Raw genomic sequence first — 112,714 nt, forward strand, 5'->3', positions numbered from 1 at the left:
AAGGGTGCCAAGGACCTGCTCGCCCTCGAGCGGACGGGAGACCCGGAGTGCCCGCCGAGCCTCGTCATCATCGTCGACGAGTTCGCCGCCCTCGCCACCGAGGTGCCCGAGTTCGTCGACGGCGTCGTCGACGTCGCCCAGCGCGGCCGGTCCCTGGGCCTGCACCTCGTGCTCGCCACCCAGCGCCCCGCCGGCGTCATCAAGGACAACCTGCGCGCCAACACCAACCTGCGCGTCGCGCTGCGGATGAACGACGAGTCCGACTCCACGGACGTCCTCGGCCTGCCCGTCGCCGCCGGCTTCGACCCCTCCCTGCCGGGGCGCGGCGCGGCCCGCACCGGCCCGGGCCGGGTGACGATGTTCCAGACCGGCTACGCCGGCGGTCGTTCGACGACGGCGCGGCCCAAGCCGCAGGTGGAGGTCGAGACCCTCTCGATGGGGGCCGGCACCCGCTGGGAGCGCCCGGAGACGCCCGAGGAGCTCGAGACCGGACCCACCGACGAGGGCCCCACCGACATCCGCCGGGCGGTCGACTCGATCCGCGCCGCTGCCGAGAGCGTCGGCGTTCCCGAGCCACGCAAGCCGTGGCTGCCCACCCTCGCCGAGGTCCAGGACCTGTCCGCGCTGCACCCGCGCACCGACTCCGCGCTGCCGCTCGGTGTCGTCGACGACCCGGCCCACCAGCGGCAGACGACCACCTGCTACCGCCCCGACGTCGACGGCAACATCGCCTTCTACGGCGGCAGCGGCTCGGGCAAGTCCACGGCCCTGCGCACCCTCGCCGTCGCCGGGGGCATCACGCCCGAGGGCGGGCCGGTGCAGGTCTACGCCCTGGACTTCGCCTCGGGCGGGCTCACCGCCCTGGAGAGCCTGCCGCACGTGGGCTCGGTCATCGACGGGGACGACGCCGAGCGCATTCAGCGCCTCCTGCGCCAGCTGCGCGAGACCGTGGAGGAGCGCTCGGCACGCTACGCCGCCGCCCGCGCGAGCACGATCGAGGAGTACCGGCAGATCGCGGGCCGGCCGGACGAGCCGCGCGTCCTCCTCCTCATCGACGGCTACGCCGCCTTTCGCAGCGAGTGGGAGTCCGTCGGTGCCCGGATGCCCTACTACCAGCTGTTCCTCCAGCTGCTCGTCGACGGCCGAGGGGCCGGCGTGCACGTGGCCGTCACCGCGGACCGTGCCGGGTCCATCCCGTCCTCGGTGGCCGGTAGCCTGCCGCGCAAGGTCGTCATGCGGCAGGTCGACGCCACCGCCTACGCGATGCTCGGGGCTCCCAAGGACGTCCTGGACGAGTCCTCCCCGCCCGGTCGGGCGATCGCCGGCGGCCTGGAGATGCAGATCGCCGTGCTCGGCGGCTCGCCCAACCTTGCCGAGCAGGTGCGCGCGATCGAGACGCTCGCCGGCACGCTGCGCCGCGCCGGGGTGCCCGAGGCCCCCGCCGTTCGCCGCCTGCCCACGCTCGTCCCCGCCGACGCGGTGCCGCGGGACCTGGCCGGGCTGCCCGTCATCGGGGTCGCCGACGACACCCTCGAGCCCGTCGGCATCGCGGCGTTGGGGACCTTCCTGCTCGCCGGGCCGCCGCAGTCCGGGCGCACCAGCGCGCTGCACTGGCTCGCGACCTCCGTCCAGCGCGCCCACCCCGAGGCCCGCCTCCTCTACTTCGGGGCCCGGCGCTCCGCGCTGCGCGGGCTGGACCTGTGGGAGCAGGCGGCCACCGGCGCGACCGACGTCGCCGAGCTCGCGAGGGCCGTGGTCGCCGACCTCAGGGAGCCACCGCCCGCGGGGCAGGTGGGGACCGTCGTCGTCATCGAGGCGCTCGCGGACTTCCTCGCGACGCCGGCGGACGCGCCGCTCGTCGAGGTGGTCAAGGCCGCCAAGCGCAACGAGCACCTCGTCGTCGGCGAGGGTGAGACGAGCACGTGGGGCGCGTCCTGGCCGCTCGTCGCCGAGATCCGGGGCGGGCGCCGGGGCCTGGCGCTGCAGCCCGACCAGCTCGAGGGCGACACGCTCTTCCGCACCTCCTTCCCGCGCGTCCAGCGCCAGGAGTTCCCGGTGGGTCGCGGCATGCTCGTGGACCGCGCCAGGGTGCGCCGCGTCCAGCTTCCCCTCCTGGGCTGACCCCTCCCTCCATCCCTCCACCCGTCCTCCGCATATGCGGAGGACGGTCCGCCGCGCGTCCGGGCTGCAGGTCTCCCGCATCTGCGTGTGTGGGTGGGGGGCGCGAGGGGAGTTCTCCCCATGGTCCGCGTGCGACAAGCGGGGCCGGGAGCCGGTAGGAATATCCCTGTGAGACCCCGGCGGTGCGGGGTGCACACCCCCACTCGAGAGGACGGCGACGGTGCGCGAGGCGCTCCTACCCAGGGCGGCGCTGCCCTACCTGGACGTGGCGGTGCCCGCGCACACCCACCACGCCGAGCTCGCCCCGCTGCGGCGCGAGGCCCTCGACGTCCTCGCGGCCGGGTACCGCTCCACCGGCCGCACCCTCCTCGGCGTCCTCGGCTGGGCGCTGACCGCCGCAGGAGCCACCACCCTCGCCGTGCTCCCGTGGCAGGGGCCGGCCACGACGACGACGGCGGTGCTCGCCGTGGCCGGCACGCTCGTCCTGGCTGCGGGGCTGTGGCTCGCCGCCGGCGTGCTGCGCGCCGGCCGGCGCCTCACCGGCGCCGCCGCCGCGTGGCTGCGCGTGCCCGCCGCGGGCGCGAGCGACACCGACTCCGGCGGCCTGCTCAAGGTCCTGCGCTGGCGGGCGGTACTCGCGGCGGTCGCGGCCGCGGTGGCCGTCGCGCTCACCGTGACCCTCGCCTGGGCGCTGACCCGCACCGGCGCCCTCGGTGCTGCCTACCTCAGCACCGGCGGTGCCCCCGCCGTGCCGGACGCGACCCGTGCCGTCGTCGTCGCAGCGCTTGCGGTGGGGGCGTTGACCGCCGCCGGCGCCGCCGTGAGTACCTTCGGCGGCGTGCGCGTCGTTCTCGAGGCGGCCTGGACCCGCCCCACAGTGGCGAGCGAGCCGGCGCCCCGGCACCCGGCGGTCCTCGCGCCGCCGTTCCTCGGGCCGCCGACCGTCGAGCCGCCGTTCCTCGGGCCGCCGACCGTCGAGCTCGACCTGTCCTCCGTGCGCACCGCCCTCGCCGGCCAGGAGGGCGCCGCGCCGGCCGGCGCTGGTGAGCCGCGCGTGGAGGTCGTCCTGCCGGACGGCCGTCGCCTGGGGCCGGGCACCACCCTCGTCGGGCGTCGCCCCGAGGTTCGGCCCGAGGACCTCGTGGACGACGTCGTCGTCCTCACCGACCAGACCGTGACGAAGACGCACGCCGCCATCACCGTCGAGGGCGCGCAGGTGCGCGTCGTGGACCGCAGGTCGACGAACGGTACGCTGCTCGAGGCTCCCGACGGGTCCCTCGTCCGCTGCCGCCCGTGGCAGGTCACGACGGTGCGGACGCCCGCGATCATCCACCTGGGACGCACCCGGCTGCACGTGCGAGCCGGTGCCGCCCGACGTCCGCTCGAGGTCGCTTGACATGCCGCTGACGCCCCCCGCCGCCCGCCCCTGGCTGGGGCCCGACTCCCGCAACCGGCCGTGGCCCGGACACGGCGCGATGATGATCCGGCGCGCCGAGGCGCTCGGCGACCTCGCCGCAGCCCTCGGTTCCTGGGCCCGCCTCGGTCTCGCCGCGCTCGCCTGGGCGCTCGGCGCCGGGGGAGCGGTGCTCGTGGGACGCGGCGTCGCCGACGGCGGCGAGGGCTCCTCCTCCGCCGTCGGGATCGGCCTGCTCCTGGCCGCCACGCTGCTCGGCGGCGTCCTCGTCGCCACCGGCTCGGCACTCACCCGCGCCACCGCGGCCTGGTGGACCCTGGCCACCGCCGTCCGCGCGGACGGCGGGCGCGTCGACGCGACGACGGCGGACCCCGACACCCTGCGCGCGCACGAGGAGGCCGTCACGGCCGACCGCGCCCCCGGAGCCGGGGAGCTGTGGCGCCCGCCGCTGCTGCCGCGCACGCTCGTGGTCCTCCTCCTCGGCGCGGCCGCAGTCGTCCTCGCCGTGCGCGCCGTCCTCGGCTACGGCGAGGCGTCCACGCCCTACGCCCCCGACGAGGTGCGGGGGGCGTGGCTCACCGAGGCGCTCCTCGCGCTCGTGTGCCTGCTCCCGGCGCTCCTCACCGCCAGTGGCCTGCGGCGCGTGCACCGCGCGCGCATGCACCGGGTGGCCCACGACGAGCCGGCATCCGCCGACGCTGCGGTCGGGGCGCTCACGCCCGCCGTCGGCAGCGGCCCGATCGTCGTCGGCGGCCGGGCCCCGGGCCAGGTGACCCCGTCGCCCGCCGACCTGGCGTGGCCCGGTCCGCCGCAGGTGGTCCCGGACGCACCGGCCCCGAGCGCGTCGGCACCTGGCGTGTCGGCAGCTGAGGCGTCGGAGGCCCTCGCGGCACCCGCACCCGGGGCTCCGGTGGCCTCTGCGGCGCCGGCGGCTGTTCCGACCGACGTGAGGCCGACCGACGTGACGCCGACCGGTGCGGCCCCGACGGTGCACCTGTCCGACGGTCGCGCCCTCGCGCCCGGCCGCACCCTCGTCGGCCGTGCGCCGCAGGCCCGCGCCGAGGAGGAACCAGCCGCACTCCTCGCGGTACCCGACGAGCGCGTCTCCAAGACCCACCTCACGGTGACCGTCGAGCCGCGACGCGTCGTCGTCGTTGACCGCGGCTCGACGAACGGCACCGTCCTCCACCTGCCCGACGGCAGCAGCCGCCCCCTGACGCCCGGCGAGCCGGTCGAGGTGGCCGACGGCGACGTCGTCGTCCTCGGCGGGACGACGCTGACGGTCGGGGACACCGACGTCGAGCACACCGTCCTGCGCGAGCCGCGATGACGGGGAGCTACCCCCGTGGTCGGACACGGGGGTGGCCGGGGAGGGTGATGCGATCGCTGTGAGCGCCGAGAGCCCGTGGCAGGGGGGATCTCGCCGTCCCCGACAGGCCGGGTGACCTCGGCCAGCACCGCGACGAGGACGACGCATGAGGGGTCCCAGCGCTCCGGCGGCTGGCGTTCGTCGAGAGGCTCGAGGACGTGCCGCGGACCTCCGCCGCGGAGTTCCGGCAGGCCGCGCGCCAGGTGCACGTCCGGGGGATCGACGACCGCGCCGCCCGCGGGCAGATCCCGATACCCCGCCGGGGTGGCCGGGCGGCGTGCCCGTTCCGCCGGTGAGACATGGGCCAAGCCGTGCGGCGGCGTGCGCTAGAGTCGGTGGCGTGCACCACGTCAGGAGTCTTCTCCTCCTTCGCTGCCGCGGCGAGGCCCTCTAGCAGCCGGCCCCTCGTCGCGGTGTCTCTCGTGCCCGGCGCACCAGACAACAGCGAAGTGGATGAACGATGAAGACCCGCACCTTCTCCAACGACCAGCAGCCCTCGCGGATGCCGATCGGCAAGTACCGCCCCTTCCACGAGGTCAACGGCATCGACCTGCCGGACCGCCAGTGGCCCTCGCGCCGGATCACCCAGGCACCCCGCTGGCTGTCGACCGACCTGCGCGACGGCAACCAGGCGCTCATCGAGCCGATGGACCCGGCCCGCAAGCGCCGCATGTTCGACCTCCTCGTCCGGATGGGCTACAAGGAGATCGAGGTCGGCTTCCCGGCCGCGAGCCAGACCGACTTCGACTTCGTCCGCTCGATCATCGAGGACGGCGCGATCCCCGAGGACGTGACGATCTCCGTCCTCACCCAGGCTCGCACCGAGCTCATCCAGCGGACCATCGACTCCCTCGTCGGCGCCGCCCGCGGCACCGTCCACCTGTACAACGCGACGGCGCCTGTCTTCCGCGACATCGTGTTCCGCAACGACCGTGAGGCCACCAAGGAGCTCGCCGTCGCCGGCACCCGTGAGGTCATGGCCTACGCGGAGAAGGTCCTCGACCCCGAGGCGGTCTTCTCCTACGAGTACTCGCCCGAGATCTTCATCGACACCGAGATCGAGTACGCGCTGGAGGTGTGCGAGGCCGTCATGGACGTGTGGCAGCCGGGCGCCGACCGCGAGATCGTCCTCAACCTCCCCGCCACGGTCGAGCGCGCCACCCCGAACGTGTACGCCGACCAGATCGAGTGGATGAGCCGCCACCTCTCCCGCCGGGAGTTCGTCGCGCTGTCCGTCCACCCCCACAACGACCGCGGCACCGCCGTCGCCTCCGCCGAGCTCGCCGTCATGGCCGGCGCGGACCGCGTCGAGGGCTGCCTGTTCGGCCAGGGCGAGCGCACCGGCAACGTCGACCTGGTCACCCTGGGCATGAACCTCTTCAGCCAGGGCATCGACCCGCAGATCGACTTCTCCGACATCGACGAGATCCGGCGCACCGTCGAGCAGTGCACCCAGATGGACGTCCACCCGCGCCACCCCTACGGCGGCGACCTCGTCTACACGGCCTTCTCCGGCTCCCACCAGGACGCCATCAAGAAGGGCTTCACCGTGCGCGAGGAGCGCGTCGCCGCTGCCGGCGGGGACCCCACCGCCGTGCCGTGGGACGTGCCCTACCTGCCGGTCGACCCCATCGACGTGGGCCGCAGCTACGAGGCCGTCGTGCGCGTCAACTCCCAGTCCGGGAAGGGCGGGGTCGCCTACCTGCTCGCGAGCACCCGTAACCTCGACCTGCCGCGCCGCCTCCAGATCGAGTTCTCCGGCGTCGTCCAGAAGGTCACCGACGCCTACGGCGGGGAGATCAGCGCCGAGCGGCTGTGGGACATCTTCTGCGACGAGTACCTGCCCGCGCCGGCCGGTTCCGGCCTGGCGCCGTGGGGTCGCTTCGCGCTGCGCGGCACGACGCTGACCTCCGGCGGTGAGGGCGAGGGCGCCACCCTGGCGATGGAGATGGTCGACGGCGGCACGTCGAAGCAGCTGACGACGGCGGGCAACGGCCCCGTCGACGCCTTCACCAACGCCTTCGCCGAGCTCGGCGTCGAGGTCAACGTCCTGGACTACGCCGAGCACGCGCTGTCGACGGGTGGGGACGCGACCGCCGCCGCCTACGTCGAGTGCGAGGTCGACGGCCAGGTGCTGTGGGGCGTGGGCATCGACCCGTCGATCACGACGGCGTCCTTCCAGGCCATCGTCTCCGCCGTCAACCGCGCGGTGCGCTAGCCCGTCCGCCCGGACCTCCGCCCGCTGCGCCACACGGGGCGCGACGGGCGAGGGAGGGGTTTCCCGGCGGTCGGCCTAGCATCGGAGAAATGGCCTCCCTTCCCTCCTCGGCGCCCGCCTCCGACACGGTCCGCCGGGCCGTGCCGTGGGCCGTCGTCGTCGGTGTCGTCCTCGTCGCTCTCAACCTCCGTGGGCCGATCCTCGCGCCCGCCCCGGTCCTGGGGCTGCTGCGCGAGGACCTCGGGCTGTCCTCCACCACCGCGGGGCTGCTGACGAGCCTTCCGGTGCTGTGCTTCGCCCTCGCCGGGCCGCTCGTGCCGCGTGTCATCCGCCGGGTCGGTCCCGACGGCGCGGTGCTCGTGTGCCTGCTGGGCATCCTCGGCGGCACGGTCGTGCGCTCGGCGGGGGGCACGGGGAACGCGTTCCTCGGAACGGCGGTCATCGGCGCCGCGATCATGATCGGCAACATCGTCGTCCCGGTGATCATCCGCCGTGACGTGCCCTACCACCGCGCCACCGCCGTCACCGGGCTGTACACCGCCTCGCTCAACATCGGCGGGACCCTCACCTCGCTGGGGACCGTGCCGCTGGCCGAGGCGGTGGGCTGGCGCTGGGCGCTGGCGCTGTGGGGCGTGCTCGCCGTCGTCGGCCTGCTCTACTGGGTGCGCCTGCGCGCCCGCCGGTCGGCCGCCGTCGCGGAGGCGGACGAGGCTGCCCGCTCGGGCGGTGCGTCGACCCGTGTCTCACCGTCCGTCAGCCGCATCGCCTGGCTGCTCGTCCTCGCCCTGGGCTGCCAGACCTTCGCCTACTACGGCCTGTCCGGCTGGCTGCCCACGCTGCTGACGGACACGCAGGGCCTGGACCCGGCAGCGGCCGGCTCGGCGGCGTCCCTCTTCCAGCTCTTCTCCGTGCTCGGCGCCCTCGGCGTGCCGCTGCTCGCCGCCCGCACGCCGGGATGGGTCCCGATGGCCGTCATCGCCGCCAGCTGGGTGGCCATGCCGGTGGGCCTGCTCCTCGCGCCGGGCGCCTTCGTCCTCTGGTCGCTCTTCGGCGCGATCGGGCACGGCGGGGCCTTCACAGCGATCCTGTCGATCATCGCCCAGACGAGCGGCAGCGACCGCGAGGCGGCCACGGTCTCCGCCCGCGTCCAGACCGGCAGCTACGTGGCCGCGGCCTCCGCCGGCCCGGTCGTCGGCGCCCTGAGCTCCGCGACCGGCGGGTGGACCGGGCCGCTGCTCCTCGTCCTCGGGGCGGTGCTCACCTTCAGCGCCGCGGGCGTGAGCGCCGCCGTGATGGCCCAGCGCCACGGCAGGTCCTGAGCGCCGGGGCGCGGCGAGGACAGCCGCGCGTCGGTCGGCGGGGCGGCCGTCAGCCGGCGTCGACCTCCGGCGCGGCCACCGGCCAGATGATGCGGGTGCGCCAGGTGCCCGGGTCGGGGTCGGAGCTCGGCCCCGCCTCGTAGAGCTCCCAGCTCTCCTCCCGTACCTGGACGTCGTGCTCCCCTGTCCAGCGCTCGATCTCCTCGTAGGTCTCGCGCAGCACCGTGTAGCTGCCCCGGTGGGTGGCCTCGACCGCGCGGGTGGCGGGCAGCGCGCCCACCACGAGGTCACCACCCCCGCTCCAGGGCTCGGTGAGCGGGAACCCGGCCTCGACGTCGATGACGTCGCTCGGGGCGCCCCGGTAACGCGCGAACGGCGCACCGGCGATGTGTGCGCCGGCGCCCTCGACCTGCGCGGCCACCGTGTCGAACGCCTCCTCGAGGAAGGCGGGCAGCTCCGCCACCGGCACCCGGCGGCGGATGCCGACCGTGGGCCGCTCCTCGACATCGATGAGCGAGATGTCGTTCATGTCTTCTCCTCAGGTGAGGGCGGACCGGCCGCGGGGTCGCGGGCGGCGAGGGCACCGATCCGGCGGCCCCAGTCCCGGGCGCGTTCCAGCTCGCCCGGCAGGAGGGGCCCCTCGGCGTCCCGGACGTAGAAGCTCTCCGGCTCGGTGAGGAGCTCCGCGCCCAGGCGGAGCAGCACCCGCGCGGCCTTGCGCCCCGCGTGACCGGGGAGGTCGGGGTGGCGCACGTGGGTGTCGAAGGCCGTCACCGGGAGGCTGAGCGGCCCCGAGCTCCCGAGCCACTCCCGGATGCCCGTCGTGACGACACGCCCGCCGCGGGCCGCGGCGTCGCGGCGGGTACTGGGCCGGCTCATGCCCAGGGCGTGGGTGGGGCCGCCGACCACGAGGACCTGCGCCACCACCTCGTGGGGCGGTGGGGCGGTGGCGACGTCGAGGAGCTCGACGTCCAGCGCGGTGCCCAGGCCCTCGGTCACGGCGCGCGCGACGGCCGCGGTGTTGCCCAGCTCGGACTCGTAGACGACGACCGCGCCCATCCTGCCCACCTCCAGCCGTGCCGGCCTTGCTCGGAGGCTATCGCGCGCCGCACGGGGGGAGAAGGGCCCTTCGTCCCCGGTGCCCCGGCGAGCCGGGTCGCTCGCCGGCCGCGCGGCGGGGGACAATGGACCGGTGAAGCTCTACCGGGACGAGGCCGTGGTGCTGCGCACCCACAAGCTCGGTGAGGCAGACCGGATCATCACCCTGCTCACCCGCGCGCACGGCCGGGTCCGGGCGGTGGCCAAGGGCGTGCGCCGCACGAGCTCGAAGTTCGGCGCCCGCCTGGAGCCCTTCTCGCTCGTCGACGTCCAGCTCCACGTCGGGCGCAGCCTCGACATCATCACCCAGGTGGAGACCCAGGCCCCCTACGGGCGCTCGATCGGCTCCGACTACTCGCTGTACACGTCGGCGACGGCGATGGTCGAGACCGCCGAGCGGCTCACCGAGGAGGAGGCCGAGCCCGCGCCGCAGCAGTACCTCCTGCTCGTCGGCGCCCTCCACGCGCTGGCCACCCGCCGCCACCCGGCGAGCCTCGTCCTCGACTCCTACCTGCTGCGCTCGCTCGCCGTCGCCGGCTGGGCACCGAGCTTCGACGACTGCGCCCAGTGCGGCCGGCCCGGTCCGCACCACGCCTTCCACGTCGCCCAGGGCGGGGCGGTCTGCGACCGCTGCCGCCCGCCGGGCTCCTCGGCGCCCGCGCCGCAGACCCTCGACCTCCTCGGCGCGCTGCTGTCGGGTGACTGGCCCGCCGCCGAGGGCTCCGCCCAGCGGGACCGGGACGAGGCCTCCGGCCTGGTCGCCGCCCACCTCCAGTACCACCTCGAGCGCCAGCTGCGCTCCCTGCGCCACGTGGAGCGCGTGTGAACCCGGTCCCGCCCCCGCCGCACCCCTCCGGCGCCCGCCCGCCGGCGATCGACGCCCGCTTCGTGCCCCGGCACGTCGCCGTCGTCATGGACGGCAACGGCCGGTGGGCCAACGCGCGCGGCCTGCCGCGCGTCGAGGGGCACAAGGCGGGGGAGGCGAGCCTGCTCGACCTCGTGGCCGGTGCCATCGAGATCGGGGTCACCCACGTCTCGGCCTACGCCTTCTCCACCGAGAACTGGAAGCGCTCCCCGGAGGAGGTCCGCTTCCTCATGGGCTTCAACCGCGACGTCCTGCGCCGCCGGCGTGACCAGATGCACGAGTGGGGCGTGCGGGTGCGCTGGGCCGGACGCCGCCCGCGGCTGTGGCGCTCGGTGATCTCCGAGCTCGAGGAGGCCGAGCGGCTCACCGCCGGCAACGACGTGTGCACGCTGACGATGTGCGTCAACTACGGCGGGCGCGCCGAGATCGCCGACGCCGCGCGGCAGATCGCGCGGGAGGTCGCCGCCGGGCGGCTCAACCCGGAGAAGGTCACCGAGCGGACCGTCGCGCGCTACCTCGACGAGCCCGAGCTGCCGGACGTCGACCTCTTCCTGCGCACCTCGGGGGAGCAGCGCACCTCGAACTTCATGCTGTGGCAGGCGGCCTACGCGGAGATGGTCTTCCTCGAGGAGCACTGGCCCGACGTCGACCGCCGCAGCCTGTGGCGCGCCGTCGAGATCTACGCCTCCCGTGACCGCCGCTACGGCGGCGCCGTCGACGCCGCCCAGGCCTGACCCCCCTCGCCCCTCGCGACCCCCACCCCTTTGCGCCGAGCGCTGAGTTGTTACGGCGGCGGCAGGAACAACTCAGCGCTCGGCGGGTGTGGGCCCTCGCCCCTCGGGCCCTCGCGCCTCGCGACCCCCACCCTTTTGCGCCGAGCGCTGAGTTGTTACGGCGGCGGCAGGAACAACTCAGCGCTCGGCGGGTGTGGTGGGGCGGCGGCGGCGCCGGTGGACGACGACGGCGCCCACGACCGCGGCCGCGAGCGCGACGATCACCGCGATTCCCGCCGGGGAGCCGGCCGCCGCGGCCAGCGCCGCGGTCCACACCGCGAAGCCGACCGTGGAGTAGATCGCCGCCCACGCGAGGGCGCCCGGGACCTGCGCCAGGGTGAAGCGCGGCCACGGGACCTGCAGGATCCCGGCTCCGGCCATGACCATGCTCTGCACGCCCACGGTGAGGTAGGCGACCGGCACGGCGACCAGCCCCCAGCGGCGCACCAGCTCCACGCCCCGCTGGGCACCCTGCCCGCTGAGAGCGCGGTGGGTGCGCAGCCGCCAGCCCTCCGTCGGGTGGGTGTGGCGCAACGCCTGGACGGTGGCGAGGCGCCCGAGCCAGTAGATGCCCTGGCCGCGGAGCATCGCCCCGGAGAAGAGGAAGGCGAAGACCAGCGCGAACGGCCAGCCGGTGAGGAACTCAGGCACCCGCGCGCTGCCGCGAGCAGTCCGCGCACTGGCCGAAGAGGTCGATGGTGTGCTCGATGTCGGTGAACCCGTGCCGCGCGGCCATCTCCTCGGCCCACGCCTCCACCGCGTCCCCGCTGATCTCCACCGTGGTGCCGCAGGTGCGGCACACGAGGTGGTGGTGGTGCTTGGCGCTCTCGCAGCGCCGGTAGAGGGCCTCGCCGTCGTCAGTGCGCAGGACGTCGACCTCACCCACCTCCGCCATGGTCTGCAGGGTGCGGTACACGGTGGCCAGTCCGACGGCGTCCCCGGCGTCGCGGAGCGACTCGTGCAGCTGCTGGGCGCTGCGAAAGTCGTCGGTGCGCTCGAGGAGGTCGCTGACCGCGGCGCGCTGCCGCGTCATCCGGGGTCTCATGTGGCCTCACGTAGCTCGACGTCGTCCTGAAGGTCCGGGTGCGGGTCGGTCGACGGGCGGCGCCGCCCGAGCAGCGGACGTGCCAGCGATACTACGCCGAAGATCCCGATCGCCAGCACGACGATCGTCGCTCCGGGTGAGAGCGGGTAGACGTAGGTCAGCGACAGGCCCGACACGCTCACGGCCAGGCCGATGACCATGGCCGCCGCCATCGTCCCGCGGAAGGAGCGGGTGACGAGCTGGGCCGTGGCGACGGGCACGATCATGAGCGCGGACACGAGCAGGACGCCGACGACGCGCATCGCCACGGACACCGTGAGGGCCGCGAGCACCGCGACGACGATGTTGAGCAGCCGCACCGGCAGCCCGCTCGCGCGGGCGAACTCCTCGTCGTGCGACAACGCGAAGAGCGCCGGCCGGAGCCCGATCCCCACGGCGAGGATCGAGACGGCCAGCCCGATCGTCAGCCACAGGTCGGTGAGCGTGACGGTGGCGATCGAGCCGAACAGGTAGCCGTTGAGGTTGGCCGTGGTGCCACCGGCGATGCCGATGAGCAGGACGCCGCCGGCGATGCCGCCGTAGAACAGGAGCGCGAGGGCAAGGTCGCCGCTCGTGCGCCCGCGTTCGCGGACCAGCTCGATGACCACGGCGCCGACCATCGAGGCGACGACTGCTCCCGGGACGGCGAGCGCGTCGTGCGGCGTCACGCCCAGCGTCCCGCCCACGAGCCAGCCCACCGCCACGCCGGTCAGTGCCATGTGTCCGATGCCGTCCCCGAGCAGGGACAGGCGCCGCTGGACGAGGTAGGTACCCATGACGGGAGCGACCAGTCCGACGAGGACGGCGGCGATGAGCGCCCGCTGCATGAGAGGGCTGGCGAGCATGTCGAGCAGGACGGTCATGACAGCCCCAGCCGGAGCTCGGGGTTGTGCGGGTCGACCGGCACGTCCTCGTGGGCGTGGTGGTGCTCGTGCTCCGGGCCGCAGTGGCCGGCCGCGGCGGGCGGCGGAGCACCGTCGTGAACGACGCGCCCGTGGCGCAGCACGACGGCGCGCTCGAGCAGCCCGGCCAGCGAGCCGAGCTCGTGCAGGACGGTGAGGACACTGGTGCCGCGCTCCCGGAGGCCGGTGAGGGTGGCGGCGAGGGACTCCTGGGAGTCGCGGTCGATGCCGGTGAGGGGCTCGTCCAGGACGAGGAGGTCGGGGCGGCGCACGAGGGCCCGGGCGATGAGGACGCGCTGCTGCTGCCCGCCGGAGAAGACGCTGACCGTCTCGTGGGCGCGGTCGGCCAGCCCGACCTCGTCGAGGGCGGACATGGCGGGCTCGCGCCAGCCGCGCGGCGGGCGCAGGCGCCGGTTGTCCAGCAGGCCCGAGGCAACGACCTCCAGCGCCGTCGCCGGCGTGCCGGAGGCCGCGCCCACCCGCTGGGGGACGTAGCCCACGCGCCGCCACGGCACGTGGCGACGGTCGGCGACGTCGGCGCCGAAGAGCGTCACGGTGCCCCGGCTCACGGGCACGACCGACAGGAGCGCCTTGACGAGGGTGGACTTGCCCGAGCCGTTGGCGCCGAGGAGGGCGACCATCTCGCCGTCGCGCACGTCGAGGTCGACGCCCTGCAGGATGCGGGCGCCGCCGAGGGTGACGTGGAGGTCGCGGGCGCGCACGGGCAGGGCCATGGGTCGGTATGGTGCCACGTCCCCGGTCACGAGGCGGAGCACGCGAGGGCCTCCTGCAGTGCGGCGAGGTTGGCGCGCATGACGTCGAGGTAGTCGGCGTCCGGGTCCTGCTGGTTCTCGAGCGGGTCGAGCACGGCGGTGCGCAGGCCGAGGTCGTCGGCCAGCGCCTGCGAGACCGCGGGGCTGAGGAGCGACTCGACGAACACGGTGTCGACGTCGTGCTCGGTGACGACACCGGCGATCTCCGCGAGGCGGGCGGGGGAGGGCTCGGCGTCGGGGTCGATGCCGGACAGCCCCTCCTGGTGCAGGCCGTGGGCGCTGGTGAGGTAGCCGTAGGCCTCGTGGGCGACGACGATCGTGTCGCGCTCGCAGGTGGCCAGGCCGGCGGCGATGTCGGCGTCGAGGTCGGTGAGGTCGGCGGCCACCCGCTCGGCGTTCGCGCGGTAGGTCGCGGCGCCGTCGGGGTCGATCGCGGCCAGCTCCTCCGCCAGGGCGGTGCCGACCTCGGCGAGACGGACGGGGTCGAGCCACAGGTGCGGGTCGAGGGTCTCGCCGTCGTGGTCGTGCGCGTCCTCGGCGTGGTCGTTGTGGCCGTGGTCGTGGCCCGTCGCGGTGAGGAGCTCGGTGTGCTCGGCGGCGTCGAGGGCGCGCACACCGGTGGCGGCGACGGCGTCGTCGACGGCTGCCTGGAGGCCGGACACGTGGACGACCAGCCCGGCGGCTCCCATGTCCGCGACCGCGCGGGGGGAGAGCTCCAGGGTGTGCGGGTCGGCGTTCGCCGGGGTGAGCGAGCCGACCGAGACGCGCTCGCCGCCGATCTCCTCGGCGAGGTACTCCAGGGGGTAGACGCCGGTGAGGACCGTGAGGCTGCCGCCGGCCGACGCGGCGTCGGTGGCGTCCCCGCCGGTGCCCTGGTCCTGGAAGGCCGCGCACCCGGACAGGGCGAGCACGGCGAGGACGGCGGACAGGGGGCGCGAGCGGCTCATGAGACTCATTCTCAAGAATGCTGAGAACCGTTGTCAACTCGGGTGAGCGCCGGCCGGCCCGATCGTGGTGCACGGCACGCGCGCCCGCGGAGGTAGGTTGGGTCGGTGCCCGACGGGCACCACGTCCGCACCGCGGTGCGGCTGTCCGACGCTCGCACCAGCCAGGTGCGGGTCTGCCACGTTCGTACCAGCCAGGTGCGGACCAACGACATTGGAGTGATTGACGTGGCCGCAGCGCCTTCCCGACTGGATTCCGTCATCAACCTCGCGAAGCGGCGAGGCTTTGTCTTCCCCTCCGGGGAGATTTACGGCGGGACACGGTCCGCGTGGGACTACGGGCCCCTCGGCGTGGAGCTCAAGGAGAACATCAAGCGCCAGTGGTGGCGCACCGTCGTCCAGGCGCGCGAGGACGTCGTGGGCCTGGACTCCTCGATCATCCTGCCCCGCCAGGTGTGGGTCGCCTCCGGCCACGTCGGGGTGTTCACCGACCCGCTCACCGAGTGCCTCTCCTGCCACAAGCGCTTCCGCGCCGACCAGATGGAGGAGGAGTTCGAGGAGAAGAAGGGGCGCGCCCCCGAGGGCGGCCTCGCCGAGATCTCCTGCCCCAACTGCGGCACCCGCGGTGAGTGGACCGAGCCGCGCGACTTCAACATGATGCTCAAGACCTACCTCGGCCCCGTGGAGGACGAGTCCGGGTTGCACTACCTGCGGCCGGAGACCGCCCAGGGCATCTTCGTCAACTTCGGCCAGGTCATGACGACCTCCCGCAAGAAGCCCCCGTTCGGCATCGCGCAGATCGGCAAGTCCTTCCGCAACGAGATCACGCCGGGCAACTTCATCTTCCGCACCCGCGAGTTCGAGCAGATGGAGCTGGAGTTCTTCGTCGAGCCGGGCACGGACGCCGAGTGGCACCAGCGCTGGATCGACGCGCGCACCGAGTGGTACACGAACCTCGGCATCAAGCGGGAGAACCTGCGCCACTACGAGCACCCGCAGGAGAAGCTCTCCCACTACTCCACCCGCACGGTCGACATCGAGTACCGCTTCGGGTTCTCCGGCAGCGAGTGGGGAGAGCTCGAGGGCATCGCCAACCGCACCGACTTCGACCTCAAGACCCACACCGAGCACTCGGGCCAGGACCTGTCCTACTTCGACCAGGCGAAGAACGAGCGCTGGGTGCCCTACGTCATCGAGCCCTCCGCGGGCCTGACCCGCTCGCTCATGGCCTTCCTCGTCGAGGCCTACAGCGAGGACGAGGCCCCCAACGCCAAGGGCGGGGTCGACAAGCGCACCGTCCTCAAGCTCGACCCGCGTCTGGCGCCGGTCAAGGCCGCGGTGCTGCCGCTGTCACGCAACGAGCAGCTCTCGCCGGTGGCCCGCAACCTCGCCACCGAGCTGCGCCAGTACTGGAACGTCGACTTCGACGACGCCGGTGCCGTGGGCCGCCGCTACCGCCGCCAGGACGAGATCGGCACCCCGCTGTGCGTGACGGTGGACTTCGACACCCTCGAGGACCAGGCCGTGACGATCCGTGACCGCGACACCATGACCCAGGAGCGCGTGGCGCTGAGCCAGGTGCGCAGCTACCTCGCCGAGCGCCTCGTCGGCGCCTGAGTCGCGCGGCGGCCGCGGCGAGCCCCGGGCTCGCCGCGGCCGGCCGCGGCCGCCCGAGCGGCCGCCGTCCCCGGGGCGGGGACGCCTCGGGCCTGCCACGCTGGGGCCGTGACCGCACTGCAGCGCCTCCGCGAGCGATTCTGGTTCCTGCCCGCCGTCCTGTGCCTGCTGGCCGTGCTCATGGTCGAGGTGCTCATCTGGGTGGACCGGGACGTCGAGCTCTCCCTGCCGGGCTGGGCCGAGGTGTTCCTCTACCGCGTCGGGGAGAGTGGCAGCCGCGACCTCCTCGGTGCGATCGCCGGGTCCTCGCTGGCGGTGGCGGGCACGACCTTCTCGATCACCATGGCGGTCCTCGCCCTCACCTCCTCCACCTACGGCCCGCGGCTGATCCGCAACTTCATGGCCGACCGCGGCAACCAGGCCGTCCTCGGTGTCTACGTCGCCACCTTCCTCTACGCGCTCCTCGTGCTGCGGTCGGTCCGGGCGCTCGGCGACCCCGGGGACCCCGAGGCCGATGTCTTCGTGCCGCACCTCGCGGTCAACGTGGCGGTGCTGCTCGCGGTGCTCAACGTCGCGGTGCTCATCTGGTTCATCCACCACATCTCCGACTCGATCCAGGTCTCGACGATCGCCCGCCGGGTGCGCGACGAGCTGCACGCCACGGTCGAGCGGCTCTACCCCGAGCCCGTCGGACGTGACGAGCGCGAGGTGGAGGACGAGGACGTCCTGCCTGCGCGCCTCGACGAGGAGGGCGTGACCGTGCGGGCCGCGCACCCCGGCTACGTCACCTCCGTCGCGCACGAGAAGCTGCTCGAGGTCGCCCGCGAGGCGGACGTCCTCGTGGACCTGCGGATCCACCCGGGCAGCTACGTGCTGGGCGACGGCGTGATCGCCGTCGTCCACCCGCCGGAGGCCGCGGGGGAGGAGGTGCTGGAGGCGGTCGGCGCGACGATCGGCGTGAGCGTCGCCCGCAGCCCGTACCAGGACGTCTCCTTCGCCGTGCAGCAGCTCACCGAGCTGGCGGTGCGCGCCCTGTCCCCAGGGACCAACGACCCGTTCACCGCGGTCAACGCCCTGGACGATCTCTCCTCCGGGCTCGCGCTGCTAGCCCAGCGGGAGATGCCGTCGCCCTACCGCTACGACCGTGACGGCGTCCTGCGGGTGCACGCCCCGTTCGCCGGTGCGGTCGAGCTCACCTCCGGGGTGCTCGACAACGTGCGCTGGTACGCCGCTGCCTCCCCGGCCGTCATGTCCGCAGCGCTGGACCTGGTGCGACGCGTCGGGCGGGACACCGCGCACCGCGCCGTGCGTGCCCGGCTCCTCGCCCAGGTGCGGCTCCTCGAGGAGGCCTTCGTCCGGGCCGAGCACCAGCAGCACGACGTCGAGCTGTTCACCGCGCGGGCCCGGGACACCGTCCAGGTGCTGTCCAGAGCGTGAACGCCGGCCGTCCGCCGCCGTGTCGTGCCGGGCGGGACCCGTGCTGTGGTTACCGTGGTCCGGGCACCGTCGTGTGCCCGGGCGGTGGGGGCACCCGCCGTTCCCTCCCCCGGATCCCGGAGCGATCACGTGGCCGCTGCGCCCCCCGTCCACCGCCACGACTCGCACGCGCAGATCCCGCCCGCGCAGGCGCGGCGGGCGCGGACCGTGCTGGCAGCGCTCGTCGTGCCGCTCATCCTCGCGACGCTGGCGGGTCTGGTGGCGCTGTGGCCGACGGGGGAGAGCCCGGTCGGCTCACGGGAGCTCCTCGCGGAGGGGATGACCGTCGAGATCGCCGAGGTCGTCGAGGTCACCGGCACGCCCGGCCAGGAGGTGCGCGCCGAGCTCCTCACCGGGGCCGGGGAGGGGCAGATCATCCCCGTCCAGGTCCCGCCCGAGGTCCTGGACAACGGGACCGACGTCGGGGACCGGATGCGGCTGCTCTTCAGCGCCTCCGGCCTCGGGTCGGGCAGCCCGTACATCTTCTGGGACTTCGAGCGCACCGTCCCGGTCGCCTGGCTCGCGGTCCTGTACGCCCTCGTCGTCGTCCTCGTCGCGCGGTGGCGCGGGCTGGCGGCGATGGCCGGCCTGGCCGCCTCCCTCGCCGTCGTCGTCGTCTTCGTGCTGCCCGCGCTCATGACCGGTGCGCCGCCGCTGCTCGTCGCGCTCGTCGGCTCGAGCGCGATGATGTTCTTCTCGGTCTACCTCGCCCACGGCGTCTCGATCCGCACCACGACGGCGATCCTGGGGACCTTCATCGGGCTCGCGGTGACCACGGGGCTGGCGACGTGGGGGACCCGGACCGCCAACCTCACGGGCACGACGTCGGAGACGGCGCTCATGCTCTCCGGCACCTTCCCCGGCCTGCGGCTCCAGGACCTGCTGCTGTGCGGCATCGTCATCGCCGGCCTCGGTGTCCTCAACGACGTGACGATCACCCAGGCGTCGGCGGTGTGGGAGCTGCACGCGGCGGACCAGACGATGGCGCGGCGCCGGCTGTGGCTCGGCGGCATGCGGATCGGGCGCGACCACATCGCCTCGACGGTCTACACCCTCGCCTTCGCCTACGTCGGTACCGCGCTGCCCGTGCTGCTCATGGCCGCCTCCTACGACCGCGCCTTCCTCGACACGCTCATGGCCGGGGAGATCGCCGAGGAGATCGTCCGCACGCTCGTGTCCTCCGTCGGCCTGGTCCTCGCCATCCCGGCGACGACGGCGATCGCCGCGGCCCTCGTGCGGGTGAGCGCCACCCGCGCGCCCCTCGAGGGCCGGGCGCGCCGGGACGACGTCGTCGCGGCGCGTCGGCCCGAGCCGGGGGCGGACCAGGCCTGAGCCGCGGCACGCCGCGCGAGGCACCGCGACGTCCGCCGACCTCCCCGGACGTCCTCCGACCTCCCCCCTCGGCCCTCTCTCCGGCGAGGAGATCCGGGGAGGTCAGCGGTGCCCCCGCGCCGGCGTGAGGTCACCCACGGTGACGGCCCCGCCGGCGCCTGGGAGAATGCCGGGGTGACCTCCCTCCAGATCGGCCCGGTGTCGGTGGGCAGCCCGGTGGTGCTGGCCCCGATGGCCGGCGTCACCAACCCGCCCTTCCGCCGGCTGTGCCGCGAGGCCGGCCTCGCCGCCCTCGACGAGGACGCGCGCGCGGCCGCCCGCCCCGGTGAGTACGCGCCGGCGGGCCTCTACGTCACCGAGATGGTCACCTCGCGGGCGCTGGTCGAGCGGACGCCCGAGACGATGCGGATGGTGACCGCCGACCCGCTCGAGCCGGTCCGCTCCGTCCAGCTCTACGGCGTCGACCCGGCGACCGTGTCCGCAGCGGTGCGCATCCTCGTCGAGGAGGACCGCGCCGACCACGTCGACCTCAACTTCGGCTGCCCCGTCCCCAAGGTCACCCGCAAGGGCGGCGGCGCGGCCCTGCCGTGGAAACGTGACCTCTTCCAGGCCATCGTCACCGGCGCCGTCGCCGCCGCGCGGGAGGGCTCCCGGCACCGCGACCGCGAGGTCCCGGTGACCGTCAAGATGCGCATGGGCATCGACGACGACCACCTCACCTACCTCGACGCCGGCCGCATCGCCGAGCAGGCGGGGGTCTCCGCCGTCGCCCTCCACGCCCGCACCGCCGCCCAGCACTACTCCGGCGAGGCCCGCTGGGAGACGGTCGCCCGCCTCAAGGAGACCGTCCGCAGCGTCCCCGTGCTCGGCAACGGGGACATCTGGTCCGCGGAGGACGCCGTCGAGATGGTGCGCCGGACCGGCTGCGACGGTGTCGTCGTCGGGCGCGGCTGCCAGGGACGGCCGTGGCTCTTCACCGACCTCGTCGCCGGGTTCGCCGGGTCCCCGCTGCGGGTCCGGCCCGGGCTGGCGGAGGTCGCCGCCGTCATCCGCCGGCACGCCGAGCTCATGGTCGAGCACTTCGAGAGCGAGACCAAGGCCCTGCGCGAGCTGCGCAAGCACATGGCGTGGTACCTCAAGGGCTACGTCGTCGGCGGGGACGCCCGGCGCGAGCTCGGCCTGGTGAGCACCCTGACCGAGCTCGACGAGCGCCTCGCCGTCCTCGACCTCACCCAGCCCTACCCGGGCGAGGGTGCCGAGGGTCCGCGCGGCCGCGCGGGGTCCCCGAAGGTGCCGCACCTGCCCGAGGCGTGGCTGGACAGCCAGGAGGTCGACGAGCGCCTGCGCCGGCTCCTCACCGAGGCCGAGCTCTCCGTCTCCGGCGGCTGACAGCCCCCTCCCGATCGCCGAGAGCTGCTCAGCTCTCGGCGACGGGGCGACGGGCCGGTGGGGCCAGGAGGACGGGGGAGCTATCCGCGGGTGCGGTAGATGTGCATGGTGATCGGCGCGAAGACCGCGGTCAGCACCGCCGAGGCGACGAGCACCCAGCCGACGTCGGAGAACGTCGCCCCACCGCCCATGAGGCCGCGCACCGCCGTGACGAGGTGGCTCACCGGGTTGACCTCGACGACCGTCTGCAGCGCCGAGGGCATGGTGCGCGGGTCGACGAAGATGTTCGAGGCGAAGGTCAGCGGCATGAGCACGAGCATCGACACGCCCATGACGGCGTTGGGGCTGCGCATCACCAGGCCGAGGATCGTGAAGATCCAGCTGAGCGAGAAGGCGAAGACGAGCAGGAGCACCAGCGCCAGCACCACCCCGGTGGCCCCGCCCTCCGGCCGGAACCCGAGGATCAGCCCCAGCACGAGCGTGACGCACGAGGCGATCGTGTACCGCACCGTGTCCCCGAGCAGCGCACCGACGATCGGTGCCGGCCGCCAGATCGGCAGCGAGCGGAAGCGGTCGAAGACGCCCTTGGTGATGTCGGTGTTGAGCGTGAACCCGGTGTAGACGCTGACGATGAGCACCGTCTGCACCATGATCCCCGGCAGCAGGAACTGCAGGTAGGTCCGGGTGTCCCCGGCGATCGCCCCGCCGAAGAGGTAGGTGAACATCAGCGTGAAGATGATCGGGGTGAGCGTGACGTCGAAGAGCTGCTCGGGCACGTGCTTGATCTTGAGCAGCGCCCGGTGGGCGAAGGTGAGCGTCGAGGTCACCGCCGAGGCCCGGCCGGGACGGTCGAGGACCTCCACGGCCTCGCGCAGGGCGGTGTTGGAACCGATGTCGAGGGACCTCATGACGTGGCCTCCGCTGTCTGCTCGGCCGGCTCCTCGGCCGGGCTGCCGGTGAGGGCGAGGAAGACCTCGTCCAGGCTGGGCTGGCCGAGGGCGAACTCCGGCACCGCGACCCCCGCCGCGTGGAGGGCGGTGAGCGCCCGGGCGGGGGAGTCGGGGGCGTCGTCGGGCACCCGGGCGCTGAGGCCCAGGCCGTCGGGCAGCTCGATGACCGGGGTGCCGAGGACGTCGCCGAGGACGGCGACGGCGCGCGGCCGCTCGGCGCGGTCGGCCACCCTCACCGTCACCGTGCCCGTGCCGACGGACGCCTTGAGCTGGGGTGCGGTGCCCTCGGCGATGAGCCGGCCGTGGTCGATGACGGCGATCCGGTCGGCGAGCTGGTCCGCCTCGTCGAGGTACTGGGTGGTGAGCAGGACGGTGGTGCCCTGCGCGACGAGCAGCCGGACGATGTCCCACACCTGGTTGCGGCTGCGCGGGTCCAGGCCCGTCGTGGGCTCGTCGAGGTAGAGCACCCGCGGGCTCATGACGAGGCTCGCGGCGAGGTCGATGCGGCGGTGCATGCCGCCCGAGTAGTTCTTGACCTGCTTCCCGGCGGCGTCGGCGAGGTCGAAGGCGGCGAGCAGGTCGGCGGCCCGCTGCTTGGCCCGGGCGGCGGAGAAGCCGTACAGGCGGGCGAGGAGGACGAGGTTCTCCGTGCCGGTGAGGTCCTCGTCCACCGAGGCGTACTGGCCGGTGAGGCCGACGTCGGTGCGCACGGCGTCCGCCTCGGTACGGATGTCGTGGCCCAGGACGCGGGCCGTGCCGGCGTCCGGCACGAGAAGGGTGGCGAGCATGCGCACGATCGTGGTCTTGCCGGCGCCGTTGGGCCCGAGCAGGCCGAAGACGGTGCCGCGCTCGACGGTGAGGTCGACGCCGTCGACGGCGATCGTCTCCCCGAAGCGTCTGACGAGGCCCTCGGCCTCGATGGCTGGTCCGTTTCCCATGGTGGCTCCTTCGCGGTGGTGGTCGGTTGGACCGGCGCCGGACCTGGAAGTCATCGCCCGCTGGGAGAGTACGCCCCGCCGCCGACACCCGAACAGGTCTTTTCGGGCACCGCAGACACCGAGAGCCGGCCCCGGTGGGGGCCGGCTCTCGGTGGAGGACGGGCGTCAGTCGCGCGCGCGCAGCCACACGGTCGTGTCGGACGGCAGCGCTCCGTCGGCGAGCGGGCCGCTGGCGAGGAGGACCTCGTGGCCCGCGGGGAGCGCGACCGGCTCGCTGCCGAGGTTGGCCATGACGACGACGGCGCCGCGGCCCTCGCCGGTGTTCCGGACGGCGACGACGTCCGCGCCCGCCGTCAGGAGCTCCACGGCGCCGGCGCCCAGGCGGTCCTCGGCGCGCAGGTCCAGCGCCTGGCGGTAGAGGCGCAGGGTCGAGCCCTCCTGCCGCTCCTGGACGTCCGGGGCGAGCGCGGCCCAGGACTCCGGCTGGGGCAGCCAGGTGCGCCCGGTGGGCGAGAAGCCCAGGCCCGGCGCGTCCGAGCGCCACGGCAGCGGCACGCGGCAGCCGTCGCGGCCCTTCTCGGCGTGCCCGGTGCGCCACCACGCCGGGTCCTGGCGCAGGGAGTCGTCCAGGGTGGTGTGTTCGGGCAGACCCAGCTCCTCGCCCTGGTAGACGTAGGCGCTGCCGGCCAGGCCGAGCATGAGGAGGGACGCGGCGCGGGCGCGGCGCAGGCCGAGCTCGGCGTCCGGCTGGGTGTCCTCGGCGCCGATCCCGTTGGGGCCCTTGCCGGTCTCGGCCAGCCCGAGCCGGGAGGCGTGTCGGACGACGTCGTGGTTCGACAGCACCCACGTCGTCGGGGCACCGACGGCGTCGTTCGCGGCGTAGGACCCGGTGATCGACCGCCGCAGCTCGGCGGGGCTCCACCGCGTGACGAGGAAGTTGAAGTTGAAGGCCTGGTGCATCTCGTCCGGCCGCACGTAGAGCGCGAGCCGCTCGAGCGGCTCCACCCAGGCCTCGGCGACGAGGATGCGGTCGCCGTCGTACTCGTCGAGCACAGCGCGCCACTCGCGGTAGATCTCGTGGACGCCGTCCTGGTCGAACATGGGGCTGCGGCCGGTCTCGACGTCGTCGCTCGCGTCGGGGACGAGGACGTCGTCCTCAGCCGCGGCGAGCCCCTCCTCGACGTCGGACCCCTCGACCATGCGGACGTGGCCGGCCCAGTCCGGCAGCCCGGCTGCCTTGACCAGGCCGTGCGCGACGTCGACCCGGAAGCCGTCGACGCCCCGGTCGAGCCAGAACCGCAGGATGCTGCAGAACTCCTCGTGGACCTCGGGGTGGTCCCAGTTGAGGTCCGGCTGGCTGCTGTCGAACAGGTGGAGGTACCACTGCCCGTCACGCTCCCAGGCGCTGCCGGGGGCGTCGGGCCGGTCGCTCACCCGCGTCCAGGCGGAGCCGCCGAAGACGGACTGCCAGTTGTTCGGCGGCTCCTCGCCGCGCTCGCCGCCGCCCTCGCGGAACATGTAGCGGGCCCGGGCGGCCGAGCCGGGGCCGTCGGCCAGCGCCTGGCGGAACCAGGCGTGCTGGTCGGAGGTGTGGTTGGGCACGAGGTCCACGACGACCCGCAGGCCCAGCTCGTGCGCGCGGGCGATGAGCGCGTCGGCGTCGTCGAGCGTCCCGAAGAGCGGGTCGACGTCGCGGTAGTCGGCGACGTCGTAGCCGGCGTCCTTCTGGGGGGAGCGGTAGAAGGGGGAGAGCCACACGGCGTCGACGCCGAGCCGCGCGAGGTGCTCCAGCCGCTCGGTGGCGCCGGGCAGGTCACCGATCCCGTCGCCGTCGGCGTCCCCGAAGGAGCGCGGGTACACCTGGTAGATGACGGCGGTGCGCCACCACTCGGCGTCGGCGGTCGGGCGGTGCACGACCTCTCCGGTGAGCGTGGTCTGAGGCGGGTGAGGGCTGGCGGTCACGGGCGCGTCCATCTCTCGGCGGGTGGAGGGGGTCCGCAGTACGGTACCCGCGCTCCGGAGCCGGGCCCAACGGTCCGACACGGGAAACGTCATCTCGGCACCCCGAGCTTCGACCAGCTGGCCCTCGCCGGCACGGTGAGCCCCACGCCGGGCGGTGAGCCGGGCGAGCCGACGCCCGAGCCGACGACCCCGCCGACCACCCCGCCGACGACGCCGCCCGCCACGCCGGGCACCGGCGAGGAGCCGCCCGGCGAGGCGCCGGGTGGGGACCCGGCGGGCGAGCAGCCCGCGGGCGAGCAGCCGGCCGGTGAGGAGCCGGCGGACGACGGGACCGGCGCGGCAGCCGGGGCCGGTGGCAGCGGTGGCGGTGGCCTGCCCGCCCTCGGAGCGCCGGTCCAGGCCGCGCTGACCGCGGCGGCACTCGCGGTGCTCACGGGCGGCACGCTCTACGCGCTGCACCGCCGTCGCACGTGGGGGAGCCTCGCCGCGGAGTGAGGTGAGCGGCGCGGGGAGGGGTCGGGCGGCTCCTCCCCGTGCTGCGCTCGTGCGGCCGCGGTGAGCCGTCGCCGCGGCACACGGCCGGGCAGCCGCTGTCGCTGATCTGCACACACGTGCGCGACACGCCGGCGACACGCGGGGACAGGTGTCGCCCGGAGGCCCCGCTGCGGGACTTGTGTGCCGGATCCGTCCAGGGGCGGGCGCCGGGAGCGCAGCCGCGCGGCCGGGCGGGTCAGTCGCGGTGCGGCGCGGCGGCCGTGGAGCCGCGGACGATGAGCTCGGCGACGAAGAGCAGCTCGCTGCGGGGGGCGCGGGAGCCGCTGATCTCGGCGACGAGGGACGTGACGGCCGCGTGGCTCATCGCGTCGACCGGCTGGCGCAGCGTCGTCAGCGGCGGGTCGGTGAAGGCCATGAGCGGGGAGTCGTCGAAGCCGACGACGGACACGTCCTCGGGTACCGACAGCCCACGGCTGCGCGCCGCGCGGACGGCGCCGAGCGCCATGAGGTCCGAGCCGCAGATGATGGCGGTGCAGCCCTGGTCGAGGAGGATGCCCGCGGCGGCCTGGCCGCCCTCGAAGGTGAACAGGGTGGGCACCACGTGCGCGGCGCCGTCGGGAAGGAGCGCGCCGACCGCGTGCTCGAAGCCCGCGCGCTTGCGCTGGGCGGGGACGAAGCGCTCCGGGCCGATGGCCAGTCCCAGCGACGTGTGCCCCTGGGAGACGAGGTGGCGCACCGCCAGCTCCATGCTGCCGGAGTCGTCGGTGGAGAAGGCGGCGGCGTCGAGCTCGCCGGTGTAGCCGTTGACGAGCACGAACGGCACGCCCTTGGACTGCAGCCGCTCGTAGCGGTCGACGTCGGCGTCCGTGTCGGCGTGCAGCCCGGAGACGAAGACGATGCCGTCGACGCCGTGGTCGAGCAGCATCTCGACGTACTGGTCCTCGGTGGTCCCGCCGGGGGACTGCGTGCACAGCAGGGGCGTGTAGCCGAGCGTCGAGAGCACCGACTCGATGGACTGGGCGAAGGCCGGGAAGACCGGGTTGGTCAGCTCGGGCACGACGAGCCCGATGAGCCCTGCCGAGCGGGGCCGCAGCCGCTCGGGACGCTCGTAGCCGAGCATGTCGAGGGCCGCGAGGACCGCCTTGCGGGTGTCCGCGGCGACCTCCGGCTTGCCGTTGAGGACCCGGGACACGGTCGCGGTGCTGACCCCTGCCTGGTCGGCCACGTCTGTCAGTCTGGTGCGTCCCTGCATCGCAGACTCCTCCCTGCTGTCCTGTCGGTCCGGATATCCCGTGCAATCGTTGCATGAAAGTTACTGCAACATGTTGCACTCCGTTGCCGGAGCGGCTTACGCTCCCCGAAACGGCACAGCGACGCGGCTATGACGCCACGCGTCGCCTCGGCCCTGACAGAGGAGAGATACCGGATGCGCCGTAGCATCGTGATCACCGCAGCCGTCGCACTGACGCTCGGACTCGCCGCTTGTGGCAGCGAGAACGAGGAGCCGGAGGAGACCACCCCCGAGGCCACACAGGAGCCGGAGGAGACCACCGCCGCCGACGGTGGCGCGCTCACCATCTGGGTCGACGACACCCGCGAGGCGGCCGTCGCAGCCGCTGCCGAGACCTTCGAGGCCGACACCGGGACCACCGTCGAGCTCGTCCAGAAGAACTTCGACGACATCCGCCCGGACTTGCTCGCCCAGGTCCCCACGGGTGAGGGCCCGGACATCACCGTCGGTGCCCACGACTGGCTCGGCGAGCTCACCGCCAACGGTGTCGTCGCCCCGGTCGAGCTCGGGGACAAGGCCGGCGAGTTCGAGGACGTCGCGGTCGAGGCCTTCACCTACGAGGGGCAGGTCTACGGCCTGCCCTACGCGATCGAGAACATCGCCATCTACCGCAACACCGCGCTCGTGGACGAGACCCCCGCGACCTTCGACGAGATGATCGCCATGGGCGAGGAGTCCGGCGCGGAGTACCCCTTCCTCGTCCAGATCACCGAGGTCGGCGACCCGTACACGATGTACCCGTTCCAGACGTCCTTCGGGGCGCCGGTCTTCGAGACGAACGCGGACGGCAGCTACACGGCCGAGCTCGCCCTCGGCGGCGAGAACGGCAACGCCTTCGCCCAGTGGCTCGCCGAGCAGGGCGAGGCCGGCACTCTCAACACCTCCTGGGAGTACGACATCGTCGTGGAGGCCTTCGCCAACGGCGAGGCGGCCTACCTCCTCGGCGGCCCGTGGATGCTCGCCTCCTTCGAGGGCGTGGACGTCGCTGTCGACCCGATCCCCTCGGCCGGCGGGGAGCCCGCGCAGCCGTTCACCGGTGTCCAGGGCTTCTACGTGAGCGCGCAGAGCGACAACGCCCTGCTCGCCACGGACTTCCTCGTCAACTACATGGCCACCGAGGAGGCGCAGATCGCGCTGTACGAGGCCGGTGACCGCACGCCGGCGCTCACCGCCGCCGCGGACACCGTCTCCGAGGACCCGGTCGCGGCCGGGTTCCGCGAGGTCGGCACCGACGCCGTGCCCATGCCCTCCATCCCCGAGATGGGCGAGGTGTGGAACTTCTGGGGCGTCACCGAGGGGCAGATCATCTCCGGCCAGCTCGACCCGGTCGAGGGCTGGGAGAAGATGGTCGCGGACATCCAGGCCGCGATCGGCGGCTGACGCACGGCGCGGCACGCCCGGCGACGGGCGTGCCGCGCCCCCGCACCTCCACCCCTCCGCCTCTCTCGCCCCGGAAAGGCCCGCGATGTCCCAGCCCCAGGCTCCCCAGCTCTCGACGGCGGACGAGGAGCCCCAGACCTCCCACCTCCGCGGTACACCGCACTCGCGGACGTACACGCCGGGCTTCTTCGTCAAGGTCGCCCTCATGGCGCTCATCAACGCCCTCGGCGTCTTCATCGTCATCCAGGCGTGGGTGGCGGAGTCGTGGGGCGTGCTCGCGGCCATGGTGGCCCTCATCGTCGTGGCCGACTACGTGTACTTCTCGCGCCGCGCGCTGCCGATGAAGTACATCCTCCCCGGGCTGGCCTTCCTCCTCGTCTTCCAGGTCTTCACGGTCGCCTACACCGGCTACGTCGCGTTCACGAACTACGGGCAGGGCCACAACTCGACCAAGGACGACGCGATCGAGGCCCTCCTCATCCAGAACGAGCAGCGGGTGGAGGGCTCGGCCTCCTACCCGCTCGCCGTCGTCGAGCGCGACGGGGAGCTGGGCTTCGCCGTCGTCGACGACGGCACGGTCCGGGCCGGCACCGCCGAGGAGCCGCTCGCGGACGTCGACGGCGCCGTCGTCACCGACGGGACCGTCGCGGAGGTGCCCGGCTGGGACCTGCTCGACCGGCAGGAGGTCCTCACCCGCCAGGACGAGGTCGTCGAGCTGCGCGTGCCGGTGTCCGAGGACGCCGAGCAGGGCTCGATCCGCACCCAGGACGCCCGCAACGGCTTCGTCTACCGCTCGGTCCTCGAGTACGACGAGGCGGCGGACACGATGACCAACCTCGAGACGGGCGTCGTCTACACCCCCAACGACACCGGCCAGTTCGAGGCGGAGGACGGCTCCACCCTCAACGTCGGCTGGCGCGTGCCGGTGGGGCTGGACAACTTCACCACGGCCTTCGGTGACTCCCGCTACGCCGAGCCCTTCCTCAAGGTGCTGATCTGGACCTTCGCCTTCGCGATCCTCACCGTGGGGCTGACCTTCTTCCTCGGGCTGTTCTTCGCCCTCGTCCTCAACGACGAGCGGGTCCGCGGCCGCAAGATCATGCGGGCGCTGCTCATCCTCCCGTACGCCTTCCCCGCGCTCATGTCCTACCTGCTGTGGCGCGGCATGCTCAACACCGACTTCGGCTTCGTCAACCAGGTGCTCCTGGGCGGGGCGGAGGTGCCGTGGCTGACGAACGAGTGGCTCGCCCGCGCCGTCGTCCTCGGCGTCCAGCTGTGGGTGGGCTTCCCCTACATGTTCCTCATCACGACGGGCGCGCTGCAGTCCATCCCCAGCGACGTCACCGAGGCGGCCCGCATCGACGGCGCCGGCCGGCTGCGGATCTTCCGCTCGCTCACGCTGCCGCTCCTGTTCATCGCGGTCGCCCCGCTCCTCATCTCCTCCTTCGCCTTCAACTTCAACAACTTCAACGGCATCGAGATGCTCACCGAGGGCGGGCCACGGTTCCAGGACGCCTCGGTACCCGTCGGCGCGACCGACATCCTCATCACGATGGTCTACTCGATCTCCGGCCTGGACGGCCGCGCGACGACGAACTACGGCCTCGCCTCGGCCCTGTCGCTCGTCATCTTCCTCATCGTCGCGACGATCTCGGCGATCACCTTCCGCAAGACCCAGGCGCTGGAGGACATCAACTGACATGGCCACCACGACCGTCACCACCGGGCGCGCCACGACCACCCGCCAGTCCCGCCTCAGCCGCCGCCGCTGGTGGAGCGAGGTCGGCTGGCGCTACGTCGTCGCCGCCGTCGCGATCGTCTACGCCGTCTGGCCCATCGTCTACATCGTCTCGGCCTCGCTCGCCGAGCGCGGCACCCTCACCGGGTCGAACGCGCTCTTCGCCGACGTGAGCCCCGCCAACTACGACAGGCTCGGCGACACCTACTTCTGGACTTGGCTGGCCAACACCCTCGTCATCGCGTCGACGACGGCGGTCGGCACCGTGCTCATGGGCGCGGCGGCCGCGTACGCGTTCTCCCGGTTCCGCTTCCGGGGCCGCCGCGGCGGGCTCATCGCCCTGCTCGTCGTCCAGATGTTCCCGCAGCTGCTCGCCTTCGTCGCGATCTTCCTGCTGCTGCTCGTCCTGGGCGACGTCACCCCGGTGCTCGGCCTCAACTCCCGGGTCGCGCTCATCATGGTGTACCTCGGCGGCGCGCTCGGGGTGAACACCTTCCTCATGTACGGGTTCTTCAACACCGTGCCGCGGGAGCTGGACGAGGCGGCGAAGATCGACGGCGCCACGCACGCGCAGACCTACTGGACGATCATCCTGCGCCTCGTCGCACCGATCCTCGCCGTCGTCGCGCTGCTCTCCTTCATCTCCAGCTTCTCCGACTTCCTCCTGGCCAAGCTGATCCTGCAGTCGGAGTCGAGGTGGACGCTGGCGGTGGGGCTCTACGGGTGGGTCTCGGACCAGCTCTCGGCGAACTGGGGCCTCTTCGCGGCCGGCGCGACGATCGGCGCGATCCCGATCGTGCTGATCTTCCTCTTCCTCCAGCGCTACATCGTCTCCGGCCTCACCGCCGGGTCGGTCAAGGGCTGAACCCCGCCGTCCGCCTCAGCGGCGGGCGCGGGGGTCGCGCTCGCGCGGGCGCGGCTCGAGCCACTGCCACACCGCGGTGCGCGGGGGGAGCGTGAGACGGCCGCCGGGGCCCTCGCTGAGCGGGGCGGAGGACAGCACCACCTCACGCTCGGGCGACAGCGGAACGTCCTCGTCACCGACGTTCGCGACGACGAGCACCTCCCCGCTGAGGAAGGCGAGGACGGTGTCCGGCACGGGCCCGTCGAGCTCGTCGACCCAGGCGAGCGGCGCCAGACCGAGGCGGTGGTCGGCGCGCAGCCGCAGGGCGGCGCGGACCGTCTCGAAGCACGAGCCGGCCCGCCCGCGCTGGTCCTCCTTGAGCCGGGCGGCCAGCGCGACGCGCTCGGGCTCGGGGTGCTGGGTGGTCTTGACCGGCATGCCGAGCTCGATGCCCTGGCGCAGGTAGACGGCGCCCGGCATGGCGAGCACCACGAGCGCCGTCGCGAGCGCCAGCTCGGGGGAGCCGGCCTCGAGGACGTCGGGCACGAGCCAGGCGCCCGCGCTGCCGAGCGCGTCGCGGATCCGCAGGCTGTCCGTCACCGACTCCATGACCTGCGCGGGATCACGGACGTCGAGGAGGTCGGCGTCCACGAGGTGGTGCAGCCAGTCCTCGTGGAGCATCTCCGCCGCCCGGGACTGGACGGCGGGGCTGAGGCGGGTCGAGAGGATCGGGTCCTCGTTGCGGGCGTGCTCGGCCAGCACGGCGTGCAGCTGGCGGTAGCGCGCGTGGGACACCGGCTCGGAGTCGGTGACCGGGCCGAGGTCCAGGCCGTCGGCGCCGCGGCCGAGCCAGTAGCGGGCGCACGCCTCCTCGCGCGGGTCGAGCGGGTCGATGCGCAGCACCACGCGCAGCCCCGTGCGGTGGGCGCGGGTGAGGAGACCGACGACGGCGTCGATGATCTCCTCCGGCGCCTCGCCGGGCAGGGGAGGGCAGCCGATGCGTACGGCCTGCACGCCGAGGCGGGAGACCGCGCGGATCTGCTCGACGCGCTCGGCCACCTCCGTGAGGGTGGTCGTGCCGCTGACGAGCGGTGGCTCGTTGACGTAGACGACGGCGGAGCGCCACCACTCCGGGGATCCGTCGGGGGCGCGGTGGACCAGGCGGGTGGTCACCGTCCCCGGCGTCGCGGCCGTCGTTGGCGCGCTGGGTGCGGGGTCGGTCATGGCGTCATTGTGGCACCAACGGCGTGTCCGGGCTGCGTCGATGGGGACCCACCCGGGGCGCAGGACGACATGAGGACCGGGTCGACGCGCCCGGTGGGTGGAGCGGCGCGAACGTGACCTCCCCGGTTCACCTCCCGCAGACGTGCGTCGACGCGGTAGGTCAGAGGACAACCGGGGAGGTCAGCGGTGAGGGAGCGAAGGGGGCCGTAGCGCTAGCCGAGGTCCGCGCTGAGCCAGTGCTCGGGCTGCATCTCGATGACGACGTGGTCGGTGAGCTCGGTGCGCGCCATCGCGAGGTAGCCCTCCGCGGCGGCACCGGAGAGGTAGCGGTAGGTCATCTCGGTGACCTCCTCCTCCGTCTGCGGCCGCACGTCGGTGACCGGTCCCTCCACGGAGACGTAGCGGACGGTGGGCGTCACCCGCTCGGCCATGACGCTGAACCGGCCCGCGGCGCGGATGAGCCGCGCCTTGCGCGACTGCCCGCCGGTGAGCACCCACAGCCGCCCGCCGGGGGTGTACTGGTACCAGATGGGCACGACGAGCGGCGCGCGGCCCGGCTCGGCGGCCACGGACAGCGCACCGATGTGCGGCTCGGCCAGGAACTGTTCACGGTCTTCTCGGGTCAGTGCCATGGCCACACGGTAGCCGCGGGCACCGACACCGGCCCGGATGGGCCCGGCTTCGCACCGATCCGCCATAGGCTCGGGCCTGTGAAGGACTTGGACGCCCCGTACGGCGACGCCGACCGTGAGCGCTGGTGGCAGGAGGAGCCGAAGAACCCCAACCGCACCGCCTTCGAGCGGGACCGCGCCCGCGTGGTCCACTCCTCGGCGCTGCGGCGCCTCGGCGCGAAGACACAGGTGCTGGGGCCCTCGAGCGACGACTTCGTTCGCACGCGGCTCACCCACTCCCTCGAGGTCGCGCAGGTGGGCCGCGAGCTGGGCAAGACGCTGGGCTGCGACCCCGACGTCGTCGACACCGCCTGCCTGGCCCACGACCTCGGCCACCCGCCCTTCGGGCACAACGGGGAGCGCGCGCTGGACGAGGCGGCCGCGGACATCGGCGGCTTCGAGGGCAACGCGCAGACCCTGCGGCTGCTCACCCGGCTCGAGCCCAAGGCCTTCACCGCCGACGGCACCCCCGTGGGCCTGAACCTCACCCGCGCGAGCCTCGACGCCGCGACGAAGTACCCGTGGCCGGTGGAGCAGGCGCCGAAGAAGCCGGGCGGGCGCCCGTCGCGCAAGTTCGGCGTCTACGCCGACGACCTGCCGGTGTTCACCTGGATGCGGGAGGGGGCCCCCGAGCGGCGGCTGTCGATCGAGGGGCAGGTCATGGACCTGGCCGACGACATCTCCTACTCGGTGCACGACGTCGAGGACGCCGTCGTCGGTGGCCGCATCGACCTCGCGGTGCTGCGCCGGGCGGACCAGCAGGCCGCCGTCGTCGCCCAGACCCGCCAGTGGTACAACCCGGCCGTGTCCGACGACGTGCTCGGCGCGGCCCTCGAGCGGCTCGTCGCGCTGCCGGTGTGGCTCGACTCGTGGAGCGAGAGCCGCCGCGACCGGGCGGCGCTCAAGGACATGACGAGCCAGCTCATCGGCCGGTTCTGCAACGCCGCCCACGACGCCACCCGCGAGCGTTTCGGTGACGGGCGGCTCACCCGCTACGGCGCGGAGCTCGTCGTCCCGGACGACACGCTCGCCGAGATCGTCGTCCTCAAGGGCGTCACCGCGCACTACGTCATGGCGCCGCGGGAGAGCGAGCCGGTCTACCGCCGGCAGCGGACGATGCTCACGCAGCTCACCGCGGCGCTCCTCGCCGCCGGGCCCGCCGAGCTCGAGACGACCTTCGTCGCCGACTGGGAGGAGGCGCGGGACGACGGCACCCGCCTGCGCGTCGTCGTCGACCAGGTCGCCTCCCTGACCGACACGAGCGCCCAGGCGTGGCACCAGCGCCTGTGCGGGTAGCCGGGGGCCTGTCCCCGAGCCTCAGCCCTGCAGGAGCGTGGGGTCCAGGTCGGCCTGGGCCTCGGTGGTCCACTGGACGAGGACGAGCGTCGCGTCGTCCTGCAGGACTCCCTTCTGGTGCCGCAGGAGGTCCTGGAGGACGGTGCGGGCGATCTCCGGGAGCGGCGTGGCGTCGCCAGCCGCACGCTCGATCGTGTCGATGAGGCGGGCGGTCCCGAAGAACTGACGCCGGGCGTCGCGGGCCTCGGTGATGCCGTCGGTGTAGATGACGACGATGTCACCGGCCTCCAGCCGCTCCTCACCGAGGGCCGCGCTCGAGACGTCCAGCCCGAGCAGTGAACGACGGCCCTGGTCGAGGGTCTTGACGACCTTGCCGCGGCGCAGGAGCAGGGGGGCGGGATGCCCGGGGACGAAGTAGCGCAGGCGACCGGAGTCCAGGTCCAGCTCGCCGAACACCCCGGTGGCGAAGACGTACTGCCCGCCGAAGTGCTCGGCGAGCGTGCCGTGGACGGCCTCGGCCTGCGCGAACAGGCCGTGGCCCTGGCGGCGCGCGTTGCGGTACGCCGCGAGGCTCACCGCCGCCGCCATCCCGGCACGGAGGTCGTGGCCGGTGGCGTCGACGACGGCGAAGTGCGCCCGGGTGGGGGACAGCGAGTAGTCGAAGACGTCCCCGCCGACGTCGTGGGACGGCTCGAGCCGGCCGCTGAGGAGGACCTTGTCGGTGCCGGCGGTCAGCGGCGGGAGGAGGCTCCACACGAGCTCGGCCTCGATGCTGCGCGGGTGCGTGCGGCGGACGGCGTCGATGCTGTCGCCGAACACCTCCAGCGCCGTGAGCAGGTGCCCGAGGTAGTGCGAGACCAGCCACACCTGGCGGTGCAGGACGGGGTCGTGCAGGTCGAGGGAGTCCTCCACCATGACGTCGAGCACGCCGAGGCGTTCGACGCCGTCGAGGATGGGCATCCAGATGCGGGGCTGACCGTCGCTGACTGTGGTCTGCGGCCTGAGGTGGCGGTAGGCCCGCCCCGCCAGGGTGGCGTCGATGGTCATCGGGGCCCGGTCGGTGCCGTGCCGGCCGGGGAAGGGGACGAGGACCTCGTTGGCGTAGTCGGCGAGGTAGATCACCGCCGTGAGCCCCAGGTGCGCGGCCGCCGCGTCCAGGGCCGCCGGGATCCGGTCCGGTGGCGCGAGGTGGGTGCCGCGCAGCAGCTCCCGGAGGGCGGCGAGGGCGGCGTCCTGGTCGCCGGCGGAGCGCAGGGGGCGCGAGTACGGCGCGCGCACCTTGCCGGCGAGCGCGTCGATGTGCTCGTTGATGGCCAGGGCGACACGGTCGCGCTGCTCGGGCGGGAGGTCGAGGGCGCCGTTGAGGTAGGCGTCCAGCTCGAGGGCGCCCGCGGTCCCGCCGACGGCGAAGTACCGCTTCCACAGCTCGTCGGTGCCGAGCCGGGCGCTCACCTGGGCGTGCCGGGACAGCTCCCGCTGGCGGCCCGGCGTGATGACGGCCACGGGTCTAGGTCCCCGTGCTCGCGGAGCGGAGCAGCCGGGCGGCGGTCTCGTGGAGCGGCGTGCCCTCGCTCTGCGCGCGGCTCATGAGGTAGCCGAAGGCCCGGTCCTCCGGCACCTTCTCGCGGCCCATGATGAGCCCGGTCGCTCGGGTGACGGTGTCCCGCTCGCGGAGAGCGGCCTGCACGTCCTCGCTCAGGTGGCCGGCGCGCTGGAAGGTCTGGGCACTGTTGACGAGGATCGCCGCCTGCGCGGCGAAGAGGGCCAGCGCGGCCCGGTCGGCCTCGTCGAAGGCCGCCGTGCGGCTCGAGTACAGCTTGATCGCCCCCACGGAGGCCTCCCCGGCCACGAGCCCGGCGCTCGCGACGGAGCGCAGGCCGAGCTCGACCGCCAGCGGCGCCCACCGGGGCCACCGTTCCTCGGCGGCGAGGTCGTCGGCCACGATGGAGCGGCGCTGGCGCCACGCGTCCAGGCACGGCCCCTCGTCCAGCTCGTACTGCAGCGCATCGGCCCGCTCCACGAGGGGGTCCGTGCCGGCCGCCGTGGCCCGCGAGCCGTCGCCGCCCAGCAGGGTGATCCCGGAGCCGACGGCGCCCGGGACCACGTGCAGCGCCGTCGCCGTCAGCAGGGGGAGCACGGCCTCGACCACACGGCCGGACAGGAGGAGGCCCGACGCGCGCGCCATCGCGGGACCGAGGTCCTCGCCCAGCCTCACGTCCATGGCGGGCACACGTCGGGGTGGAGGGGGCGGGCGCCAGGTGCGCCGCCGCGAGGGGTCGGAGTCGGCATCGGGTTCTCCTGGGTGGTCTGCAGGGATCGACCCAGGTCCTCGGTGGACGACGGCCGCCGCCCCAGGAAACGCTGGGCCGCGCCCCGGGGGAGAAACAGAGTGCTCCTGACGGCTTGCCACCACGGTATACCCGAGTGACGTGGCACACGGTGGAACGGGTGCCGGCGGCCGAGCCGTGCGGAGGCCGCACGGGCGTCGGGGCGGACGACCTACACTCGGGACGTGGCAGGGCTGATCAAGCGGGAGGACATCGCGACCGTCCGCGAGCGTGCCCGCATCGAGGAGGTCGTGGGCGCGCACGTGACGCTCCGCCAGGCCGGCGTCGGCTCGATGAAGGGGCTGTGCCCCTTCCACGACGAGCGCACCCCGAGCTTCCACGTGCGCCCCCAGCTGGGCCTGTGGCACTGCTTCGGCTGCGACGAGGGCGGGGACGTCATCTCCTTCGTCCAGAAGATCGACCACCTGTCCTTCGCCGAGGCGGTCGAGCACCTCGCGGGCCGCACCGGCATCCAGCTGCGCTACGAGGACGGCGGCCCCGCCCGGCCCGGCGGCGACCACGGCCGCCGCCAGCGCCTCATCGACGCCCACCGGGTGGCCGAGGAGTTCTTCCGCGAGCAGCTCCTCACCCCGCAGGCGCAGATCGGGCGCCGCTTCCTCGCCGAGCGCAGCTTCGACGAGCAGGCTGCGGCCACCTTCGGCGTCGGCTTCGCCCCCCAGGGGTGGGACGGTCTGCTGCGACACCTGCGCGGCCGCGGCTTCACCGAGCCCGAGCTCATCGCCTCCGGGCTCGTCTCCCAGGGCAACCGCGGGGTGTACGACCGCTTCCGCGGCCGCCTCGTGTGGCCGATCCGGGACGTCACCGGGGACACGATCGGCTTCGGCGCCCGCAAGCTGTCCGAGGACGACCAGGGGCCCAAGTACCTCAACACCCCCGAGACGCCGATCTACAAGAAGTCCTCCGTTCTTTACGGCATCGACCTCGCCAAGCGCGCGATCGCCAAGGACAAGCGGGTCGTCGTCGTCGAGGGCTACACCGACGTGATGGCCGCCCACCTCTCGGGCGTGGGGACGGCGATCGCGACCTGCGGCACCGCCTTCGGCCCCGACCACGTGCGCATCGTGCGCCGGCTGCTGGGGGACAGCAGCGACGCCGCGTCCGGCGTCATGCTCTCCTCCGGCACCACGCGCGGCGGGGAGGTCATCTTCACCTTCGACGGCGACGAGGCCGGGCAGAAGGCGGCGCTGCGGGCGTTCGGGGAGGACCAGAAGTTCGCCTCGCAGACCTTCGTCGCAGTCGAGCCCAGCGGCATGGACCCGTGCGACCTGCGGCAGCAGCGGGGCGAGGCGGCCGTGCGCGGCCTCGTCGACAGCCGCGAGCCGCTCTTCGCCTTCGCCATCCGCTCGGCGCTGCGGCGCGTGGACCTCAACACCGCCGAGGGCCGGGTGGCCGGACTGCGGTCCGCGGCGCCCGTCGTCGCCGGCATCCGCGACCGCGCCCTGCGCGCGGAGTACGCACGGGAGCTGGCGGGCTGGCTCGGGATGGACGAGGTCGCGGTGCGTCGCGCCGTCGGCCAGGCCGAGCGGGGCGGGGGCGGCGGGCGCGGGGGATCGGCCGGTGAGTCCTCGCAGGGGGGGCGGGGCGAGCAGGGCGGCCGGTACGGCGGCCAGTCCCGCGGCGGACGCGGCGACGACGGCGGTCGCTATGGGGCCGAGCCCACCTCCGCCCGTCAGGGCTCGCGGCCGGGTCGGGAGGACCCGGTGGCACGGCTCGAGCGCCAGGTGCTCGAGGTCGTCCTCCAGCTGCCCCACCTCGCGCTCGGCGCCGGCTTCGACGACCTGCCGCCGGACACCTTCACCGTCCCGGCCTACCGCGGCGTGCACGACGCGATCCGCGCGGCCGGCGGCACCCGCGCCTACGGGACCGAGCTCGACCGCGCGAGCAGCGAGCGCGGCCGCGCCGACGGCGAGCGCCACGCCGCCAGCTGGTGGACGGAGACGCTGCGGGAGAACTCCGTCGGGCCGGTCGCCGGCGTCATCACCGAGCTCGCCGTCGCGCCGCTGCCCGAGGACCGGCCCGAGGCGCTGGGCAACTACGCCCGCGGTGTCCTGCTCTCCCTCATCCAGATGGGCCTGACCCGGCAGATCGCCGACCTCAAGGGCCGGCTGCAGCGCACACCCCCGGACAGCGAGGAGGCGGTGCGCCTCTTCGGTGAGCTCGTCGCCATGGAGAACCGCCGCCGCGCCCTGCGCGAGGACGGTTGAGCGGTCCGCCCGCACCTCGTCACGCGAGGAAACCCGGGCGCAACTGCGGCGAAACACGCCCCTCCTAGCGTGCGGGCCAGGGCCGCCGGTGGCCCTCGCGCCTCACGCGCGTCCTGCGAGACGAGGAGAACCATGCGCACACCCGACACGAGACCCGCAGGCGCCAGACGGCGGGTCGGCGTCCTCGCGGCGACCGCGAGCGTCGCCTGCCTGAGCGTCGCCGCTCCGTCCGCCTTCGGTGTCGTCACCACCCCCGACCCCTACCCGGCCGTCGTCGAGCTCGGGGTGGCCGACGCCGCCGCCCTGCTCGACTCGGGCGAGACGACGTCCGTCGCCCTCGTCGGGCGCTACCTCGAGCGCATCGCGATGTACGACGACGCGTACGACGACCAGCCCGGGCTCTCCTCGGTCATCACCGTCAACGACAACGCCCTCGCGGAGGCGGCGGCCCTCGACGCCGAGCGCGCCGCCGGCCGTGTCCGCGGCCCGCTGCACGGCGTGCCGATCGTGGTCAAGGACAACTACGACACCGGTGACATGCCGACGTCCAACGGCTCGGTGGCGCTCGCGGACTTCCAGGCGCCCGACGACGCGACGCAGGTCGAGCGGCTCCGGGCCGCCGGGGCGGTCGTCATCGCCAAGACCAACCTGCACGAGTTCGCCGCCGGCATCACGAGCATCAGCTCCCTCGGCGGGCAGACCCGCAACCCCTACGACCAGACCCGTAACCCCGGGGGCAGCAGCGGCGGCACCGGCGCCGGCGTGGCCGCGAGCTTCGCGACGGCGGGGCTCGGCTCGGACACGTGCGGCTCCATCCGCATCCCCGCGGCGCAGAACAACCTCGTGGGGCTGCGCCCGACGATGGGCCTGCTGAGCCGGGACGGGATCGCCCCGATGTCCGACACCCAGGACGTCGGCGGCCCGCTCGCCAAGACGGTCGAGGACGTCGCGATCTTCCTCGACGCCACGGTCGGCTACGACCCGAAGGACCCGGTGACCGCGCGCGCCGAGGGCCTGGTCCCCGACTCCTACCGCGACGTCCTGGACGACGACGCCCTCGAGGGCCGCACGATCGGCCTCCTCGTCAACCCGGAGTACCTCGGTGTCACCCCGGCCGAGGAGCCCACCAGCGCCCTCGTGCGGGCGGCGGCAGCGGACCTGGAGGAGCAGGGTGCGACCGTCGTCGAGATCGAGATGCCGCAGGAGTACGTCGACGCGATCGCCCAGTCAGGCGTCATCGGCGACGAGTTCAAGCGCGACCTCAACACCTACCTCGCGCAGGACGGTGCCGAGTGGCCCGAGGGGCTGGCGGCCCTGACGGAGCCCGCGGACGCGCTCACGCTCTCCGACATCGTCGCGAGCGGTGACGTCACGCCCTCGGTGCTCACGACCCTCGAGCGTTTCGACGCCGCGCCGGAGATGCCCACGCCGGAGTACCTGGAGCGGCTGGAGAAGCAGCAGCAGGCCCGGGAGATCCTCGTCGAGACCTTCGAGGACGGCAGCCTCGACGCCCTGGCCTACCCGACGATCCGGCAGGTCGCCCAGCCGGTCGGGGAGTCCCAGCCCGGCACCAACTGCGCCTCCTCCGCGCAGACCGGCTTCCCCGCGCTCACCGTGCCGGCCGGCTTCACCGACGCCGGGCTGCCCGTCGGGCTCGAGCTCATGGGGCTGCCCTTCAGCGAGCCTGAGCTGCTCGCCATGGCCTACGACTACGAGCAGGCGACCGGCCACCGCACCGCGCCGGCCAGCACGCCGGAGATCGCGGCTCCCGAGCCTACGGAGCCCGAGCCGACGGAACCGGAGCCGACGGAGCCCGCACCCACCGAGCCCGAGCCGACCGAGCCGGCGCCGGAGCCGACGCAGCCGCCGGCCGCCGACCCGGCACCGGTCACGCCGGCGCCGGCCACCGGCGGGTCGCTCGCGAACACCGGGGCCGGGGTCGGGGTGCTCGCGGGAGCCGCGGCACTGCTGCTCGCCGCCGGGATCGCGCTGCCCCTGCTGCGCCGACGCCTCGCCGACTGAGGCGAGGGAGGGGCGGCCGGCTGCCGGCCGCCCCTCCCACCCTCAGCCGTGCCAGCCGCGCTCGACGTCCACGACGAGGGCGCGGTGGTCGGAGATGCCGGTGGCCACGGAGCGCGCCTCGCCGGCGGGCCGGACCGCACCCTCGGCGAGGATGTGGTCGATCTGCCGGTCGGGGTGGGAGACGGGAAAGGTGAGCGCGTCGGCCAGGGACCGCCAGCCGGTCGCGACGGTGGGGCGGGAGCCGGCCATGTTGAGGTCGCCCATGAGGACGGCCGGGCGCGGCATCTCGGCGAGGGCGGCGACGAGGCGCTCGAGCTGCACCGCCGTCCAGTCGGGGATGAAGGTGAGGTGGGTGGAGACCGCCGTCATCTGTCCCTCGGGCGTCTCGACGACGGCGGCGACGGCGACGCGCGGCTCGTCGACCACCATCGTGGGCTCCTCCGCCCCGTCGAAGACGACCGGCACCGGACCGTGCATGGCGTCCAGCGGGATGACGGTCCATGAGCGGACGGGCCAGCGCGAGAGGAGCGCGACGCCGTAGCTCGCGGTCCCCGGCTGGAGGTCGCCGGTGGCGGCGGACCACGTCGTCGGGAGCCCCGCGAGGGTGGCGGCGAAGCGGTGGTCGGCGGCACCCATCGCCTCGGCGGCGATCGTCGTGAGGTCGGCGCCGTGGGAGCGCGGCTGGTCCCGGTCCACCTCCTGGAGGGCGAGGATGTCGGCGTCCAGGGCGCGGACCGCTCGGGCGTACCGGTCCAGGTCCACCTCGTCGTCGACCAGCGAGCGTCCGTGCAGGATGTTGAAGGTAGCCAGGCGCATGACCTCGATTGTGGTTCTCACGGTGCAGGAGCGCACACCCTCGTGTAGACCCGTGCCATGGCAGACGAGGAACGAGAGGCGCTGCACGACGCCCTGCGCATGGCGGCCGTCGCGCTGACGGAGGCCGACATCCCGTTCGCGCTGTGCGGCAGCTACGCGGCCTGGGTGCGGGGGGCGCCGGAGCCGGAGCACGACGCCGACTTCGTCATCAAGGAGGAGCACATCGACCAGGCGCGCGCCGCGATCGGCGCGGCCGGTCTCGACGTCCACGAGCCCGCGGAGAACTGGCTGTTCAAGGCGTACCACAAGGGCCAGCTCGTCGACGTGCTCTACCGGATGTCCGGCGAGCCGGTGCACGACGAGCTCTTCGAGCGGGCCGACGTCCTCGAGGTGCTGGCCGTGCGGATGCCGGTGCTCAGCGCCACCGACGTCATCTCCTCCAAGCTTCGGGTGCTGGGGGAGCACTACTGCGACTTCGGCCGCCTGCTGCCCTTCACCCGCGCGCTGCGCGAGCAGATCGACTGGCAGCGGGTGCGCGACGAGGTCTCCTACAGTCCTTACGCGCGGGCGTTCCTCCAGCTCGTGGAGGACCTGCAGATCATCGAGCCGGCGACGGTGAGCGGAGGCACGGCCGTCAGTCCTGCTGGGCGAGGCGGGTGAGCTCGGCAGGGGAGAGCGGGCGCTCGTAGGGGTCCGGGCGCGGGTCGGGCAGGTCGGGGGAGCCCCAGGCGAGCAGGCGCAGGAGGTGCTCCTCGTCGTCCGGGCTGGTGAGCGGCGCCGGCGCGCCGAGCTCGGCGAGGCAGTCGGCGATGGCGGGGTCGTCGCCCGGGTCCCCGAGGGGCAGGAAGTAGGCCGACCACGCAGCGAGGAAGCCGGCGAGGCTGGTACCGAGGACCGCGAGGGCCGGCTCGTCCAGCGGCGAGCCCATCGTCACGACGAGGGTGCGCTGTGCCTCGGGCACCACCCAGACGCCGAGGACCTCCTCCCCGCCGCTGTCCCCGAGGACGACCAGCTCCTCGGGCACCGGCCAGTCCCACTGGCGCAGCTGCCGGGACCCTCCGGTGACGCCCTGGTGCTCAAGGCCGACGAGCGGGTGGAGGACGAGGTCACCGGAGGCGAGCGACATCCCGTTGCCCGCGGCGTAGAGCTCCCGCACCTCCCGGGGCAACGGGAGTCCGAGCTCGGCCTCCGCTCGGGCGATGAGAGCCTCGTCGGCGGGCTCGCCGAGCTCGATGTGGGCGCCGGCGGCCCGCCAGGCGCGCAGCACGCGCTGGATGTCGGGTGTGGTCATGCCAGCAGTGTGCCGGAGGGGACGTGTCCCCCGAGACGTGCTCCCCGGGGAGAGTTGGCCCGGTATGTGCCGGTATGTCGTCGTGGATGCGCAGCGCGCCGTGTGCCGTCCGCCACATCCCCTCTCTCCTACTTCCGGAGGACGCTGTCCGGTACTAACGTAGGACTGCACCGCCCCGGATCCCGGGTTCCTCCTTCTCCCCCCAGAGGTAGGGACACCGCCCGGGGCGGTGCCTTCATGTCCGGGCAGCGCGGCCGGCCACGCGGGTGCGGAGGTACGGCCGATCTGGTGGTGGCCGTGAACGGAGAGCCCCTACAGGTACTCCTCGATGTCCCCGTCGTCCTCGATGGCGACGCGGAGCCGCGCCTGCTGGAGCTCGTGCTGTGCCGCCACGACGTCGTGCCAGGGCGACCTGCGCGTGGTGGTGGTCTCCGGGGTCGTCGAGGTGATCGGTCGCTTGCCCATGGGTTCCCTCCCGTTGGGTGCCGGCGCCACCGCCCGTGGCGCCGATCAACAGCTGGCCCCAACGTAGCCCGGACCTGGGCGTAAACCCGGTGCTTTCGGGCAAATCGGGCCTTTGCAGGGCGCGCGCCTCCGTCGAAAGGAGGGGGACTTGCTCACGCACCGTCGTCGGTGCCCCAGGTGGGGCTTGAACCCACGACCGACGGATTATGAGTCCGCTGCTCTGACCGGCTGAGCTACTGGGGCGCGGGCGGCGGGCCGCCACGGCCCGGCAATCCTAGCGGCCGGTCGGCGGGATACCGTGAGGGCGTGCCGATCTTCCGTCGTTCCGCCCGCCTGCCCGACGCCGTCGCCGCGCACCTGCCCAAGGCTGACCGGCCGCTCGCCTTCGCCGCGATGACGAACGGCTCCTTCGCCGTCGTCGCCCGCGACGCGCTGATCGTCGTCGGCGAGGACGGGCTCGGTCAGCGCACCGCGTGGCACGAGATCGAGAACGGCTCCTGGGACGGGGAGACCCGCACCTTCACGATCACGTGGGCCGACCGGGAGCGCCCCGAGCAGCCGCTCGTCCTCGAGTCCGACGACGTCGAGGTGCTCACCTCCGCGCTGCGCGAGCGCGTGCAGGCCTCCGTCGTCCACCACGAGACCGTCGAGATCGGCGGCACCCGCGTGCGGGCCGTGGTCCGCCGTCGGGAGGACGGGAGCCTGTACTCCCAGGTCACCGCCTTCGGCCCGCTGCCCCGCGGCGAGGACGCGGACCGGGAGATCGACGAGCTCGAGCGGAGGGTCCGCGAGGCCGTCGGCCTGACCTCCTGAAGTGCGGCCCAACTCACAGCCCGGGCGCCCGGGGGCGACTCCCGGACCACGCCGCCGTCCTGTTAGAGTCGATCCGCACGATCCCGCGTAGCTCAATTGGCAGAGCATCCGACTGTTAATCGGACGGTTACTGGTTCGAGTCCAGTCGCGGGAGCCGACAAGGCCCGGACCCTCACGGTTCCGGGCCTTTGTGCTTCCTGCGTTCGCGGCCGGCCGCGCCGGCGCGCACCATGGCAGGGCCCAACACCCACGCACCCGGGAGGCCCACGCATGACCAAGATCCCCACCGTCACGCTCAACACCGGCACGACGATGCCCATCCTCGGCTTCGGCGTCTTCCAGGTGCCTCCGGAGGAGACCGAGCGGGTCGTCACCGATGCGCTCGCCGCCGGCTACCGCCACCTCGACACCGCGGCCGGGTACCGCAACGAGGAGGCCGTGGGGCGCGCGATCGCCGCCAGCGGCATCCCGCGCGAGGAGCTCTTCATCACCACCAAGCTGTGGAACCACGACGGCGGCGAGGAGGGCACCCGCCGCGCCTTCCAGACCTCGCTGGAGAAGCTCGGTCTCGACTACCTCGACCTCTACCTCATCCACCAGCCCTTCGGTGACTACTACTCCTTCTGGCGTGCGATGCAGGAGCTGCACCGGGAGGGCGCGGCCAAGGCGATCGGCGTCTCGAACTTCTTCCCCGACCGCCTCGTCGACCTCGTCCAGCACAGCGACGTCGTCCCGGCCGTCAACCAGATCGAGACCCACCCCTTCTACCAGCGCACCACCGACCAGGAGGTCATGGCGGGCCTGGGCGTGCAGATCGAGTCGTGGGGCCCGCTCGCCGAGGGCAAGAACGACATCTTCACCAACTCCACCCTCACGTCGATCGGCGAGGCGCACGGCAAGACCGTCGCGCAGGTGGCCCTGCGCTGGCTCGTGCAGCGCGACATCGTCGTCATCCCCAAGTCGGCGCGCCCGGAGCGGATGGCGGAGAACATCGACGTCTTCGACTTCGAGCTGAGCGAGGAGGAGATGGGCCGCATCGCCGAGCTCGAGACGGGTCGGTCGATCGCCCTCGACCACCACGACCCCGAGGTGGCCAAGCGCCTCGGTGGCATCCGGCTCGACTGACCCCGTGTGGCGGGCGTTCCGCCGTCGTCGCCATGACGACGACGGCGGAGCGTTCGCTCCGCCCTGGTAGCATCGTCCCCGCAATCCCGCGTAGCTCAACGGCAGAGCATCCGACTGTTAATCGGACGGTTGCTGGTTCGAATCCAGCCGCGGGAGCAGGAAGGGCCCTCCTCCGGGAGGGCTTTCGCGTCGGTCAACGCCTCCGGCCGCGGACCGCCAGGACCCGTTTGCTGCGCGGCGGCAGGTTGGTGCCCTTACTGTCGCTCCATGGAGTGGACTGGTCCGGTCATCGACCTCGTGGTCGGGCTGGTCGCAGCCGCCGCAGGCGTCTTCATGGGTCTGCGCGCGGACCGGCACATCGAGCGGCGCCGTCAGAGGCGTCGAGAGACGCTCCTTGTACAGGCGCTTCTCAATCGCCTCGCGAGCAGGCGAGCGTTCAGCCACTCTGCGGACGTCGGCCTGGTTGACGATGAGGAGGATCGCCGTCGCTGCAACGGTTCCGTCCTGGATCTGCGAGACCGGATCGCTGGGCTCTGCGACCAGATCGAGGAGCTCGACGGTGCGGTGGTGAAGGCTCTCCGCCAGATGGAGGCCGACTGCGCGGCCTACCTCAACCATGTCGACGTCCACGAGACGCGATATGCCATCGCCCTTGTTCGGCTGCGTGATCGCCTCTACGTCTCGGGCCTGGCTCTGAAGGACATCGTTCCTGAGCTGAACGTGCTGGTTCCGGGGAGCTGGACGCCACGGGAGCCGGAGTGGTTGACGCTGTAGGTAGGTGCGATCGGATCGAGAGAGGTCGTCGGGGATGGCACCAGCGAAGGGCCCCGTCAGGCGATCGCCTGACGGGGCCCTTTCTCGCTCAGCCGGTCACCCGGTGGTGGTCGTCCGGCGGCGGGCGACGAGCCCACCCCCGCCCGCCACCAGGAGCAGCGCGAGCAGCAGGGCGGTGAGCTCCACACCGGTCACGGGCAGGCCCCCGCGGCCCGGACCGTCCGGTCCGCCCGCGGCCTGCGGGGTGGCGCCGTCGGTCGGCCCGTCCGTCGGTGCCGGGGAACCGGTCGGCGGCTCCGTCGGCTCCTCGGTGGGCGGCGTCGTCGGCTCCTCGGCCGCGTCCACGAGCTGGCCCACGCCCCACCGCGCGGTGCTCTGGTATCCGAGCCCGGTCGGGTCGGCCCAGTTGCGGATCGAGGTGCGGGTCGCGACGCCGTCGACGGTGCTCGCGTCGTTGACCTGGAAGTCCAGCCCGTGGAAGGTTCCCAGGCCGCCCTCCTCGAGGAGGCTGATGGCCACCTCGACGACGTAGCCGCCCTCGGTCAGCGACGTCGCGCTCTCCACGCGGTTCGCCTGGAACGCCTCGTCGCCGGTGCCGAAGGACACGACGTTCTCGTAGCTGATGCGGATCTGCGTGTCGTCGTAGCGGTACGGGCCGTTCTTGTAGTTGCCCGCGTCGACGTAGATCTCCACCGAGTCCTGCGCCCACGGGTCGCTGTGCTCGGCGTTGAGCTCGTCGTCGGTCACCTCCATGAGGACGTAGAGCGTGTTCTCGTCCCACAGCGTGCGGACGTCGGCCGTCGCCGCCTCGTCGGGATCCGTCCCCTCGGCGAGGAGCGTCTGCTTGTCCGTGGTGACGACGTTCGCCGACTCCCACACGTCCTCGACCTCCCCGTCGACGGCCGGCAGCCCCTCGGCCGGTGCCACCTCGAGGTAGGACAGCGGCTCCACGAGCGTGAGCTGCGCGAGCGTTCCCGGCGAGCTCCACCCGGCCGCTCCGTCCTCACCGACGACCCGCAGGTCGAAGCCGAGGAGGTCACCCTCGGTCGCGGCGTCGAGCGGCACGTGGACGACGGCGAGCCAGGCGTCGTCGAGGTCCTCGGTGATCGCCTCGGCGTCGCCCGAACCGTCGCGCGCGACGGTGTAGGAGTCCTCGCCGACGACGATCTCGATGGCGTCCGCGTCGCCCGTGACGGCGGCGAGCACCGTGAGGTGGTCCTCCGCCCAGCGCAGCTGGAACGCCGCGAGCTCCTCGAGCTCGTCGTCCTGCACCGTGTGGAGCGGGAGCTGAGCCCACTCGACGGCGTCCCACGCGTCGTCGTCGAGGGCGACGTCACCGGCGAAGACGAACGCCGAGCGCTGGCGGGCGGGCAGCTCGTCGCTGTCCACGGCGCCGTAGTACGCGGGCTTGGCGGTGAGCGTGCCGTCGAACAGCAGCGGCGCGCCGTTGTCGTTGCGCCAGCTGCGGGTGTCGATGAGCCCCCAGACCGTCACCGAGTACAGGTCCTCGGCGTACTCCCGGAAGACACGGAACGCGTCGCGGTAGTAGTAGCCCTGCTCGACGAGCAGCGCCTGCGTCACCGGCGTGCCGGTGGTGACGTCGAGCTCGGTGACCACCTGGACGAGCCCGGTGTCCTGGAAGCGGACGATCGCGTCCTCCAGCGCCTGGACCGGCATGGCGAGGTTGACGTGGAACTGGTGGCCCACGCCGTCGATCGGCACGTCCCGGTCGACGAGCCGGTGGACGAGGTCGTAGTAGCGGGTCTGCTTGCCGGACTGCTCGGTGTTGTAGTCGTTGATGAACAGCGTGACCGGGCGGTCGGTGCCCGGGGCGGCGTAGACGTCGTTGAACGCCTCGTCGGCGTACTCGAAGGCGAGGTCGATGAACTCCTCACCGAGGATCCGGTACCACTCGCTGCGGCGCAGCCCGTCGGAGAACTCCCCGCTGTCGGAGACGACCTCGTTGACGACGTCCCAGGCGTTCAGCGGGTTCGTCGCACTGCCGAACAGGCCGTACTCGTCGCTCATCGTCTCGGCGATGGAGAAGATGTGCTCCCGCATCCGCTCGCGCAGGACCGCCTGGTCCGCCTCGCTGGTGGTGAGCGGCTCGCCGCCCTCGTCCTGGAAGAACCAGGCCGGGGTCTGGCTGTGCCACACGAGCACGTGGCCGTACACGTCGAGGTCCTCGGCCTGGGCGAAGTCCATGATCGCCGCAGCCTCCGGGTGCATCCGGAAGGTGCCCTCGTCGTCGTACCAGGCCTCGGGCTTCATGTGGTTCTCACCGGTCACCTGGGTGAAGTGGCGGGTGGTGAGGTCCGCGGAGTCGCCGAGGGTCTCGCGCCGGTCGATCGCCACGCCCACGGGGAAGGGCACGGTGTCCTGCAGGGGCGTGAGGTCCTCGATGCCGGTGCTGTCCTGGGCACGGATCGTCACGTCGTCGACGAGGAAGTCGCCGTCGCCACCGGTGTTGTAGCTCGTCTCGAAGTAGATCCGGGCGCTGTCCGCGGCCGGCATCGTGAAGGTCGCCGTCACCTCGGTCCAGTCCGAGGAGGTGACGCCGGGGACCTGGGCGACGGTGTCGAACGCGTCGGCGCCGTCGGTGGTGCGCTGCATGCTCAGCCAGATGTCGTCGGTGTCCTCACCGGCCGCCATCTTCACCCAGGCGGTGACCTCGTAGGTGGTGCCCGTCTCGACCCGTCCGGTGAGGTCGAGGCCGATGCCGTCACCCTGGGAGGTGCGGCCCGCGACGAGGGCAGCCTGCGCGCCGCCGTGCGCCTCGGCGTCCGTCACGGACACCGTCGGGTCGCCGTCCGCGTCGCCGCGCGGCTCCCAGCCCTGCAGGCCGTCCTCGAAGTCGAAGGTCAGGTCGAGCGGCGCGACGGAGTCGAGGAGCCCGCCGCTGGGCAGCGCGAAGGTGAAGCCCTCCGCGAGCCGCTCGGTGACGACGGTGCGGACGGCCGCGATCGAGTTTCTCCGGTCGCCGCCGCCGTCGTGCACGAGGACGACGGCGCCCGGGGCGACGGCGGTGCGCAGGTTCGCCGTCAGCGTCGCCTCGGACAGGTCGTTGCCGTCCCAGTCGAAGATGAGGTTGCCCAGGCCGAGCGGCTGCATGCCGAGCGCGACGGCCACCTCGGGCGTGACGCCCCAGCTGCCGTTCGGCGCCCGGAAGTAGGGGACCGGGTGGTCGGGGTCGTCGAGCGCCCCGCGGATGATGGCGAGGTTCTCCTTGAGGTCGGCCTCGACCTCCTCGTGGGACCACGCGCCCATGTCGGCGTAGCTCGTCGTGTGGTTGCACAGGGTGTGGCCCTCGTCGACCATCCGGCGCAGCAGCTCCGCGCCGCCCTCGGCCTGGATGTTCTGGCCGATGACGCAGAACGTCGCGGTGAGGTCGTTCTCCGCGAGGTAGTCGAGGAGGTCGGCGGTCTCGCCGGGGTTCGGGCCGTCGTCGAAGGTCAGCGCGGCGACGTCGCCGGTGCCGCGCGCCGTCGTCACCTGGGCCTCGACCGGGTCGGTCGCCCCGCCCGGGACGAAGTCCGGGTCGGGGGTGGGCTCCCACCCGTCGTCGTCTCCGCCGTCGGGTGCCGCGGTGATGAGGAGGTCGTCGAGGAGGTAGGCGTAGGTGCCCTCGGGGAGGTCGCCGGTGCCGATGTAGACCTGGCCGTCCGCGGGCGCCGTGAGGGTGCCCGTGACGGTGGTCCAGGCGTCGGCGGTCATCGTCGTGTTGCCGATCCACGTGTAGTCCGGCTTCATGACGAAGCGGACGCCGGCCTCGCCGGGCGTGCCCTCGGCGAGCCGGGCGCGCATCGAGAAGGTGTACTCGGTGCCCTCCTCGAGGAGCCCGGCCGGCGTCTGGATGCCGATGTAGTCGGCGGTCCGGCCCGCGACCTGCAGGGCCTTGCCACCCCCGTCGACCTCGACGACGGAGAGGGTGGGCTCACCGCTGAGCGTCCACGGCTCCCAGGAGCCGTCCTCGAAGTCGGTGCTCGCGACGACGACGGGGTCGCCTGCCGCCGCAAGGGCCGGAGTGTCACCCGGCGCTGCCGCAGCCGTGACCCCTCCGGTCATCGTCAGGGCCAGCAGGCCGGCCCCCAAGGGTCGCCAACGTGGTCGGTTCCGCGTCATGTCTGCTCCTTCGCAGATCGTCAACTGGTGCCGGACAGCACGGTAACCGAGTTCGAAAACGATGTCGATAACGGTGTCGAGATTCGGGGACGACGGACGACGCCGGACGCCCGGCTGGAATGGCTCCAGCCGGGCGTCCGGTGTTCGTCGCGCCGCCGGCGGCGCCGGGTCTCAGCCTGCCGTGGGCCGGCGGATGCCCAGGGTGTCGGTGCCGTCACCGTTCCAGTCACCCACGTGCACCTCGTCGCCCAGGCGGCCGAAGGTCAGCACCGTGTCCGCCTCCCCGCCACGCAGGGAGTTGTTCACGTAGTACGTGCGACCCCGCTGGACGGCCAGGGTGTCGCTCCCGTTGCCGTCCCAGTCACCGGTCAGGGTGACGTCACCGGCCCGGCCGTAGGTGAACACCGTGTCCGCGTCCCCACCACGCAGGGAGTTCTTCACGTGGTACGTCGCGGCCCGGCGCACCGCGAAGGTGTCCGTCCCGTTGCCGTCCCAGTCACCCACGAGCACCATGTCGGCCTCCCGGCCGTAGTGGAACACCACGTCGGCGCCCCCACCGGTCAGGGAGTTCTTCACGTGGTACTCGGCCCCGCGACGCACCGCGAAGGTGTCGGTGCCGTCCCCGTCCCAGTCACCCACGAGGATGACGTCGTCGGGCCGCCCGTAGGTGAGCACGACGTCCGCGTCCCCACCCTGCTGGGCGTTGGACACGTGGAACCGGTTCCCGCGCCGCACGGTGATGGTGTCCTGGCCGTCACCGTCCCAGTCACCGATGAGCACCTCATCGACCCAGCGGCCGTACATGAAGTGCACGTCCGTGGACCCGGCCCAGCTGTTGGACAGGTGGAACTCGGCGGTCCGACGGTCGGTCGGCTCCTCGGGCTCGTCCGGTCCGGGGGAGACGACCACCACGGCGCTGTCCGCCGAGGCCTCGAGGATGTCGAAACCGGCGAACTCGGCCGTGACGGTGTGCTCGCCCGGGGCGAGGTCGGCCGGCAGGGTCGCCGTGGCGACGCCGTCCTCGAGGAGGACCGTCTCGGACCACGAGCCGGCGCTGAAGGTCACCTCGCCCCCGGTCTCGAAGGTGTCCTCCGCCGTGACGGTGGCGGTGACCGAGGCGGTCTCACCCTCCTGGACCTCCGCGTCGACGGTGAGCTCCGTCGTCGTCGACACGTCCTCGTTCTCGATGCCGCGGATGTCGTTCCACTCCCGGAGCGTGATCGGGATGACGGTGCCGTGACGGGGGCGCGGGACGCCGGCGTTGGTCATGGTGATCTGCTCGGCGTCCCAGGTCTCGGCCTCGATGTCCTCGCTGCACGCCGCCTGGTAGCCGCCGCCGTTGGTGTAGCGGTCACCCCACAGGTAGAACTCGCCGGGGCACGCCGTGTCACCGGGGTTCGCCCGGAAGAGGACCGGGCCCTCGTAGCCCTGGTTGGGGTCCCACGTGGTGCGGCCCAGGGCGGGGGCGAGCAGCTCCCAGTTGTCGAGGTCGCTGTCGAGGAAGTCGGTGTGCTTCTCGGAGAAGAGGTCGGACCCGGCGTTGCCCGCCTCGTCCTTCGTCACGCGGTAGTAGTAGTCGCCCACCTTGAGCGCCGTGGTGTCGATCGAGGACCGCGGGAAGGGGTCCTGCCACACCTGGGGCTCGGAGAAGGTCTGGAAGTCGCGCGTGATGTTGTACCACATCTGGGCGTTGCCCTGGCCGGTGCGGTTGACCGGGTCGTCCCACAGCGACTGGGCCCAGAACACGGCGTAGGCGCCGATCTCCTCCACCCACAGCGACTCCGGCGCGAAGGCGTTGCCGGCCTGGTCCGGAGCGACCTGGACGTGCCGCTGCGGCGTCCAGTTGACGAGGTCGTTGGACTCGAAGACCTCGATGTTCTGGGTGTCGTTGATGTTGTACCCGCCCTGGTCGTACCAGTTGAGGTCGGTGGCGATCATGTAGAAGGTGTCGCCGTCGGGGGAGCGGACGATGTGCGGGTCGCGCAGACCCTGGTCGCCCAGCTGGGAGATGAGCGAGGGCTGCCCGCCGGTGAGGCCGGTCCAGTCGAGGGCGGTGTTGCCGTTCGACGTCGCGAACATGATCTGCTCGCCGTCGGCGATGTTCTCGCCCTTGAAGTAGCCGAGGAAGTAGCGCTCGTACTCCTCGACGCGGGGCATGGCCCTGACGGTGGCCTCGAAGGTCTTCGTCTCCGACGCCTCGCCCTTGGTGGCGGTCGCGGTGAGAGTGACGTCCGCGTCCGGGTGGCCGTAGGCCGGGCGGGTCACCTCACCGGTCGGGCTCACCAGCTCGGGTGCGCTGGACTCCCACGTGATGGTCGAGCCGAACTCGCCCTCCGCGGGCAGGGTGATGTTCCCGCGGACGTCGTCGGTGGCGTAGAGCTCGAGGTCGTAGATGTCCCGCTCGACGGCCGGGCCGTCCTGGAACTCCGCCTTGACGGTGACCTCGATGTCCCGGGTGACGACCTCGCTGCCCTTGCTGACGGTCGCCGTCAGCGTCGCCGTGGCGTCGGGCTCCCCGACGGCGGGCCGGGTGATGCGGCCGATGACGTCGACCTTCGGGGCGCTCGCCGGCGGGGTGACGACCTCGACGACGGACGGGTCGGAGGACTCCCAGGTGATCGTGGAGCCGGCCACCGTGCCGAACTTGGGCAGCGTGATGTCACCGACGATGGCCTCGACGAGGCCGAGGTCGATCGCGGCGGCGTCCTCCTGGGCGCCGGTGGCGACCGTCTCGGCGGCGAGCGCGGCCGCGTCGTCGGCGTCCACGGCGCGGTCGTAGACGCGGAAGTCCTTGAGGGTCCCGCGGAAGGAGTAGTCGCCGGACGTCTGGGAGCGACCCAGGAAGTTGCAGTTCGTGCCCGCCTCGGCGTTGACGGACGGGGGCGTGGTGAGGTCGGTTGCCTGGCTCTGCTGGGTGCCGTCGACGTACACCGTGCCGGTCCAGGTGGTGCCGTCCTCGTTGAGGGACTGGGTGTAGGTGACGTGCTTCCAGGCCCCCTCGCGCAGGCGGTCCTGGTACAGCGGCTGGTCCCCGACGACGATGCGGAACCGGGCACCGGGCCGCGCCGAGGTGTTCGAGGCGAAGATGGAGCCCTCGAGCCCCGTGTCGGCGTCGCAGGAGCCGGCCTTGCTGGCCAGGCTCCAGATCTGGTGGTGGCCGACGTTCGCAGGGTCGACCCACACGTCGTAGTCGACGGTGAGCTCCGTCATGCCCGCGGTGAGGTCGTCCGGCAGCTCGACGTACGCACCCTCGAGGGCGGTCTCGTAGGAGTCGGGGTTGAGCCGCACCCCGTCGCCGGTCAGCGTGGCCCTGTCCGGGTTGACGAGCGTGGCCGGCGTCCCGGCGGAGCCGGAGTTCGCCAGCACGGTCCCGCTCGTCTCGTCGAGCTCGAAGTGGTGGACCAGCCCCTCGAGGTCCGGCTCCGCGTCCGGGGAGACGGAGCCCGCAGCTGCCGCGGTGCCGAGCCCGCCGATCCCCACGGTGAGGACGGTGATGGCGCCGAGCAGCCGCGTGCGCCGCTGTCTCGTCGCGGTCAGGTCAGGTGTCATGGATCGCGTACTCCTTCGTCGTGATCGGGCCTGCGAGCGCGCGCGGCTGGAGGGTCCCCCGACCACGGCGCGCGGCCGGTCCGCGTCGGCGTGGACCGGTGGAAATGCGCCTGAGCATTGGATGTTGCCGCTCACATCAACGGGTGTCAAGGGTCCTCTCACGGAGGGGACGCCGACGTCGCCCCGGCGGACCGGTGGCCCGCTAGCCTGGCCCGCGACGGTGAGGGAGCCGTCGCGAGGAGGGGAGATCGCATGGACGCGGACGTCATCGTCGTCGGGGCGGGACTGGCCGGGCTCGTCGCCACGGCCGAGCTCGCAGGTGCCGGACGCCGGGTGGTGCTCGTGGACCAGGAGCCGCTGCAGAACCTCGGCGGGCAGGCGTACTGGTCCTTCGGCGGGCTGTTCCTCGTCGACTCTCCCGAGCAGCGGCGCATGGGCGTGCGCGACGACGTCAAGCTCGCCTGGCAGGACTGGCAGGGCACCGCCGGTTTCGACCGGCCGCGCGAGGACCGCTGGCCCGAGCGCTGGGCACGCGCCTACGTCGACTTCGCCGCGGGGGAGAAGCGCGCCTGGCTGCACTCCCTGGGCGTGCGCTTCTTCCCGGTCGTCGGCTGGGCCGAGCGCGGCGGGACCCTGGCGACCGGCCCGGGGAACTCCGTGCCGCGCTTCCACATCGTGTGGGGGACCGGACCCGGGCTCGTCGCCCCCTTCGCGCGGCAGGTGCGCGCCGCCGTCGACGACAAGCTCGTGCGCCTGGCGCCGCGCCACCGCGTCACCCGGCTCACCACGACCGGCGGCGTGGTCGACGGCGTGGCCGGTCAGGTTCTGGCGCCCGACGCCGCCCCGCGCGGTGAGGCGACCTCCCGCGCCGTCGTCGGGGACTTCACGCTGCGGGCGCAGGCCGTCGTCGTCGCCTCGGGCGGGATCGGCGGGAACCACGAGCTCGTGCGCCGCTGGTGGCCGCAGTCCCTCGGAGCACCGCCGCAGCGGATGCTCACCGGCGTGCCCGCCTACGTCGACGGCTCGATGCTCGAGGTCGCGGCCGACGCGGGCGCGAGCCTCGTCAACCGCGACCGCATGTGGCACTACACCGAGGGCATCGAGAACTACGCGCCCGTGTGGCCCGGGCACGGCATCCGCATCCTGCCCGGCCCGTCGTCGCTGTGGCTCGACGGCGCCGGCCGCCGGCTGCCCGCCCCGCTCTTCCCGGGCTTCGACACCCTCGCCACCCTGCGCCACCTGCGCGCCACCGGCTACGACCACAGCTGGTTCGTCCTCACCCAGCGGATCATCGAGAAGGAGCTCGCCCTCTCGGGCAGCGAGCAGAACCCCGACCTCACCGGGAAGGACCTGCGCCGGCTCGCCGAGCGGCTGCGCCCCGGCGCACCCGGCCCGGTGGCCGAGTTCATGCGGCGAGGGGCGGACTTCGTCGTCGCGGACACGCTCGAGGAGCTCGTCGCGCGGATGAACCGGGTGACGCCGGAGGCGCCCCTCGAGCTCGACGTCGTCGCCCGGGAGGTCCACGCGCGCGACCGGGAGATGGCCAACGAGTTCACCAAGGACGCCCAGGTGACGGCGCTGCGCCAGGCCCGCACCTACCGCGGGGACCGGCTCATCCGCGTCGCCCCGCCCCACCGTCTCCTCGACCCCGCGGCCGGGCCGCTCGTCGCGGTCAAGCTCCACGTCCTCACCCGCAAGTCCCTCGGCGGCATCGAGACCGACCTCGACGGCCGGGTCCTCAGCGCCGACGGAACCGCGCTTCCCGGCCTCTTCGCTGCCGGTGAGGCGGCGGGCTTCGGCGGAGGAGGGGTGCACGGCTACCGCTCGCTCGAGGGCACCTTCCTCGGCGGCTGCCTCTTCTCCGGCCGCCAGGCCGGGAGGGGCGCCGTCGCGGCCACGTAGCCCAACCTCACCGGCGAGCCGGAGCCACCCGCGCCGGCTCGCCGTCGTCGGCGCCCGGTCATCGTGTGGGGTTCGTGCTCTCCTGGAACCCGAACCCCACACGATGGCCGAGGGGCACACAGCGCGAGAGCGTGATCCCGAGCACTGCGTGAGCCGTGGGAAACTGATGCCCATGGCTATGCGAGACATCCGCGTCGTGGGTGACCCCGTCCTGCGCACCCCGTGCGAACCGGTCACGGACATCGACGAGCGCGTCAAGGCCCTCGTCGAGGACCTCCTCGAGACGGTCGACCACGAGGGGCGGGCAGGACTGGCCGCCAACCAGATCGGTGTCAGCCTGCGCGCGTTCTCGTGGAACATCGACGACGAGATCGGCTACGTCCTCAACCCGCGCCTCGTCGAGGTCTCCGAGGAGGAGTACCAGGACGGCGACGAGGGCTGCCTGTCCGTGCCGGGGCTGTGGTTCCCCACCGAGCGCGCCTGGTACGCCCGCGTCGAGGGCACCGACCTGGACGGCAAGAAGGTCGTCGTCGAGGGGGAGGAGCTCATGGCCCGCTGCCTCCAGCACGAGTGCGACCACCTCGACGGCATGCTCTACATCGACCGCCTCGAGCGTGCCCAGCGCAAGAAGGCGATGCGCGCGATCCGCGAGATGCTCTGAGCTCTTTCGCCCACGCCGATTGTCGGTTAAAGTAAGCGGCTGGTCCGGCCCTCGGACCTCACCTTGGGGAGGGTGTGTGCTCAACCGCTGGAACCTCACCGCGCGCTACGACCGCGACCTCGGTCGTCAGGCCAGCGCGCTGTGTTGTCGTCCCTGAGCACCCGCGGGACCTGAGCCCCGGACGCCCCCGGCAACGACGCCGACCCTGAACCACCTCGCCGACCCGTGTCGGCACGCGTCCGAGTACCCGCGCCGACGCACGCGTCGTTCGCGTGCGCCGCCACCCTTGTCACCTTCGCGTACCCGGAAAGGCAGCCATGTCCACGTCCACTGCACCCACCCGACGGCGTCTGCGGGCCCCGTCCTTCACCGTCCAGATCCTCGCCGCCCTCGTCCTGGGCGTGCTGCTGGGCTGGTGGGCCCTCGCCATCGGGGAGGGCCCCAACGAGGAGCCCAACGGCCTCACCGTCGCGCTCAGCACCATCGGCTCGACCTTCGTCAGCCTGCTGCGCGCCACCGTGCCGCCGCTCGTCTTCACCGCGATCGTCGCCTCGATCGCCAACCTGCGCGGTGTGGCCAACGCGGCCCGCCTCGCCGGCCAGACGCTCCTGTGGTTCGCCATCACCGCGGCGGCCTCCGTGGTCATCGGCATCGGCCTGGGCCTGCTCATGCAGCCGGGCATCAACACCTCCGTCGGTGCCGACGCCGCGAGCGACCCGGGGCGCTCCGGCAGCTGGCTCGACTTCCTCAGCGGACTCGTGCCGGTGAACTTCCTCGGGCTCGAGACCTCCGCCTCGCTCCAGACGAGCGAGGCCGGTGACATCACCGGCGTCGGCAGCTCGCTGAGCTTCAACGTCCTGCAGATCCTCGTCATGGCCCTGGTCGTCGGCATCGCCGCGCTCAAGGTGGGGGACAAGGCCGAGCCGTTCCTCTCGGTCAACCGCTCGCTGCTCGCCATCATCCAGAAGGTGCTGTGGTGGATCATCCGCCTCGCGCCGCTCGGCACCCTGGGCCTCATCGGCCGCGCGATCGCCACCTACGGCTGGGACGCCCTCGCGCCGCTCGGCACCTTCGCCGGCGCCGTCTACATCGGTCTCGCGCTCGTCCTCCTCGTCGTCTACCCGATCGTCCTGCGGACCAACGGGCTCGGCGTCATGCGCTTCTTCCGTGGCGCGTGGCCGGCGATCCAGCTGGCCTTCGTCTCCCGCTCCTCGATCGGCACGCTGCCGCTGACCCAGCGGGTGACCGAGCGCAACCTCGGTGTCCCGCCGGCCTACGCGTCCTTCGCCGTGCCGCTGGGTGCGACGACCAAGATGGACGGCTGCGCCTCGATCTACCCGGCCCTCGCCGCGATCTTCGTCGCCCAGTTCTTCGGCCTGGAGCTCGCGGTCACCGACTACCTGCTCATCGCGTTCGTGTCCGTCGTCGGCTCCGCGGCGACGGCGGGGCTCACCGGAGCGCTCGTCATGCTCACCCTCACGCTGTCCACCCTGGGTCTGCCGCTCGAGGGTGTGGGCCTCCTCCTCGCCATCGACCCGATCCTCGACATGGGCCGTACGGCGACGAACGTCGCCGGCCAGGCGCTCGTGCCGACCGTCGTCGCCAAGCGCGAGGGGATCCTCGACGTCGAGCGGTACAACTCCGCCAACGCCGAGAACCTCTTCTCGGACGAGGACGAGGAGCGTGCCGCCGAGGCGCCCGAGCAGGTGAGCGGGCGGCCCGCGGCCGCCGAGCCGCAGCCGGCACGCGCCTGAGCCGAGCGCCGGGACGGCTCCTGACGTGGAGGGCCGTCCCGGCGCCGGTGTGGCATGATGAGCGCGTTACGTCGTGATCGTGACGAGCCGCTGGTTCCAGCACTGAGGTCGTAGGGGAAGACGTACCTCAACCGGAACCAGGAGGGTCGACATGAGTGGTGCCATCACCCGCGGCGTCATCTTCGTGCACTCTGCGCCCCGTGCGCTGTGCCCGCACATCGAGTGGGCGGCGGGGACGGTCCTCGACGGCCGTGTCTCCCTGGAGTGGACGGAGCAGCCTGCCGCGCCCGGACTCTTCCGCGCCGAGTACTCCTGGGCCGGGCCCGTGGGTACCGGGGCACGCCTCGCCTCGGCGCTGCGCGGCTGGACGCACCTGCGGTACGAGATCACCGAGGACCCCGCGCCCGGCGTCGACGGCGGACGCTGGTCCCACACGCCGGAGCTGGGGATCTTCCACGCCCAGACCGACGCGCACGGTAACGTCGTCGTCCCCGAGGACCGCATCCGCGCCGCCCTCGAGTTCGCCGCCGACCCGGCCCGGATGCGCCACGAGATGAACCTCGCCCTCGGCCAGGCCTGGGACGACGAGCTCGAGCCCTTCCGCTACGCCGGCGCCGGCGCCCCGGTGCGCTGGCTCCACCGCGTCGGCTGACCCTCACCTCGAGTACGCACGAACGGTCACCCAGCACCTCCGGAACGGGGGCGGTGGTGACCGTTCGTGCGTACTCGCGTGGGAGGGTGGGGTGCGCGACGTGTCAGCGGAGGAGGGCCGCGGCCTCCTGGCGGGACTCGGCCGGCTCCAGCAGGTGCTGCAGCGATGGCGGCACGGGCTCACCGCGCCGGCGCATCGCCGTGCCCCACAGCCGTCCGGCCCGGTAGGACGAGCGCACCAGCGGACCGGCCATGACCCCGAGGAAGCCCATCTCCTCGGCGGCCTCGGACAGGTCGACGAACTCCTCCGGCCGCACCCACCGCTCCACCGGGTGGTGGCGCACGGAGGGACGCAGGTACTGGTTGATCGTCAGCAGGTCACAGCCCGCGTCGCGGAGCTGCTCCATCGCCTCGAGCACCTCGGTCATGGTCTCGCCCATGCCGAGCATGAGGTTGGACTTGGTGACGAAGCCGTCCGCCCGGGCCGACCGGAGCACGCTCAGCGAGCGCTCGTAGCGGAAGCCGGGCCGGATCCGGCGGAAGACCCGCGGCACCGTCTCGACGTTGTGCGCGAGCACCTCGGGACGGGAGGAGAAGACCTCGGCCAGCTGATCGGGCTCGGCGTCGAAGTCCGGGATGAGGAGCTCGACGCCGGTGCCGGGGTTCTGCGCGTGGATCTGGCGCACCGTCTCGGCGTAGAGCCAGGCGCCGCCGTCGTCGAGGTCGTCACGGGCCACGCCCGTCACGGTCGCGTACCGCAGGCCCATCGTGGCGACCGAGCGGGCCACCTTCACCGGCTCGAGCCGGTCGAAGGCGTCGGGCTTGCCGGTGTCGATCTGGCAGAAGTCGCAGCGCCGGGTGCACTGGGAGCCGCCGATGAGGAAGGTCGCCTCGCGGTCCTCCCAGCACTCGAAGATGTTCGGGCAGCCGGCCTCCTCGCACACCGTGTGCAGGCCGTTGCCGTGGACGAGCTGCTTGAGGTCCCGGTACTCCGGGCCCATCGTCGCGCGGGTCTTGATCCAGGCCGGCTTGCGCTCGATCGGGGTCTGCGCGTTGCGGGCCTCGACCCGCAGCATGCGGCGGCCCTCGGGGGCGATCGTCATGGTTCTCCGTTCGGGCTGGCAGCTACGGGGCAGGGACGGCTGACGGGGCGAGGACCGCGGGGCCGCTCGGCGGGGCGCCGTCGTCGGGCGGTGAGGCCAGGCACGGGGCCACGGCGGCGGGCAGGTGGCGCTCCACGGCGTCGGCGACGTCCAGCACGGTGACCGGCCGACCGGCCTCCATGGCCAGCGACGTGACGCCGGCGTCGCTGATCCCGCAGGGGACGATGCTGGAGAAGGGGCTGAGGTCGGCGTCGGCGTTGACCGCCACCCCGTGCATGGTGACCCCGCGGGCGACCCGGACGCCGACGGCGGCGAGCTTGCGTTCCGGGGTGCCCGCGACCCAGACGCCCGACCGGCCCGGGACGCGACCGCCGGTGACACCCCACTCGGCGGCCGTGTCGATGACGGCCTGCTCCAGGGCGCGGACGTAGGCGACGACGTCGACCGGGTCGGCGAGCCGCACGATCGGGTAGGCGACGAGCTGCCCCGGGCCGTGCCAGGTGAGGCGCCCGCCGCGGTCGACGTCGACGACGTCGCTGCCGTCGGTGGGCCGCTCTGAGCGCGCGGTGCGCCGCCCGGCGGTGTAGACGCTCGCGTGCTCGAGGAGCAGCACGGTGTCCGGACGGCGCCCCGTGACGACGTCGTCGTGGATCTCCCGCTGCAGCGCCCAGACGTCTCGGAAGCCCACCAAGGAGATTCCTAGACGCAGTCGAACAATGTCCACGCCGGCCACACTACCCGCTCCCCCGCACCCGAGTACGCACCAACGGTCATCAGGCTGCGCCCTTCAGGGGCGCCCCGATGACCGTTTGTGCGTACTCGGCGGGGGTGCGGGGGTGGGGGCGCTGCGTCAGGCGTTGCGCACGGCGAGGGCGACGTTGTGGCCGCCGAAGCCGAAGGCGTTGTTGACGCCCACGACGTCTCCCGAGCGCAGCTCGCGCGGCGTGCCGCGGACGAGGTCGATCTCGAGGTCGGCGTCCATCTCGGTGACGTTGATCGTCGGGGGAGCGGTGCGCTCCTTGATCGCGAGCACCGTGAAGATCGTCTCGAGCGCGCCCGCACCGCCGAGGAGGTGGCCGGTCATCGACTTCGTCGCGGAGATCGTCACGTGGTCGGCCTCGGAGCCCAGGCCGCGGCGGATCGCGGCGGCCTCGATGCCGTCGCCCACGGGGGTGGACGTCGCGTGGGCGTTGACGTGGACGACGTCGCGGCCGGTGACGCCCGCGTCCTCCAGGGCCAGCCGCATGGCGCGCTCCTGGCCCTGGCCGGTGGGGTCGGGCGGCGCGATGGCGTAGGCGTCGGACGTCATGCCGACGCCGCAGACCTCGGCGTACACCCGGGCGCCGCGGGCGGCGGCGTGCTCCGCGCTCTCCAGGACCACGATCCCGGCGCCCTCGCCCATGACGAAGCCGTCGCGGCTCACGTCGTAGGGACGGGAGGCGCCCGCGGGGTCGTCGTTGCGGGTGGACAGCGCCTGCATCTTGGCGAAGGCGGCCAGCGGCATCGGGTGGATCGCGGCCTCGGTGCCACCGGCGACGACGACGTCGGCGCGGCCAGAGCGGATCATCTCCACGCCCATGGCGATCGCCTCGGCGCCGGAGGCGCAGGCGGAGACGGGGGCGTGGGCCCCGGCCCGGGCGCCGACCTCGAGGGAGACGTAGCCGGAGGGGGAGTTGGGCATGAGCATGGGCACGGTCAGCGGCATGACGCGACGCGCGCCGCGCTCCTTGACGGTGTCCCAGGCGTCCAGCAGCGTCCACACGCCACCGATCCCGGAGGAGACCACGGCGCCGAGGCGCTCGGGCTCGACCTCGGGGGCGCCGGCGTCGGCCCAGGCCTCACGCGTGGCGATGACGGCGTACTGCGCGCTGGGGTCCATCTTGCGGGTCTCGTTGCGCGCCAGGACGTCCGCGGCGGGCACGGCGAGCTGGCCGGCGAAGGTCACCGGGATCTCGTAGCGCTCGGACCAGTCGTTCTCGAGGGTGCGCACACCCGAGCGTCCGGCGAGGGCACCGGCCCAGGTGGAGGGCACGTCGCCGCCCAGCGGCGTGGTGGCTCCGAGCCCGGTGACGACGACGGTGGGGGTGGCCATGACAGCTCCTCGGTGTGGCAGGGGTGGGGGACGACCGGGGCGGCGGGGCCGCCCCGGTCGACTCGGTCAGGCGGTCTGGGCGCCCTGGATGAAGGAGACGGCGTCCTGCACGGTCGCGAGGCCCGCGACCTCCTCGTCGGGGATGCGGACCTCGAACTTCTCCTCGGCCAGCGTCACGATCGTCATCATCGACAGGGAGTCGATGTCGAGGTCGTCGGTGAAGGACTTCTCCGGGGTGACGGCGTCGACCGGCAGGCCGGTCTCCTCGTTGACGATCTCCGCCAGTCCAGCCAGGATCTCCTGCTCGCTGTAAGCCATGGGCGTTGCTCCAATTCGGTGTGGGTTGGTTCGAGAAACAGTGTGGTCTACGACGTGCTCGCCGCTCGGGGTGACGCGCCCGTCACGGCAGGGCCACCACCTGGGCGGCGTAGGCGAGACCGGCGCCGAAGCCGATCTGCAGGGCCAGCGCCCCGGGCTCCACCGCGCCCTCCCGCTGCAACCGCTCGGTCGCGAGGGGGATGGAGGCGGCGGAGGTGTTGCCGGTCTGGGCGATGTCACGGGCGATGACCACGGACTCGGGCAGCCCCAGCTGCTTGGCGAGCTGGTCGATGATGCGCATGTTGGCCTGGTGCGGGATGAACACCTCGATGTCCTCCGGGCGCAGCCCCGCGGCCTCGATGGCCTCCTTCGCGACCTTCGCCATCTCGAAGCTCGCCCACTTGAAGACGGTGGGGCCCTTCTGGCGCAGCGTCGGCCACGACGTGTCCGTCCCGTCGCGGAAGGTGAGCCAGGAGTGCGTCTGGTAGATCGCGTCGGCCTGACCGCCGTCGGAGCCCCACACGGTGGGGCCGATACCGGGGGTGTCGGACGGGCCGACGACGGCGGCGCCCGCGCCGTCGCCGAGGATGAAGGAGATCGTGCGGTCGGTCGGGTCGATGAAGTCCGACATCCGCTCCGCGCCGACGACGAGCACGTAGTCGGCGGCGCCGGCCCGCACGAGCGCGTCGGCCTGGGCGATGCCGTAGCAGTACCCGGCGCACGCGGCGGAGATGTCGTAGGCCGCGGCCGGGGTGGCGCCGATGCGGTCGGCGATGATCGTCGCCAGCGCCGGGGTCTGCTCGAGGTGGGTGACCGTGGCGACGATGACGGCGCCGAGCTGGGAGCCCTCGACACCCGCGGCGGCCAGCGCCTGCCGCGCGGCCTCCTCGGTCATCGCCGCGATCGTCTGCTCCTCCGTCGCCCGGCGGCGCTCGATGATCCCCGTGCGCTGCTGGATCCACTCGTCGGAGCTGTCGATGGGGCCGACGATGTCGTCGTTGGGCACGACGTTCTCGCCACGCACACCACCGATGCCGAGGATGCGCGAGTAGGTGGTGGGCTGCGCCGAGCGCAGGCTGGGACGGGTCATCGGGAGCCTCCGTGCTCGCGCACCAGCTCGCGGGCCGCGTCGATCTGGTCGGGGGACTTCAGGGCGAGGGTCTGCACGCCGGGCAGCGTACGTCGGGCCAGGCCGGTGAGGACACCGGCGGGCGCGAGCTCGATGACGGCGGTGACGCCGAGCTCGAGCATCGTCTCGCAGCACAGGTCCCAGCGGACCGGGCGGGCGACCTGGGCGACGATGCGCTCGATGGCCTCGGCGCCGGAGGTGACGGCGGCGCCGTCGGCGTTGGACAGCAGGGTGGCGCGCGGGTCGGCCGGCGTGATCGCGTCGGCGGCGGCGCGGACCTCGGCGACGGCGGGGGCCATGTGTTCGGTGTGGAAGGCGCCGGCCACCTGGAGCGGGACGACGCGCGCCTTGGCGGGCGGCGCGTCGGCGAGCGCGGCGAGCTGCTCGAGCGTGCCGGCGGCGACGACCTGCCCGCCGCCGTTGACGTTGGCGGCGGTGAGGCCGTGGGCGGTGAGGGCGGCCTCGACCTCGGCCGGGTCCCCGCCGACGACGGCGCTCATCCCGGTGGGCGTGACGGCGGCGGCCGCGGCCATGGCGCGCCCGCGCACCCCGACGAGCGTGAGTGCGTCGGTGGCGCTCAGCGTCCCCGCGACGGCCGCGGCGGCGAGCTCACCGACGGAGTGCCCGGCGGTGACGTCGACGGCAGCGGTGTCCTCACCGAGCAGGGCGCGCAGGGAGAGCAGGGACGCGGCGACGATGAGCGGCTGCGCGTACTGCGTGTCGCGGATCGTCTCGGCGTCCGCCTGCGTGCCGAGCTGGCGCAGATCGGCCGCGGCGGCCTCGCTGAGGGCCTCGAGGGAGGCGTCGAGAGCGGGCAGCTCCAGCCAGGGGCTGAGCATGCCGGGGGCCTGGGCGCCCTGACCAGGGCAGAGGATGGCGAGCACGGATTCCACTCTGCCAACAAAACGACGCCCGCCCACGCCTACGACGCCTACCAACTCGATTCCGGGGCCTTGTGGAGTGTCCACAAAGCCGGGGCTGCGTCGTCGTCGTCGTGCGACGGCCGTCACACCCCGGAGTGGTCACCCGCCCCGGCGGAGAGCCGGCCGACGACGAGCGCCACCTGGAGGACGAAGGCCTCGCGCGGGACGGTCGCGTCCCAGCCGACCACCTGGGAGATGCGGCGCAGGCGGTAGCGCACGGTGTTGGGATGCACGTACAGGGCACGGGCGGCGGCCTCGAGGGAACGGCCCTGGGCGAGGTACTCGCCGAGCGTCTCCAGCAGCGGGCCGCCGGCGGTGGCGAGAGGCCGGTAGATCTCGGCGAGGAGGGTGCGGCGCGCGAGCGGGTCGCCGTTGACGAGCCGCTCGGGCAGCAGCTCGTCGGCCTCGACGAGCTCGGGGGCGTCGGGCCACGCGGGGGCGGCGAGGAGACCGGCGAGGGCGGCGCGGGCGGAGCGTCCGGCGTCGGCGATGTCGGCCACCTGCGGGCCGATGACGACGGTGCCCGGGCGCAGCCGCGGCATGAGGGAGTCGGCGGCGGCGCGCAGCTCCTCGCCGCCCAGGACGATGACGAGCCGGTCGCCCTGGATGCCGACGAGGGCGTCGTGGGCGGCGCGGCGGCAGGCGCGGCGCAGCTCGGCGGTGCTCCGCTCGTCGAGCGGGCCGCGGGTGGTGCCGACGAGGACGACGGTGGAGCCGGTGCCCGACCACCCGAGCGCGGAGGCGCGTGAGCGCAGGGAGGCGTCGGTGTCCCCGCGCACGAGCGAGTCGACGACGAGCGCCTCCAGGCGCGCGTCCCACGCTCCCCGGGCCTCGGCGGCGCGGGCGTAGACCTCCGCGGCGGAGAAGGCGACCTCGCGGGAGTAGCGGAGCACGGCGTCGCGCAGGTCGCGCTGCTGGCCGGGGGCGGCGAGCTGGACGGCGTTGTCCTCGACGACCTCGACGACGAGCCGCACGAGCTGGAGCGTGTGCTGCAGGGAGATGGAGCGGGTGAGCTCGGGCGGCGCGGCCCGGAAGATCTCGGCCGCGTTGTAGGTGGCCGCCGAGGAGCTCTCGTACCAGGTGATGAAGGCGGCGATGCCGGACTGGGCGACGAGCCCGATCCACGAGCGGTCCTCGGCGGCGAGCTCGCGGTACCACGGGATCTCGGCGTCGAGCCGCTTGAGCGCCGCGGAGGTGAGCAGGTCGGTCCCACCCCGGAGACGACGGACGACGTCGGAGCTGTCGTGCGCGTCGGCGGAGGTACTGGCAGGGGCCATGAGCCAGAGCATAGGGGAGCGCTTGTGGGAAGCCGACAAGAGCGCCCGGCTGGTGAGAATCGACCGCCGACGTGGAGGCGGGTGGCGCCGTCGGCGTGAGGGGAGAGCCAATCGACAGTAGGGTCGGTCACATGGCTCTCCTCGCGCGACTGAAGGCGCTGCTCACCCGGCGCAGCCCGATGCGGCGTCCGGGCACCCGGCAGGCCACCACCGCGGCCCGCAGTGCGGACCTCCCACGGGAGGACACGCTGCGCGCCAAGCTGGTGGACGACCCCAACGACATCCAGGCGTTCCGCGAGCTGGCCGAGCTGGTCCGCCGCCGCGCGGACTCGGTGGAGCCGGTCGACCCGCTCATCGCCGAGCACGATCCCGCGGAGCACCACATCAGCGCCGACGTCGCGATCTGGGCGCTGGCCGAGGAGCTCGCGGGCAACCCGCGGGCCTGGTACCCGCTCATCGAGCTCGCCCGCCTGTCCCTCCACGACGACCACGAGGGCGCGATGCGCCGCCTCAACGCCGCCTGCGAGCGGGAGCACACCGGTCTGGCCCTGGCCGAAGGTGTCCGCACGCTCCGCGAGGCGGACCTGCCGGGTGACGGCCTGGGGCTGGGCGTGGGGCAGTGGTCCCCGCGCGACCACGTGGTCGAGGCCGGCCGGCAGATCGTGCTCGCCGCCCTGGACGCCGAGCGCCCCCTGGACGCGCGCCGCCACCTCGACGAGCTCAAGGCCCGCGACGACGCCGAGACCCGGGCCGTCGTCACCGAGCTCGAGCCCCGCGTCGAGGCCGCCGAACGCGCCTGACGGCCCGTCCCTTCTCACCGAGAGCCGGTCTCCTCCCAGGAGGACGCCGGCTCTCGGCGCACCCGGGGACGGGCGGGACGTGGGTCCCCCGTCGCGGCGGTCCGGCGCTGGTTGACTCGGTGGTAGCACCGCACCGGTGAAGCAGCCCGAGGGCTCGGCCCTCGGCACGAGCCAAGGAGGACACCATGTCCGAGACCATGCGCGCCGCCGTCGTCCCCGAGCTGGGCCGCCCGCTCGAGGTCCGGGAGCTGGCCGTACCCGAGCCCGGGCCCTACGAGGCACTGGTCAAGGTCGAGTACACCGGCGTGTGCCACACCGACCTCCACGCCGCCCACGGCGACTGGCCGGTCAAGCCGACCGCCCCGTTCGTCCCCGGCCACGAGGGCGTGGGGACCGTCGTCGCCGTCGGTGACCGTGTCGAGCGCGTCGCGGTCGGCGACACCGTCGGCAACGCGTGGCTCGCCAGTGCGTGCGGGGAGTGCGAGTACTGCCAGACCGGCTGGGAGACGCTGTGCGAGTCGCAGCAGAACAGCGGCTACTCCGTGGACGGCTCCTTCGGGCAGTACATGCTCGTCGACTCCCGGTACTGCCCCGTCATCCCCGACGGCGTGGACCCGGCCGCCGCCGCCCCGATCCTGTGCGCCGGGGTCACCGTCTACAAGGGCCTGAAGGTCACCGACACCAAGCCGGGGGAGTGGGTCCTCATCTCCGGCATCGGCGGGCTCGGGCACATCGCCGTCCAGTACGCCGTCGCGATGGGGCTGCGCGTCGCCGCCGTCGACGTCGAGGACAGCAAGCTCGAGCTCGCCCGCTCGCACGGCGCCGAGGTGACCGTCAACGCCCGCACCAGCGCGGACCCGGCCGCCGAGATCAAGGCCGCCACCGGCGGCGTGCACGGCGCGCTCGTCACGGCGGTCAACGCCCACGCCTTCCCGCAGGCGGTCGGGGCGCTGCGCCGCGGCGGCACGGTGTCCCTCGTGGGCCTGCCGCCGGAGGAGTTCCCGCTCGACATCTTCACCACCGTGCTCTTCGGCCTCACGGTGCGGGGCTCGATCGTGGGCACCCGCAAGGACATGGCCGAGGCGCTGGACTTCTTCGCCCGCGGCAAGGTCAGCCCCACCTACACGGTGCGCCCGATGGACGACATCAACGAGATCTTCACCGAGATGGAGCAGGGCCGGATCGACGGCCGCGTCGTCATGAGCATGGCCGGCTGACACCCGCACCCCCCCCCAGAAAAGCGCCGAGCGCTGAGTTGTTCCAGGAACAACTCAGCGCTCGGCGTTTGTGTGGGGGGTGCGGGGGCCTACGAGTCGCCGCCGGCGGTGCCGGACTCACCGGCGTTGACGTCGGAGAGGCGGTAGCGCTCGGCCGCCTGACGCGGGAAGTCGGCGTCGATCGTGCCCTGGGCCGCGAGGGCCTGCAGCGCCTTGACCACCATCGAGTGGGAGTCGATGAGGAACTGGCGGCGCGCCGCGGGACGGGTGTCGGAGTAGCCGAAGCCGTCCGCGCCGAGGACGTGGTAGTCGCCCGGCACCCACTGGCGGATCATGTCCGGGACCATGTGGTCCCAGTCGCTGGAGGCGATGAACGGGCCGCCGGCGTCACGCAGCTTGGCGGTCACGTAGGCCTCGCCGTGGTCGCCGCCCGGCTCGAGCAGCCGCTGGCGCTCGACCTGGAGGGCCTGGCGCCGCAGCTCGCCCCAGCTCGTCACCGACCACACGCCGGCGCGCACGCCCCAGTCCTCGGCGAGGATCTCGCGGGCGTGCAGCGCCCACGGGACACCCACACCGGAGGCCATGAGCTGCACCCACGGCCCGTCGCCCTCGGACGCGGCGATCTGGTGGATGCCCTTGAGGATGCCCTCGACGTCCACGTCCTCCGGCTCGGCCGGCTGGACCATCGGCTCGTTGTACACCGTGAGGTAGTACATGACGTTCGGGTCGCGGGGGTCGTCGGCGCCGTACATGCGCTGCAGGCCGTCACGCACGATGTGGCGGATCTCGTAGGCGTAGGCCGGGTCGTAGTTGACGAAGGCCGGGTTGGTCTGGGCGAGCACGAGGGAGTGCCCGTCCATGTGCTGCAGGCCCTCACCGGCGAGCGTGGTGCGCCCGGCGGTGGCGCCGATGACGAAGCCGCGGGCCAGCTGGTCCCCGGCGGCCCAGAAGGCGTCACCGGTGCGCTGGAAGCCGAACATCGAGTAGAAGATGTAGACCGGCACGAGCGGCTCGCCGAGGGTGGCGTAGGACGTGCCGACGGTCTGGAAGACCGCGGCCGAGCCCGCCTCGTTGATGCCCATGTGCATGATCTGGCCGGTCTCGGACTCCTTGTAGGAGAGCATGAGCTCGGCGTCCACGGCGGTGTAGTTCTGGCCGTGGGTGTTGAAGATCTTCGCCGTCGGGAAGATGGCGTCCAGGCCGAAGGTGCGGGCCTCGTCCGGGATGATCGGCACGATGCGGCTGCCGATCTCCTTGTCCTTCATCAGCTCCTTGAGGAGCCGGACGAAGGCCATGGTCGAGGCGACCTCCTGCTTGCCCGAGCCGCTCTTGAGCACCTCGTAGGGCTTGTCGTCCGGGAGGGTCAGGCTGCCCTTGTCGTGGCGGCGCTCGGGCACGAATCCGCCCAGCGCCTTGCGCCGCTCGAGCATGTACTGCAGCGCCGGGTCGTCGTCCTCGGGGCGGTAGTACGGCGCGTTGAACGGGTCCTCGAGCTGCTCGTCGGAGATCGGGATGCGCAGGGCGTCGCGGAGCGCCTTGAGGTCCGTCGTCTTCATCTTCTTCATCTGGTGCGTGGAGTTGCGACCAGCGAAGCTCGGGCCCAGGCCGTAGCCCTTGACCGTCTGCGCGAGGATGACCGTGGGCTGCCCGGTGTGGTCCATGGCGGCCTTGTAGGCGGCGTAGATCTTGCGGTAGTCGTGGCCGCCGCGCTTGAGCGCCCAGATCTCGTCGTCCGTCATGTCCTTGACGAGCTCCTTGGTCCGCGGGTCGCGGCCGAAGAAGTGCTCACGGACGTAGGCGCCGTCGTTCGCCTTGTAGGTCTGGTAGTCACCGTCGAGCGTCTGGTTCATGAGGTTGACCAGCGCGCGGTCCTTGTCGGCGTTGAGCAGGGAGTCCCACTCGCGGCCCCACAGCACCTTGATGACGTTCCAGCCGGCGCCGCGGAAGAAGCCCTCGAGCTCCTGGACGATCTTGCCGTTGCCGCGGACCGGTCCGTCGAGGCGCTGCAGGTTGCAGTTCACGACGAAGGTGAGGTTGTCCAGGCCCTGCTGCGCGGCGAGCTGGAGCATGCCGCGCGACTCGGGCTCGTCCATCTCGCCGTCGCCGAGGAAGGCCCACACGTGCTGCTGGGAGGTGTCCTTGATCCCGCGCTCGTGGACGTAGCGGTTGGTGAAGGCCTGGTGGATGGCCTCGGCCGGGCCCAGTCCCATGGAGACCGTGGGGAACTCCCAGAAGTCGGGCATGAGGCGCGGGTGCGGGTAGGAGGGCAGTCCGCCGCCGGGGTGGGAGTGCTCCTGGCGGAAGCCGTCGAGGTCGTCCTCGGACAGGCGCCCCTCGAGGTAGGCGCGGGCGTAGTTGCCCGGCGCGGAGTGACCCTGGAAGAAGACCTGGTCGCCGCCACCGGGGTGGTCCTTGCCGCGGAAGAAGTGGTTGAGGCCCACCTCGTAGAGCGTGGCGATCGAGGCGTAGGAGGAGATGTGGCCACCGACGGAGACGCCGGGGCGCTGGGCGCGGGTGACCATGACGGCGGCGTTCCAGCGGATCCAGCCGCGGTACTTGCGCTCGGCGGCCTCGTCGCCCGGGAAGTACGGCTCCTCGTGGACGCCGATGGTGTTGACGTACGGGGTGGTCATGGGGGCCGGCACGGCCACGTTGCGCTGACGTGCGCGGCGCAGCAGGTTGAGCAGCATGTACCGGGCCCGGGGGCCGCCGCGCTCGTCGATGAGACCGTCGAGGGACTCGAGCCACTCCTGGGTCTCAGCGGTGTCGATGTCCCTGACCTGGCTCAGCAGGCCGTCGATGAGCGGTCCAGATCCGTCCTGTGGACTCACACGTCCTCTTTCCCTCAGGCGTCGGCGCGCCGACGCGCGTGGCTGGTGCTCGGTGTCATCCAGACTAGGCCCATTCTCGCGCGCGAAGACAGCCAGAACGATGGCCTTGAGGGCCTGGGTGCTATGACCTTGGCAACAGGCACCGACGCGACGCGGGGCGGTTCGTCTGGGATTGCGAACGTCCCGGCAGTAGCGTTGTGCCCGTCCCCACGACCGGTGGGGTGGATCGGCGCACCTGAGCGCCACCGAGACGAGAGTGGGAGTACACGTGGCAGCGACCGCTGGCCCTGATGCCGGCAGCCGGTTCGGCTTCGCCCCCGGGCAGGAGATCCAGGAGTTCGGGTACGACACCGATGTCGACGAGGCGGTCCGCTCGGCCGTCTCTGACGTCACGGGGACGGACCTCGTGGACGAGGAGTACTCCGACGTCGTCGACGGCGCCATCATCTGGTGGCGCGACGACGACGGCGACGAGAGCGACCTCACCGACCTCCTCGTCGACGCCCTCGACAACTTGGACGACGCCGGGACGATCGTCGTCCTGACCCCCAAGCCGGGCCGTGGTGGCCACGTGGGACCCGCCGTCGTGGAGGACGCGGCCCGCACGGCCGGCCTTCAGCCGACCGGCTCCGTCGCCGCCGGTGCCGACTGGAACGGGCTGCGTCTGCTCGCCCGTGGTCGCGGTCGCTGACCGGGCGCCCGTCCTCGAGCTGCCCGACACGCACGGCACGCCCGTGCGTGTCGGCGGCGTGCGCACGCGCCCGCAGCTCGTCGTGTTCCTGCCCTTCGCGTTCTCGCGGGTGTGCGGCGGTGAGCTGCGCGACCTCGTCGCGGAGCCGCTCGTCGGTGCCGACGTCGTCGCCGTCACCTGCGACCCCGTCTTCGCCCTGCGCGCGTGGGGCGAGCAGGAGGGGGTGAGCGTCCCGCTGCTGTCGGACTTCTGGCCGCACGGCCGGGCCGCCCGTGCCTTCGGCGTGCTCGACGACGCGTCCGGCGCCCCGCAGCGGGCCACCTTCCTGCTCGACGACGACGGCGTGGTGGCCTGGTCCGTGCGCTCGCCGGCCGGGGTGGCGCGGTCCGTCGCCGACTACCGCACCGCCGTCGCGGCGCTCACCGGTTGAGCGGAACACGCCATGATCTCCTCATGACACACCAACGGGTCAGGCAGCTGCGGGTCGTCGTCGAGGCGGAGGACTACGACGAGGCGGTCCGGTTCTTCCGGGACGTCCTCGGCATGGACGAGCAGGCGGCCTTCGCCGAGGGCGACGACGACCGGGTCGCCATCCTCGACGCCGGCCGCGCGACGCTCGAGATCGCCTCGCCTACGCACAAGCGTGAGATCGACCGCGTCGAGGGCGTGACTGTGCCGAGCCCGCGCATCCGGCTCGCCTTCGAGGTCGACGACTCGCCGGCGGTGACGGCCGAGCTCGCGGCCGCCGGCGGGGAGGTCGTCGCCGAGCCGGTGATGACCCCGTGGCGTTCGGTGAACTCCCGCCTGGAGGCACCGGCCGGGCTGCAGATCACCCTCTTCCAGGAGGCCGAGACGCTGGAGGAGCGCAGCGCGCGCGAGGGCTTCGGCACGGGCGACCGGCCCTGACCAGTACGCTTGCCCCTGGCAGCCGCTCGGCTGCGTGGGGCCTGTAGCTCAGTTGGTCAGAGCGCCGCGTTTACACCGCGGAGGTCGTCGGTTCGAGGCCGGCCGGGCCCACCGTCACGGGGCGTGGTGCCAGCCGGGCCGACGCCCGGGCGGTGAGGCGTTCCAGGGGCCCGCGGCCGAGCAGCAGGGCCCAGAGCGTGCACCCGAGGAGCAGGCCGGCGGCGAGTAACCAGAACAGCTGCGGGGGCTGGCTCCACCCGCCCGGCCCCATGACGGCCCAGATGGCGACGACGTGAGCCGTGTACGCCGTCAGCGGCATCGTCCCGACCGCGGCGAGCGGCAGGAGGACGTACCGCAGGGCCTCGCCCGTGAGGAGCAGGAGGCCGATGAGCGCGAGGGCGAGCCCGCCCGAGCCGAGGATCTCCATCGTGCCGCCGGAGTGTGGGCTGCTCGAGAGGAACGCGCTGAGCATGGTCCCGCCGACGTCCGCGGTGGCGACGGCGTCCGGGTAGGTCGCCCACCCGTTGGCGTCCTCCTCGAGGGCGAGGTCGTCACTCGGGAACTCGGTGTAGTCCTCCTCCGGGTAGCAGGAGAGGTAGCCGTCCCCGTAGTCCTCGCACACCATGCCGGTGAGGTCGGCCTCGTCGCCGGGGACCATCTCGGGCTCGTACCACTCGTCGACGAAGGACGACGAGCCGGTCTCCGACGAGAAGAACCAGCTGCTGTCGTCCCCGTACTGGTCCTGGGCCCAGACCCCGCCGACGGTGTAGCCGACCGCGGAGAGCACGACGCCGGCTGCCAGGGCCAGGGCGGCGGTCTTCCGCCTCGTCACGTCGAGCCGGCCCAGGGCGAGCCCGGCGAGCATGAGCGCGGTCCACACGATGATCGAGTAGGTGCCGTCGAGGACGAACGAGATGCCGCTGCCCGAGGACGACAGTGCGAGCGCCATGAGCCCGGCGACCAGGGCGGGTCCGGCGACGGCCAGGCTCGCGGCCCAGATGACGATCCTGGACACGCGCATGCCGATGAACAGGATCGCGAGCGCGTACACGGCGCCGTAGAACGTGAGGATCACCGCGATGCTCGTGCCGAGGAGCTCGAGCACGAGGCCGATCGCGAAGATCACCAGGCCGCGCGCGACCAGCCGCAGACGCGCGTGCGCCAGCTCGGGCCCGGCCGGGATGCGGGTGCGGCCGGTCATGATCGCGATCGAGATGCCCGCCAGCACGGCGAAGAGGATCGACGAGCGTCCGTTGACGAGGTCGACCCACGTCGAGGGGTCGTCCCAGCGCAGCTCACCGGGGAGGGCCGCGGTGTGCGCGGCCGCCATGCCGAGGACCGCGATCCCGCGGGCGATGTCGAGGGCCACGACGCGCGGGGCGCGCCCGAAGCTCCTCAGGCGGCCGGGCCCGGGCTGCGCTGTGGGCGGTGCCAGCGAGGCCACGAGCGTGTCCGGCCGCGGGGGCAGGGGCAGGGTCGTCGTCATGACGCGTTCCTTCGCGATGGAGCAGACGGGGCGCGCGACTGCACGCCCGGGCACGTCCAACGAAACGCTCAGGGTCAGCCCGGTGTCGCAGAGTGCTCCCGAACCTTACTGCTGAGCGGCTCGTCCCGGGCGTGACGTCTCGCCCGGGCTAGGTGCTCTCCCGCACGACGAGCGTCGCCGGCATCGTCACGGACTTCGTCGCGCTGCCGGCGACGATCTCGAGCAGGAGGGAGACCATCTCGGCGCTGATCCGGTCGAAGGGCTGGCGCATCGTCGTGAGGGGCGGGTCGAGGTTGACTGCGAGGCCGGAGTCGTCGAAACCGCCGACGGCGACGTCCTCGGGGATGCGCCGCCCGGCGCGCCGCAGCACGGTGATCGCGCCGGCGGCCATGGCGTCGGACGCCGCGAAGATGGCGTCGAGGTCCGGTGCGCGCTCGAGCAGCTCCGCCATCGCGGCCGCGCCGGACTCCGTGCCGTAGTCGCCGTGGGCGACCAGCGCGGGGTCGTAGTCCGCGCCGAGCTCCGCGCGGTAGCCCTCGAGGCGGTAGCGGCCACCGGGCAGGTCGAGCGGCCCGGTGATCGTCGCGATGCGCCGGCGGCCCCGCTCGCGCAGGTGCGACACCATCTCGCGGGCGCCGCCGGCCTCGTCGACCGAGACCGACGCGACGCGGTCGGTGCGCCCCAGGGGAAGTCCACAGGACACCATCGGCACGCCGCCCGCGAGGAGCTCGTCGAGCAGCGGCTCGTTCTCGTGGGAGGAGATGAGCATCGCGCCGTCGACGTGGCCGGCCTCGACGTAGGCGACGACGTTCTCCCGCTCCTTCGGCGTGCCCGCGACGAGGAGGGTGAGGGTCATCTCCCGGGCGGCCAGCGCCTCGGCCGCGCCGCGGAGCAGGGGGGCGTAGGTGGGGTCGGCGAACAGGCGGTCCTGCGGCTCGGCGAGGAGGAACGCGATGGCGTTCGCGCGGCCGGTGGCCAGCGAGCGGGCGTGCTGGTTGGCCCGGTAGCCGGTCTGCTTGATGGCCCGCTCGACGGCGTCCCGCGCCTCGGGGGAGACCCACTTGCCGCCGTTGAGGTAGCGCGAGACCGTGCCGCGCGAGACGCCGGCCTCCGCCGCGACGTCACGGATCGTCGGGCGGCGGCGCGCGGCCTCGCCAGCCGGTGCCGCGGTCGCCGTCGAGCTCGTGTTCACCGGGCAGACCATACGCCGCTCCGGGAGGTCACGGGAACGGACTGTGCCCGATCACAGTGGGACCAGCAGACCGAACATTCCCGATCGTTGTCGCACTTGACATCCCAGGCTGTGCGCGGTCACAGTATGGGCACGGCGCAGCGTCCGCGCCGGTTTCACCGAGGCGACGGAGCGTCATGTCGAACCACCCCTGGCCCACCCCCGCGACGATCGCGTACGGGGGTGACTACAACCCCGAGCAGTGGCCTCGGGAGGTGTGGGACGAGGACGTCGTCCTCATGCGCGAGGCCGGCGTGACGATGGTGAGCGTGGGCATCTTCTCCTGGGGGCTCCTCGAGCCGGAGGAGGGTGTCTTCGACTTCGCCTGGCTCGACGAGCTGCTCGACCTCCTCCACGCGAACGGCATCGCCGTGGACCTCGGCACACCGACCGCCTCACCGCCCGCCTGGTTCTTCGCCACCTACCCCCACGCGCTCGCCGTCGACAAGCACGGCGTGGTCCAGGGCTTCGGCTCGCGCGGCATGGCCTCCCACTCCGCGCCGGAGTACCGGCGGGCCGCCGCGCGCATCGCCGGCGAGCTCGCCCGCCGCTACGGCCAGCACCCCGCCGTCGTCATGTGGCACGTCCACAACGAGTACGGCGTGCCGGTGGGCGAGGACTTCTCCCCGAACGCCGTCGCCGCCTGGCGCGTGTGGCTGCAGGAGCGCTACGGCAGCCTCGACGCCCTCAACGCCGCCTGGGGCACCGCCTTCTGGGGGCAGCGCTACGGCCGCTGGGAGCACGTCGTCGCCCCCGCCGCCACCCCCACCACGGTGAACCCGGCGATGAAGCTCGACTGGGCCCGCTTCACCGACGACCAGCTGCGCGCCTGCTTCCGCGCCGAGCGCGACGCCATCCGCGCCCACGCCGACCAGCCGGTGACGACCAACTTCATGGCCCACCAGTCGTGGAACACCGACCTGTGGGCGTGGGCGCAGGAGGTGGACATCGTCTCCGACGACCACTACCTGTGGTCCCCGGACCCCGACGCCCACGTCGCGCTCGCGCTGTCCGCCGACCTCACCCGCTCGGTCGCCCGCGGGCGTCCGTGGATCCTCATGGAGCACTCGACCTCCGCCGTCAACTGGCAGGGGCGCAACATCGCCAAGCGCCCGGGGGAGATGCACCGCAACGCGCTCACCCACGTGGGCCGGGGCGCCGACGGGATCATGTTCTTCCAGTGGCGCGCCTCCCGCTCCGGCGCGGAGAAGTTCCACTCGGCGATGGTGCCCCACGCCGGGCCCACGAGCCGCATCTTCCGCGAGGTCGCCTCCCTGGGCGCGCGCCTCGGCGCCATCGGGGAGCTGCAGGACACCCGTGTGCGGGCGCAGGTCGCCGTGCTCTACGACTGGGAGTCGCTGTGGGCGCAGGACCTCGAGTGGCGTCCCTCGGACGCCCTGCAGTTCCGCGAGCGCATGCGCGCCTACTACGAGCGGCTGTGGCGTGACGGCGTTCAGGTCGACTTCGCCCACCCCGGCGACGACCTCTCCGGCTACCGCCTCGTCGTCGCCCCCGCCTCCTACCTCCTCACCGCGGCCCAGGGGGAGAACCTCACCCGCTACGTCGCCGGCGGCGGCACGCTTCTCGTCTCCTGCTTCGCGGCGGTCGTCGACGAGCACGACGCCGTGCACCACGGCGGCTTCGGCGCCCCGCTGCGCGAGGCGCTGGGCCTGACCGTGGAGGAGTTCCTCCCGATGCGCGAGGGGGAGAGCTGCGCCGTCGAGCTGGACGGGCGGACCCTCACCGCCGACGTGTGGGCCGAGGACCTCGCCGTCGACGGCGCGCAGGTCCGCGGCACCTACAGCGGCGGGCCCGCCGACGGCGCCCCCGCCGTCACCCGCCACGAGCACGGGGACGGCGTGGGCTGGTACGTGAGCACGCGCCTCGACGTCGCCGCGCTCGCCCCCGTTCTCGCGGCCGTGTACGACGACGCCGGGATCGCGCCGTCGTCGGCGCCCGAGGGTGTGGAGCTCATGACCCGCCACGGGGAGACGGCCGACTACGTCGTCGCCGTCAACCACCGCGACGACGCGGTCACCGTGCCCCTCGAGGGCACCGAGCTGCTCAGCGGCACGGACGTGACCGGCGTGCTCACGCTCCCGGCCGGCGAGGTGGCCGTGGTCCGCTCGACGCCCGGGGGTGGTCGCTGACGCGGGGCCGGGAGGCCCGTGGGGGGCGGTGAAGGACAGCAGCACGACGGTGGCCGCGACGACGTGGCCACCACCAGAGGTACCGAAGGTGCCCCTTCAGAGAGGAAGAGCAATGCGCAAGTATCTAGGAGTCGGTGCCTCGCTCGTGGCGACGGTCGCCCTGGTCGCGGCCTGCGGCAGCGACGACCCCGAGCCAGCGGAGAGCGCCGAGCCCGCCGCCACCCAGGAGCAGACCGGCGGGGGTGACGCGGAGGGCGCCGAGCTCGTCGTGTGGTCCGACGCCGAGCGCAACGAGGCCATCGCCGACGCCGCGGCGGCCTTCGAGGCCGACACCGGCGCCACCGTCACGGTGGTGCAGAAGAACTTCGAGGACCTGCGGGCGGACTTCCTCGCCCAGGTGCCCACCGGCGAGGGACCCGACATCACCGTCGGCGCCCACGACTGGCTCGGTGAGTTCGTCGAGTCCGGCGTCGTGGACACCATCGACCTCGGCGAGCGCGCCGCGGACTTCGAGCAGGTCACCCTCGACGCCCTCACCTACGACGGTCAGCTGTACGCCCTGCCCTACGCGCAGGAGACCGTCGCCCTCATCCAGAACGTCGACCTCGTCGGCGAGGAGACGCCCGAGACCTGGGACGAGCTCATCACCATGGCCGAGGACGCCGGCTTCGCCGAGCGGCCGATCGTCTTCTACACCAACGGCACGGAGGGGGACATGTACACCTCCTACGCCTTCCAGACCTCCTTCGGGGCACCGGTCTTCGTCCAGGACGAGGACGGTTCCTACACCAGCGAGGTCGGCCTCGGCGGCGACGCGGGCCTGGCCTACGCGCAGTGGCTCTACGACAACGGGCAGGCCGGCACCGGCTACTTCACCGACACGGTCGACTACGACATCGGCAACGAGCTCTTCGCCACCGGTGAGTCGCCCTTCATCGTCCAGGGCCCCTGGACCATCCCGACCTACCAGGACGCCGGCGTGGACGTCGCCGTCGGCCCGGTGCCGTCCGCCGGCGGGGAGACCGCCTCACCCTTCGTCGGTGTCCAGGGCTTCTACCTGTCCGCGCAGTCGGACAACGCGCTGCTCGCCAACGAGTTCCTCGCCAACTACATGTCCACCGACGAGGCGCAGCAGGCGCTCTACGAGGCGGACCCGCGCATCCCGGCCCTCACCGCCGTCGCGGAGGAGGTGGCCGACGACCCGGTCATCGCCGGCTTCCTGTCCTCCGCCCAGAACGGCGTGCCCATGCCGAACATCCCCGAGATGGGCGCCGTGTGGGAGTTCTGGAACCCCGTCCAGATCGCCCTCATCAAGGGTGAGGACCCGCAGGACGTCTGGCCGACCATGGTCAGCAACATCGAGTCCGCGATCGCCGACTGACAGCGCCTGCCGGGTCGGGGCGCAGCGCGCCCCGACCCGGCAGGCACAGACCCGAAGGAGTCGAGATGTCCGTCGGTCAGGAGGGCGTGACGCGCCCGTCCGCACCCACCGAGGGCCACGCCCGCAGCTGGAGAGGACCCGGCTGGGGCTTCCTGCTCAAGCTCGCCGTCATGATGGTGGTCAACGCCCTGGGCGTGGCCGCGATCCTGTCGGCCTACAGCGCCCGGTCCTGGGTCATCCTCGGCGTCCTCGTGCTGCTGCTCGTCCTGGCGGACTGGATCTACTTCACCCGCCGGGCCGTGCCGCTGAAGTACCTCTACCCGGGGCTCGTCTTCCTCGGGGTCTTCCAGATCTTCACGATGGGCTACACCGGCTACGTCGCCTTCACCAACTACGGCACCGGGCACCTCGGCTCGATGGAGCAGGCCGTGGACGCGGCCCTCATCCAGGACGAGCGCCGGGTCGAGGGCGCGCCCTCCTACCCGCTGGCCCTCGTCCGCGAGGGCGGGGAGCTCGGCTTCGCCGTCACCGGTGAGGACGGCGTCGTGCGGGTCGGCACCGAGGAGCAGCCGCTCACCCCGGTCTCCGGCGCCGTCGTCGACGAGCGCGGGGCCGCCGTCGAGGTCCCCGGCTGGGAGGTCGTCCCGCGCGCCGACCTCTTCACCGACGCGGGCCTGCAGGAGGCGGCCGCCGACCTGCGGGTGCCCGTCTCCGAGGACGCCGAGGACGGCGCCATCCGTACCCGCGAAGGCTCGACCGGCACGGTCTACACCTCGAGCCTCGAGTGGGACGAGGAGACGCGCACGCTCACCGACACCGAGACCGGCACCGTGTACTCCCCGGACGACCGCGGCAGCTTCGTCAGCCCGGAGGGCGACCGACTGGCAGCCGGCTGGTACGTGGGCGTGGGCTTCGACAACTTCGTGCGGGCCTTCACCGACGCCGACTACGCCGGGCCGCTCCTCAAGGTCACGCTGTGGACCTTCGCGTTCGCCGCCCTCACCGTGCTCACGAGCTTCGGGCTGGGCCTGCTCATCGCGCTCATCTACAACGACACCCGGGTGCGCGGACGCAAGGTGCTGCGCACCGTCTTCATCCTGCCCTACGCCTTCCCCGCGTTCATGTCCGCCCTGCTGTGGCGCGGCATGCTCAACCAGGAGTTCGGCGTTGTCAACGACTGGTTCTTCCTCGGGGCGGGCGTCCCGTGGCTCAGCGACCCGTGGCTGGCGAAGATCGCCGTCCTGTGGGTCAACCTGTGGCTGAGCTACCCGTACTGGCTGCTCGTCACCACCGGCGCGCTCCAGGCGCTGCCGACCGAGACGATGGAGGCGGCCCGCATCGACGGCGCCGGACGCTGGCGCCAGTTCCGCTCGATCACGCTGCCGCTGCTCATGGTCTCGACGGCGCCGCTGGCGATCTCCTCCTTCGCCTTCAACTTCAACAACTTCACGATCATCTACATGCTCACCGGCGGAGGCCCGGCCTTCCCCGGCGCCTCCGTGCCCCTCGGGTCCACCGACATCCTCATCTCCGCGATCTACCAGATCTCCGGTGTCTCGGGAGGCAGGGCCGACTACGGCCTGGCCAGCGCGCTGTCGATCATCGTGTTCATCGTCATCGGAGTGATCTCGGCCCTCGCCTTCCGCCGGACCCGCAAGCTCGAGGAGATCTAGCCATGGCCTCGCCGCAGAAGACCCCTCGCACGACCACCCGCCGGCGGCGCTGGTGGGCGGAGGTCGGCTGGAAGTACCCGGTCGCCGTCGTCGTCGTGTTCTACGCCGCCTTCCCCCTCGTCTACGCGCTGTCCGCGTCGCTCGACCCACGCGGCTCCCTGGCAGGGTCCTCGTCGCTGTTCAACGAGCTCAGCCAGGCGAACTACGCCGCGCTCGGCGGGACGATGTACTGGACGTGGGTGGCCAACACGCTGCTCGTGTGCAGCGCCGCCGCGGTGGGCGCGGTGCTCATGGGCGGCGCCGCCGCCTACGCCTTCTCCCGCTTCCGGTTCCGGGGACGGCGCGCCTCGCTCACCACGCTGCTCATCATCCAGATGTTCCCCCAGACGGTCGCCTTCGTCGCCGTCTTCCTGCTCCTCATCGCGCTGGGCGAGGTCGTGCCGCAGCTGGGCATCAACTCCAAGCTCGCGCTCATCTGCGTGTACCTGGGCGGGGCGCTGGGGGCCAACACCTTCCTCATGTACGGCTTCTTCAACACCATCCCCGTCGAGATCGACGAGGCCGCCCGCATCGACGGCGCCGGGCACGCGAAGATCTACTGGCAGATCATCGTCCCGCTCGTGACGCCGATCCTCGCCGTCGTCGGCCTGCTCGCCTTCATCTCCGCCTTCGGCGACTTCATCCTCGCGCGCATCGTCCTCACCGGGGAGGACAACTGGACGCTCGCGGTGGGGATGTACTAGTGGGTGTCCAACCAGCTCACCTCGCGGTGGGGACTGTTCGCGGCGGGCTCGATGGTCGCCGCCGTGCCCATCCTCGTGCTCTTCCTCTCCCTCCAGCGCTACATCGTCGGCGGGCTGTCCGCCGGCTCGGTCAAGGGCTGAGCACACCAGCACGACCTCCCGCGCGCCCGCGCGGGAGCAGATCGACGACGATCGACGGAAGGACTGACATGGCAGGACGCACAAGACGGGCGGCCGTGGTCGCCGCGGCCAGCGCCGCCCTCGTGGGTGGGGCGCTCGTCGCACCGGCCGGGGCCGACGACGGCCCCGTGGACGCGGGGATCACCGTGCCCCGGGTCGAGGGCATGGGCGAGGACTGGATCAACGGCGCCGACTTCTCCTCGGTGCTGTCCCTCGAGGAGAGCGGGGTGACCTTCCGCGACCTCACCGGGAACGAGGCCGACCTCTTCGAGGTGCTCGCCGACGCTGGCGTCAACTGGGCCCGGGTCCGCGTGTGGAACGAGCCCCACCTCGAGGCGGACCCGACCAAGGGCTACGGCGCCGGGAACGTGGACGCGGACCGCGCCACCGAGATCGGGGTGCGCGCCACCGACGCGGGCATGCGCGTGCTCGTGAACTTCCACTACTCCGACTTCTGGGCCCACCCGGGCCAGCAGTACGCGCCGCGGGCGTGGCGCGAGCTGAGCCACGAGGAGCGGGTGGAGGCGCTGTACGACTACACCGCCGAGACCCTCGAGCAGATGGAGGCTGCCGGCGTCGACGTCGGGATGGTCCAGATCGGCAACGAGACGACGAACGGGGAGATCGCCGGGACGCGCGGCTGGGACCAGACGGCCGAGCTCTTCGACGCCGGCTCGCGAGCCGTGCGCGACACCCTGGGCGACGACGTCAAGGTCGCCGTCCACTTCACCAACCCGGAGCGGGCGGGGCAGTACGCGTCCGTCGCCCGGGAGCTCGACGAGCGCGACGTCGACTACGACGTGTTCCTCAGCTCCTACTACGCCTTCTGGCACGGCACGCCGGAGAACCTGACGAGCGTGCTCGACCACGTCGCCACCACCTACGACAAGGAGGTGGCGGTCGCCGAGACGTCGTGGGCGTACACGCTCGAGGACGGGGACGGGTACCCCAACTCCGTGCGCAGCGTCGACGGGCCGTACTCGGCCTCCGTCCAGGGCCAGGCGCTCGCGGTGCGGGACGTCATGCAGGCCGTGGCCAACGTGTCCGACGGGCGCGGGATCGGCACCTTCTACTGGGAGCCCGCGTGGGTCCCGGTCGGCCCGCCCGAGGACGTCGAGGAGAACTGGGAGCTGTGGCAGCGCGACGGCTCCGGCTGGGCCACGACCTACTCCCAGGAGTTCTACGACCCCACCGGCGGCTGGTCCGAGGACCTCGACCCCGCCGACTGGGCCGACGACTTCGGCGGCTCCGGCTGGGACAACCAGGCACTCTTCGCCCACGACGGCACTCCGCTGGAGTCCCTGCGCGTCTACGAGTACGCCCGCACCGGCTCGGTGGCCCCGCGCGAGCTCGACGCCGTGAGCAGCCCGCAGCTGTCGGTGCTCGAGGGTGAGCCGGTGCTGCTCCCGGAGACGGTCTCGGTCTCCTACACCGACGGCACCACCGAGGAGCAGGGGGTCATCTGGCTCGACTCCACCGACTGGATCCTCGGCGCCGGCACCTACACGGTGCGCGGCACGACCGAGGCAGGTCACGCGGTGACCGCGACCGTCACCGTCCGGTCCGAGGGCGCCGAGGGCGTCAACCGCGTCGTCAACCCGGGCTTCGAGGACGGCGTGGAGCCGTGGACCGGCTCGGGCACCGGGTACACGATCAGCTCGACGAGCGACCCGCACGAGGGGGCCCGCTCGGCGCACTTCTACTCCGCGACGTCCTACAGCTTCTCGATCGAGCAGGTGCTCCGGGACGTCCCGCCTGGTGAGTACCGGCTCTCCGCCGTGGCCCACGGTGGCGACGCCGGCCCGGAGGACGCGATGAGCATCTCCGCGGCCTCGGGCATCTCGACCGTGTCCGCGGACTTCACCATCGACGGGTGGCAGAGCTGGCAGCACCCGCAGACAGAGCCGATCACCGTCGGGGCCGACGGCGTCGTGACGATCCGCGCGGACCTCAGCCTCAGCGGGGGAGCGTGGGGCGCGCTCGACACCTTCTCGCTCGTCGCGGTGGCCGAGGACGCCGCCCCGGCGGACACGACGGCGCTCGTCGAGCTCGTCACGGCCGCCGAGGCCCTGGACCGGGAGGCGTACACGGAGGAGTCGCTGGCCGTGCTCGACTCCGCGCTCACGCGCGCCGGCTTCGTCCTCGACTCGCCCGCTCCCGGCCAGGCGAGCGTGGACGCCGCGGTCCTCGAGCTGCAGGCGGCGCTGGACGCGCTCGCGGAGCGGCCCGACCCGACCGACCCGCCGACGGACGGCCCCACCGACCCGTCGACGGACCCGACTGACCCCGTCGCGCCGCCGACCGAGGACGCCGACGCGGAAGGCCCCGCTGACCGGCCCGGCACGGGTGGCGGCAACGGCGAGCTGCCCCGCACCGGCGTCACCCTGCCGCTGCTCACGGTCACCCTCCTCCTCGGACTCGGTGCCACGGTGCTCGTCGCGCGCCGCCGGGTGAGCGGGCAGGAGTAGCGCAGGCGAACGGACCGTGGCCACCCAGCGGGGTGGCCACGGCCCGTTGGTCGTTCAGCGACCGAGGAGGCGGGCGAGGAAGCCGCTGTCGGCCTTCTCGTGGCCCTGGCAGCGCTCGGCGGGCGGCACGTCACGCATGACGTCGTCCACGTGCTCGCCGCAGCCGGCCCAGGTCGTCTTCTGGCAGGTCCTGCAGGTCACCGGTCGGCACATCTCGGGGTTCTCCTTCTGGGGTGGTGGTCAGGCGAGGGACAGGAAGAGCTTCTCGAGCTCGACGGTCGTGAGACCTTCGCGCTCCTGGGTGCTGTCGGGGTCCGCGAGGCACTCCTCCATCGCCGTGGCGACGACGGCGAAGCCGGCACGGTTGAGCGCGTGGGTGACCGCGGCGAGCTGGGTGAGGACGTCGCGGCAGTCCGCCTGGCCGTCGACGGCGGCGATGACGCCGTCGAGCTGGCCGCGGGCACGGCGCAGGCGGTTGAGGACGCGGCGCCGGGCGGCGTCGTCGGGGGTCTTCATTGGCTGGTCTCCCTGTGCTCAGGCGGGCTGGTGGACGCGGGGGGCGAGGAGCGCGGCGCCCCGCTCACCGAGGACGGCGCGCAGGGTCGACGTGCCGCCGGACAGCGAGGCGGAGTCGAACCCGGCCTGCGCGAGCACCCGGTGGGCGATGGCGGAGCGCACGCCGGAGGCGCACATGACGCGCACCGGCCGGCCGGCGGCGGCCTCCCGGACCTCCTCGAGGCGTCCGCGCAGCTCGGTGTGGGGGATGTGGAGCGCGCCGGGCAGCATGCCGGTCGCGACCTCGCCGGCGCTGCGGACGTCGAGGACGAGCGAGCCGGCGAGGACCTCGTCGACGTCGCGGGCGTCCCACAGCCGCAGCGTGCCGTCCAGGACGTTCGCACCGACCATGCCGACGAGGTTGACCGCGTCCTTCGCCTGCCCGTAGGGCGGGGAGTAGGCGAGGTCGAGGTCGATGAGGTCGGCCACCTCTGCCCGGTGGCGGATCGCGGTGGCGAGGACGTCGATGCGCTTGTCGACGCCGTCGGTGCCCACCGCCTGCGCCCCGAGCAGGAGTCCGTCCTCCTCGCGGACGTGCACGACGAGGTGGACCTGGTCGGCGCCGGGGAAGTAGCCGGCGTGCTGGTTGGGGTGCAGGTGCAGGGTGCGGTAGGCGATCCCGGCGTCGTCGAGAGCGCCGCGGTTGGCGCCCGTCATCGCCGCCGTCAGCCCGCCGGCACGGACGATCGCGGTGCCCAGCGGCTGGGGCACGGGGCGGGCCGCGTGCGGGCGCAGGATGTGGTCGGCGACGAGGCGGCCGGCGCGGTTGGCGGGTCCCGCCAGGGCCACCGGGCGGCGCACACCGGTGACCGGGTCGGTGCTCACCGTCGCGTCACCGACGGCCCACACGCCGGGCAGGGACGTGCGGCCGTGCTCGTCGACGACGATGGCGCCGCGCTCGGTGGCCACCCCGGCGCGCTCGAAGACCTCGGTGTCGGGGCGCACGCCGACCGACAGGACGACGAGGTCGGCCGCCAAGCGGGTGCCGTCGGCGAGGACGACGACGTCGTGGTCCGCGCCGGTGACGACCTCCTGGGCGCCGGTCCCGGCGTGGACGGCGATCCCGAGCCGACGCAGCTCCTCGGTGACCAGCCACGCGAGCTCCGCCTCGAGCGGCGGCAGCACGTGCGGCGCGAGCTCGACGAGCGTGGTGTCCAGGCCCTGCGCGGCGAGCGCCTCGGCAGCCTCGACGCCGATGAACCCGGCTCCGAGGACGACGGCGCGGCGGGCGCCCCCGTCGACCTGCTCCCGCAGGGCGACGGCGTCGTCGACGGTGCGCAGGGTGCGCACGCGCGAGGAGTCGAGACCGGGCAGCGGGGGGCGCACGGCACGGGCGCCGGGGGAGAGGACGAGTGCGTCGTAGGCGAGGCGCTCCTCACCGCGGTCGGTGCGCACGAGCACCTCGCGGGCCTCGGCGTCGAGGCCGACGACCTCGTGGCCGGGACGCACGTCGAGGTCGAGAGCGGCGCGCAGCCGCTCGGGGGTCTGGACGAGGAGGCTGCCGGCCTCGGCGATCTCGCCGCCCACGTAGTAGGGCAGGCCGCAGTTGGCGAAGGAGACGTGCTCCCCGCGCTCCAGGACGACGATCTCCGCGCTCTCGTCGAGCCGGCGCGCGCGGGCGGCACAGCTCATGCCGCCGGCCACGCCGCCGACGACGACGATGCGGGTGGGGGAGGAAGTGTTCATGTGACGACAATATACCCCAGGGGGTATCGGTGCGCGGGTGCGCGGCATGACGTCCGCCACGTCCGTGTCAGGCCGACGGTGCGGTCGCAGCCGCCGGGACGGGGAGGTCGGACGGACCATGATGCGAGATGTCCCGACGGACGTCACCGGGCCGGTGAGGGCAGGGACGAGGATGGGCGCAGCGGCCAGGCCGGCCGTCCCGTCCACCGAGAGGTCACACCATGAGCGTCACCGACGAGCTCCTCCGCAACGCCGAGGCCTACGCCGCCGGCTTCACCAAGGGCGACCTGCCGATGCCGCCGGCGCGTCACGTCGCCGTCGTCGCCTGCATGGACGCGCGGCTCAACCCCTTCGGCCTGCTCGGGCTGGAGGAGGGCGACGCCCACGTCATCCGCAACGCCGGCGGGGTCGTCACCGAGGACGAGATCCGCTCGCTCGTCATCAGCCAGCGTCTCCTCGGGACCCGCGAGATCATCCTCGTCCACCACACCGACTGCGGGATGCTCACCTTCACCGACGACGACTTCAAGGCCCAGATCGAGGCCGACACCGGCATCCGGCCGCCGTGGTCGCCCGAGTCCTTCCGCGACCCGTCCGAGGACGTGCGCCAGTCCCTCGCGCGGATCACCGCGAACCCCTTCGTCCCGTACAAGGACCAGGTCCGCGGCTTCGTCTACTCCGTCACCGACGGGACGCTCACCGAGGTCAGGTAGTGCGACGGGCCGGCGCGGGCGCGGCGGGACTAGCCTCTGGGCATGACCCGGACGGTCGCGGAGAAGATGGGGGTACGGGCGGGCGCCCGCGCGCACGTCGTCGGGGCGCCGGCCGAGGCCCTCGCCGCCCTGCGGCTGCCCGGGCTCGAGCACGTCGCGGACGGTGAGGTCGACTACGCGCACCTCTTCGTCACCCGCCAGGAGGAGCTGCGCGCCGCACTCCCGCCGCTGCGGGACCGGCTGGCAACGGGCGGCACGCTGTGGGTCTCCTGGCCCAAGGGTGGGCGGCTGGGCACGGACCTCACCATCAGGTCGGTCATCGCCCTCGGCTACGACGCGGGCCTCGTCGAGAGCACGTGCCTGCGCGTGGACGACACGTGGGCGGCGCTGCGGTTCACCCGTCCCAAACCTGGGAAGGCCTATCACAACAGCTACGGCACCCTACCGGGAGGCTGAGCGGGACAAGGGGGCTCCGGAGCGGCCGGGCCGCCCCGGAGCCCCGGTCGTCAGCGGAGGGGCACGTGGGAGGCCAGCTCGACCAGGCCGGAGACCGCGTGAGGCCTGGAGGTGGCGTCTGAGATTCATGGCGGGGATCCGTTCGGTACGCGGGGTGCTCGGTTCAGCGGCTGGTGGCGCGTGCGGCGGCGTCGATGATGTCGGCGACCGCAGCCGGGCCTGAGACGGACACGGCGTGGGACGCGTCGATCTCGGTGGCGTGCGAGCCGGCGCGCTCGGCCATGAAGCGCACGGAGTCGCCGGGGACCGCGAGGTCCTGGGTCGTGATGAGGGCCCAGCTCGGGATGGTCCTCCAGGCCGCCCTCGTCGCCCGGATCCAGGCCTGCGCGGACCGTGACGTCGAGCGGGCCGAGGCGATCGCCGCCAGGACGTGGAGCACGCTCCCGGCCGTCGAGTGACCGGTGGTGCCGCACCACGCGCGCTGATGGTCGGCGTCGCCACGCCTTCTGCAGCGGTGGAGGCGGTTCGAGGCGACGTCCGACGGCGCCGGTCCCTCTCTCAGCCGGTGAGGCGGTCCGCCCAGCGCCGTCCGGCGTCGCCGCCCCACGCGTCCCAGGCCACGCGTCCGGGGGAGGGGAAGCCGGGGGTGTTGCCGCGGAAGCGGGGGGCGTCGCGGTCGACGACGTGCCGGGCGAAGTAGGCGTGCATCTTCGCCAGGTCCTCCTCGCTCACGTCCTCACCTCGGGCGAGCTGGTAGGCGCGGCCCCGCCCGACGTCGGTGAAGCCCTTGCCCGCCTTCCCCTCCTCGATCCAGCGGACGGCCCTCGCAGCGGCCTGCTGCACGCCCTTGGGTGGTGTGGGCACGGCTCAGCCCTCCTTCGTCAGGGCCTCGGGCCGGTGCGCGGCGCGCTTCCCGCTCTTCTCGGACTCCACGATGTGCATCGGCTCGTCCTCGCTGGCGGTGAAGTGCTGGCCCGCCAGCTGGAAGTCCTTCGTGCGGGTGTCGACGACGACGCCGTGGGTGACCCCCTGCGGCGTGTTCCACGAGACGCGGTCGCCCTCGGACAGTGCCATGGCTCCTCCAGTCGGTCGGGGCCACCACGGTGGCACAGGCGCCGACCACCGGCACGCCCTCGCAGCGCGCGCTCGCCGACGGCGTGTCACCGTGGCCCCCGAGCGGTGCTACCGAGACGTCAGGGAGAGCGGGATGAGCGAGGAGAGACGCCGGGAGCTCGGCGAGACGGACTTCCCGGTCGAGCAGCACCTTCAGGAGGCCTTCGACCGGACGATGGAGGAGGGTGCCGAGCGGCTGCACCGGACCGTCCGCTCCGTCGTCATCACCGGGATGTTCGGCGGCATGGAGGTGGGGCTCGGTGTCATGGCCTACCTGGCCGTGCTCCACGAGACCGACAGCCACCTCCTCGCCGGGCTCGCCTTCGGGATCGGCTTCATCGCCGTGCTCCTCGCGCACAGCGAGCTGTTCACCGAGGACTTCCTCGTGCCGATCATGGGCCTGGCCACCCGTCAGGCGAGCATCTGGCAGCTGGGCAAGCTGTGGGCGGGGACGCTGCTGGCCAACCTCGTGGGCGGCTGGCTCTTCATGTGGATCGTCGTCCAGGCCTTCCCGCAGTGGTCGGAGGTGCTCGAGGAGTCCGCCCGGCACTTCGTCGACGCCCCCTTCACGCTGCAGGCGGTCTGCCTCGCGGTCCTCGGCGGCAGCACCATGACGCTGATGACCCGCATGCAGAAGGGCACGGACTCCGACATCGTCCGGGTCGTGGCGGGCCTCGCCGGCGGCTTCCTGCTCGCCGGGCTCCAGCTCTTCCACTCCATCCTGGACTCGCTGCTGGTCTTCGGCGCCATCCATGCGGGCGCCGACATCGCCCTCGTCGACTGGCTCGCCTGGTTCGGCTACACCGTGCTGTTCAACGTGCTCGGTGGCGTCGCGCTCGTCACGGCGCTGCGCGTGGTGAGGACCAAGGAGCTGGTGGAGCACTGGCGCGAGCAGTCACCGGCCGATCCGGACTCCCGTCACGGCCGGTGACTGCCTCGCGTCACCAGCGCGGGTGGATGGCCGCGCGCAGGTCGCGGTCGTAGATGGTGCAGACCGCGTCGTCGAGCTCGGGCGGCAGCTCGAGGGAGCCGGCCGCGGCGTTGGCGCGGGCCTGCTCGGGGTTGCGGGCGCCGGGGATGACGGAGGAGACGCCGTCCTGGGAGGCAGCCCAGGCGAGCGCGACCTGTGCCGTCGTCGCCTGCGGGACGAGGAGGCGGGCCACGGAGGCGAACTCGGCGGCGGCGCGCACGCCGGTCTCGAAGTCGACGCCGGAGAAGGTCTCGCCCACGTCGAAGGCCTCACCGTGGCGGTTGAAGCTGCGGTGGTCGTTCTCCGCGAAGGTCGTCTCGGGGGTGTAGCGCCCCGACAGCAGCCCGCTCGCGAGCGGGACACGGGCGATGATCCCGACGCCGGCCTCGCGGGCGGCCGGCAGCACCTGCTCCAGCGGCTTGAGGCGGAAGGCGTTGAGGATGATCTGCACGGTCGCGACGTGGGGACGCGCGATCGCGGCCAGCGCCTCCTCGGCCGTCTCGACACTCACGCCGTAGGCGGCGGTGACGCCCTCCTCGACGAGGGTGTCGAGGTCGTCGAAGACGCGGTCGATGCCGTACACCGCCGTGGGCGGGCAGTGCAGCTGGACGAGGTCCAGGGTCTCGACGCCGAGGTTGCGGCGCGAGCGGTCGGTCCACGCCCGGAAATTGTCCATCGAGTAGTTCTCGGGCTCCTGCGGCAGGCGCCGACCCATCTTCGTCGCGACCGTGACGTCCGTGCCGGGGTTGGCGCGCCGCCACTGCGCGATGATCGACTCGCTGCGGCCGTCGCCGTAGACGTCGGCGGTGTCGAAGAAGGTGACACCGGCCTGCGCGGAGGCGTCGAGGACGGCGAGGGCGTCGGCCTCGGCCACGTCCCCCCAGTCCGCGCCGAGCTGCCAGGTGCCGAGGCCGATGGCCGAGACGGTGCGGCCGGTCCGGCCCAGGGTGCGCGTCTGCATGCTTCTCCTTCGATGCGGGTTGGGGGTGCGCCCAGGTTACCGGGGCCCCTGCGATGTGCTCGCGACGGCCCTGTGGTGGGATGGACGGGTCGGCGCAGATCCGGCGCCGCCGGCCTCCGGGCCGCCCCGTGTGCGAAGGAGAGACCCATGCCCAACCCCGTGGTCAACAAGGCGAGCACCGAGTGGAACGGCGAGCTGTTCACCGGTTCCGGCACCACCACCCTGGAGACCTCCGGCAAGGCGACCTTCGACGTCGCGTGGCAGTCCCGCGGTGAGCAGGAGGGCGGGACGACCACCCCCGAGGAGCTCATCGCAGCGGCCCACGCGACCTGCTACGCCATGCAGTTCTCCAACATGCTCAAGGAGAACGGCACCCCGCCCACCCAGCTCAACACGAGCGCGGCGGTCACCTTCGTCGCGGGCACCGGCATCACCGGCATCGAGCTCACCGTCCGCGGCACCGTCGAGGGCATCGACGCCGCGACCTTCGACGAGCTCGCCCGCAAGGCCAAGGAGACCTGCCCGGTGAGCCAGGCGCTCGCGGGCACGGAGATCACCCTGGCCGACGTCCAGCTCGCCTGAGCTAGAGCCAACCCCCCTCACCCGCGAATACGCACATACGGTCACCAGGCGGCGGGTTCCGCCCGTCCAGGTGACCGTATGTGCGTACTCGGCGGAAGTGGTGTGGCGGGGGGCGCCGGTGGGCACGGATAGCCTGGGGGCATGGCGAGCACCTTGACCGTGGCCGACGTCGTCGGCCTCCTCGAGCAGCGATACCCGCCGCGGACGGCGGAGGGCTGGGACGCCGTCGGCCTCGTCGCCGGTGACCCCGACGCGCCGGTGCGGACGGTGATGTTCGCCGTCGACCCCGTCCAGGCCGTCGCCGACGAGGCGATCGCCGCCGGCGTGGACCTGCTCGTCACCCACCACCCGCTCTACCTGCGCGGGACCACCTCGGTGGCCGCGACCACCCCCAAGGGGCGGGTGGTCCACGACCTCGTCCGCGCGGGCTGCGCGCTGTACACCGCGCACACCAACGCCGACTCCGCGGCCGGGGGAGTGGCCGACGCGCTCGCCGACCTCCTCGACCTGAGCGAGCGCCATCCCCTCACCCCGCACGACGCCGCCGCGCTCGACACGCTCACCGTGTTCGTCCCCCGTGAGGACACCGCCGCCGTCCTCGACGCGCTCGCCGCCGCCGGCGCGGGCGCCATCGGCGACTACGACCGCTGCGCCTTCACCGTCGCCGGCCAGGGCACCTTCCGACCCGGCGCCGCCGCCAACCCCACGATCGGCGCGCGCGGAGAGGTGACCGAGGTGGCCGAGGACCGCCTCGAGATGACCGTGCCGCGCGAGCGGCGGGCCGCCGTGCTCGCCGCGCTGCGCGCCGCCCACCCCTACGAGGAGCCGGCCTTCTCCGTCCTCGAGCACGCCACCCGCCCGGCGGGCACGGGCATCGGCCGCATCGGCACCCTCCCGGCGCGCACCACGCTGCGCGCGCTGGCCGAGCGCGTCGCCGCGGCCCTGCCCGCCACGGCGCAGGGCATCCGCGTGGCGGGGGACCTGGACGCCGAGGTCAGCCGGGTCGCGGTGTGCGGCGGCTCGGGCGACTCGCTGCTCGGCACGGTCCGCGCCCTGGGCGCCGACGTCTACCTCACCGCCGACCTGCGCCACCACCCGGCCTCCGAGGCCCTGGAGGCCGGCCCGCCCTACCTCATCGACGCCACCCACTGGGCCAGCGAGTGGCCCTGGCTGCCCGTCGCGGCGGCCCGGCTGGAGGCGGACGCGCGCGAGAGCGGCGCCCCGCTGCGCACCCGGGTGAGCACGATCGTCACAGACCCGTGGACGCTGCGCCTCGGCGCCCCTGACAATGGCACCACGACCGACAACGAGGGAGTCACCCCGTGACCACAGCCCCGGTGGCCGACCAGCACCGACTGCTCGACATCCAGACGCTCGACACGCGCGCCGCGAAGCTGGCCCACCAGCGCCGCACGCTGCGCGTGCTCGAGACGATCGCCGAGCTCGAGAGCCGGCTCGAGGACCTGCGCGGCGCGCAGGTGGAGGAGCGCACGGTCGTCGGTGACATCCGCCGTGAGGTCGCCAAGGCGGAGTCCGACGTCGAGCAGGTGCGCCAGCGCGCCGCCCGTCACCAGGCCCGCCTCGACTCCGGTGCGGTCTCCGCCAAGGAGGCCCAGGCGCTGCAGGCCGAGCTCGAGCAGCTCGCCCGCCGCCAGGGCGACCTGGAGGAGGCCGAGCTGGAGGTCATGGAGCGCCTCGAGGAGGCCGAGTCCCGCCTCGCCGAGCTCGGCGAGCAGGAGGCCGCCATCGCCGCGGACGTCGCCCGGCACGTCGCGGCCCGCGACGCCGAGTGGAGCACCATCGACGGCCAGCTCGAGTCCGTCGCCCGGGAGCGCGCCGCCGCCGCGGACCAGACCGACGCCGGGCTGCTGGCCCTGTACGACCGCGTGCGGGAACGCACCGGTGGCCTGGCCGCGGTCGCGCTGTACGGGTCGCGCACCGAGGGCACCCAGCTCGACTTCTCCCTCACCGAGCTCGACGCCATCCACTCGGCGCCCGCCGAGCAGGTCGTCCAGCACGAGGACTACGGCTACATCATCGTGAGGATGGAACCGAAGTGAGCCAGGCCAGCCTCTTCGACACCGAGCCCACCGCCGCCGCGGAGGGCACGGCCGAGCGGGGGCTGGCCGCCTCCGGGCGGGTCCTCGTCGTCGAGGCCGACGGCGGCTCCCGCGGCAACCCGGGACCCGCCGGGTACGGGGCGCTCGTGCGGGAAGGGGACACCGTGCTCGCCGAGCGGGCCGAGTACCTCGGTGAGTGCTCGAACAACGTCGCCGAGTACAGCGGTCTCGTCGCCGGGCTGCGGGCCGCGGCGCAGATCGACCCGACGGCTCAGGTGGAGGTCCGCATGGACTCCCGGCTGGTCGTCGAGCAGATGTCGGGCCGCTGGAAGATCAAGCACGCCGACATGCGGCGCCTCGCCGACGAGGCCCGCGGCATCCTGCCCGCCGGCCAGGTGACCTACACGTGGGTCCCGCGCGCGGAGAACTCCGCCGCCGACGCGCTCGCGAACGCCGCCATGGACAGCCGCGGCACCATCACGACCACCTACTCCGCCGACCCCCCTGCCGCCGACAGCGCACTTGTTACCGGCGGCCCCCCGCCCGCCGACAGCGCACTTGCTACCGGCGGCCCCCCGCCCGCCGACAGCGCACTTACCGCCGACAGCGCACTTGCCCACGCCGGCGCACCCTCCGACGACGACGAGGAGCCGCCGATCCCCGACGTCGACACGGAGGCGCCCTCGCTCGCGGACCCCGAGGCGATGACGATCGTCCTCGTCAGCCCGGGCTGGGCCCCGCGCGACGGCGAGGAGGACCCCGAGCTCACCGACGAGGGCCTGGAGCTGGCCGGCGCCGCGGCGGCCGTCGTCGACACGATCGGCGACACGCTGTGGCCGCACCTGGCCCGTCCGACCATGCTGCTCGCCTCCCCGCTCGTCCGTGCCCAGCAGACCGCCGAGCTCATCAGCGAGGTCGCCGACCTCGGCCTGCCGACCGTCGACGACGACTTCGCGGCGACGGCGCCCGGGGAGTCCCGCGAGGACGTCGCCGCCCGGGTGACCCGCGCCCTGGAGTGGCTGGACGAGACCTGCGGGGGCTGCACCGTCGTCGTCGCGGCCCACGCGGACGTCATCGCCGCCGTCATCGGCACGGTGGTCGAGGCGCCGACGGCGGCGTGGGACGTGTTCCGCATCGCGCCGGGGACGATCAGCGTCGTGCGCCGGTGGAGCGGGCGCGGCGAGGTCCACGTCATGGGGTGCCCGGCGCGTCTGGTGGGGGGCCCGGTCGGCTAGACTCGGCGGGCGGATGAGTCGGCCAGGCGGTCGCGGCGCCCCTCGGGGCGACGAGGAACGTCCGGGCTCCGTAGAGCAGGGTGGTGGGTAACGCCCACCCGGGGTGACCCGCGGGACAGTGCCACAGAAAACAGACCGCCGTCGCAGCCTCCGGGCCGCGGCGGTAAGGGTGAAACGGTGGTGTAAGAGACCACCAGCGTGCCGGGTGACCGGTACGGCTCGGTAAACCCCACCCGGAGCAAGACCAGACAGCAGGCGCCTGAGGGCTGCTCGCCCGAGCCTGCGGGTAGGTCGCTGGAGGCGTGCGGCAACGTACGTCGTAGATGGATGGCCGCCACCGCGGCCCGGCAACGGGCTGCGGGACAGAACCCGGCGTACCGGCCGACTCATCCGCCCTCCGGGCCGGTCCGCCCACGGGCAGACCGGTGACCACGTGGTCCACAGGTTCCCGTCGTGCTCGCGCCGTCCACAGGCCGGGCTCCCGCGGCCACGCGCGTCGGCCGGTCGCGACATCCTGGGGATCGCCGGTGGGTCCGTCCACCGTGAGCCGCAGGAGGTCCCGTGCGAGTCCGCCCAGCCACCGTCATGGTCACTGCCCTCGTTCTCGTGCTCGCCGGGTGCGGCCCCGGGCCCGAGCCCCCGCGGGAACCGCCGTCGCCGACGCCGAGCCCCAGCCGCAGCGCCGAGCCGCCCACCACGCCGCAGCCAGACCCGGACACCGCCGCTCCCGAGGGTCCGACCCTGCCCCCGGAGCTCGCCGCACGCATGCCGCCCGAGGAGGAGATCGACGGCCTGGTGCTGGAGGCCGAGGCGGCCTACGTCGACCACCGTGCGGCGTACGACGCCGCGGCGAGGACGGGGTTCACCGACCCCGACCTCGTCGAGGAGCTCGTCGCCACCGCCACCGGTGACGTCCGTGAGGCGCTGGAGGTCGAGGCGGCAGCGATCGCCGAGGCCGGCCGGCTGGTGGACGGTGGCGCCGAGGTGCTCGGCATGGAGCTGCACTCCCTCCTCGTGCCGGAGGCGGACGGCACCGGGTTCGGTGTCGCGCTCGACGTGTGCCTGCGCATCGAGGGTGCCCTGGAGGAGAGTGACGGCACCGTGGTCTACGAGCTCGACGGCGATCCGGTCCATCTCGTCGTGCGGCTCACCGACCACGAGGGGACGTGGCTCGTGGCCAGCCAGAGCGTGCAGGAGGGCCCGTGCCCCGAGGGGCTCGGCCCCTGACCGCGGTGGTGCGGGCGGGCGGCTCGGCCGCCGCGGCTCCGTGCGCCGCCGCGGGTCCGTGCGCCGCCGCGAGCGCGCGACGGCGCCCGCCCGCGACTACCGTCGACCACGAGCACGGCCTCGACCCGGGAGGACGACATGCGCACGGACCTCGTCCAGGACGCCGCAGCGACCGTCGTCGCCGGCGTGGGCGCCTCCTGGGTGATGAACCGGGCGACCACCGCCTTCCAGGCACGGCAGTCCGCGGAGTCGAGGCGGCGGGAGGAGGAGGCGAGCAGCGACGTCGCCTACGCGGCGCTCGTCCAGCAGGCGGCTGCCCTCGTCGGCGGACGGCTGGACCCGGGGACCGCGGAGAGGCTCGGCCTCGCCTTCCACTACGCCATGGGCACCGCCCTCGTCCCCGGCTACGTCCTCCTGCGCCGTCGCCTCGGCCTGCGGCCGGTGCCGGCGGGGCTCGTCCTCGGCCTGTCCGTCTCCGTCGTCGTCGACGAGGTCGCCAACCCGCTCGTGGGCTCCGCGGCGCCGCCCGGGGACTACCCGCTCGCGTCGCACCTGCGAGGACTGGTCGGGCACGTCGCCTTCGGGCTTGCCGTGCCCGTCCTCTTCGAGGCGACGACGGCGCTGCTCCGCCGGCTCAGTCGTCCTTGACCGCCGTGATGCTGTACGTCGTGGGCACCCTCTGACGCAGCGGCTCCGGGAAGGCCCACGCGCCGTCGGTCTCCTCCATGAGGGGGTGCGCCGGCCACGGGACCGTCTGCTGCTCGCCCATGCTCGTGATCCGCAGTCCCGCCCCGAGCAGCGAGCCGATGATCTCGGCCAGCGAGTGGGGCCACTCGTACGTGCGCGGGTGCTCGATCGGCTGCTCGTCACCGGTGTAGGAGTACGTGTCCACCCAGGTCTGGGACAGCCCCGACGGGAAGTACCGGTGCCGCACGGCGAGCAGATCGCTGCGTTCGTCGTCGAGGGTGTAGAGCATCGGGTGACCGTCCCGGATGAAGAAGGTGCCGCCGGGGCGCAGGAGACGGGCGATGCTGCGTGCCCAGGAGGTGAGGTCGGGCAGCCAGGTGACCGTGCCGATGCTCGTGTAGACGACGTCGAAGGTGTCGTCCAGGGCGTCGGCCGCGTGCTGGACGTCAGCCTCGACGAAGCGCGCCTCGAGCCCGCAGTCCCGCGCGAGCTCGCGGGCGATCTCCAGGCTCCGGGACGACAGGTCCATCCCGGTGACGCGCGCACCGAGCCGGGCGAGGGACAGCGTGTCCTTCCCGACGTGGCACTGGAGGTGGACGACGTCGAGGCCGGCGACGGTCCCGCCCGGCAGGTGCGGCCCGAGGATCGCGAGGTCCTCGGCGGTGACGTCGCTGATGAGGCCCGGATCGGCGACGAACCCGGGGAGGTCGTACATCGCGGAGCCGGCGTGGATGTCGGCGCGGTCGTCCCAGTTCTCCCGGTTCGCGCGCAGGGCGGCCTCGGGGGTGACGAGGACGTCCGTGCCGGCCGGGGCGTCGGCGGTCGCGTCGTCGCCGGTCGGCGGGCGGGTGCTCATGGCGGGGACGGTACCGCCGCAGAGGATCGCGGCCCAGCAGTTTTCGCGGCCGCTCCCCGAGGCGCTGACCCGGCGCGCTCGCTCACCCCGCGCCGGTCGGCGCCGCGAGCCGAGCGAGCGTCACCACGTGCTCCCCGCCGCCGTCGTCCACCTGCGTCCACGCGAGGTAGGGGCCACCGCACACGATGGTTGCGTCGCCGGCGACGGCGGGCAGCGCGCCGGCCCGACCGGTGGCGGGGTGCAGGACGTAGGTCGTGGCGGGCCCGCCGGTGGAGGAGGCCGCCCACACGACGTGCTCACCGCACACCGCCAGCGAGGAGGGGACGACGCTGGTGCCGGGTGCGGCGACGAGGCGCTGGACCGCGGACCGCCCGGTCGTCCCGACGTAGACGTCCGTCTGGTCCGCCCACGCGAGGACCTGGCCGCCACCGGCGGCCAGCTGCGACACCGTGCCACCGTGCAGCTCCACGAGCGTGCGGGTGTCCCCACCCGGCGTGACGACGTCGATGCTCGTCTGCGCGGCGAGGGGGCCGCCGTCCTCGTCCACGCCGACGACGTCCCTGTCCTCCACGCGCACGGTGACCCAGCCGTCGGCCGCTCCGGCGGGCATGGTGGCGAGCTCGGCCTCCGTCCGCAGCTCCCCGCCCGACACCGGCACGGAGACGAGGCGGGTCCGCAGCGTGCCGTCCTCCCGCTCCTCGACCGTCTCCCAGCCGACACGGTCCCCGGCGGCTGTCAGCCGCGGGTGCCCCGCGAGGCCGGGCAGCTCCCCGGCGGGGAACAGCTGCTCCGAGCGGGCCAGCAGGACGGGGGCGGCCCCGGGGCGGGCGACCATGCGCCAGTCCGAGGTGCCGGCCTGCAGGCCCGTGGTCTCGTGCCACGCCGGTGACCCGCCGGCGAAGGTCGCGCTCACCACCTGGCGGTGCGCGTCGCCCGGGACGAGAGCCTCGGTGCTCCCCAGGGGGTCCAGCCCCTCCTCCGTCCACAGGTGGACCGGCGTCGTCGCGAGCAGCTCGAGCGCGGCGCCGTCGAAGGAGCCCGGGTCGGTGGTCGAGATGAGCACCTCCCCGGACGGGGAGACGGCGCGCGGGGTCACCGTCGCGTCCTCACCCTCGCGGTAGCTCAGCGTGCGGAGGACCTCCACGGTCACCTCCGCAGCGTCGTCCGGCGCGGGGATGTCGAGCTCGGTGACGCTCAGCGGCGAACCGTCCGGCCCGGTGAGCGCGGGGGACGCGGCCGGCGTGTCGGTCGGTGCGACAGCCGCCTCCGCGGGCGGGGCGTTTCGCCCGGCGGCGACTGCCGTCGGGTCCGCGCCGTCGCAGGCGCTGACGGCGAGGACGGCGAGCGTCCCCAGGGCCAGAAGTCGGTGTCGCGGCACGTGTCCCCCCTGTCGAGAAGGCGCCGGGACCGGTGCCTCGTCGGCACAGTAGCGGCCCGGGAACGCGCGGGCGGGCGTTCGCGCCTCGGTCGCGGGACGAAAATCCCCGGTGGGAGCGCTTCGCGGTGTGCCACGATGGACCGTACCGGCCCCCCACCCGCAGGAGCTCACGTGACGAGCGACGTCGCCCACCGTCCCGCCGAGCCGCGCACCGGTTCCCCCGTCCTCGAGGTGTCCGGGCTGGTCCGCCGCTTCGGTGGCCTCACCGCCGTCGACGGCGTCTCCTTCCGCATCGCCCCGGGCGAGACCTACGGGCTGCTCGGCCCCAACGGCGCCGGCAAGACGACGACCATCTCGATGGTCGCCGGCCTGCTCGCGGCCGACGACGGCGAGGTGACCGTGGGCGGGCGGCGGATGGGGCCGCGGAAGGTCGAGCCCAAGCGGTACCTCGGCCTCGTCCCGCAGGACCTCGCGATCTACCCCGAGCTCACCGCCCGGGAGAACCTCCACTTCTTCGGACGCCTCCACGGTCTGGGCGGCGCCGCCCTCAAGCACCGCACCGCCGAGGTGCTCGACCTCATCGGCCTCGCGGACCGCGCCAAGGACCCGACCAAGGAGTTCTCCGGCGGGATGAAGCGCCGGCTCAACATCGGCATCGGGCTGCTCCACAGCCCCGAGCTCCTCATCCTCGACGAACCGACCGTCGGCGTGGACCCGCAGTCGCGCAACGCGATCCTCGAGTCCGTCGAGGCGCTGTCGACCGAGGGCATGGCCGTCCTCTACACGACCCACTACATGGAGGAGGCCGAGCGGTTGTGCGACCGCATCGGCATCATCGACGCCGGCCGCCTCCAGGCCGAGGGCACCCGCCAGGAGCTCATCCGGATCATCGGTGAGCTCGACGAGATCCGCCTCGTCGGCACCGGGGACACCGCGGGGGCGGCCACCGCGCTGCGGGAGCTGTCCGCCGTCGAGACCGTCGTCGCCGAGGGGCGAGGCATCCTCCTGCACGTTCGCGACGCCCCGACGGCGGTGGCCGCCGTCGTGACGACCGCGGGCCGCAGCGGGATGGAGCTGTCCGACGTCGAGATCACCCGGCCCGACCTCGAGTCGGTCTTCCTCCACCTCACCGGCAAGGCGCTGCGGGACTGACATGCGACCGCTCCTCACGATGACCGTCGGCGACCTGCGCCAGCGGGTGCGCGACCGCTCCGTCCTCATCATGGGCGTCCTCGTGCCCGTGGCCCTCATGTTCGTCATGAACCTCGTCTTCTCCGGCAGCGACGCCCCCGAGCTCGGCGCCGTCACGGTCGCGGCCGCCGCCCCCGCCGACGACGAGCTCGCCACCGTCCTGCTCGCCACGCTCGAGGAGGTCGAGGACTTCGAGGTGAGCGTCGAGGAGGTCGCTCCCGAGGAGGTGCGCGCGCTCGCCGAGGCGGGCGAGGCGGCCCTGGGGATCGTCGTGCCCGAGGGCTTCGGCGCGGCCGTCGCCGCCGGGGAGCCCGTCACCGTCGACCTCGTCGAGGGCGACGGCGCGGGTCTGGAGACCGACGTCCTCGCCCTCGTCGTCCGCGCTGTCACCGAGCAGATGACGGCCGGGACCGTCGCCACGCAGGCCGCCGCCGAGCTCGGGCTGGGGGAGGAGGCCGTGGGTGCCGTCGGGCAGCAGGTGGCCCAGGCGCCCCCCGCCGTCTCCACCGTCGAGGGCACGACGGCGACCGAGCAGCTCAACCCCGCCGCCACGACGGTCGCCGGGCAGGCGGGCCTGTTCCTGCTCTTCACCGTGGGCTTCGGGGTGCTGGCCCTGGTCAACGAGCGCGAGCAGGGCACCCTGGCGCGGCTGCGGTCGATGCCGATGCGCCCCGGGCTCATCGTCGGGGCCAAGGCGCTGTCGAGCTACGTCCTCGGGGTCGCCGCCACGCTCGTCCTCCTCACGGCCGGGACGCTCCTGTTCGAGGTCGACTTCGGCTCCGAGCCGGTCGTCCTCGTCCTCGTCCTCAGCGTCGTCGCCGCCGCCACCTCGCTCATGTTCGTCGTCGCCCGGGTGGCGCGCACCGCCGAGCAGGCGGGGGTGGCCCAGGCGATCCTCGCGGTCGTCCTCGGGATGGCCGGCGGCGCGTTCTTCCCCATCGCCGCCGGCGGCGTGGCCGCCACGCTCCTCGACCTCAATCCCGTCGCCGCCTTCACCCGCGCGCTCGGCATCACCGCCGGCGGCGGGGGACTGGCCGACGTCGCGGGACCGGTCGCGATGATGCTCGCCTTCGCCGCGGTGTGCGCGCTCCTGTCGCGGCTCGTGCCCGACCGCGGGGTGACGGCATGAGGGCGCCCCTGGCGATCGCCGGCACCGAGCTGCGCCGCTTCACCCGCGACCGCTCGAACATCTTCTTCGCGCTCATCTTCCCGCTGCTGCTCGTCGTCGTCATCGGCCTGCAGTTCGGCGGCGGGGGGCCCTCGGGGCGGGTGGCGCTCACCGGCAGCGGCGGCGAGCTGAGCGCGGCGCTCGCGGCCGAGCTCACCGATGCCGGCGGCACCGTGACCGAGACCGGCCCCGAGGACATGCGCGAGCGCGTCGCCCGCGGACGGGTGGACATCGGCCTGCTCGTCGACGACGCCGCCGAGGAGGCCTTCGCGGCCGGTGCCCCCGCGCAGGTCGAGCTCATCTCCTCCTCGGACGCCGGTTCGCCGGCGGCGGTGCAGCTCGTGCGCACCGCGCTGCAGACCCTGTCCGTGGACCGCACCCAGCTCACCGCGCTCATCGACGCGGGGGTGCCCGAGGCCGAGGCCGGGACGGCGCTCGCCGCGAGCCGCGAGGCCGTGGCGCCGGTGGAGCTGCGCGCCGTCGACGTCGACGAGATCGCCCAGGAGCTCGGCGGCCTGGGCCAGTTCGACCTCGGCGCGGCGACGATGGTCCTGCTCTTCGTCTTCCTGTCCACCCTCGGCAGCGCGGTCACGCTCATCCAGTCCCGCCGCCTGGGCGTCCAGGGCCGGGTCCTCGCCGCGCCGGTGTCCGGCGCGCAGGCGATCCTCGGCCAGCTGCTCGGCCGGTGGGTCATCGCGAGCTTCCAGGGGCTCTACATCATGGTGGCCAGCGCGCTGCTCTTCGACGTCGACTTCGGCAGCGTGGGCCTCGCGCTGCTCATCGTCCTCGTCTTCGGGGCGGTGGCCACGGGCGCAGCGATGCTGCTCGGTTCCCTCATGGACCACGAGGGCGCCGCGAACGGGGTGGCCGTGGGACTGGGCCTCGTGCTCGCCGCGCTCGGCGGGTGCATGTTCCCCCTCGAGCTCATGCCCGACACCCTGCGCACGGTCGCCCACGCCACCCCGCACGCCTGGGGCTACGAGGCCTTCGCCGAGATCCAGCGCCACGACGGCGGCCTGGCCGACATCGCCCCGCAGCTGGGCGTGCTCGCCGCGATGGCCGTGGTCCTCGTCCTCCTCGGCGCCTGGGCGCTGCGCCGCAGCGTCGCCCGCGCGATGTAGCCCGCGCCGCCGCCGGCGACCTCCCCGGTTCTCCTCCGACCTCCCCGCTCGGCCCGCGTCGGCGTGAGGTGATCCGGGGAGGTCACCCGGCCGGTCCGCGTAGCATCGGTCCATGGCCGAGGACTCCGTGCGTGTGGACAGCTGGCTGTGGGCGGTGCGGATCTTCAAGACCCGCAGCCAGGCCCAGGCCGCCTGCCGCGGCGGCCACGTGCGCGTCGACGGCGACCGCGCCAAGCCCGCCACCCTCGTCGGCATCGGCAGCCGGGTGGTGGTGACGGGCGGCCCGCAGGAGCGCACCGTCGTCGTCCAGCGGCCGCTGCGCAAGCGCGTCGGCGCCCCGCTCGCCGCCCAGGCGATGATCGACGAGACCCCGCCGCCCCCGCCGAGGGTCGAGCAGGCCGCCGTCCCGCGGCGCGAGCGCGGTGCCGGCCGTCCCACCAAGCGCGAGCGGCGCGACCTCACCCGCCTGCGCGGCTACTGAGGCGTGGGGACCGGTCCCGCGGCCGGGCGCAGCGCTCCGGCCACCCGCTCACGCTCGCTGCTCGCCACGCCCGCGCGGCAGGCCGTCGTCGTCATCGCGACGACGGGCGCCGTGGCGATGTGGCTCTACCTGGCGGCCCGCTTCCGTCGGCCGCTGGTGGCACCGCTGACCCTCGAGGTCCTGCTGGACGGCATCGACTCGGACACGCTCACCGAGCGCTGGTCCGCCCACGTTGTCGCCGTGCTCCTCCACGGCCACCTGCCGGTGCTGGCGCTCCTCGCCTGCTGGGGTGTGGGGCTGGCCGTGCACTCCGCGGTGCGGTCCTGGCGCGAGCCGCTGTCCGAGCAGGTGAAGAGCACGGTCGGGCCGCGCGTCGTGCTGCCCCCGGGGCTCGCGAGGGTGCTGCGGCACGAGCCGTCCGACCGTGTCCCGCCCCTCGGCATGGTGTGGATCGCCGTGCTCGCCTGCGCGTTCACGGTGCGCGCGGCGACGGCCGGCTGGATGGTCGGCCGCGCGCCCTTCTGGGACCGCAGCTTCGGGGCAGCCCTGTGGGTGACCCTGGTGTGGGTGGCGGTGGCGGTGCTCGCCGGGCTCACCGCCGTGGCTCTCCACGTGCGCCGCCGGCGCTACCTGCGCGACCCGCGCCACCGCCCGCGCAGCCGGGGCGCGGGGGCAGTCCCGTTGCTGACCCGGACGGAGGAGGAGCCGGCGACCGTCGAGACCAGGCGGGCCGACGGCCTCATGGTCGGGGCGATGGTCTGCGCGGCCCTGGCGCTCGGCCCGCTCGGCCTCGCGCTCGGCGTGTGGGGACTGCGGCACTCGCGCCTCGGGTGGGGCGCGGTGCTCGTCGTCGGGCTCAACGCGCTGCACACCCTCGTCCTCGCCGTGGCGCTGGTCCTCGCCGTCGTCGCCGGCTGAGCCGGCCGTCGCTCAGACCGGCAGCCGCGCCGCCTGGGCCTCGTGCTCCGCGCGCACCCGCTGGTCACCCAGGCGCGGGTCGAGCGGCTCGGCACCGGCGGTGAGGTCGTCGAGGTAGCGGTGGTCGGCCGCGAGGCGATGGCTCGCCGCCGCGGCGTCGGTGACCCGCCCGTGCCCCGGCACGACGGCGTCACACCCGGCAACGACGTCCGCGAGCCGCTGCAGGGAGCGCCGGTAGGCGTCGACGGCGCCGGGCCCGTCGTCGAGCAGCGGGACCTCGACGTCGGAGAGCATGTCCCCGGCGAGCAGCACCCTTTCGCCCGGCAGGTGCAGGCTCGCGTGCCCCGGCGCGTGACCGGGCGTCGCGACGACGACGGCGCGGGGGCCCGTCCACGGCAGCTCGGTCGTGTCCGGCGGCAGTGGCGTCGTCCCGCCGACGACGTCCCACCGGTGGCCGGGGAGGTCGCGTGCCGCCTGGGCGGCGAGCTCCTCGTCGGTGCACGCGGCGGCCGCCGCCGGGGTCGCCCAGCGCGGGACGTCGGGCAGCGCCTCGGACCACAGCGTGTGGTCCCAGTGGGGGTGTGTCGAGAAGGCGGCGGCCACGTGCCAGCCGCGATCGGTGAGCTCGCGCTGGAGGGAGACGAGGTCCGCGGGGGTGAGGGCGGGGTCGACGACGAGGCACGCGCCGTCGTCGTCCACGACGACGGTGGAGGTGGTGAGCCAGGTGGGGGAGGTGGTGACCCAGACGCGGGCGGAGACCTGCTCGAGCACGTCAGCGGTGGTTCGCGGCGGCGAGCGCGGCGGCGCCGACGATCCCGGCCTGGTTGCGCAGCGCGGCCGGCACGATCGGGGCCTGGAGCTCCAGGAGCGGGAGGAACTGGTCGGCCTTCTTGCTCACCCCGCCGCCCACGACGATGAGGTCGGGGGAGAAGAGCATCTCCACCGTCTCGAAGTAGCGCTGCAGCCGCTTGGCCCACTTCTTCCACGACAGCTCCTCGCGCTCGCGCGCGGAGTCGGCGGCGCGGCTCTCGGCGTCGTGGCCGTCGATCTCGAGGTGCCCGAGCTCGGTGTTGGGCACGAGGGTGCCGTTCGCGATGAGGGCCGAGCCGATGCCCGTACCGAGCGTGACGACCAGCACGAGGCCCTCGACGCCCTTCGCGGCGCCGTAGACGGTCTCGGCGTAGCCGGCGGCGTCGGCGTCGTTGACCGCGACGACCCGCCGCCCGATCGCCTCGCTCATCACCTGCGGCACGTCCACGCCCTGCCACGACTCGTGGAGGTTGGCGATGAACGGCACGACGCCGTGCTTGATCGGGGCGGGGAACGTCAGCCCGACCGGCACGTCGGGGGCGAGGTCGAAGCCGGCGACGAGCTCCTCGACGACGGCGGCCACCGCCTCGGGCGTGGACTTGGCCGGGGTGGGGATGCGCACCCGGTCGGTGGTGAGCTCACCCGCGGCGAGGTCGACGGGCGCGCCCTTGATCCCGGACCCGCCGATGTCGATACCGAAGGCGGTGGGCGTGCTGGAGGTGGACATCGAGGGTGCTCCGGTGGTCGACGGCGGGAGGCGACTGGGAGCCTACCGCCAGGCCGTCACGCCGGCTGCTCGAGGGAGGCCCGCCACGCGTCCAGCCCCTGCTGGACCTCCGCGTCCGTCCGGTGCTCCACGCGGGTCATGAGCGTCCACCGCACGCCGTAGGGGTCCTGGATCGAGGCGTAGCGGTCCCCGGTCACCGCGAAGTCCGCGGCCTCCTCCCGCACCCGTGCGCCGCGCTCGCGGGCGGCGGCGAGGGTGGAATCGACGTCGGGGACGTAGACGGCGATCGAGAAGCTGGCGTCGTCGCTGCCCGGGTCGCTGGCGACGGCGTGGAACTGCGGGTTCGGGTCCATGACCGTCATCCGGCCGTGGCCCAGGTCGAGCTCGCAGTGCCAGACCGAGCCGTCGGGCCCGTCCATGCGGGTGACCACGCGCGCGCCGAGGACGGCGCGGTAGAAGTCGACCGCCTCGCGCGCGGGGGAGACGACGACGAGCGGGCTGAGGGAGGTGTAGCCCTCGGGAAGGTGTGTGCTCATGCGCCCAGCCTCCCTAGAGTGCGGTGCGTGGGGCTTGAAGATCCGCGCCAGGGTGGGGACGGCGCCGTGCTGTGGCCGGCGGCGGGCACGGACGTGTTCGACTCCGGCCGCCTGCCGGTGCCCGGGCCGCTCGGTGAGGTCGCCGCCCACTACTGGTGGGTGACGTGGCGCCGTGCGGAGCGGGTGCCGTTCCGCCAGCAGGTCCTGTCCCACCCGGTCACCCACCTCACGGTCGAGGCCGCCGAGGGCGGCGTGCTCCACGGCCTGCCGGTCCCCGCCGCGCTCGTCCACGGCCTGGTCACCCGGGTCTTCACCGTCGACCTGCCCGTCGCCGGCCGGGTCGCCGGGCTCGCCTTCCACCCGGGCGGGCTGGCCGCGCTGCTCGGCCGGGGCGTCGCCGACCTCACCGGCACCGTGGTGCCCGCGCGGGAGGTGCTGGGCGACGTCGTCGGCCCCCTCACCCGCGACGTCCTCGCCGAGGACGACGACGCCGCTCGCCGCGACGTCCTGGCCGGCCACCTGTCCGAGGTGCTCGCGCCACGCCTCGACGCGGTGCGCGCCGACGAGGGCTACCGCACGGTGCGGGACGCGGTGGCCCTCATGCGCCGGCGGGAGCACGTGACGCTCGCGACGGTCGCGGAGCAGGTCCACGTGTCGGTGCGCACGCTGCAGCGGCTCTTCGCGCGGTACGTGGGCGCCTCCCCGCTGTGGGTGCTGCGCCGCCACCGCCTGCAGGACGCCGTCGCCGCGCTCGACGCGGGGCGGGGGCAGGACCTCGCGGCGCTCGCGGCGTCCCTCGGATTCGCCGACCACGCCCACCTCACGCGCGCCTTCACCGCCGTCGTCGGCGTCCCGCCCTCGCGCTACCGCGGCAGCTGACGGCGCCCTCCCTCCTCGCCGAGTACCCACCTACGGTCACGACGGCGCCCGCCTGGGGGCCGCCCGGTGACCGTAGGTGCGTACTCGCGAGGACGGTGAGGCTACGGCAGGGTGAGGATCTCCGGGCCGTCGTCGGTCACCAGCACCATGTGCTCGAACTGGGCGGTGCGGCCGCGGTCGGTGGTGACGGCGGTCCAGCCGTCGTCCCACAGGTCCCACTCGGGGGAGCCGAGGGTGAGCATCGGCTCGATGGTGAAGACCATGCCCGGCTCCATCACCTCGTTGTGCTCGGGGGCGGCGTCGTAGTGGGGGACGATGAGCCCGGAGTGGAAGGCGCGGCCCACGCCGTGGCCGGTGAACTCGCGGACCACGCCGTAGTCGAACCGCTTGGCGTAGGCCTCGATGACGCGGCCGACGACGTTGATCTCACGGCCTGGCTTGACGGCCCGGATGCCGCGCTCCATCGCCTTGCGGGTGCGCTCGACGAGCAGGCGGGACTCCTCGTCGACGTCGCCGACGAGGAAGGTCGCGCTGTTGTCGCCGTGCACACCCTCGCGGAAGAGGGTGATGTCGACGTTGACGATGTCCCCCTCCGACAGGACGGTGCTGTCCGGGATGCCGTGGCACACGACCTCGTTGACCGAGGTGCACAGGCCCTTGGGGAAGCCGCGGTAGCCGAGCGAGGAGGGGTAGGCGCCGTGCTCGAGGGCGAACTCGTGACCGATGAGGTCGAGCTCGTCGGTGGTGATGCCGGGGCGGACGGCGGCACCGACGTGCGCCAGTGCCTGGGCGGCGAGGCGGGCGGTGCGGCGGATGCGCTCGACCGTCTCGGCGTCGTTGACCTCGCTGCCCGTGAAGGGCTGCGGCTCGGGCCGGTCGACGTACTCGGGGTAGTCGATGGAGGTGGGGACCGGCCGCCGCGGGGAGATCGTTCCGGGTGTCAGGGTGCCCAGCGGGGCGCGATCGGCAAGCATGGACCCGAGTCTACGTACGGCCCGACGAAGGAGGCGCCATGGCTAGTGTCAACGAGCCCGCGGAGGACCGCGAGGACCGGATCGAGAAGGTCACCAAGCCCCACGACCTGGGCGAGTTCTACCTCAACACCCGCACCGGGGAGATCGAGGAGGGCAAGGTGTCCGGCTCGCTCAACCGGATGGGCCCCTACCCCTCACGGGAGGCGGCGGCCGAGGCCTACGAGAAGGCCGCGAACCGCAACGAGGCCTGGGACGAGGCCGACAAGGCCTGGAACGCGGACGAGTAGCGCCGCCCCGCGCGGCGCCGCCCGCTGAGCTCCCCGGTTCTCCTCCGGGCTCCCGCCTCGCAGCGGGTCTCGCCGAGGGGAACCGGGGAGCTCACGTCCGTCGGCGTGCCGCTACTCGGCGAAGGTGTGCTCCGGCCCGGGGAAGGTGCGCTCGCGCACGGCCCCGGCGTAGGTGCGGGTCGCGGTGTACAGCGCCGCCCCGACGTCCCCGAACTTGCGGGCGAAGCGCGGCGCCCACGCCGTCATTCCGGCCATGTCGGTCCACACGAGCACCTGGCCGTCGCAGCCCGGTCCCGCGCCGATCCCGATCGTGGGGATGTGGAGCACCTCGGTGGCGCGCTCGGCCACCGGGGCGGGCACCATCTCGAGGACGACGGCGACGGCGCCGGCCTCCTGAAGCGCGACGGCGTCCTGGACGAGCCGCTCGGCGGCCTCGTCCCCGCGGCCCTGGACCCGGGCGCCGCCGAGGCTGTTCTCCGACTGCGGCGTGAAGCCGAGGTGGCCGACGACGGGGATCCCGGACTGGGAGAGCAGGCGCACGTGCTCGGCGATCCGCTCCCCGCCCTCGAGCTTGACGGCGTGCACCCCGCCCTCCTTGAGCATCCGCACCGCGGAGGCGAAGGCGTGCTGGGGCGAGGCCTCGTAGGAGCCGAAGGGCAGGTCGGCGACGACCATGGCACGGTGCGCGGCCCCCGTGACGGCGCGCGCGGCGGGGATCATCTCGTCCAGCGTCACGGGGATGGTCCCGTGGAGGCCGAGCATGGTGTTCCCGATCGAGTCGCCCACGAGGAGCATGTCGATGCCCGCCTCGTCGAAGATCCGACCGGTGACGGCGTCGTAGGCGGTGAGCATGGTGATCGGCTCGCCGCGCTCCTTCATCTGCGCGAGGTGGTGGACACGCACCCGCTTGGGCACGGGCACGCCGCCCGGCGCGCCGCTCGCGGCGGGGGTGGAGGCTGGGGTCTGCTCGCTCATCGTCGTTCGTTCTCCAGGTGGGTGTACCGGTGCCCCGACCCTACGCGCCCCGCGGACATCGGGCGCCTGCCGGTCGGCGCTGTGCCAGGATCACCGTGGACCCGGCCCGACCGTCGAAGGAGACCTTCCATGCCCGTCCTCACCGACCTGCTTGCCGCCCTAAGGACCGGCGCGGTGGAGGTCGTCGATCTCACCGCGCCCCTCACCTCGCAGACGCCGATCCTCGAGCTGCCCGAGCAGTTCGGCCAGACCGCGCGCTTCGAGCTCGAGGAGATCTCCCGCTACGACGACCGCGGGCCGGCCTGGTACTGGAACAACTTCCGCACCGGCGAGCACACCGGCACCCACTTCGACGCCCCCAACCACTGGGCCAGCGGCCGGGACCTCGCAGACATCGCCTCGGTACCCGTCGGGGTGCTCGTCGCGCCCGCCGTCGTCCTCGACGTCACCGCGCAGGTGGCCGCCGACCCCGACTTCCTCATCGAGCGCGAGCACATCGACGCCCTCGTCGCCGAGCACGGCCCGCTGCCCGAGGGCGGCTGGCTGCTGTGCCGCACCGGCTGGTCGGCGCGCACGAGCCAGGAGGACATGATCAACCGCGCCGACGACGGCCCCCACAGCCCCGGCATGTCCGTCGAGGCGGCGCGGTGGGTCGCGGAGGAGAGCCCGCTGCAGGGCATCGGGGTGGAGACCGTCGGGACGGACGCCGGCGCGGCGGGCGGCTTCGACCCGCTCTTCCCGTGCCACCACTTCCTCCTCGGCAACGGGAAGTACGGCCTGTCCCAGCTGCGCAACCTCGACCGGCTGCCGGTGACCGGCGCGATGGTCGTCGCGTCCCCGCTCAAGATCGAGGGCGGGTCCGGGTCTCCCACGCGCGTCCTCGCGCTCGTCGAGCACTAGCCGTGGTGCGCGTAGCGGAGGTCGTCGGACGGACGCTCGTGGCGTGCGGGGTCGACCACGTCTTCGGCGTCGTCGGCTCGGGCAACTTCCACGTGACGGGCGCGATGATCGACGCCGGGGCCCGGTTCGTCGCCGCCCGGCACGAGGGCGGGGCGGCGACGATGGCCGACGGCTACGCGCGCACGGCCGGCGCGCCCGCGGCGCTCACCGTCCACCAGGGCTGCGGGCTGACGAACGCGCTCACCGGCATCGCCGAGGCGGCCAAGTCCCGCACCCCGCTCGTCGTCCTCGCCCCCGAGGCCGTCACGCTCACCTCGAACTTCCACGTCGACCAGGAGGCGCTCGCCTACGCCGTCGGCGCGGTGCCGCTGCGCATCACCGACCCGGCCACGGCCGCGGAGGAGACGGCCGCCGCCGTCGCCATGGCGTGCCACGAGCGCCGCACCGTCGTGCTCAACCTGCCGCTCGTCGTCCTGGACGCGGAGGTCGAGGAGACCCCGCTGCCCGGGCCGAGCGTCCCACCGCCCGCCCGGGCCGTCGCCCAGGGCGACCTCGAGCGCCTCACCGCCGCCGTGCGGGCCGCGCGCCGGCCGGTGTTCGTCGCCGGGCGCGGCGCCCGCTCCGGGCCGGCCCGTGACGCGCTCGTCGCGCTCGCCGACACGTCCGGCGCGCTGCTGGCGACCTCCGCCGTCGCCAAGGGGCTCTTCCACGACCAGCCGTGGTCCCTCGACGTCTCCGGCGGCTTCTCCTCCCCGCTCGCCGCCGAGCTCATCGCCGGCGCGGACCTCGTCGTCGGCTGGGGCTGCGCGCTGAACATGTGGACGATGCGCCACGGGCGCCTCATCGGGCCGGGCGCCACCGTCGTCCAGGTCGACGACACCCCCGAGGCGCTGGGCATGCACCGCGAGCTGAGCTTCGGCGTCGTCGGGGACGTCGCGGCCACCGCCCGCGGGGTCGAGCGGCTCCTCGGCAGCCACCGCAGCGAGGGCTACCGCAGCGCGGAGCTGCGCGAGCGTCTCGACACCGGGCTGCGGTGGCGCGACGTGCCGTACACCGACACGTCCGACGGCGAGCGGATCGACCCGCGCACCCTCACGTCCGCGCTGGACGACCTCCTCCCGCGTGAGCGCGTCGTCGCCGTCGACTCCGGCAACTTCATGGGCTACCCGGCGATGTACCTCGAGGTCCCCGACGAGCAGGGCTTCTGCTTCACCCAGGCCTTCCAGTCCATCGGGCTGGGCCTGGCGACGGCGATCGGTGCCGCCCTGGCCCGCCCCGACCGGCTGCCCGTCGCGGCCCTCGGGGACGGCGGGGCGCTCATGGGGGCCGCCGAGCTCGACACAGTACGCCGCCTGGGGCTGCCGATGGTCGTCGTCGTGTACAACGACGACGCCTACGGCGCCGAGGTCCACCACTTCACCGGCGAGGACCACGCGACCGTCACCTTCCCACCCACGGACATCGCCGCCGTCGGCGCCGGCTACGGCTTCGAGGCGGTGACGGTGCGCGGGGTCCAGGACCTCGCGCCGGTCCGCGCCTGGCTCGAGGGGCCGCGGGACCGGCCGCTGCTCATCGACGCGAAGGTCGTCGCCGACGAGCCCGCGTGGTGGCTGGCGGAGGCCTTCGGGCACTGATCGGGACCGGGGCCTGCCTCAGGCCCCGGGCGGCGGCGCGGTGCTGCTGCGGACCACCAGCTCGACGGACAGCAGCACCCGTTCGCCGGGACGCTGCCCGCCGTCGATCTGGTCGACGAGCATCTGGACGAGCCGCTCACCGATGAGGTGGAAGTCCTGGGCCACCGAGGTCAGGGGCGGCCAGAAGTAGCCCGCCTCCGGGACGTCGTCGAAGCCGATGACCGACACGTCACGGGGGACCTGGAGCCCCGCCTCGTACAGGGCGCGGTACAGGCCCAGCGCCATGAGGTCGTTCGCGCAGAACACCGCCGTCACGTCGCCGGCGGCGACGTCCTGGGCGATCCGGGCCCCCACCGTGTGCCCGGCGGCCGCCGTCCAGTCGCCGCGGTACGGCGGCGGTACCGGCCGTCCGGCCGCCTGCAGGGCCTGGCGCCAGGCGGTCTCGCGCTCCACGGCGGGCAGGGAGTCGGCGGGGCCGGCGAGGTGGCTGACAGTCCGGTGCCCCAGCCCCAGCAGGTGCTCGACGGCCTGACGTGACCCGGCGTCCTGGTCGGTGGCCACCGCGGGGTGGTGCCCGGCGAAGTGGGAGTCGGAGACGACCACCGGGATGTGCGGGGGCAGGCTGAGGTCCTCGGGCGTACTCGACTCGGCGCGGATGATGATGAGGCCGTCGATGGCCATGTCCGCGAGTCCCGCCACGGCCTCGCTCACGTCCTCCGTGGTGGGGGTGCGGACGTCCACGAGCGTGACGCCGTACCCACCCTGGCGAGCGGCGTCCAGGACGGCATCGACGGTGAAGGACTCACCGGTACGGCCGAGCTGGTGGGCGATGACGCCGATGGTGCGGAACGCCCCGTGCTTGAGCGCGCGGGCGGCCGAGTTGGGGACGTAGCCCACCTCGTCCATCGCGGCCAGGACGCGGTCACGGGTCTCGGGACGGACGCCGGGGTAGCCGGTGGACACCCGGGAGACCGTCTGCGCGGACACCCCGGCGACGGCGGCGACGTCGCCGATCGAGGGCGCGGTGCGGCGGCGACGTCGGGTCGATGCAGGCGTGTCGGTGGACGAGCGCCGGCGCGGCTGGCCGCTGACCGGATGCGTGTCGAGACTCATGCCAGCCCCCTGCGGCTCGGTGTCGGCGGGCGTCCTCGCCCGGGTGCCCGGATTGGGCGTCTGCGGAAGATGTTGACAGATTCTGTTCGGTAGTGCCAGAGTACCTCCCAGCGATGTTTACGTAAACATCTGGTTGGCACGAAGGAGTGGACATGGCGATCCCCGCAGCACCGGCAGCTGCAGTCGTCCCGGTGCGCCGGGTCCGGCGACGGTCATGGCGGCCCTGGACGTTCATCGGCCCGTTCATGCTCGTCTTCGCGCTGGTCTTCCTCGCCCCCATCGCGTACTCGATCTTCATCAGCCTCTTCCGCGACCAGATGGTCGGCGGCTCGGTGTTCGTCGGGCTGGAGAACTACAGCCGCGCACTGAGCGACCCGCAGTTCTGGTCCGCCCTCGGTCGGGTCAGCGTCTTCCTGCTCGTCCAGGTGCCCGTCATGCTCGGCATCTCGCTGTTCGTCGCCATGGCCGTGGACAGCGCCCGTCTGTACGGCTCGAACTTCTTCCGGATCTCGATCTTCCTGCCGTACGCGGTCCCCGCCGTCGTCGCCGCACTCATGTGGGGCTTCATGTACGGCACCCGCTTCGGTCTCGTCGGCAACATCAACGACGCCTTCGGAATCTCGCTGCCGGCCCCGCTCTCGCCGGAGTTCGTGTTGCTCGCGATCGGCAACATCGTCACCTGGGAGTTCGTCGGCTACAACATGCTGATCTTCTACTCCGCGCTGCGCGTCATCCCCGCCTCGCTGTACGAGGCGGCGGAGATCGACGGCGCCGGCCAGTGGCGCGTCGTCCGCTCCATCAAGCTCCCCGCGATCCGCGGCGCACTCGTCATCGCGACGATCTTCTCCATCATCGGCAGCTTCCAGCTCTTCAACGAGCCGAGCATCCTGCAGAGCCTGGCGCCCAACGCCATCACGACGTACTTCACCCCGAACCTGTACGCCTACAACCTGTCCTTCTCAGGACAGCAGTACAACTACGCCGCGACCGTCGCGATCATCATGGGTCTGGTCACCATGGTCGTCGCCTACGCCGTCCAGCTTCGCGGCATGCGCCGGGAGGCCTGAGCCATGAGCACCGACGTCACCACCACGCCGCCCTCCACCGCGCGGCGCCGTCGTCTCACGACGCTGCGCCCCCGCGTCGGCTCGCGCGAGCGCCCCCGCCGCAGTGCCGTGCTGACCGCGGTCACCGGCATCGTCCTCGTCTACAGCCTCGTGCCGCTGGTGTGGCTCTTCATCAATGCGACGAAGACGCAGGAGGGTCTCCTGTCCTCCTTCGGGCTCTGGTTCGCCGGGGACTTCGCGCTGTGGGACAACATCGTCCAGACGGTCAGCTACGACGACGGCATCTTCCTGCGCTGGTTCGCCAACACCCTGCTCTACGTCGTCGTCGGTGCGGGCGGTGCCACCTTCCTCGCGATCATCGGCGGCTACGCCCTGGCGAAGTTCGACTTCCCCGGCAAGCGAGGCGTCTTCGCCGTCGTCATCGGAGCGATCGCGGTCCCGGGGACGGCGCTGGCGGTCCCCACCTTCCTCATGTTCAGCCGCATGGGCCTGACGAACACCCCGTGGGCGGTGATCATCCCCTCGCTGATCTCGCCCTTCGGGCTCTATCTCATGTGGACCTTCGCCTCGGAGGCGATCCCCACAGAGCTGCTCGAGGCGGCACGGATGGACGGCGCGGGGGAGTGGCGCACCTTCCTCTCGATCAGCCTCCGCCTGCTGTCGCCAGGGGTCGTCACGGTCGTCCTCTTCACCACGGTCGCGACGTGGAACAACTACTTCCTGCCGCTCATCATGCTCAAGGACCCCGACTGGTACCCCCTGACGATCGGGCTCAACGCCTGGAACGCCCAGGCGGCCACGGCGGGCGGCGAGGCGATCTTCAACCTCGTCATCACCGGATCGCTCCTGACGATCGTGCCGCTCATCGCCGCGTT

101 protein-coding genes, 4 tRNA genes, 1 other RNA gene and 2 pseudogenes (2 of these 108 only partly in view) are annotated in these 112,714 nt (G+C 73.2%); 63 read left to right on the forward strand and 45 right to left on the reverse strand.

All coding sequences use genetic code 11. From position 1 onward, the window contains the following. From DSZ44_RS00480 to DSZ44_RS00500, 5 genes are all read left to right on the forward strand, one after another. Positions 1-2,121: the final stretch of a type VII secretion EssC family protein gene (locus DSZ44_RS00480; protein WP_110850643.1), read on the forward strand. The gene continues 2,301 nt to the left of window position 1, outside the view; 2,121 of the gene's 4,422 nt are visible here — the last part of the coding sequence; the start codon falls outside the window, past its left edge; it ends in the stop codon at positions 2,119-2,121. A 220-nt stretch (positions 2,122-2,341) separates the two neighbouring features. After that, positions 2,342-3,517, forward strand: a complete 1,176-nt coding sequence (locus DSZ44_RS00485) for an FHA domain-containing protein (protein ID WP_110850644.1) — start codon at positions 2,342-2,344, stop codon at positions 3,515-3,517. Position 3,518: 1 nt separating this feature from the next. After that, positions 3,519-4,865: an FHA domain-containing protein gene (locus tag DSZ44_RS00490; RefSeq protein WP_110850645.1), complete on the forward strand. Its 1,347-nt coding sequence runs from the start codon at positions 3,519-3,521 to the stop codon at positions 4,863-4,865. 541 nt (positions 4,866-5,406) lie between these two features. Continuing rightward, positions 5,407-7,122: a 2-isopropylmalate synthase gene (leuA, locus tag DSZ44_RS00495; protein WP_110851271.1), complete on the forward strand. Its 1,716-nt coding sequence runs from the start codon at positions 5,407-5,409 to the stop codon at positions 7,120-7,122. Between the two features lie 89 nt (positions 7,123-7,211). Then, positions 7,212-8,441 (forward strand): MFS transporter, encoded by a 1,230-nt coding sequence (locus DSZ44_RS00500; RefSeq protein WP_110850646.1) that lies wholly within the window; start codon positions 7,212-7,214, stop codon positions 8,439-8,441. Between the two features lie 49 nt (positions 8,442-8,490). On the opposite strand, the gene DSZ44_RS00505 is transcribed toward DSZ44_RS00500, so the two are convergent. Together DSZ44_RS00505 and DSZ44_RS00510 are read right to left on the reverse strand one after the other, a co-directional pair. Beyond that, positions 8,491-8,970 (reverse strand): GyrI-like domain-containing protein, encoded by a 480-nt coding sequence (locus tag DSZ44_RS00505; RefSeq protein ID WP_110850647.1) that lies wholly within the window; start codon positions 8,968-8,970, stop codon positions 8,491-8,493. Beyond that, positions 8,967-9,500, reverse strand: coding sequence for a flavodoxin family protein (locus tag DSZ44_RS00510; protein ID WP_110850648.1), 534 nt, complete (start codon positions 9,498-9,500; stop codon positions 8,967-8,969). The genes DSZ44_RS00505 and DSZ44_RS00510 overlap by 4 nt, the downstream gene beginning before the upstream one ends. Positions 9,501-9,633: 133 nt before the next feature. On the opposite strand from DSZ44_RS00510, the gene recO reads away from it, so the two are divergent. Together recO and DSZ44_RS00520 are read left to right on the forward strand one after the other, a co-directional pair. Beyond that, positions 9,634-10,365 carry a DNA repair protein RecO gene (gene recO / locus DSZ44_RS00515; RefSeq protein ID WP_110850649.1) on the forward strand — a complete coding sequence of 244 codons (732 nt, stop codon included), beginning with the start codon at positions 9,634-9,636 and terminating at the stop codon, positions 10,363-10,365. Further along, positions 10,362-11,138, forward strand: coding sequence for an isoprenyl transferase (locus tag DSZ44_RS00520; protein ID WP_110850650.1), 777 nt, complete (start codon positions 10,362-10,364; stop codon positions 11,136-11,138). Before recO ends, DSZ44_RS00520 begins: the two co-directional genes overlap by 4 nt. Positions 11,139-11,315: 177 nt before the next feature. On the opposite strand, the gene DSZ44_RS00530 is transcribed toward DSZ44_RS00520, so the two are convergent. The 5 genes from DSZ44_RS00530 to DSZ44_RS00550 are packed head-to-tail and all read right to left on the reverse strand — an operon-like array spanning position 11,316 to position 14,883. Continuing rightward, positions 11,316-11,828: a DedA family protein gene (locus DSZ44_RS00530; RefSeq protein ID WP_258369119.1), complete on the reverse strand. Its 513-nt coding sequence runs from the start codon at positions 11,826-11,828 to the stop codon at positions 11,316-11,318. Further along, on the reverse strand, positions 11,821-12,222 hold the full coding sequence (locus tag DSZ44_RS00535; RefSeq protein WP_110850651.1) for a Fur family transcriptional regulator: 402 nt from the start codon (positions 12,220-12,222) through the stop codon (positions 11,821-11,823). The genes DSZ44_RS00530 and DSZ44_RS00535 overlap by 8 nt, the downstream gene beginning before the upstream one ends. Then, complete coding sequence (locus DSZ44_RS00540; RefSeq protein WP_110850652.1) at positions 12,219-13,124, reverse strand: metal ABC transporter permease; 906 nt, start codon at positions 13,122-13,124, stop codon at positions 12,219-12,221. Before DSZ44_RS00540 ends, DSZ44_RS00535 begins: the two co-directional genes overlap by 4 nt. Further along, positions 13,121-13,897: a metal ABC transporter ATP-binding protein gene (locus DSZ44_RS00545; protein WP_110851273.1), complete on the reverse strand. Its 777-nt coding sequence runs from the start codon at positions 13,895-13,897 to the stop codon at positions 13,121-13,123. Before DSZ44_RS00545 ends, DSZ44_RS00540 begins: the two co-directional genes overlap by 4 nt. 26 nt (positions 13,898-13,923) lie before the next feature. Continuing rightward, the gene (locus DSZ44_RS00550) at positions 13,924-14,883 is read right to left on the reverse strand and encodes a metal ABC transporter substrate-binding protein (protein WP_110850653.1); all 960 of its coding nucleotides are present in this window, start codon (positions 14,881-14,883) and stop codon (positions 13,924-13,926) included. A 225-nt stretch (positions 14,884-15,108) separates the two neighbouring features. Between DSZ44_RS00550 and DSZ44_RS00555 the strand changes: the two genes are divergently transcribed. The 4 genes from DSZ44_RS00555 to dusB all read left to right on the forward strand — a co-directional run bounded on the left by DSZ44_RS00555 (position 15,109) and on the right by dusB (position 20,694). Continuing rightward, complete coding sequence (locus DSZ44_RS00555; RefSeq protein ID WP_110850654.1) at positions 15,109-16,497, forward strand: glycine--tRNA ligase; 1,389 nt, start codon at positions 15,109-15,111, stop codon at positions 16,495-16,497. Positions 16,498-16,605: 108 nt separating this feature from the next. Then, positions 16,606-17,934 carry a DUF2254 domain-containing protein gene (locus DSZ44_RS00560; protein ID WP_110850655.1) on the forward strand — a complete coding sequence of 443 codons (1,329 nt, stop codon included), beginning with the start codon at positions 16,606-16,608 and terminating at the stop codon, positions 17,932-17,934. Between the two features lie 129 nt (positions 17,935-18,063). Next, a complete protein-coding gene (locus DSZ44_RS00565) occupies positions 18,064-19,305 on the forward strand; it encodes a YibE/F family protein (protein WP_110850656.1) in 1,242 nt (413 codons plus the stop codon). A 231-nt stretch (positions 19,306-19,536) separates the two neighbouring features. Beyond that, complete coding sequence (gene dusB / locus DSZ44_RS00570; protein WP_258369200.1) at positions 19,537-20,694, forward strand: tRNA dihydrouridine synthase DusB; 1,158 nt, start codon at positions 19,537-19,539, stop codon at positions 20,692-20,694. A gap of 80 nt (positions 20,695-20,774) precedes the next feature. Here dusB and DSZ44_RS00575 read toward each other — a convergent pair whose 3' ends face one another. The 3 genes from DSZ44_RS00575 to DSZ44_RS00585 form a co-directional block, all read right to left on the reverse strand. Then, positions 20,775-21,602 carry an ABC transporter permease gene (locus DSZ44_RS00575; protein ID WP_110850657.1) on the reverse strand — a complete coding sequence of 276 codons (828 nt, stop codon included), beginning with the start codon at positions 21,600-21,602 and terminating at the stop codon, positions 20,775-20,777. Continuing rightward, positions 21,599-22,582, reverse strand: a complete 984-nt coding sequence (locus DSZ44_RS00580) for an ATP-binding cassette domain-containing protein (RefSeq protein WP_110850658.1) — start codon at positions 22,580-22,582, stop codon at positions 21,599-21,601. Before DSZ44_RS00580 ends, DSZ44_RS00575 begins: the two co-directional genes overlap by 4 nt. 165 nt (positions 22,583-22,747) lie before the next feature. After that, positions 22,748-24,556 carry a glycoside hydrolase family 13 protein gene (locus DSZ44_RS00585; protein ID WP_110850659.1) on the reverse strand — a complete coding sequence of 603 codons (1,809 nt, stop codon included), beginning with the start codon at positions 24,554-24,556 and terminating at the stop codon, positions 22,748-22,750. A gap of 123 nt (positions 24,557-24,679) precedes the next feature. Between DSZ44_RS00585 and DSZ44_RS00590 the strand changes: the two genes are divergently transcribed. After that, positions 24,680-25,039 (forward strand): hypothetical protein, encoded by a 360-nt coding sequence (locus DSZ44_RS00590; RefSeq protein WP_110850660.1) that lies wholly within the window; start codon positions 24,680-24,682, stop codon positions 25,037-25,039. A gap of 235 nt (positions 25,040-25,274) precedes the next feature. On the opposite strand, the gene DSZ44_RS00595 is transcribed toward DSZ44_RS00590, so the two are convergent. Beyond that, entirely contained in the window at positions 25,275-26,291 is a 1,017-nt protein-coding gene (locus DSZ44_RS00595; protein WP_110850661.1) for a LacI family DNA-binding transcriptional regulator, read from the reverse strand. A 174-nt stretch (positions 26,292-26,465) separates the two neighbouring features. On the opposite strand from DSZ44_RS00595, the gene DSZ44_RS00600 reads away from it, so the two are divergent. From DSZ44_RS00600 to DSZ44_RS00610, 3 genes are all read left to right on the forward strand, one after another. After that, a complete protein-coding gene (locus tag DSZ44_RS00600) occupies positions 26,466-27,710 on the forward strand; it encodes a sugar ABC transporter substrate-binding protein (protein WP_110850662.1) in 1,245 nt (414 codons plus the stop codon). An 85-nt stretch (positions 27,711-27,795) separates the two neighbouring features. Beyond that, positions 27,796-29,409: an ABC transporter permease subunit gene (locus tag DSZ44_RS00605; protein ID WP_110850663.1), complete on the forward strand. Its 1,614-nt coding sequence runs from the start codon at positions 27,796-27,798 to the stop codon at positions 29,407-29,409. A gap of 1 nt (position 29,410) precedes the next feature. Then, entirely contained in the window at positions 29,411-30,313 is a 903-nt protein-coding gene (locus DSZ44_RS00610) for a sugar ABC transporter permease (RefSeq protein WP_110850664.1), read from the forward strand. A 15-nt stretch (positions 30,314-30,328) separates the two neighbouring features. Here DSZ44_RS00610 and DSZ44_RS00615 read toward each other — a convergent pair whose 3' ends face one another. Next, positions 30,329-31,516 (reverse strand): alpha-amylase family glycosyl hydrolase, encoded by a 1,188-nt coding sequence (locus DSZ44_RS00615; RefSeq protein WP_146237445.1) that lies wholly within the window; start codon positions 31,514-31,516, stop codon positions 30,329-30,331. A gap of 212 nt (positions 31,517-31,728) precedes the next feature. After that, a complete protein-coding gene (locus DSZ44_RS00620) occupies positions 31,729-32,148 on the reverse strand; it encodes a pyridoxamine 5'-phosphate oxidase family protein (RefSeq protein ID WP_110850666.1) in 420 nt (139 codons plus the stop codon). A gap of 78 nt (positions 32,149-32,226) precedes the next feature. On the opposite strand from DSZ44_RS00620, the gene DSZ44_RS00625 reads away from it, so the two are divergent. Then, a complete protein-coding gene (locus DSZ44_RS00625; RefSeq protein ID WP_110850667.1) occupies positions 32,227-33,483 on the forward strand; it encodes a deoxyguanosinetriphosphate triphosphohydrolase in 1,257 nt (418 codons plus the stop codon). Between the two features lie 21 nt (positions 33,484-33,504). Here DSZ44_RS00625 and DSZ44_RS00630 read toward each other — a convergent pair whose 3' ends face one another. Next, positions 33,505-34,986 (reverse strand): PP2C family protein-serine/threonine phosphatase, encoded by a 1,482-nt coding sequence (locus DSZ44_RS00630; protein ID WP_110850668.1) that lies wholly within the window; start codon positions 34,984-34,986, stop codon positions 33,505-33,507. Positions 34,987-34,990: 4 nt separating this feature from the next. Further along, positions 34,991-35,704, reverse strand: a complete 714-nt coding sequence (locus DSZ44_RS00635; RefSeq protein ID WP_110850669.1) for a GAF and ANTAR domain-containing protein — start codon at positions 35,702-35,704, stop codon at positions 34,991-34,993. 291 nt (positions 35,705-35,995) lie between these two features. Here DSZ44_RS00635 and dnaG point away from each other — a divergent pair, with 291 nt between their 5' ends. Together dnaG and DSZ44_RS00645 are read left to right on the forward strand one after the other, a co-directional pair. After that, complete coding sequence (gene dnaG / locus DSZ44_RS00640) at positions 35,996-38,035, forward strand: DNA primase (RefSeq protein ID WP_110850670.1); 2,040 nt, start codon at positions 35,996-35,998, stop codon at positions 38,033-38,035. Positions 38,036-38,167: 132 nt separating this feature from the next. Continuing rightward, on the forward strand, positions 38,168-40,057 hold the full coding sequence (locus DSZ44_RS00645) for an amidase (RefSeq protein ID WP_110850671.1): 1,890 nt from the start codon (positions 38,168-38,170) through the stop codon (positions 40,055-40,057). A 42-nt stretch (positions 40,058-40,099) separates the two neighbouring features. Here the strand turns inward: DSZ44_RS00645 and DSZ44_RS00650 are convergent, their stop codons facing one another. Beyond that, a complete protein-coding gene (locus DSZ44_RS00650) occupies positions 40,100-40,873 on the reverse strand; it encodes an endonuclease/exonuclease/phosphatase family protein (protein ID WP_110850672.1) in 774 nt (257 codons plus the stop codon). A 57-nt stretch (positions 40,874-40,930) separates the two neighbouring features. Here DSZ44_RS00650 and DSZ44_RS00655 point away from each other — a divergent pair, with 57 nt between their 5' ends. After that, a complete protein-coding gene (locus DSZ44_RS00655) occupies positions 40,931-41,533 on the forward strand; it encodes a nucleotidyltransferase family protein (protein WP_110850673.1) in 603 nt (200 codons plus the stop codon). Here the strand turns inward: DSZ44_RS00655 and DSZ44_RS00660 are convergent. The 3 genes from DSZ44_RS00660 to DSZ44_RS00665 form a co-directional block, all read right to left on the reverse strand. After that, positions 41,508-42,164: an SMI1/KNR4 family protein gene (locus DSZ44_RS00660; protein ID WP_110850674.1), complete on the reverse strand. Its 657-nt coding sequence runs from the start codon at positions 42,162-42,164 to the stop codon at positions 41,508-41,510. The genes DSZ44_RS00655 and DSZ44_RS00660 overlap by 26 nt on opposite strands. Before the next feature lie 312 nt (positions 42,165-42,476). After that, on the reverse strand, positions 42,477-42,629 hold the full coding sequence (locus tag DSZ44_RS18140) for a hypothetical protein (RefSeq protein WP_181424490.1): 153 nt from the start codon (positions 42,627-42,629) through the stop codon (positions 42,477-42,479). Between the two features lie 169 nt (positions 42,630-42,798). After that, positions 42,799-42,872, reverse strand: a tRNA-Ile gene (locus DSZ44_RS00665). A 63-nt stretch (positions 42,873-42,935) separates the two neighbouring features. On the opposite strand from DSZ44_RS00665, the gene DSZ44_RS00670 reads away from it, so the two are divergent. The 5 genes from DSZ44_RS00670 to DSZ44_RS00690 all read left to right on the forward strand — a co-directional run bounded on the left by DSZ44_RS00670 (position 42,936) and on the right by DSZ44_RS00690 (position 45,341). Further along, positions 42,936-43,442, forward strand: a complete 507-nt coding sequence (locus tag DSZ44_RS00670) for a hypothetical protein (protein ID WP_110850675.1) — start codon at positions 42,936-42,938, stop codon at positions 43,440-43,442. A gap of 81 nt (positions 43,443-43,523) precedes the next feature. Next, positions 43,524-43,596 (forward strand) — tRNA-Asn (locus tag DSZ44_RS00675). 116 nt (positions 43,597-43,712) lie between these two features. After that, positions 43,713-44,567 (forward strand): aldo/keto reductase, encoded by an 855-nt coding sequence (locus DSZ44_RS00680; RefSeq protein WP_110850676.1) that lies wholly within the window; start codon positions 43,713-43,715, stop codon positions 44,565-44,567. Positions 44,568-44,651: 84 nt separating this feature from the next. After that, positions 44,652-44,723: transfer RNA gene (locus DSZ44_RS00685), tRNA-Asn, on the forward strand. 111 nt (positions 44,724-44,834) lie between these two features. Beyond that, positions 44,835-45,341, forward strand: coding sequence for a DUF6650 family protein (locus DSZ44_RS00690; RefSeq protein WP_110850677.1), 507 nt, complete (start codon positions 44,835-44,837; stop codon positions 45,339-45,341). Positions 45,342-45,437: 96 nt separating this feature from the next. Here DSZ44_RS00690 and DSZ44_RS00695 read toward each other — a convergent pair whose 3' ends face one another. Both DSZ44_RS00695 and DSZ44_RS00700 read right to left on the reverse strand, forming a co-directional pair. Beyond that, positions 45,438-49,463, reverse strand: a complete 4,026-nt coding sequence (locus tag DSZ44_RS00695; RefSeq protein ID WP_110850678.1) for an endo-1,4-beta-xylanase — start codon at positions 49,461-49,463, stop codon at positions 45,438-45,440. Positions 49,464-49,634: 171 nt separating this feature from the next. Then, on the reverse strand, positions 49,635-53,012 hold the full coding sequence (locus DSZ44_RS00700; RefSeq protein ID WP_110850679.1) for an immunoglobulin-like domain-containing protein: 3,378 nt from the start codon (positions 53,010-53,012) through the stop codon (positions 49,635-49,637). 252 nt (positions 53,013-53,264) lie between these two features. Here DSZ44_RS00700 and DSZ44_RS00705 point away from each other — a divergent pair, with 252 nt between their 5' ends. The 4 genes from DSZ44_RS00705 to DSZ44_RS00720 all read left to right on the forward strand — a co-directional run bounded on the left by DSZ44_RS00705 (position 53,265) and on the right by DSZ44_RS00720 (position 57,981). After that, positions 53,265-54,914, forward strand: a complete 1,650-nt coding sequence (locus DSZ44_RS00705; RefSeq protein WP_110850680.1) for an FAD-binding dehydrogenase — start codon at positions 53,265-53,267, stop codon at positions 54,912-54,914. A gap of 172 nt (positions 54,915-55,086) precedes the next feature. Further along, positions 55,087-55,575, forward strand: coding sequence for a peptide deformylase (gene def / locus DSZ44_RS00710; RefSeq protein WP_110850681.1), 489 nt, complete (start codon positions 55,087-55,089; stop codon positions 55,573-55,575). 317 nt (positions 55,576-55,892) lie between these two features. Continuing rightward, the gene (locus DSZ44_RS00715; RefSeq protein ID WP_110850682.1) at positions 55,893-57,329 is read left to right on the forward strand and encodes a dicarboxylate/amino acid:cation symporter; all 1,437 of its coding nucleotides are present in this window, start codon (positions 55,893-55,895) and stop codon (positions 57,327-57,329) included. A 151-nt stretch (positions 57,330-57,480) separates the two neighbouring features. Next, positions 57,481-57,981 (forward strand): DUF3145 domain-containing protein, encoded by a 501-nt coding sequence (locus DSZ44_RS00720; protein ID WP_110850683.1) that lies wholly within the window; start codon positions 57,481-57,483, stop codon positions 57,979-57,981. 103 nt (positions 57,982-58,084) lie between these two features. Here DSZ44_RS00720 and lipA read toward each other — a convergent pair whose 3' ends face one another. The 7 genes from lipA to DSZ44_RS00755 form a co-directional block, all read right to left on the reverse strand. Next, on the reverse strand, positions 58,085-59,083 hold the full coding sequence (gene lipA, locus DSZ44_RS00725) for a lipoyl synthase (RefSeq protein WP_110850684.1): 999 nt from the start codon (positions 59,081-59,083) through the stop codon (positions 58,085-58,087). Positions 59,084-59,105: 22 nt separating this feature from the next. Then, complete coding sequence (lipB, locus tag DSZ44_RS00730; protein ID WP_110851275.1) at positions 59,106-59,807, reverse strand: lipoyl(octanoyl) transferase LipB; 702 nt, start codon at positions 59,805-59,807, stop codon at positions 59,106-59,108. A gap of 126 nt (positions 59,808-59,933) precedes the next feature. Beyond that, on the reverse strand, positions 59,934-61,175 hold the full coding sequence (fabF, locus tag DSZ44_RS00735; protein ID WP_110850685.1) for a beta-ketoacyl-ACP synthase II: 1,242 nt from the start codon (positions 61,173-61,175) through the stop codon (positions 59,934-59,936). Between the two features lie 66 nt (positions 61,176-61,241). Next, positions 61,242-61,493, reverse strand: a complete 252-nt coding sequence (locus DSZ44_RS00740; protein ID WP_110850686.1) for an acyl carrier protein — start codon at positions 61,491-61,493, stop codon at positions 61,242-61,244. An 82-nt stretch (positions 61,494-61,575) separates the two neighbouring features. Next, positions 61,576-62,583, reverse strand: a complete 1,008-nt coding sequence (locus tag DSZ44_RS00745) for a beta-ketoacyl-ACP synthase III (RefSeq protein ID WP_110850687.1) — start codon at positions 62,581-62,583, stop codon at positions 61,576-61,578. After that, positions 62,580-63,506: an ACP S-malonyltransferase gene (locus DSZ44_RS00750; RefSeq protein WP_110850688.1), complete on the reverse strand. Its 927-nt coding sequence runs from the start codon at positions 63,504-63,506 to the stop codon at positions 62,580-62,582. The genes DSZ44_RS00745 and DSZ44_RS00750 overlap by 4 nt, the downstream gene beginning before the upstream one ends. Before the next feature lie 122 nt (positions 63,507-63,628). After that, positions 63,629-64,822 carry a PucR family transcriptional regulator gene (locus tag DSZ44_RS00755; RefSeq protein WP_258369120.1) on the reverse strand — a complete coding sequence of 398 codons (1,194 nt, stop codon included), beginning with the start codon at positions 64,820-64,822 and terminating at the stop codon, positions 63,629-63,631. Between the two features lie 131 nt (positions 64,823-64,953). On the opposite strand from DSZ44_RS00755, the gene DSZ44_RS00760 reads away from it, so the two are divergent. Together DSZ44_RS00760 and adhP are read left to right on the forward strand one after the other, a co-directional pair. Beyond that, positions 64,954-65,622 carry a hypothetical protein gene (locus tag DSZ44_RS00760; RefSeq protein WP_110850690.1) on the forward strand — a complete coding sequence of 223 codons (669 nt, stop codon included), beginning with the start codon at positions 64,954-64,956 and terminating at the stop codon, positions 65,620-65,622. 185 nt (positions 65,623-65,807) lie between these two features. Next, entirely contained in the window at positions 65,808-66,839 is a 1,032-nt protein-coding gene (gene adhP / locus DSZ44_RS00765; protein WP_220035049.1) for an alcohol dehydrogenase AdhP, read from the forward strand. A gap of 89 nt (positions 66,840-66,928) precedes the next feature. Here adhP and aceE read toward each other — a convergent pair whose 3' ends face one another. After that, positions 66,929-69,670 carry a pyruvate dehydrogenase (acetyl-transferring), homodimeric type gene (gene aceE / locus DSZ44_RS00770; protein WP_110850691.1) on the reverse strand — a complete coding sequence of 914 codons (2,742 nt, stop codon included), beginning with the start codon at positions 69,668-69,670 and terminating at the stop codon, positions 66,929-66,931. Between the two features lie 268 nt (positions 69,671-69,938). Here aceE and DSZ44_RS00775 point away from each other — a divergent pair, with 268 nt between their 5' ends. From DSZ44_RS00775 to DSZ44_RS18660, 6 genes are all read left to right on the forward strand, one after another. After that, positions 69,939-70,361, forward strand: a complete 423-nt coding sequence (locus DSZ44_RS00775) for a DUF3052 domain-containing protein (protein WP_110850692.1) — start codon at positions 69,939-69,941, stop codon at positions 70,359-70,361. Further along, positions 70,345-70,791, forward strand: coding sequence for a redoxin domain-containing protein (locus tag DSZ44_RS00780; RefSeq protein WP_110850693.1), 447 nt, complete (start codon positions 70,345-70,347; stop codon positions 70,789-70,791). Before DSZ44_RS00775 ends, DSZ44_RS00780 begins: the two co-directional genes overlap by 17 nt. A 23-nt stretch (positions 70,792-70,814) precedes the next feature. Then, positions 70,815-71,267: a VOC family protein gene (locus DSZ44_RS00785; RefSeq protein WP_110850694.1), complete on the forward strand. Its 453-nt coding sequence runs from the start codon at positions 70,815-70,817 to the stop codon at positions 71,265-71,267. A 37-nt stretch (positions 71,268-71,304) separates the two neighbouring features. Next, positions 71,305-71,378, forward strand: a tRNA-Val gene (locus DSZ44_RS00790). A 275-nt stretch (positions 71,379-71,653) separates the two neighbouring features. Beyond that, on the forward strand, positions 71,654-71,779 hold the full coding sequence (locus DSZ44_RS18655) for a hypothetical protein (RefSeq protein ID WP_258369121.1): 126 nt from the start codon (positions 71,654-71,656) through the stop codon (positions 71,777-71,779). Positions 71,780-71,896: 117 nt separating this feature from the next. After that, on the forward strand, positions 71,897-72,037 hold the full coding sequence (locus DSZ44_RS18660) for a hypothetical protein (protein ID WP_258369122.1): 141 nt from the start codon (positions 71,897-71,899) through the stop codon (positions 72,035-72,037). Between the two features lie 107 nt (positions 72,038-72,144). On the opposite strand, the pseudogene DSZ44_RS19000 reads toward DSZ44_RS18660, so the two are convergent. Together DSZ44_RS19000 and DSZ44_RS00800 are read right to left on the reverse strand one after the other, a co-directional pair. Continuing rightward, a pseudogene (locus DSZ44_RS19000) lies at positions 72,145-72,753 on the reverse strand (heparan-alpha-glucosaminide N-acetyltransferase domain-containing protein); the annotation flags it as partial. Between the two features lie 148 nt (positions 72,754-72,901). Then, positions 72,902-73,945, reverse strand: a complete 1,044-nt coding sequence (locus tag DSZ44_RS00800) for a LacI family DNA-binding transcriptional regulator (protein WP_258369124.1) — start codon at positions 73,943-73,945, stop codon at positions 72,902-72,904. Positions 73,946-74,121: 176 nt separating this feature from the next. Between DSZ44_RS00800 and DSZ44_RS00805 the strand changes: the two genes are divergently transcribed. From DSZ44_RS00805 to DSZ44_RS00825, 5 genes and pseudogenes are all read left to right on the forward strand, one after another. After that, on the forward strand, positions 74,122-76,134 hold the full coding sequence (locus DSZ44_RS00805; RefSeq protein WP_110850696.1) for a beta-galactosidase: 2,013 nt from the start codon (positions 74,122-74,124) through the stop codon (positions 76,132-76,134). A 112-nt stretch (positions 76,135-76,246) separates the two neighbouring features. Beyond that, a complete protein-coding gene (locus tag DSZ44_RS00810; protein ID WP_110850697.1) occupies positions 76,247-77,515 on the forward strand; it encodes a sugar ABC transporter substrate-binding protein in 1,269 nt (422 codons plus the stop codon). A gap of 65 nt (positions 77,516-77,580) precedes the next feature. Next, a complete protein-coding gene (locus tag DSZ44_RS00815; RefSeq protein WP_110850698.1) occupies positions 77,581-79,188 on the forward strand; it encodes an ABC transporter permease subunit in 1,608 nt (535 codons plus the stop codon). Positions 79,189-79,190: 2 nt separating this feature from the next. After that, positions 79,191-80,072: pseudogene (locus DSZ44_RS00820) on the forward strand (sugar ABC transporter permease). A 68-nt stretch (positions 80,073-80,140) separates the two neighbouring features. Continuing rightward, positions 80,141-82,579 carry a glycosyl hydrolase 53 family protein gene (locus DSZ44_RS00825; protein WP_110850699.1) on the forward strand — a complete coding sequence of 813 codons (2,439 nt, stop codon included), beginning with the start codon at positions 80,141-80,143 and terminating at the stop codon, positions 82,577-82,579. Between the two features lie 54 nt (positions 82,580-82,633). Here DSZ44_RS00825 and DSZ44_RS18145 read toward each other — a convergent pair whose 3' ends face one another. The 3 genes from DSZ44_RS18145 to DSZ44_RS00835 are packed head-to-tail and all read right to left on the reverse strand — an operon-like array spanning position 82,634 to position 84,820. Further along, complete coding sequence (locus DSZ44_RS18145; protein WP_502530274.1) at positions 82,634-82,792, reverse strand: DUF8730 family Cys-rich protein; 159 nt, start codon at positions 82,790-82,792, stop codon at positions 82,634-82,636. A 27-nt stretch (positions 82,793-82,819) separates the two neighbouring features. Then, positions 82,820-83,095, reverse strand: coding sequence for a metal-sensitive transcriptional regulator (locus tag DSZ44_RS00830; protein ID WP_110850700.1), 276 nt, complete (start codon positions 83,093-83,095; stop codon positions 82,820-82,822). A gap of 18 nt (positions 83,096-83,113) precedes the next feature. Further along, positions 83,114-84,820 carry an FAD-dependent oxidoreductase gene (locus tag DSZ44_RS00835; RefSeq protein ID WP_110850701.1) on the reverse strand — a complete coding sequence of 569 codons (1,707 nt, stop codon included), beginning with the start codon at positions 84,818-84,820 and terminating at the stop codon, positions 83,114-83,116. Between the two features lie 221 nt (positions 84,821-85,041). Between DSZ44_RS00835 and DSZ44_RS00840 the strand changes: the two genes are divergently transcribed. The 3 genes from DSZ44_RS00840 to DSZ44_RS18670 all read left to right on the forward strand — a co-directional run bounded on the left by DSZ44_RS00840 (position 85,042) and on the right by DSZ44_RS18670 (position 86,447). Then, positions 85,042-85,533: a beta-class carbonic anhydrase gene (locus tag DSZ44_RS00840; RefSeq protein ID WP_110850702.1), complete on the forward strand. Its 492-nt coding sequence runs from the start codon at positions 85,042-85,044 to the stop codon at positions 85,531-85,533. 42 nt (positions 85,534-85,575) lie between these two features. Beyond that, positions 85,576-85,989, forward strand: a complete 414-nt coding sequence (locus DSZ44_RS00845) for a hypothetical protein (protein WP_181424491.1) — start codon at positions 85,576-85,578, stop codon at positions 85,987-85,989. A 326-nt stretch (positions 85,990-86,315) separates the two neighbouring features. Next, positions 86,316-86,447: a hypothetical protein gene (locus DSZ44_RS18670; RefSeq protein ID WP_258369125.1), complete on the forward strand. Its 132-nt coding sequence runs from the start codon at positions 86,316-86,318 to the stop codon at positions 86,445-86,447. A 100-nt stretch (positions 86,448-86,547) separates the two neighbouring features. On the opposite strand, the gene DSZ44_RS00855 is transcribed toward DSZ44_RS18670, so the two are convergent. Next, positions 86,548-86,853: a hypothetical protein gene (locus DSZ44_RS00855; protein ID WP_110850704.1), complete on the reverse strand. Its 306-nt coding sequence runs from the start codon at positions 86,851-86,853 to the stop codon at positions 86,548-86,550. 3 nt (positions 86,854-86,856) lie between these two features. Then, positions 86,857-87,063, reverse strand: coding sequence for a hypervirulence associated TUDOR domain-containing protein (locus tag DSZ44_RS00860; protein ID WP_110850705.1), 207 nt, complete (start codon positions 87,061-87,063; stop codon positions 86,857-86,859). A gap of 133 nt (positions 87,064-87,196) precedes the next feature. Between DSZ44_RS00860 and DSZ44_RS00865 the strand changes: the two genes are divergently transcribed. Next, entirely contained in the window at positions 87,197-88,033 is an 837-nt protein-coding gene (locus DSZ44_RS00865) for a formate/nitrite transporter family protein (RefSeq protein WP_110850706.1), read from the forward strand. Positions 88,034-88,043: 10 nt separating this feature from the next. Here the strand turns inward: DSZ44_RS00865 and DSZ44_RS00870 are convergent, their stop codons facing one another. Next, positions 88,044-89,033, reverse strand: coding sequence for an aldo/keto reductase (locus DSZ44_RS00870; protein WP_110850707.1), 990 nt, complete (start codon positions 89,031-89,033; stop codon positions 88,044-88,046). 147 nt (positions 89,034-89,180) lie between these two features. On the opposite strand from DSZ44_RS00870, the gene DSZ44_RS00875 reads away from it, so the two are divergent. From DSZ44_RS00875 to DSZ44_RS00905, 7 genes are all read left to right on the forward strand, one after another. Further along, on the forward strand, positions 89,181-89,615 hold the full coding sequence (locus tag DSZ44_RS00875; protein ID WP_110850708.1) for an OsmC family peroxiredoxin: 435 nt from the start codon (positions 89,181-89,183) through the stop codon (positions 89,613-89,615). A gap of 141 nt (positions 89,616-89,756) precedes the next feature. After that, positions 89,757-90,941, forward strand: coding sequence for a Nif3-like dinuclear metal center hexameric protein (locus DSZ44_RS00880; protein WP_110850709.1), 1,185 nt, complete (start codon positions 89,757-89,759; stop codon positions 90,939-90,941). After that, positions 90,938-91,675 carry a zinc ribbon domain-containing protein gene (locus DSZ44_RS00885; RefSeq protein WP_110850710.1) on the forward strand — a complete coding sequence of 246 codons (738 nt, stop codon included), beginning with the start codon at positions 90,938-90,940 and terminating at the stop codon, positions 91,673-91,675. Before DSZ44_RS00880 ends, DSZ44_RS00885 begins: the two co-directional genes overlap by 4 nt. After that, entirely contained in the window at positions 91,672-92,910 is a 1,239-nt protein-coding gene (locus DSZ44_RS00890) for a histidine phosphatase family protein (protein WP_309146693.1), read from the forward strand. Before DSZ44_RS00885 ends, DSZ44_RS00890 begins: the two co-directional genes overlap by 4 nt. A gap of 14 nt (positions 92,911-92,924) precedes the next feature. Continuing rightward, positions 92,925-93,303, forward strand: an RNA gene (gene rnpB, locus DSZ44_RS00895) — RNase P RNA component class A. A 168-nt stretch (positions 93,304-93,471) separates the two neighbouring features. After that, the gene (locus DSZ44_RS00900; protein ID WP_146237446.1) at positions 93,472-94,137 is read left to right on the forward strand and encodes a hypothetical protein; all 666 of its coding nucleotides are present in this window, start codon (positions 93,472-93,474) and stop codon (positions 94,135-94,137) included. A 138-nt stretch (positions 94,138-94,275) separates the two neighbouring features. Beyond that, a complete protein-coding gene (locus DSZ44_RS00905; RefSeq protein ID WP_110850712.1) occupies positions 94,276-94,785 on the forward strand; it encodes a DUF1440 domain-containing protein in 510 nt (169 codons plus the stop codon). Here DSZ44_RS00905 and DSZ44_RS00910 read toward each other — a convergent pair. Continuing rightward, positions 94,772-95,680, reverse strand: coding sequence for a class I SAM-dependent methyltransferase (locus DSZ44_RS00910; protein WP_110850713.1), 909 nt, complete (start codon positions 95,678-95,680; stop codon positions 94,772-94,774). The genes DSZ44_RS00905 and DSZ44_RS00910 overlap by 14 nt on opposite strands. Positions 95,681-95,762: 82 nt before the next feature. Further along, positions 95,763-97,058 carry a hypothetical protein gene (locus tag DSZ44_RS00915; protein WP_110850714.1) on the reverse strand — a complete coding sequence of 432 codons (1,296 nt, stop codon included), beginning with the start codon at positions 97,056-97,058 and terminating at the stop codon, positions 95,763-95,765. 171 nt (positions 97,059-97,229) lie between these two features. Between DSZ44_RS00915 and DSZ44_RS00920 the strand changes: the two genes are divergently transcribed. The 5 genes from DSZ44_RS00920 (at position 97,230) to DSZ44_RS00940 (ending at position 101,937) form a co-directional block, all read left to right on the forward strand. Further along, the gene (locus tag DSZ44_RS00920) at positions 97,230-98,210 is read left to right on the forward strand and encodes an ABC transporter ATP-binding protein (RefSeq protein WP_258369126.1); all 981 of its coding nucleotides are present in this window, start codon (positions 97,230-97,232) and stop codon (positions 98,208-98,210) included. Position 98,211: 1 nt separating this feature from the next. After that, on the forward strand, positions 98,212-99,378 hold the full coding sequence (locus tag DSZ44_RS00925; RefSeq protein ID WP_258369127.1) for an ABC transporter permease: 1,167 nt from the start codon (positions 98,212-98,214) through the stop codon (positions 99,376-99,378). Continuing rightward, the gene (locus DSZ44_RS00930) at positions 99,375-100,538 is read left to right on the forward strand and encodes an ABC transporter permease (protein ID WP_110850716.1); all 1,164 of its coding nucleotides are present in this window, start codon (positions 99,375-99,377) and stop codon (positions 100,536-100,538) included. Before DSZ44_RS00925 ends, DSZ44_RS00930 begins: the two co-directional genes overlap by 4 nt. Before the next feature lie 112 nt (positions 100,539-100,650). Further along, positions 100,651-101,019 carry an RNA-binding S4 domain-containing protein gene (locus DSZ44_RS00935; RefSeq protein WP_110850717.1) on the forward strand — a complete coding sequence of 123 codons (369 nt, stop codon included), beginning with the start codon at positions 100,651-100,653 and terminating at the stop codon, positions 101,017-101,019. A gap of 3 nt (positions 101,020-101,022) precedes the next feature. Further along, entirely contained in the window at positions 101,023-101,937 is a 915-nt protein-coding gene (locus DSZ44_RS00940; RefSeq protein WP_110850718.1) for a hypothetical protein, read from the forward strand. A 12-nt stretch (positions 101,938-101,949) separates the two neighbouring features. Here the strand turns inward: DSZ44_RS00940 and DSZ44_RS00945 are convergent, their stop codons facing one another. Genes DSZ44_RS00945 through DSZ44_RS00955 form a run of 3 tightly spaced genes read right to left on the reverse strand, consistent with a single transcriptional unit; the run spans position 101,950 to position 104,010 of the window. Beyond that, the gene (locus tag DSZ44_RS00945) at positions 101,950-102,708 is read right to left on the reverse strand and encodes an MBL fold metallo-hydrolase (RefSeq protein WP_110850719.1); all 759 of its coding nucleotides are present in this window, start codon (positions 102,706-102,708) and stop codon (positions 101,950-101,952) included. A gap of 1 nt (position 102,709) precedes the next feature. Then, on the reverse strand, positions 102,710-103,474 hold the full coding sequence (gene ppgK / locus DSZ44_RS00950) for a polyphosphate--glucose phosphotransferase (protein ID WP_110850720.1): 765 nt from the start codon (positions 103,472-103,474) through the stop codon (positions 102,710-102,712). Positions 103,475-103,530: 56 nt separating this feature from the next. Further along, positions 103,531-104,010 carry a VOC family protein gene (locus DSZ44_RS00955; protein ID WP_110850721.1) on the reverse strand — a complete coding sequence of 160 codons (480 nt, stop codon included), beginning with the start codon at positions 104,008-104,010 and terminating at the stop codon, positions 103,531-103,533. A 27-nt stretch (positions 104,011-104,037) separates the two neighbouring features. Here DSZ44_RS00955 and DSZ44_RS00960 point away from each other — a divergent pair, with 27 nt between their 5' ends. Continuing rightward, positions 104,038-104,889: an AraC family transcriptional regulator gene (locus tag DSZ44_RS00960; protein WP_146237447.1), complete on the forward strand. Its 852-nt coding sequence runs from the start codon at positions 104,038-104,040 to the stop codon at positions 104,887-104,889. A gap of 101 nt (positions 104,890-104,990) precedes the next feature. Here DSZ44_RS00960 and map read toward each other — a convergent pair whose 3' ends face one another. Beyond that, positions 104,991-105,863, reverse strand: a complete 873-nt coding sequence (map, locus tag DSZ44_RS00965; protein WP_110850723.1) for a type I methionyl aminopeptidase — start codon at positions 105,861-105,863, stop codon at positions 104,991-104,993. A gap of 38 nt (positions 105,864-105,901) precedes the next feature. Between map and DSZ44_RS00970 the strand changes: the two genes are divergently transcribed. Continuing rightward, complete coding sequence (locus DSZ44_RS00970) at positions 105,902-106,150, forward strand: hypothetical protein (RefSeq protein WP_258369128.1); 249 nt, start codon at positions 105,902-105,904, stop codon at positions 106,148-106,150. A gap of 111 nt (positions 106,151-106,261) precedes the next feature. On the opposite strand, the gene panB is transcribed toward DSZ44_RS00970, so the two are convergent. Further along, on the reverse strand, positions 106,262-107,125 hold the full coding sequence (panB, locus tag DSZ44_RS00975; RefSeq protein ID WP_110850724.1) for a 3-methyl-2-oxobutanoate hydroxymethyltransferase: 864 nt from the start codon (positions 107,123-107,125) through the stop codon (positions 106,262-106,264). 129 nt (positions 107,126-107,254) lie between these two features. Between panB and DSZ44_RS00980 the strand changes: the two genes are divergently transcribed. Together DSZ44_RS00980 and DSZ44_RS00985 are read left to right on the forward strand one after the other, a co-directional pair. Further along, a complete protein-coding gene (locus tag DSZ44_RS00980; RefSeq protein WP_110850725.1) occupies positions 107,255-108,025 on the forward strand; it encodes a cyclase family protein in 771 nt (256 codons plus the stop codon). A gap of 5 nt (positions 108,026-108,030) precedes the next feature. Beyond that, positions 108,031-109,659, forward strand: a complete 1,629-nt coding sequence (locus DSZ44_RS00985; protein WP_110851282.1) for a thiamine pyrophosphate-binding protein — start codon at positions 108,031-108,033, stop codon at positions 109,657-109,659. 18 nt (positions 109,660-109,677) lie between these two features. Here the strand turns inward: DSZ44_RS00985 and DSZ44_RS00990 are convergent, their stop codons facing one another. Then, entirely contained in the window at positions 109,678-110,772 is a 1,095-nt protein-coding gene (locus tag DSZ44_RS00990; protein ID WP_110850726.1) for a LacI family DNA-binding transcriptional regulator, read from the reverse strand. 152 nt (positions 110,773-110,924) lie between these two features. Between DSZ44_RS00990 and DSZ44_RS00995 the strand changes: the two genes are divergently transcribed. Continuing rightward, positions 110,925-111,839, forward strand: a complete 915-nt coding sequence (locus tag DSZ44_RS00995) for a carbohydrate ABC transporter permease (RefSeq protein ID WP_110850727.1) — start codon at positions 110,925-110,927, stop codon at positions 111,837-111,839. A gap of 3 nt (positions 111,840-111,842) precedes the next feature. Next, a protein-coding gene (locus DSZ44_RS01000) for a carbohydrate ABC transporter permease (RefSeq protein WP_110850728.1) crosses the window boundary here: on the forward strand, positions 111,843-112,714 show its 5' portion. It continues 58 nt past the right edge of the window; only the first 872 of its 930 coding nucleotides appear in the window; its start codon is at positions 111,843-111,845; its stop codon lies off the right edge, out of view.

This window comes from Georgenia satyanarayanai, from assembly GCF_900116375.1.
Lineage (GTDB): Bacteria > Actinomycetota > Actinomycetes > Actinomycetales > Actinomycetaceae > Oceanitalea > Oceanitalea nanhaiensis.

Bases quoted from the DNA above. Each gene is read 5' to 3' on its own strand.
- DSZ44_RS00490 (WP_110850645.1), top strand. From the start codon at position 3,519: ATGCCGCTGACGCCCCCCGCCGCCCGCCCCTGGCTGGGGCCCGACTCC.
- leuA (WP_110851271.1), top strand. From the start codon at position 5,407: ATGCCGATCGGCAAGTACCGCCCCTTCCACGAGGTCAACGGCATCGAC.
- DSZ44_RS00500 (WP_110850646.1), top strand. From the start codon at position 7,212: ATGGCCTCCCTTCCCTCCTCGGCGCCCGCCTCCGACACGGTCCGCCGG.
- DSZ44_RS00505 (WP_110850647.1), bottom strand. From the start codon at position 8,970: ATGAACGACATCTCGCTCATCGATGTCGAGGAGCGGCCCACGGTCGGC.
- DSZ44_RS00510 (WP_110850648.1), bottom strand. From the start codon at position 9,500: ATGGGCGCGGTCGTCGTCTACGAGTCCGAGCTGGGCAACACCGCGGCC.
- DSZ44_RS00535 (WP_110850651.1), bottom strand. From the start codon at position 12,222: ATGAGACCCCGGATGACGCGGCAGCGCGCCGCGGTCAGCGACCTCCTC.
- DSZ44_RS00540 (WP_110850652.1), bottom strand. From the start codon at position 13,124: ATGACCGTCCTGCTCGACATGCTCGCCAGCCCTCTCATGCAGCGGGCG.
- DSZ44_RS00545 (WP_110851273.1), bottom strand. From the start codon at position 13,897: ATGGCCCTGCCCGTGCGCGCCCGCGACCTCCACGTCACCCTCGGCGGC.
- DSZ44_RS00550 (WP_110850653.1), bottom strand. From the start codon at position 14,883: ATGAGCCGCTCGCGCCCCCTGTCCGCCGTCCTCGCCGTGCTCGCCCTG.
- dusB (WP_258369200.1), top strand. From the start codon at position 19,537: ATGGCCGGCGTCACCAACCCGCCCTTCCGCCGGCTGTGCCGCGAGGCC.
- DSZ44_RS00575 (WP_110850657.1), bottom strand. From the start codon at position 21,602: ATGAGGTCCCTCGACATCGGTTCCAACACCGCCCTGCGCGAGGCCGTG.
- DSZ44_RS00580 (WP_110850658.1), bottom strand. From the start codon at position 22,582: ATGGGAAACGGACCAGCCATCGAGGCCGAGGGCCTCGTCAGACGCTTC.
- DSZ44_RS00585 (WP_110850659.1), bottom strand. From the start codon at position 24,556: ATGGACGCGCCCGTGACCGCCAGCCCTCACCCGCCTCAGACCACGCTC.
- DSZ44_RS00595 (WP_110850661.1), bottom strand. From the start codon at position 26,291: ATGCAGGGACGCACCAGACTGACAGACGTGGCCGACCAGGCAGGGGTC.
- DSZ44_RS00600 (WP_110850662.1), top strand. From the start codon at position 26,466: ATGCGCCGTAGCATCGTGATCACCGCAGCCGTCGCACTGACGCTCGGA.
- DSZ44_RS00605 (WP_110850663.1), top strand. From the start codon at position 27,796: ATGTCCCAGCCCCAGGCTCCCCAGCTCTCGACGGCGGACGAGGAGCCC.
- DSZ44_RS00610 (WP_110850664.1), top strand. From the start codon at position 29,411: ATGGCCACCACGACCGTCACCACCGGGCGCGCCACGACCACCCGCCAG.
- DSZ44_RS00615 (WP_146237445.1), bottom strand. From the start codon at position 31,516: ATGACCGACCCCGCACCCAGCGCGCCAACGACGGCCGCGACGCCGGGG.
- DSZ44_RS00620 (WP_110850666.1), bottom strand. From the start codon at position 32,148: ATGGCACTGACCCGAGAAGACCGTGAACAGTTCCTGGCCGAGCCGCAC.
- DSZ44_RS00635 (WP_110850669.1), bottom strand. From the start codon at position 35,704: ATGGACGTGAGGCTGGGCGAGGACCTCGGTCCCGCGATGGCGCGCGCG.
- DSZ44_RS00645 (WP_110850671.1), top strand. From the start codon at position 38,168: ATGCGCACACCCGACACGAGACCCGCAGGCGCCAGACGGCGGGTCGGC.
- DSZ44_RS00650 (WP_110850672.1), bottom strand. From the start codon at position 40,873: ATGCGCCTGGCTACCTTCAACATCCTGCACGGACGCTCGCTGGTCGAC.
- DSZ44_RS00655 (WP_110850673.1), top strand. From the start codon at position 40,931: ATGGCAGACGAGGAACGAGAGGCGCTGCACGACGCCCTGCGCATGGCG.
- DSZ44_RS00660 (WP_110850674.1), bottom strand. From the start codon at position 42,164: ATGACCACACCCGACATCCAGCGCGTGCTGCGCGCCTGGCGGGCCGCC.
- DSZ44_RS18140 (WP_181424490.1), bottom strand. From the start codon at position 42,629: ATGGGCAAGCGACCGATCACCTCGACGACCCCGGAGACCACCACCACG.
- DSZ44_RS00680 (WP_110850676.1), top strand. From the start codon at position 43,713: ATGACCAAGATCCCCACCGTCACGCTCAACACCGGCACGACGATGCCC.
- DSZ44_RS00690 (WP_110850677.1), top strand. From the start codon at position 44,835: ATGGAGTGGACTGGTCCGGTCATCGACCTCGTGGTCGGGCTGGTCGCA.
- DSZ44_RS00695 (WP_110850678.1), bottom strand. From the start codon at position 49,463: ATGACGCGGAACCGACCACGTTGGCGACCCTTGGGGGCCGGCCTGCTG.
- DSZ44_RS00700 (WP_110850679.1), bottom strand. From the start codon at position 53,012: ATGACACCTGACCTGACCGCGACGAGACAGCGGCGCACGCGGCTGCTC.
- DSZ44_RS00705 (WP_110850680.1), top strand. From the start codon at position 53,265: ATGGACGCGGACGTCATCGTCGTCGGGGCGGGACTGGCCGGGCTCGTC.
- def (WP_110850681.1), top strand. From the start codon at position 55,087: ATGGCTATGCGAGACATCCGCGTCGTGGGTGACCCCGTCCTGCGCACC.
- DSZ44_RS00715 (WP_110850682.1), top strand. From the start codon at position 55,893: ATGTCCACGTCCACTGCACCCACCCGACGGCGTCTGCGGGCCCCGTCC.
- DSZ44_RS00720 (WP_110850683.1), top strand. From the start codon at position 57,481: ATGAGTGGTGCCATCACCCGCGGCGTCATCTTCGTGCACTCTGCGCCC.
- lipA (WP_110850684.1), bottom strand. From the start codon at position 59,083: ATGACGATCGCCCCCGAGGGCCGCCGCATGCTGCGGGTCGAGGCCCGC.
- fabF (WP_110850685.1), bottom strand. From the start codon at position 61,175: ATGGCCACCCCCACCGTCGTCGTCACCGGGCTCGGAGCCACCACGCCG.
- DSZ44_RS00740 (WP_110850686.1), bottom strand. From the start codon at position 61,493: ATGGCTTACAGCGAGCAGGAGATCCTGGCTGGACTGGCGGAGATCGTC.
- DSZ44_RS00745 (WP_110850687.1), bottom strand. From the start codon at position 62,583: ATGACCCGTCCCAGCCTGCGCTCGGCGCAGCCCACCACCTACTCGCGC.
- DSZ44_RS00755 (WP_258369120.1), bottom strand. From the start codon at position 64,822: ATGGCCCCTGCCAGTACCTCCGCCGACGCGCACGACAGCTCCGACGTC.
- DSZ44_RS00760 (WP_110850690.1), top strand. From the start codon at position 64,954: ATGGCTCTCCTCGCGCGACTGAAGGCGCTGCTCACCCGGCGCAGCCCG.
- adhP (WP_220035049.1), top strand. From the start codon at position 65,808: ATGTCCGAGACCATGCGCGCCGCCGTCGTCCCCGAGCTGGGCCGCCCG.
- DSZ44_RS00785 (WP_110850694.1), top strand. From the start codon at position 70,815: ATGACACACCAACGGGTCAGGCAGCTGCGGGTCGTCGTCGAGGCGGAG.
- DSZ44_RS18655 (WP_258369121.1), top strand. From the start codon at position 71,654: ATGAGCGCGAGGGCGAGCCCGCCCGAGCCGAGGATCTCCATCGTGCCG.
- DSZ44_RS00805 (WP_110850696.1), top strand. From the start codon at position 74,122: ATGTCGAACCACCCCTGGCCCACCCCCGCGACGATCGCGTACGGGGGT.
- DSZ44_RS00810 (WP_110850697.1), top strand. From the start codon at position 76,247: ATGCGCAAGTATCTAGGAGTCGGTGCCTCGCTCGTGGCGACGGTCGCC.
- DSZ44_RS00815 (WP_110850698.1), top strand. From the start codon at position 77,581: ATGTCCGTCGGTCAGGAGGGCGTGACGCGCCCGTCCGCACCCACCGAG.
- DSZ44_RS00825 (WP_110850699.1), top strand. From the start codon at position 80,141: ATGGCAGGACGCACAAGACGGGCGGCCGTGGTCGCCGCGGCCAGCGCC.
- DSZ44_RS18145 (WP_502530274.1), bottom strand. From the start codon at position 82,792: ATGTGCCGACCGGTGACCTGCAGGACCTGCCAGAAGACGACCTGGGCC.
- DSZ44_RS00830 (WP_110850700.1), bottom strand. From the start codon at position 83,095: ATGAAGACCCCCGACGACGCCGCCCGGCGCCGCGTCCTCAACCGCCTG.
- DSZ44_RS00835 (WP_110850701.1), bottom strand. From the start codon at position 84,820: ATGAACACTTCCTCCCCCACCCGCATCGTCGTCGTCGGCGGCGTGGCC.
- DSZ44_RS00840 (WP_110850702.1), top strand. From the start codon at position 85,042: ATGAGCGTCACCGACGAGCTCCTCCGCAACGCCGAGGCCTACGCCGCC.
- DSZ44_RS00845 (WP_181424491.1), top strand. From the start codon at position 85,576: ATGACCCGGACGGTCGCGGAGAAGATGGGGGTACGGGCGGGCGCCCGC.
- DSZ44_RS18670 (WP_258369125.1), top strand. From the start codon at position 86,316: ATGAGGGCCCAGCTCGGGATGGTCCTCCAGGCCGCCCTCGTCGCCCGG.
- DSZ44_RS00860 (WP_110850705.1), bottom strand. From the start codon at position 87,063: ATGGCACTGTCCGAGGGCGACCGCGTCTCGTGGAACACGCCGCAGGGG.
- DSZ44_RS00865 (WP_110850706.1), top strand. From the start codon at position 87,197: ATGAGCGAGGAGAGACGCCGGGAGCTCGGCGAGACGGACTTCCCGGTC.
- DSZ44_RS00870 (WP_110850707.1), bottom strand. From the start codon at position 89,033: ATGCAGACGCGCACCCTGGGCCGGACCGGCCGCACCGTCTCGGCCATC.
- DSZ44_RS00875 (WP_110850708.1), top strand. From the start codon at position 89,181: ATGCCCAACCCCGTGGTCAACAAGGCGAGCACCGAGTGGAACGGCGAG.
- DSZ44_RS00880 (WP_110850709.1), top strand. From the start codon at position 89,757: ATGGCGAGCACCTTGACCGTGGCCGACGTCGTCGGCCTCCTCGAGCAG.
- DSZ44_RS00905 (WP_110850712.1), top strand. From the start codon at position 94,276: ATGCGCACGGACCTCGTCCAGGACGCCGCAGCGACCGTCGTCGCCGGC.
- DSZ44_RS00910 (WP_110850713.1), bottom strand. From the start codon at position 95,680: ATGAGCACCCGCCCGCCGACCGGCGACGACGCGACCGCCGACGCCCCG.
- DSZ44_RS00925 (WP_258369127.1), top strand. From the start codon at position 98,212: ATGCGACCGCTCCTCACGATGACCGTCGGCGACCTGCGCCAGCGGGTG.
- DSZ44_RS00930 (WP_110850716.1), top strand. From the start codon at position 99,375: ATGAGGGCGCCCCTGGCGATCGCCGGCACCGAGCTGCGCCGCTTCACC.
- DSZ44_RS00935 (WP_110850717.1), top strand. From the start codon at position 100,651: ATGGCCGAGGACTCCGTGCGTGTGGACAGCTGGCTGTGGGCGGTGCGG.
- ppgK (WP_110850720.1), bottom strand. From the start codon at position 103,474: ATGTCCACCTCCAGCACGCCCACCGCCTTCGGTATCGACATCGGCGGG.
- DSZ44_RS00955 (WP_110850721.1), bottom strand. From the start codon at position 104,010: ATGAGCACACACCTTCCCGAGGGCTACACCTCCCTCAGCCCGCTCGTC.
- map (WP_110850723.1), bottom strand. From the start codon at position 105,863: ATGCTTGCCGATCGCGCCCCGCTGGGCACCCTGACACCCGGAACGATC.
- DSZ44_RS00970 (WP_258369128.1), top strand. From the start codon at position 105,902: ATGGCTAGTGTCAACGAGCCCGCGGAGGACCGCGAGGACCGGATCGAG.
- panB (WP_110850724.1), bottom strand. From the start codon at position 107,125: ATGAGCGAGCAGACCCCAGCCTCCACCCCCGCCGCGAGCGGCGCGCCG.
- DSZ44_RS00980 (WP_110850725.1), top strand. From the start codon at position 107,255: ATGCCCGTCCTCACCGACCTGCTTGCCGCCCTAAGGACCGGCGCGGTG.
- DSZ44_RS00990 (WP_110850726.1), bottom strand. From the start codon at position 110,772: ATGAGTCTCGACACGCATCCGGTCAGCGGCCAGCCGCGCCGGCGCTCG.
- DSZ44_RS00995 (WP_110850727.1), top strand. From the start codon at position 110,925: ATGGCGATCCCCGCAGCACCGGCAGCTGCAGTCGTCCCGGTGCGCCGG.